The sequence below is a fragment of the Rhizobium sp. A22-96 genome (genome assembly GCF_053521805.1).
On sequence record NZ_JBNWDQ010000008.1, the window covers coordinates 228928 to 342973 of the forward strand.

Genomic DNA, 114046 nt, shown 5'->3' on the forward strand with positions numbered 1-114046 from the left:
CCCAGCAGGGCGCTCCGTCGCCGGCATTGGACGTTCTGCAACGCGCCGATGGCGTCAAGATCGTGCCGGAGAAGTTTCTGCGCGCCTATGATCCCGTGACGATTTTCTTTCCTGCGGATACGGGGCCGGCAGGCGGCGGCCCCGAGGATTCCCCGGAGCGTTTTGTGACGATGGAACCGGCCGTTGCCGGCGCCTGGCAATGGCTCGGCCCGCGCGCCCTGCAATTCCGACCCGCCGACAAGTGGCAACCGCTCGCCCGCGTCAAGGTGAAGATGCTTGGCCATGACAAGGACGCTGGCAGTCAGACGGAACTGATATCGCTGCTGCCGGTGCCGGTCTCCACGGTTCCGGCTTCAGGTGACGATCCTGTCAATGAGCTCGACCAGATCACGCTGACCTTCGCCGAGCCTGTGGATATCGCCGCGCTCGCCCGCCTGCTGTCGATTGAACTGCGCCCGGCGCCCGGGATCGGCGATGAAGGCGGCTTGATGCTGGGCGCGAAGGATTTCGACATCCAGCCGCTCGAGCGCAATAGCCGCAGCGATCAGCAATCCTATGTGGTGAAGCTGCACACGAGTGTCCCCGATGGCCGCGTTGTGCTTGTGCGGCTGAAACTGGCCGATACGCAGGATTTCAGCGATCAGATCTTTGAATTGCGCGCGCGCACCGCCGTGCCCTTCACCATGACCAATTCCGATTGCGGGCGCGGCTTCGACGCGGCCACGACGGATGGCATCATGCGCTGCACGTCCAACTCGACCGCCGGCTACTCCGGCGGCGCAGTGGATGACAACGGCAATCCGGTCGAGGATGCCGATGCAGGGACGCCAGCTTCTTCGTCGGGCCAGGGCCGTGGTCTGCTTTTCCGGTTTTCCAGCAACCCGGTGGCAGGAGAGCAGTTGTCGGTCCGAGATGCCTTGCGCATTACTCCGCCTGTTGACGACCTGACGGCGGAAGCAAGCAGCGGACGTCTCTATGTCCATGGCCGCTTTCTCACGGACAAGGTCTATACGCTCAATGTTGCCGCAGGTGCTCTGAAGGACGATCGGGGAAGACCGCTGGCGACCGGTTTCAGCCAGAAATTCGCCTTTTCGCCGGAGCAGTCCTCACTCGTCTGGGACGCGTCGCAGGGCGTTGTCGAGCGCTTTGGTCCGCAGCTCGTGCCGGTGCGCGGGCGTGGCTACGATCGGGCCGATGTGCGCATCCACGCGATCGACCCGCTATCGCGCGATTTCTGGCCGTTCCCACAAGCGGGACTGGATACGAAGGATGATGACGCACCGCCTCTGCCCGGCAAGGAGCCGCAGAAATGGGCGACCGGCGACGATATCTCGGCCGATGCCATCGGAGCGAGGGTAAAGGCACTGGGATCACCCGCCATTTCCCAATTCGTGGATCTCCCCATTCACAAGGGCGGCGTCGACACCAAGTTCGGTCTGGACCTGAAGCCTCTGTTTGCCAAGATTGCCGGCGCCGACCAACCCGGCACCTACCTTATCGGCTTGCGCGCGGTGGACAACCAGACCCGCCATTGGCTGCGAGTGCAAGTCACTGACCTGACTTTGAGCGCGGTGGAAGAACAGGACCGGGTGCGCTTTGCGGTCACATCGCTCGGCACCGGCAGTCCGATTAGCGGTGCGCAAATTCAACTGGATGGTTTGCGGGACGGGAAATACGTCACGCTCGCGACCGGGACGACGGATGCACAGGGCTTCTTCTCCTGGGAGCTCAAGCAACGCGCCGAGGCGAAGATTCGTCGCGTCATCGTGACCAAGGGACTGGATACTCTCGTGATCGATCCCGATCACGCTCCGGCGCAATATGCCCAGAGTAACTGGACCAAACCGGCCGCTTCGTGGCTCGATTGGACCACCAATCCCGACGAGGATCGTGTCGAGCAGGCGCGTACTCTCTGCCACGTCTTTACCGAGCGGCCGATCTATCGCCCGGAAGAGCCTGTTCATATCAAGGGATATGTCCGCAACTACCTCGGCGGCCATCTGACGCTGCCGAAGCAGGGCGGCCAGATCGTGATCACCGGCCCCGACAAACAGGAATGGCGCGTGCCGGTGAAGCTGGACGCAGCTGGCAGCTTCTACCACAAATTCGATGCCGAAACGCCGGCAACCGGCGATTACAAGGTTCACTTCGAGCCGGGCGACGTGGCGAAGGCGGCGGACCAGACGGCGCCGGAGCAGAAGTCCGGCAATGACGACGAGAACGTCGACAGCCAGACGAACGACGGGAATACGGATGACGGCAAGGCGCACGATGCCCAGTCCGACACCACCCAGCCGGCAGATGCCAATGGCAACGCCGCCGTCAGCGACGATGCCGGCGATACGGCCGACAACACAGTCCAATGCGGCAGTATCTCCTTCAAGAAGGAGGCCTATCGCCTGCCGACATTCGAAGTCGTGCTCAACAATCCGCAGACCGTACCGCTCGACTCCTCGTTTAACGTCGATCTGATCGCGCGCTATTTTGCCGGCGGCCTGCTGGCAGACCGCCCGATCCGTTGGCGCGCCGTGCAGTATCCCTACAATTGGACGCCGCCTGGCCATGACGGCTTTCTGTTTTCAACGGATTCGCGCTACTCCGGCGGTGACGAGTTCAAGTCTTCGCCCGCGCTCGAGCGCGATGGCAGCACGGATGCCGGTGGCGCCTCGCGCATCAGCTTCGACACGACGATCGAACCCACGGCACAACCGCGCCGCTACATGATCGAGGCGACCGTTACCGGCGATGACGATCTGCAGGTTCGCAGCATCACCAATGTCTATGCAGTCCCGCCTTTCGTGCTTGGCCTGAAGGTGCCGCGCTATGTGGCAAAGCCCGGTGCAATCGAACCGCAGATCCTGGCCGTCGATGGCAATGGCGATGCCGTCGCTGGGCTCGAGATGACGGCGCGCCTGATCCATCGCAACTGGACCTCGACCCTGCAGGCAAGCGACTTCAGCCAGGGTTCGGCGAAATACGTCACCCAGGAGATGGACGAAACCGTGCTGGAGCGAAAGATTACCAGCACCAAGGATATTCAGACCCTTGCGCTCAATGCAACCGACGCCGGCGTCTATATCATCCAGCTCGAGGCCACCGACAAGATCGGTCGTCGCCAGCAGGTGAGCGTCGACTTTTTCGTCGGTGGCAACACGCCGGTCACCTGGTCGCAGGCGCCTGCGCGCACCGCTATCGTGACCACGGATAAAGACAGCTATATCCCCGGCGAAACGGCCAATCTTCTGATCCAATCCCCCTTCCAGACAGCCCGCGCTCTGGCCGTCATCGAGGAGCCGGAGGGTAAGTTCCGCTATGATTGGGTCGATATCGCCGATGGCTACGGTCATTATGCGGTGACCGTCCGCAAGGAATATATGCCTGAGGTCCCCGTGCACTTCCTCATCATGAGAGGCCGGTTGGAGACGAGCACTCCCTCGCCGAACGCACCCTTCGACCAGGGCAAACCCGTGACGATCGCCGCCACGAAGACGGTGACGGTCAAGCCGGTGAAGAACACGGTCACCGTTTCCATGGATTATCCGAAGAAGGCGCGCCCCGGCGACGAGGTGGAGGTAACCCTGCATCTGGCCGATGACCTGGGTCATCCGATCGCGGGTAATGCCACCTTCTGGATGATCGACCAGGCCGTTCTGTCGCTTGCAACCGAGCAGCCGCTGGACCCGCTGCCGAATTTCATCGTCAAGCGCCAGTCAACTATGACTCTGCGCGATACCCGCAACATGGCTTTCGGCATCATTCCTCTCGACGAGGTGCCCGGAGGCGATGAGCGCGAGGATTGGGGCACGGACAATAATATTTCCGTCCGCAAGAATTTCACACCGGTCCCGATCTATCTTCCCGACGTGAAAGTCGGCCCGGATGGCACTGCCAAGATCAAGGTGAAGCTGCCGGACTCGCTCACCGTCTTCAAGCTGCGTGCGAAGGCCGTCAGCGGCCCGGACCGCTTCGGCTACGGCACCGGCGAAATGCTGATCCGGCAGGAAATCGTGGCCCAGCCTGCCCTGCCCCGCTTCCTGCGGTCCGGAGACCAATTCGAGGCGGGCGTCATAGCCCGCGTGGTCGAAGGTGGCGGCGGCGGCGGTGTTGCCGCCATCGCATCCGATGGCCTGACGCTGCAGGGCAGCAAGGATGTTTCTTTCACGTGGGAACAGAACAAGCCGGCTCACATCGGCGTTCTTGCCTCGGTGCCCGAGCCAAAGCCCGGCAAGGAGGATGTGCGACTGCGCTTTAGCGTCGAGCGCCAGGCCGACCATGCCCGCGACAACGTTGAAATCACGCTGCCGGTGAAGCCCGACCGCATCCCGACCAAGCACTACGAGATCGTCGAAATCCCGGCGGGCGGTTCGAAAACACTGTCGGCGCCGCAGGAGGATGTTCGTCCTGGATCGTTCCAGCGTGTCATGACCCTGACGTCCGATCCAGCCTTGGCGAAACTGGTTGCCGGGCTCAACGTTCTCGTGGAATCGCCCTATGGCTCCACCGAGCAGCGGATATCGCTGGCCTCCTCCGGCGTCGCTTTCAAGAGCTTTACACCCATCCTGGCGGCAGCAAGGCTGGACAAGCGCATAGATGACGATGTCCATAACACCGTGCTGGCGATCGGCCAGGCGGTCGATTCCGACGGCCTCGTCAGCTTCTGGCCGCACAGCAAAGGCAATGTCTCGCTGACAGCCTGGGCCTATTCCTTCCTGGTCGCGGCAGACAAGGCGGGCGAACCCACCGACAAGGCTTTAACGGATCGTCTCGCCAGCGTGCTGAAACTGTCGCTTCGCTCGGATTATCCGCATCTCATTACCGGCGACGAGATCCGCGAACGGGTCGAGGCCCTGACGGCTCTGGCCGAAGGCGGCAAGCTCGACCCGGCCTATACGGCTGAATTGGCCCGTTCGGCGGCCTTGATGCCGAATGTCAGCGTTGCCCGGATGACCGCGGCAGCAGCGGGCGCGCCGGATGCCGACCCGCGTCTGGTCGGTGGCCTGGCCGATGCGATGTGGTCGCGTGTTCACATTCTCTCCCGCAATGGCGAACTGGTCTATAATGGTCAGACGCAGGATGGCGGCAACCCGATCATCCTTCCTTCGGAAGCCCGCAGCCTGGCGGAGATGGTGCGCGCGGCGGCTTTGACCTCCGAGACAGATCCGCGCTATCCCGCTTTGAAAAATGCCCTGCTCCAATTGGGTGAAGGCGACGGATGGGGCTCGACCAACGCCACGTCGGCGGCGATCCGAGCCCTGGCAACGGCGTGGCAGAGGCCAACGACACCCCTGCCGTTGACCCTCACTCAGAACGGCGTCGCTCAATCTCGTACGCTGGACGCGAATGCACCGGTGTTACGGGAGGTCACTCTGGATCCCGGCAGCGTCACCATCAACAATATGGGGACGACATCCGCTCTGGCGCTGGTGGAAACCAGTTATCTCCCCGCCGAAGCCGGCTACAAGGCGCAGGCACAGAGCCAGGGCTTTGCCCTCACACGCACGCTCTATCGCGTCGCTGCCGGCGATGCGCCGCTGGAGAAACTGGCCCCCGATGCAAACGGCACGATTGCCCTGAAAGTGGGCGATGTATTGGAGGAGAGGGTCGAACTGGTCGTCTCCGAAGATCGCACCCACGTGGCCCTTACCATGCCGCTTGCAGCGGGACTGGATCCTCTCAATCCCAATATCGCCACGGCTCCGGCCGAGGCGACGCCTGCGGCGGCCTCAACCCTGCCCTCGGACTGGGTTTCCTATGGGGACGATCAGGTATTCTCCGCCTCTGACAGGCTGCCGAAGGGCAATTATACCTTTGCCTATCGTATGCGCGCCCTAATCCCCGGTTCCTATACGCAGCCACAAGCGCTAGCGGAGACCATGTACCAAAAGGGCGTGCAGGGAACGAGTGCCGCGGTGCAGATCGTGGTGGCAAAATAAGCCATCACGATACGGACGAATATCAGGCAAGGAGCCAGCCGGCCGGGCTATGACACTATTGAGAAGCCGTCGATCAAAGCTTGTTCTTTTTTCTTCGCTGGTGCTCGTCGCCGGCGCGGTGATCTACGGATATCTCATCAATCAGCGCGCGCAGCTGATTGCGCCTGCACCGACACCGATCCTTTATGACCGTAGCGGTGCTTTCCTTGCGCAGATTGGCCACAGCGACGACGCCAGCGGCCGTGTCGATTATGGCTATTGGCCGCTGGAGCAACTGCCTGACCGCTTCGTCAAGGCGACATTGGCGCTGGAAGACAGACGCTTCTTCGAACATGCCGGCGTTGACCCTTATGCCGTTGGCCGTGCGGCCTGGCAGAATCTCGGCGCGGCGAGACACCGCTCCGGCGCTTCGACGATCGCCATGCAGGTGGCGCGCATGCAGCAGCCGGAATCGCGCAGCTTCGTGCACAAGATCCTGGAGGCCGGCACCGGTATCCTGTTGACCCTGCGCTACGGCCGGGAGGCCGTGCTGGCGCAATATTTGCGGCTGGCGCCCTATGGCAACGGCAGTCATGGCATTGCCCATGCGGCGCGGCTCTATTTCGACAAGCCGGTGGCGGATCTGTCCTGGGCGGAAATCGCCCTGCTGTCGGCGATCCCGCAATCGCCAACGCGGATGAATCCGCTGCGGCCGCAGGGCCTGCGTCGGGCCCTTCAACGCGGCCACCAGATGCTGGACGTCCTGCTGAAGCAGGATGTCATAAGCACTGATGAAGCCGAGATCGCACATCGTCAGCTTGACAGCGTACAGATGCCCAATCTGCCGCGCCGTCCGGATGCGCTGCACCTGATATTGCGCTATCACGATCTTATCGAGAGCGGCCAGATATCTCCCGCCTCCGCCAGCATGCCGTTGATCCACACGACGATCGATCTCGCTCTCCAGGCCGATGTAACAGCTCTTGCGCGACAACATCTCGATCACTGGCGCTCCGCGGGCGCGCAGCAGGTCGGCGTCATGGTGGTGTCGCGCCAGACAGGCGAGGTTCTGGCCCAAGTGGGATCGAGCAGTTATTACGGCCGCCATGCCGGCGCGTTCGACTATACGCGGACACTGCGTTCGCCGGGCTCGACCTTGAAACCCTTCATCTATGCGCTGGCGTTCGAGCGCGGCCTGCTGAAGCCCACGGACATGTTGCTGGATCTGCAAGAGGGCGCCTCCGGCATCGGCGATGCCGACCGCGAATTCCTCGGGCCGATGCTGCCGCGACAGGCGCTTGCCAATTCCCGCAATGTGCCCGCCACCAATCTGCTGCGCACGATCGGTCTCGAGACGAGCTTCCGCTTCTTGCGCGATCTCGGCCTGCATGACCTGGAAACACCAGCCGATTATTTCGGCCTGTCGATGGCCATCGGCTCCTTGCCGACACGTCTCGATAGACTGATGCGGGCCTATGGCGCGCTCGCCAATGACGGCCAGTTGCAGGACCTGCGTTGGGCGCGTGAGCAGCCACAGCCACAATCCGTGCGGATCATGTCCCTCGACACCGCGCGACTGGTGACATCGTTCCTGTCCGATCCGCAGGCACGGCTGCCCAGCTTCCATCGCTATGGTTCGCTGGAATATCCCTTCCCCGTCGCCATCAAGACCGGCACCTCGCAGGGCTATCGGGATGCCTGGGCCATGGCCTATTCGGAGAAGGTGATCGTCGGTGTCTGGGTCGGGCGCGGTGATAACGGCACCATGAACCGGATGACCGGAGCCGGGACTGCCGCGCGTCTCGTGCACGATATCATCGATCGGGTTCACGGCAACAAGCCCGGAGACATCGCCGATGCGCGTTTTCCAACGCCACCGGACCGCAAGCCGGTCGATGTTTGCGTCGTCAATGGACAGGCGAACGACAATACCTGCAGCCAGACGCTGGTCGAATGGCTGAAGCCGGATGAAATGCCGAAGACGGCAGCCGTGCAACCTCGTCCGGATGGCAATCTCAAGCCTCTGCCCATCAGCGCTGTGGCAGCGAGAGGAAAGGGCTACTCACCCGCCAATGCCGACGCTTCCAGTCCGCAGATCCATCTTGCCATTTCGACGCCTGCGCGCAACAGCCAGATCTGGCGCAATCCCGAACAGCCGGCCGTGTTCAATCGGCTGGCCCTGAAAGCCGATGTCCAGCCGCATGTGCCGCAGATCGTCTGGTACGTCGATGGCGAGCCCTTCGCAATCACCGATCCCGACAAGCCGGTTTTCTGGCCCATCCAGAGCGGTGCACACCGGTTTCAGATCCGCCTGCCCTATCGCGACGAAACCTCGGCTATCGTTCCGGTCTATGTGCAATGAGAATACTGCGGTCTAGCGGCCGGGTCGTTCCACGCACTTTCGCTGGTATTGCTTCAGCAGAACACATGGGCTGCATCGGGATCGAATTCCAGGTGGACACGATCGCCGCGGCTGAGGCCTGAAATCGCCTCGTGGCCGAAGGGCAGACGCACGGACAAGGTCTCGCCGGCGCTGATCAACGTTGAGACATGGACGTTGTTGCCGAGGAAGGTAATGTCGCCGACGGTGGCGCTGAGACTATTTTCCGCTCCCGCCTTGCGGCCAAGCCGGATGCGCTCCGGTCGCAGCATCAAGGCGGCCTTGCCGCCGGCGGCAGCCCGCCCATGAACCGGAATGCGCTCGAAAACCGCCTGCTCGCCAAGCGAGATTGTCGCCTGCCCATTATTCGATGATAGCAGACGGCAGGAGATGAAATCGCTGTCGCCGATGAATTCGGCGACGAAGCGGGTGCGTGGATTGGCGTAGAGTTCCGGCCCAGTGCCGATCTGATCGATAACGCCTTTCGAGAAGACAGCGATGCGATCCGAAAGCCGCAATGCCTCTTCCTGATCGTGGGTGACGTAGAGGATCGTCACCTCCGTCTGCTGGTGGATCCGCTTTATTTCGTGCTGGATCTCCTCGCGAAGCTTCTTGTCGAGTGCCGATAGCGGCTCGTCCATCAGAAGCACCGGCGGATCGTAAGCAAGCGCCCTGGCAAGCGCGACGCGCTGCTGCTGGCCGCCGGACATCTGGGCGGGCTTGCGATCCTCGAAGCCTTCGAGGCGGACAAGACGGAGCATCTCCTTGACCCGGCTATCGACGTCTGCCTTCGACTTGCGGCGTACCCTTAGCGGAAAGGCGATGTTTTCTCCAACGGTCAGATGCGGGAACAGCGTGTAGCGCTGGAACACCATGCCGATATTGCGCTTGTGCGATGGTGTCGACAGCAAGGTTTCGCCATTCAGCAGGATATCGCCCTTGGTCGGGTTCTCGAAGCCGGCCAATATGTAGAGCGTTGTGCTCTTGCCCGAGCCGGAGGGGCCGAGGAAGGTCAGGAATTCGCCGCGCCGCACATCGAGATTCACATCGTGAACCGCAACGACCGGGCCGTATTCCTTGCGGATACCTTTGATTTTCAGGAAGGATTCGCTCATGATTTCAGAACCTTGCGTACGATCGCGGCCAGCGCCATCAAGATGACCGTCAACAGAATGAGAAGCGTGGAGGCGGTAGCCACGACCGGGGTGAGATCCTGCCGCAGCGTCGTCCAGACCTTGACCGGCAATGTCTGCAGCGTCGGGCTCGCCATGAAGATTGCCACGACCACTTCGTCCCAGGAGGTCAGGAAGGAGAAGACGGCGGCGGAGAAGAGCCCATGGCTTATGGCGGGCAATGTGACCCTGATCTTTGCCTCAAGCGGCGAGGCGCCGCAAAGAACGGCAGCATCCTCGATGGATTTGTCAAAACCCTCGAGCGCGCTGGAGATCGATAGGATCGAGAAGGGCAGCGCCAGGATGAGGTGAGAGAGAACGAAACCGACCAAGGTGCCGCCAAGGCCAATGCGCAGGAAGAAGGCATAGAGCGCAACGGCAAAGACTACGACCGGAAGGATCATCGGCGTCAGGAACAGGGCCTTCAGCGCATCGCGAAACAGGAACTTGCCGCGCACGAGGCCGAATGAGGTCACCAGTCCCAGCAACACCGAAAGCACCGTGACGATCAGCGCAATCCTGAAGCTCGTCCAGGCCGATTCCAGCCATTGCGGATCGGAAAGGAGCTCGCCATACCAGCGCAGCGTCCAGCCCGGCGGCGGGAAGATCAGCCATTGCGACGAGCCGAATGACAGCGCCGCGATGAACAGTATCGGCAACAGCAAGAAGGCGGCCGTCAGAACCGTGATGGCGACAAGCACATATTTCCACCAGCCGAGGCGATCGAAATTGAGCAACATCTCATTGCCCTCCCGCATTCTGCGTGCCGAACAGCCGCAGTTGGACGGCGTAGAGCGATAGCGTAACGACGAGCAGGACAAAGGCCGCGGCACCGCCCATCCCCCAGTTGACGAGGGATTGCACGAATTGCGCGATCAGCTCGGCCAGCATCATGTTCGCCGTGCCGCCAAGCAGCGACGGAGTGACGTAGTAGCCGAGCGACATGACGAAAACCATCAAGGCGCCCGCCATCATGCCGGGAGCGGCGAGCGGAAGCAGGACGCGGGTGAGACACTGCCAGCGGTTGGCACCGCAAAGAGCGGCTGCCTGCAGCACCGCCGGATCGATCTTCCTGATGACGCCATAGAGCGGCAGGATGATGAAGGGCAGCATGATATAGGTCATGCCGATGGTGACGCCGGTGAGATTGTTGACGAGCGCGAGCGGCTTGTCGATCAGACCCATGCCAAGAAGCATTTTGTTGATCAGGCCGGTCCGCTGCAGCAAGACCATCCAGGCATAGGTCCTTGCAAGCAGATTGGTCCACATCGACAGAAGCAGGATCGCGAATATGACCGAAGCCAGTCTCGAAGGCATGATCGCCAGCGTCCAGGCAACCGGGAAGCCGATCAGCAGCGATATCACAGTGACCAGGCCGGAGACGATGAAGGTATTGGCGAAGATTTTCACATAGGTCTCGGAGCCCAGCAGCTCGACATAATTGCCAAGCCCGAACGTCGGCTCCATCACGCTGCGCAGCAGAAGTGCTATGACCGGAAAGACGAAGAAGATTGCGACGAAGATGAGCGCCGGCATCACCTGCCCGAACCCGGTGGGCCTTACCGCCTTGCGAGTCGGTGCAGTTTCATCCGCAACGTCAATATATGTCGACATGGCAATTCTTTCCCACCGTGAGCCTAGCCCGGCAACCTTGGCCGCCAAGCACACCCGCACCTCGCATTACCGCACCGCGAACATCGGCCCGCGGTGCTATTGTCAGCGTCCTGAGGCTTATTGCGCCTGCCAGGCGTACCACTTCTTGCCGATGGCATCGCGGTTTTCAGCCCAGTAATTCATATCGGCGTTGACCTGGCCGGCCGTCTGTTGGTCCGGCAAGGTTTTTGCCGTTTCCGGGTCCATCAGCTTGGCCGAACCGAGATTGATTGGGGCGTATCCCGTCGCTTTCGCCATATCGGCCTGCGCCTGCGCCGATGTTGCAAGCGCGATGAACTTCATCGCCGTCTCCAGGTTCGGAGCACCCTTGGGAATGACGAGGGAGTCGGCGGCCGTGATATTCTGGCTCCACGACGTCTCGGTCTTGACGCCGCTATTGGCAAGCGCGGTCATGCGACCGTTCCAGAGGCTGCCGAACGGCGCTTCCGCCGATGCCAGAAGTTGCTGCGATTGCGCACCGCTCGACCACCAGACGATATCCGATTTGATCGTGTCGAGTTTCTTGAAGGCACGATCGAGGTCGAGTGGGTAGAGCTTGTCGGCGGGGACACCGTCCGCCAGCAAGGCGGCTTCGATTACACCAGGTGCCGACCACTTGTAGAAGGTGCGCTTGCCCGGAAATTTCTTCGTGTCGAACAGGTCGGCCCATGTCTTCGGGCAGGCGCTCACGGCATCGGCGTTGCAGCCGATCACGAAGGAATAGTAGAAGCTGCCGACCGAATAATCGCTGACGAAACGCGGGTCGAGCTTGGATTTGTCGATGACGGAGAAATCCAGCTTTTCCAGAAGCCCGTTCTTGCCGGCCTGAGCCGCGTAATCGCCTTCGACATCGACCACATCCCAGCTCACGCGGGCAGCCTCCACCATGGCTTTCAGCTTGCCGTAATCCGTCGGGCCGTCCTGCATGACGCCGATGCCGGTCTTTTCGGTAAACTGGTTGGCCCAGGCAACCTTCTGGGCATCCTGCGTCGTTCCTCCCCAGCTCGTGAAGACCATGGTATCGGCCTTCGCAGGCAAGCAGGCGGCCATCATTGCGGCAAAGGCCGCGAGTGCAATTCTTGCTTTCATGTTCCCTTTGTCCTTTTTTTGGTCTTCCAGTCATGCTTTATGCCGCCGCCGCTCATCCCGCGGGAGAAAAGCTGGCCGGCTTCATAATCTTGTTCTCCGCGACCTCGATCAGATCGCGAATCCTGGGCAGGAAGGCTTGCCACTCAGGATCGGCCGCCAGTCGCCCACGCCGTGCTTCACGATCGTCGAGGCTCGCATAGGCCCAGATGTGGACGATCTCGTTGATCGTTCCGATCTCGGAATAGTAGTAGCCGATCAGATTGCCGAGATGGGCTTTCTGGATGGCGATCCCCTCCTCCGCGACAACCCTGAGATATTGCGGGATCGCGCCGTTCTTCAGCCGGTATGTGCGGATTTCATAGAACATCGGCCTCACCTCATGACGAAGGGATCGGGGATCGGATCATCTGACGTGCGCAGCCAGATCGTCTTCGTGCGCGTGTAGTCGAGTGCCGCGGCAATGCCGCCTTCCCTGCCGTGCCCGGAAAGACCAAAGCCGCCGAAGGGGGCGATCGGCGATACCGCGCGATAGGTGTTGACCCAGACGACGCCGGCGCGGATCCCCTTCATCAGGCGATGGGCGCGCGTGAGATTTTGGGTGAAGACGCCGGAGGCGAGCCCATAGCGGGTATCATTGGCAAGTTTCAGCGCTTCGGCCTCCGTCTCGAAAGAGACGACAGACAGGACCGGACCGAAGAATTCCTCGGTCAGCGACGGTGAAGCGACGCCGTCGCAATCCAGGATCGTCGGCGGGAAGTAATAGCCCTCGCCATCCGGCCTTTCGCCTCCAACGACAAGACGTGCGCCGCTCCCGACTGATTTTTCGACAAGGGCTGCCACATGATCCTGCTGCCGCTTTGTCGCGAGCGGGCCGACTTCGGTCGCCATGTCGAGCGGCGCGCCGATGCGGATTGCCTCGGCCTTGTGCTTGAGAATGGACAGGAACGCGTCCTTGACGCTGCGCTCGACGATCAGCCGCGAGCCGGCAACGCAGCTTTGGCCGGTCGCGGCAAAAATGCCGGCGACTTGGGCATTGGCAGCGCTTTCAAGATCGGCGTCGGCAAAGACGATGAAGGGCGACTTGCCGCCGAGTTCCAGTGATGTCGAGGCGAGGTTCTCAGCCGAGTTGCGCACGATATGGCGTGCGGTTTCCGGGCCGCCGGTAAAGGCGATGTGGGCGACCTTCGGATGCCGCGCCAGAGCCGCGCCGCAGGAAGGGCCGAAGCCGGTGAGGATGTTGACGACGCCGGCAGGAAAGCCGGCTTCATGCACCAGACGGGCAAATTCCAGCAGCGGCGCCGGGCCGTCTTCCGAGGCCTTGACGACCATGGTGCAGCCGGCGGCCAATGCCGGGCCAATCTTGACGGCGGAAAGGAAGAGCTGGCTGTTCCACGGCACCACCATGGCAACGACGCCGATCGGCTCGCGGCGAAGCCAGACATCCATATCGGGCTTGTCGATCGGCAGGTAGGATCCCTCAATCTTGTCGGCGATCCCTGCATAATAGCGATAGTAATCCGCAACATAGGCGATCTGCGCCGAGGTCTCGCGAATGATCTTGCCGGTATCGCGCGTTTCCAGCTCGGCGAGCTTTTGGGCGTTCGCAGCGACGAGATCGGCGAGCTTATAGAGCAGCTTGCCGCGCTGCGTCGCCGTCAACCTGGCCCAAGGGCCCTCGTAAAGGGCGCGCTCGGCGGCATTGACGGCATCATCGACATCGCCCTCGCGCGCTTCCGGCATATCGGCCCAGACATCGCCCGTTGCGGGATCGATACTTTGGAAACGGGCTTCCCCGTCCAGAAATTCGCCATTGATGTAGGACTGGAAGCGCTGCATGGGTTTACTCCACAAATGCCGGCATGACCTCGGCAATGAACCGTTCGAGCGAGGCTTTCTTGCGCTCGAACGGCATGCCGGTGTCGATCCAGAAGGAATATTCGTCGTAGCCCATCGCCTGATAGGCCTTTAGCCGCGCGATCACGGTCGCGGCGTCGCCGACGACATTGTTGCTGCGCATGACAGCATCCGAGAGCATGGCATTCGCCCTGATATCCTCGTCGGAAATGCGCTCGATCAGGCCCTGCCGAACAGGCTTCTCGTTCTTGAACCAGGCGAAGAAGTAATTGTAGTAGACGCTGAGTTCGTGAGCAGCCTCAGCGATATCGGCTTCCGACGAGCCGACATAGGTATGGCGCAGCAGCATGATCTTTGGGCGCTCAATGTCAGGGTTCTTGGCGCAGGCATCGTTGAAGCGGCCCATCAGCGCCTCGACCTCGTCATCGCCCTGCCAGAGCGGCGTCACCTGGACACAGCAGCCATTGGCGACGGCAAATTCATGCGAGTTCGGATCGCGTGCGGCGACCCAGATCGGAGGGTTCGGCTCCTGCAGCGGCTTTGGCGCCGAGGTCGTCGCGGGGAATTTGAAGAACTCGCCGTCATGGGCATAGTCGCCTTTCCATATGCCTTTGATCGCGGGGATCAGCTCGCGCATGCGCTGGCCGGCGCTCCAGGCATCAAGACCCGGCAAAAGGCGCTCATATTCGAAGGAATAGGCGCCGCGGGCGATACCGATATCGAGCCTGCCGTCGCAGATGATATCGGCCATGGCCGCTTCGCCGGCAAGCTTGATCGGATGCCAGAAGGGCGCGATCACCGTTCCCGTTCCCAATCTGGCCCGCGAGGTGCGGCGCGCCAGATCGGCGATCGTAACGAACGGATTGGGCGCAATGGTGAAATCCATGCCGTGATGCTCGCCCGTCCAGATGGCGTGCATGCCGCCCCTGTCGGCAATCTCGCAAAGAGCGACGAATTCGTCGTAGAGGCTCTTATGGCTCTGGTTCGCGTCGAGCCGTTCCATGTGAACGAAGAGAGAAAATTTCATGCCCGTGCCACCTTCGTCGAGACCGGGCGGACGGTGCCGGAGGTCTCGTCTCCAAAATAAACGCCGAAATTGCCGATCTGGCTTTCGAGTGCGAAGCGAGTGACGATATCCGCTGTCGAACTCGTCTTGAAGCGCGCCTTGCTTAAGGCTTCCGGCTTGAGGAATTTGCCCTGGCGTGGCTCGCCTTGCGAGGCGAAAGCGCGATAGACGATGTGATGCCTGCCGTCACTTTTGCCTTCATAGACCGAGTAGAGAAAGCCGATCGTCACCGAAAGTCCGGTCAGCTCCTGCAGATAGTCGCTTAGAATGTCGGTGGGGCTTCCGTCTCTGCCCTCGCAGCTCGGCAAGGAGAGGATATCATCGCCGAGAAACAGAATGTCTCCTTCATGCTCGACGACGGCGGCAAGCTCGATATTGCCATCCGTCGCGGCCGACACCGCCTTGCTCGCCAGCATCGGCGTAAAATAACCGCCGCGCGTGTAGCCGAGCCCATTGTGACTGCTGTTCTGGAACGAGGCGATACGTCCCATGAGGATGACATGGTCGCCGGCATCGATGACCTCTTCCATGGCGCACTCGAACCAGGCGGCAACATCGGCAAGGATCGGACAGCCGTCAGTGCCGCCGCTCCATTCGACGGTTGCAAACCTGTCCTCGACCGGACGTGCGAAGGTGTTGGAAATATCCTTCTGGGTTTCCGACAGGACGTTGATCGCGAAATGTCCAGCGCCCGTCATGGTCGCGAAATTGCGTGAGGTCTTTGCCAGGCAGACCAGGAGAAGCGGCGGATCGAGCGAGACCGAGGTGAAGGAATTCGCCGTGAAGCCAATCGGTAGGCCGGCGGGATCGCGCGCGGTCACGACCGTGACGCCGGTCGGAAATGCGCCAAAGGCATCGCGCAAAGCCCTCGCGTCGATCTGTTGCATCGTCATCTCGCGCCCTCCCCATATGAAAGCCACTCGGCAAGCAATTCGTTGACGGTCTCGGGTGCCGTCAGGTTGACCATGTGGCGATGTCCCTCGACGATCCGCACCCAGCCTTTGGGCGTCGCCGCTGCCATTTTCTCTGCCATTTGCGGCGTCGAGTTGGGGTCGTCGGAGCCGGTCAGAAACAATGCTGGCGCCTTAACGCTCGGCCAGCGCTCGGCATAAGTCTCGTCGCCGCCCGCAAAGGCCGCGTAGGCCGTCGCATATCCCTGTGGATCGACAAGGTTCAGCCAGTTACGGGTCAACTCCCGGGCAACGGAGCTTTGCGCGTCGTCGCCGAACCAGCGTTGGAGCGGTCCTTGCTTGTCAACGCCGGTCAATGGGATTGCCGCCGCGCGTGCCAGGACTGCTGCTTTCGCCTCGGCATCGCGACAATAGACGCCGTTGAGATAGGCGATGCGCTTGATCCTCTCGCCGAAGGTCACTGCCGCGCCGCCGGCGATGAGCGCGCCCATCGAATGGCCAGCGACACTAATCGCATCGAGCTCCATCTCATCAAGGAAACCGCCGAACCAGCCGACAAACGCCTCCAGCCGGCTGCCGGCAGGCAGGGCTCTGCTTCCACCATGGCCCGGCATGTCGACGGCAATGACGCGATGCGTCTTGGAGAATTGAGCGATCTGTGGCGCCCAGGCTTCAAGACGCATGCCGACCCCGTGAATGAGAACAAGCGGTTCGCCTGTGCCAGCCTCATGGTAGGCCGTACCGGCTGCCGTGATCTCACGGGGCAGCGCTTCCACCTTGGGAGCATCTGCCTTTCCTTGCGCTATGGTGTCCATGGTCGACATCTCGGCGCCCGATCTCTCAAACGCCTGCGGGATTGGACACATCCTGCCCCAGATCCTTGAGATCCTGATAGCGGTCGCCAATGCGATGATGTGGACGCCCGCCGACGGAAGCGCCGAGCGCGACGACAATCTCGTCGGCGGCGGGTGCATCGGCGATCGACGTCTGGATCGTCAGATAATGTGAGCGCCGGCCTTCGTCGTTCTTGTCCATCAGCGGGATCATGATCGGCGCATTGGCCGGGCCGCGCGTGTTGCAGAAAGCGAGGTAGGATTTTGCGCCGACGGCGTGGCGATAATGGTTGCCGAAGCGCAGCGTATGGATCAGCGCCGAAGCATGTTCGATCTCGCCATCGAGGCCGACCACCGCCGATTTGCCATAGGCTTCAACAGTCTCGCCCGATCCGACGGCATCAATGATCATCTTGGTGAGCAGCTCACCGAGAACCGGCGCTGCGGCATGAATTTCCGGCTTCAGATCCTCGACGAAGCCGCGGCCGGCCCAGGGGTTCTTTACGATCGCGCAGGCTGAGAACAGTTTCAGCGGCGTCGGCGCGGCCCTGCCCCCTTCAATCAATGTGGTTTCGATCTGCAGGACGGTTTTACGGATTTGGAAGGTCATGATGCCGCTCGCTTTTCTGAAGTCCGTATGATGGTATGCCATAATACGTAGCTGTCAAGCAGCTTTGTGGCGGCTGATGAAAAGTCGCGAAACGGTGGAGAAAATCTAATTATAGCAATTAGTTAGATCAGAATACGATGCGAGGGGCCGTCATGCCTTCGATCAGGCCAGCGTCATGAGACGGTCTTGGGAGCCCACGGGTTGCGGCTATATCCCAGCTATTTGACGCTTTATTTTTGTATGATCTATAGCGCCGAGCAGTCGGATCGACAGGGGTTTATAGCCCGCAAGCCTAAAGCTAGCTTACTGATCAGAGGCGGCCTGGAGATGGCAGATAACAATGCGCCTCACCGTTGCGGTGAAAGGTTTCTCGCAAACGGAGGCAGGGATCAATCGATCCGCTCGTGCCCTGAAAGCACCGCCTGGGCAATCGCGCTCGCGCCGGCGACATGGTCCATGGCGGCCTGGTACGCGCCCTCGCCATCTCCACGCCGGATGGCATCGACGATGCGGGCCATCTGCGCCGGCCCTTGGACGTCGCGGTTTTGCGTCTTGATCGTCATCGACCGCAGATGATTGATGCGCACGGTCAAGAGATTGACCACTCCCCACGCGATATGGCGATCGACCATGCTGAACAGCGTCTGGTAAAAGGATGAGGTGTGGGCGAGCACGCCGGCCATATCCTTGTCGCGGTAGCTGCTTTTTATATCCTCAAGCGATTTGTCCAGCGCGTCGGCAATCGCAGGATTGTTCTGCTCCGCACAGAGGCGTGCGGCCATGCCTTCGAGTGCGCCGCGGATCTCGTAGATCTGCTTTGCTTCGTCGTGATTGAGGTGGGCGACGATCGGCCCTTTGTTCGGGAGATTGGCGACAAGGCCCTCGGATTCGAGATGCCGCAGTACCTCACGCACGATGGTGCGGCTCACGCCGAGCTGCGCGCAGAGGTCTCGTTCGACCAGACGATCTCCCGGGCGGAAATAACCATTGACGATGGCCTCTCGCACCTTGTCGAGCGCAAGTTCACGCAATGTCTTGGCTGGGCGCTCCACGCGGATTGCAGCGCTATGTGCATCGTCATTCATATCCGCACCTCAATTCCTGAATGCCATATTATGGCGTACCAAGATCTTGTACTGCCGGAATAACGTCAATGCAACTCGGCGAGCATATCAGCAATCGCTATTTGTGACGACGATGCCGACCAGTATCCAAATCTTCTGGGTCAGGGGAATTTGATGAGATCATCAGGCATTCGTACCCGGCAGGCCGAAAGCTTGCTGGAAGTAGCGCCTGAATGCCAGCATTGGCGGCGTAAACTCGATATTGGCGCGCCATCCGAGGCCGACATCCATCGGCGGCACGGGATCCTGAATATTGACCGTTTCGATGCGCCGCCCTTCGAGCGACCAGGGACGATGCACCATGTCCGAGAGGATCGCGACACCGAGGCTGTTGGCGACCATCGATCGCACCGCCTCGATCGAACTCGTGCGCAGAAGCACTTTCGGCTGGTAGGTGGTCCGGCTCCAGTATTTCAGCGAGGAATGAGCGGCCTCGTCGACGGTGAGCATGATGTACGGCTCTTCGGCGATCTCGCGCAGGCCGACACCATCACGGCGCAGCAGGCCGTGCCCGGCTGGAACCCAGAGCCGACGGACAGAACTCAACAATGTCTCGGTCGTCAGCATCGGGTTGAGAATGTTCGACGTCAGCAGCACCGAAATATCGTAGCGGTTGGTGAGCAGCCCCTCTTCGATCGACTCGCGATTGACCTCGTAGATCTGGATCCTGAGCTTCGGGTAGAGCCGTCTCATCCGCTCGATATGCAGCGGCAGGAAGTATCCGATCACCGTATAGGTCGCGGCGACGACGAGCTCGCCCTCGATGTCACTGCTGACCAGATTGAGGTGCGTCGCTTCGTCGACCTTGGCCAGAATCTCATAGGCATGCGACAGGAATTGCCGACCGGCCGAGGTCAGTTCCATGCCCTGTGGCGTGCGGTTGAACAAGGAGACGCCGACCGAAAGCTCCAGATCCTTGATCGCGGCGGTCACTGCTGATTGTGATATCGACAGGCTGATGGCCGCATGGGAAATCTGGCCATATTCCGCCGTCGCGACGAAGTAGCGAAGCTGCCGCAGGCTGAGACTCATGATGTTTGTTCCCCATCAATTTATCTGAAAACAACTATAGCTAATCAGATTCAAAGGCTCAAAGGCGATGTAAATTTCGCTTCCTTCTCGCGCAATGTGCTTACTAGATTGATATTACTGGGGAATTTATGGTGTAATTTTAAGCTAAGATATCAATTAATCAGATAATGATGCTTTGAAAATTGTATTTTTCAAGATGCATCTTTCCCTCTAGCGTTTTGATAACGGTCCGATCAGGGCGAGCATACGAGGGGACGCATTTGAAGGAAGCGGTCGATATCAATTGCGATATGGGAGAGGCGTTCGGCCGGTGGCGGATCGGCGATGCTCTAGATGAGGAGCTCATCTCACTCGTCAGTTCGGCCAATATCGCCACGGGTTTTCACGCGGGCGACCCCAACCTGATGGACGAGACCGTACGGCTGGCGGCGGCCCATGGGGTCGGCGTCGGGGCGCACCCCGGCTACAATGATCTCCAGGGCTTCGGGCGGCGCAAGATCAACGGCACCAGCCGCGAGATCATCAACGACCTGGTCTATCAGGTCGGCGCATTGCGGGAGTTCGCGAGACGTCATGGCGTGCCGGTGCAGCATGTGAAGCCGCATGGCGCGCTCTACATGGAATTGGCGGCGAATGTCGACCTATCGCAGATCTTCATCCAGTATATGCGCACAGTCGCGCCGAACATGTTCGTCTTCTGCATGGATGGTTCGGCGACCTGCCTTGCTGCGCAAGAGGCAGATCAGCCCGTCGTTCGCGAATTCTATGCCGACCGCGATTATGGCGACACGGGCTGGATCGTCTTTACCAGGGATGTAGGCCGCCCGGATCCGAAGGCGATCGCGCGCAAGGTGGTCAGGGCATGCACGGAAGGTGTGGTCCGCACCGTCAACGGCACGGATATTCCCATTGCCTTCGATTCCATCTGTTTTCACTCCGATACTTTGGGTGCGCTCGATATCGTGCGCCATATGCGCGAAGCCCTTGTTGCCGAGGGTATAAGAATTGCACCTGTTTCGCAGATTTTGAACAATGACGCCGCGCGGAGGTCCCATGAGCAGGCTTGAGATCAGATCACCCCTTCCGGGAACCTTCTACAGGGCCGCGTCGCCGGACGTGCCACCCTTCAAGGCCGATGGCGATGCCGTCGCCGCAAGCGATACGATCGGGGTCATCGAGGTGATGAAGACCTTCCAGCAGATCCCAGCCGCTCTGGATGGCAGGAACATCACCTTCCTCGTCGAGAATGAGGAGCCTGTCATGGCCGGACAGGTCATCGCGGAGGTCGATCCATGACAATCCGCTCCGTTCTGGTTGCCAATCGCGGCGAAATAGCCGTCAGGATCATAAAGGCGGCAAAGGCGCTCGGCATTCGCACCGTGCAGGTTCATAGCGCGGCCGACGCCGAAATGCTCGCGGTCAAGCTGGCTGACGAGGCGATCAATATCGGTTCGCCAGCGCCGAAGAAGTCCTATCTGAATATAGAGGCGATTATCGCCGCAGCCCGTTCGTCCGGCGTCGACGCTGTCCATCCCGGCTATGGCTTTCTGTCCGAGAACGGAGATTTTGCGGATGCCGTCGAGGCTGCCGGCATGATCTTCATCGGCCCGAGCGGCACCGCTATCCGCATGCTTGGTGACAAGGTCGCTGCACGCGAGATTGCGCAGCGAGCCGGCGTGCCGACGGTGCCCGGCAGCGACGGGCGTGTGGCCGATATCGTGGCTGCCGAAGCAGTCGCCGAGCGTACCGGCTTTCCCGTGATGATAAAGGCCGCAGCCGGCGGTGGCGGGCGTGGCATCCGCATTGTGCAATCGCTGACAGAGCTTAGGGAGCAGTTTCCGCTTGCCTCGGCCGAGGCTGCCGCAGCCTTCGGCGATGGCGGCCTTTACATGGAAAAGGTCATCACCCGCGCCCGGCACATCGAGGTGCAGATTTTCGGCGATGGCCGCAACTTCGTGCATTGCTTCGAGCGCGAATGCTCGCTGCAACGGCGCCGCCAGAAGGTGTGGGAGGAAGCACAGGCCTTCATGCTACCCGACGAGGTGCGACGGCAGCTTTGCGCCAGCGCGGTGGCGCTTGCCGCCGAAGTTGGCTATCGCGGCGCAGGCACCGTCGAATATCTCTACGATGAAGATAGCCACGAGTTCTATTTCATCGAGGTCAATACACGCATCCAGGTCGAACATCCGGTTACCGAAATGATCACCGGCATCGATCTCGTGCAGGAGATGTTCAAGGTGGCGGGCGGCGCTCCGCTATCACTGTCGCAAGCCGATATTCAGGCGCGCGGCCATGCCATCGAATGCCGGATCAACGCCGAGGACCCGGCGAAAGGCTTTCAGCCGGCGCCAGGCACCGTGACGCGGCTTTCGATCCCGGAGGGTGAAGGCATCCGCTTCGATACGATGCTCTATGCCGGCTACACCGTTCCGCCCTTCTATGATTCCCTGCTCGGCAAGCTGATCGTCTGGGCGGAGGATCGCAATGCCTGCCTCGACAAGCTTGTCGTCGCGCTCTCCGGCCTGACCATCGAAGGCTTGCCGACGACGATCGCGCTGCATCTTGCGCTCGCGAGAGACTCGTCGGTGCGCAAGGGAGCTTTCCATACGCGTTTTCTCGAATCCTGGCTGGAGACCGATTTTAACGCGGTCGACGGCATAGCCACGGAGGTCGCCTGATGCCTGCTCGCTATACATTCGGAGGCGATGAACATCTCTTCATCGAATGCAGCGACGAGATGTCGCTCGAAGCCTTCTTCAAAAGCCTGTCGATGGCCAGAGGGGTGCGAGAAAGCGCCATAAAGGGCATTACGGAAATCTGCCCCGCCAATGCGTCTTTCCAGATCAAGTTCAATCCCGATCTGATCAAGCCCGACGACCTTCTGCGCGAGGTGAAGGCAATCGAGGGCGCGGCCGAAAAGGCAGAGCCCGTCATCACCACCCGCATCGTCGAAATCCCGGTTTTCTATAATGATCCGTGGACGCACGAGACATTGATGCGCTTTCGCGAGCGCCATCAGGAGCCCACGGGAACCGATCTCGACTACGCCGCGAAAATCAACGGCTACGGCGCTGTCGAGGATTTCGTGTCCGCCCATGCCGGTTCGCCATGGTTCGTCTCGATGGTCGGCTTCGTCGCCGGCCTGCCGTTCATGTATCAGATGGTGGAGCGGCAGCGGCAGATCGAGGTGCCGAAATATCTGCGCCCGCGGACCGATACGCCGCGCCTGACCGTCGGCCATGGCGGTTGCTTCGGCTGCATCTATTCGGTGCGCGGCGCAGGCGGTTACCAGATGTTCGGCATCACACCGATGCCGATCTTCGATCCCACGCAGTCGACGAGCTATCTGCGTGACTTCATGGTGTTCTTCCGCCCCGGCGATATCGTGAAATTCCGGCCGATCGATCGCGATGGCTACGATCAGGCGGTCGAAGATGTCGACAAGGGTCGCTTCGCTCCGCCGATCCGGGAGGTCAGCTTCGATCTCCGGCAATATCAGGCTGACATAGACGGTTACAATGCCAAGCTGGAGGGCGCGCTGCATGGCCATTAAGGTTCTTCATCACGGCCTTTCGACAACGATTCAGGATCTCGGCCGCCCCGGCTATTTCCATCTGGGCATTCCGGTCGGTGGCGCCATGGATCGCTATGCCATGCGCGCAGCAAACCTTCTCGTCGGCAATGACGAGGGTGCCGCGGGCCTGGAGGCCGTCTTCATGGGGCCCAAGCTTGAATTTCTCGACGATGCGCTGATTGCGGTCACCGGCGCCGAGATGCCGGTCAGGATCGACGGCGAGCTTCAACCGGGATGGACGGCGCTGAAGGTCAGGGCTGGCCAGACGGTCAGCTTCGACTTCCTGAAGTCCGGCGCGCGCATCTATATCGCCGTGTCGGGCGGCATTGACGTGCCGGAAGCGCTTGGCAGCCGATCGACTTATGTGATTGGTGCCCTTGGCGGCCACAATGGCAGAGCGATTGCTGCCGGAGACGAATTGCCCGTCGGGAAGGGCTCAATGGCAAGCGAGGGACGATCGGTTGCGGAAGAGCTGCGCAGAAAGCCCGGCATGCCGGCCGAGTTGCGGGTGCTGCCGGGGCTCTACTGGGATCGGCTGACCGAGGAAGCCAAGCGCAATTTCTTCGCGGATCAATGGAAGGTGGCGCCGGAAGCCGATCGCATGGGCTACCGCTTCCGTGGCGGCCGCAAGCTTGAATTCGTCGAACGCAAGCAGCCTTTTGGTGCCGGCTCGGACCCCTCGAATATCGTCGACAGCTGCTACCCCTATGGTTCGATCCAGGTGCCGGGCGGTACGGAGCCGATCATCCTGCATCGCGACGCCGTCTCCGGTGGCGGTTACTTCATGGTCGGAACGGTGATTTCAGCCGACATGGATCTTATTGCGCAATTGCAGCCCCATACGCCAACGCAATTCGTCGAGGTGACGATGGATCAGGCGCTTGCGGCTCGTGCGGATCGCCAGGCATTGCTCGGGCGCTTGCGCGCTGCTCTGTCATGAAGGGATAGGCAAATGGTGGCCGCTTCGACACCGAGTTTCACTCGGACTGCCCGCCTCTCATTCGAGAACGCGGGTCAGATAGGCGGCCGTTACGCTTGGGCCGGGAATGATGGCAACGATCTTCATCTGCGCGATGGTGCGATTGACCGACGCTTCCAGGTGGCTCTCTATCATCGCCGCCGCTGCTTTTACGGCGCCGCGCAGCAGAAGCTCTGTTATCAGGCGCAGTTCCGTGATGATGGCCGGGTCGCCAGGCAGGCCAAGTTGCCTGAGCAGTCGCTCGGTCGCCGTGACCGGCAGCAGATTGTTTCGGATCGATTCCTTCAGCCGTTCGTTCGGCGTGGCGAGGATGCAGATATCGATGAAATCCGCATGGACGGCCTCGATTGCCGAAAGATGATCGGCGGGCTCCAACCGCTCCAGCTCGGAAAGACGCAGGAACAGGTCGTTCAATTGTTCGCGGTCGACCCTGTTCGCGCCGGCGATCAGCGCCTGCGGCTCAAGCATGCCTCGCAGGCCGTAGTGATCCTTGATCATCTGGGCGGTCAGCGGGCCGGCGATCCAGTGAGACGATTGGTTCTTGCGCACGAGGCCGCGCTCGCGCAGGCGGGTGAGCACATCGCGAACCACCGTGCGGCTAACGTTGAAATGGTCGGCAAGCTCGATCTCAATGATGCGATATTGGCCGAAGACCACACAGCCGGCGACATCGGCCTCGACGGTGTTGTAGATCCGCTCCCAGGAGGCGCGGCTTTGAAGCGCTTCGTCGGCATGGCGGGGAATGGTGAGGCCAAGCGTCTTGATGTCGGTTCGGTTCGGCTCGATACCCTGGCCGGAGGGGCCGACCAGGTAGCCGCGCCCGTTGAAGCGATGCACCAGCCCTTCGCTTTCCAAGGTTTGAAGAGCCCTCTGCACGGGTGCGCGGGAAATCTGCAGGATGTCGGCGATCGGACCTTCAAGCAATACGACGCCAGGCGGCAGCGTGCTGTCGCCGATATTGCTGCGCAGCACATCCTCCGCGATCTCGTAGCGCTTCTGCGCATTGGGGCGCGTATGGCTTTCGGTCATCTGATGCAATGGACTCACGTCGTTCCGATGCCCCACTCTTACGCGTTTTGTAACGCTAACATAGCGCAAAAATAAATGAGTATTGAATACAAAATATGTTTTTAGGTGCGAAATAGATTCTGGTCGCCGCGACGGTACGCGTCGAAGGCGGGAGATATGACGGGCGCAAATCGAATGCGCGCGCCCGGCAAGTAGCTTACGTGCGGCATATTTTGTAGGGATTCTGTGCCGATTGGCCGCCAAATTCCTGCGGCTTTGCTTTCTTCATCCTCAGTGCCTTGGTCACGATCGCCTCGACCTCTCGACTTTCTGAAAAAGCCTATTGAATACAAAAATCATTTATGCAATGCTTTAATCGTCAAGGCGCTCGTTAGAAGCGCCACAGGTGGAACTCATTGAAACGCCAAGGAACATCTCTTTGACGCGCATGTGATCTTGCGCGAACGCAGACCGACGTCCGGTGTCTGGATTGATGGCAATCCGGCAATGGCGGCGCCTTGCCAAAAAGATGGTCCTTGCCTTGAAACTGGTGGGAATTCGGTGTCGACCGTTATTCAGCTCAAGAAAGTCACCAAGTCCTATGGCGGCGCGGCCGCGCTGGACGCGGTCGATTTTGCCCTGCCCGACAATGCCTATATCTCGCTGCTCGGGCCGAGCGGTTCAGGCAAGACGACGTTGCTGCGCGTCATCGCCGGCTTCGAGGAGCCGGATTCCGGTTCGATCCTCTTTCACGGCAACCGTCTGGATGGAGTAGCCCCGCATGACCGTGGCATCGGCTTCGTCTTTCAGAATTTTGCTCTGTTTCCGCACCTGTCGGTCGGCGAAAACGTCGCCTTCGGACTGCGCAATCGCAAGGTCGATCCCGTGACCGATGCGCGCGTCCTGGCGAGGCGGGTTCAGGACATGCTGGCGCTGGTTGGTCTCAAGGGATTTGACGATCGCGCCGTCACCCAGATTTCCGGCGGCCAGCGCCAGCGCGTTGCCCTGGCACGCACCCTTGTCACAGAACCGAAACTGGTGCTGCTGGACGAACCGCTGGGCGCGCTCGATGCCAATTTGCGCGGCCGCATGCGAACCGAACTGAAAGCCATCCGCGAGCGTTGCGGCGTGACCTTTCTGCATGTCACTGGCAGCGAAACTGAAGCACTGGCGATGGGCGACCTCGTTCTCGTTCTCGATCGGGGTCGCATCGCGCAGGCTGCTGCTTCCGATATCGTCTACAATAGCCCGGCCACGGCGGCGGTTGCCCGCTTTCTTAATTGCTACAATCTGTTTTCCGGCGCCGTTATCGATGACAGCTTCGTCGGGGCTGCTGGCCGCTTTCCTCTGACCGCATCGCGCAAAAAGGCGCCGCAACCGGCCTATGCCATCCGTTACGACCGCGTTTCGGTCCGTCCTCGGGACGCGGCGATGTCTGATGACGAGGTCCGCATCGAAGCGGATTTCATCGCCAGCGAATATTCCGGCGCGGCGGTCAATTCCTTCTTCGCGCTCGATGACGGTCACGTCTTTGAGGTTGAATCCCATTTGAGCCACGCCCGCCCGCCGGCCTTTGTCGAAAAGGATCGCTATGCACTCGTCTGGAAGAAGGAGGACGCCCTTGTCTTCGGCTGATGTGACCTTCCCGAAACTTTTTGCCGGATATGCCAAGGGGAGCGAGAGATGACCATGGTTGCCACACGTGAAGAGGCGGTCGAGGAAAGCGTGGCCGCGCGCGGAACGACGGCCAAGACATTCTGGCTGCTGGCGCCGGGCATGATCTGGATGATCGCCTTCCTGGTCCTGCCGATCCTGATGATGGTCTATGTTTCCTTCTGGACGCAGACGACCTTCAAGATCGAGCCGACACTGACCTTGCAGAGCTGGATTACCTTCCTGACCAGCCCGACCTATCTCGGGGCGCTCTGGACGACGATCCGCATCTGGCTGCTCGTGCTGATCTCGACGCTCGTCGTCGGTTATCCGGCTGCGCTCTTTGTCGGGCTCCTCATCAAGAACAAGACGCTGCAGACCGTGCTGCTCGTTCTCTGCGTCATCCCATTTTGGACCTCGTTCCTGATCCGCGTTCTCGCCTGGCGGCCTATGCTCGGCACCGAAGGCGCCATCAACATGATCTTGATGAAGCTCGGCATCGTGCAGCACCCCATAGAGGTGCTTCTCTTCTCGGAGTTGTCGGTGATCATCGGCATGACGCAGATCTACTGCGTCTTCATGGTCGGGCCGATCGCCTTCATGATGGGCCGGATCGACGCCTCGGTCATCGAGGCCGCACAGGATCTCGGTGCCGGCTTCTGGCGCATCTTCCGCACCATCATCCTGCCGCTGTCCATGCCAGGCGTGGTGGTCGGTGCGATCTTTGTCTCCGTGATGGTTCTCGGCGAATTCGCAACTGCCGCTGCGCTCTCGGGCCGCAAGGTCAATCTGCTCGGAAATATCATCGTTACCCAGGTCGGCTCCTTGAAATGGGCTTTCGCGGCGGTGGCAGGCGTCATCCTGACGATCGTCATGGGCGCGGTCATTGCCGCCCTGCTCAAGGTCGTCGACCTCAGAAAGGAGCTTTGATCATGAACGCTGGCGGCATCAAGCTCGGCCTGGGTGTTTATACGGCCCTCTTTCTCGTCTTCCTTTACGGCCCCCTCGCAGTTCTGGCGATCCTGTCGTTCCAGACGGGGCCGGAGGGCGGTCCGCAATTCCCGATCATCGAATGGTCGACCTATTGGTATCAGCATCTCTTCGGGCTGACGCCGCCGTCGCGCATCGCTCCCCTGCCGATCGATCAGGCGCTGATCCGGTCGCTGGCTCTGGCACTGATGACCATGATCGTCTCGACCGTGCTCGGCGTGATGTCCGCGCAGGCGTTCCGCCGCAAGTTCCGCGGTTCGGGTGTTGTCTTCTATCTGATCGTTCTCGGCATGATGGTGCCGGGCGTGCTCGTCGGCCTCGGCATGGCGCTCGTCGCCAATGCCTTCGGCGTCGATCGGCACTGGTGGAGCACGGCCTTCGTCCTGCACGTGGTCTATACGTTCCCCTTCGCTTTCCTGGTGATGCTAGCGATCTTCAACCGGTTCGATCCGAGCATGGAGGAGGCGTCCTGGTCGCTCGGCGTCACCCCGGCCCGCACTTTCCGCAAAGTGACTTTCCCGCTGATCTTCCCCGGCGTTCTCTCGGCAATGCTCTTTGCCTTCACGCTCTCCTATGACGAATTCTCGCGGACGCTGTTTGCCTCCGGCCGCGAGTTGACGCTGCCGCTCGCGATCTACGGCACCTTTTCCGTCGAGGTTCATCCGAACGTCTTTGCCTTCGGTGTGCTCACGACGCTCTTCTCATTCGCGCTTCTCGGCACCTACGCGATCCTGATGGGAATGTCGGTTCGTCGAGCCAAGCGTATCCGCATTCAGGAGGACGCATGATGGCGAACAGACTTTCCGCAATCGTGACCGGCGCCGGCTCCGGCATCGGTCGGGCCATCGCACTCCGCCTTGCGGCCGACGGCTATGCGGTTCTGGTCAACGATCTCTCCGGCGAACGGGCTCAAGCCGTTGCATCCGAGATTGTCTCGGTGGGTGGTGCAGCGACCGCCATTGCTGGCGATGTCGCCAAGGCTGAGGACGTGGCTGCGATCCATGCCGCCGCCCAGGCCTCGCACGGTGACGTCGCGCTTCTCGTCAACAATGCCGGCATCGCGCATCAGGCGGCTTTCGAAGATCTCGAGCTTGCGGATTTCGACCGCATGTTTGCCGTACATGTGCGCGGTACCTTCCTGATGACCAAGGCCGTCATGCCGTCGATGCTCGCGCGTGGCGAGGGTGTGATCGTCAATGTCGCCTCCCAGCTCGGGCAGATTGGCGGTATCGAGCTCGTCCATTACTCCGGCGCCAAAGCCGCGATCATCGGCATGACCAAGGCGCTTGCGCGTGAGGTTTCCAGCCGTGGCGTGCGGGTCAATGCCGTCGCGCCGGGCCCAATCAACACGCCGCTGGTGCAGGGGCTTTCCGAGGAATGGCGCGAGCGTAAGAAACGCGAGCTGCCGCTCGGACGCTTCGGCGAGCCGGAGGAAGTGGCCGCGACCGTCGCTTTTCTGGTGTCGCCGGCCGCGAGCCTTTTCGTCGGCCAGACGCTTGGTCCCAATTCCGGCGACGCGATGCTCTGAAGAGGAGAAGTCTATGAACAGTCAAAACCAGCGCATTGTCATCGTCACCGGGGCGGGCATCGGCATCGGCCGGGCGGCGGCCAAGGCATTTGCCGCACTCGGCGACCATGTCGTCGTCACTGATATTCTCCAAAGCGAGGGCGAGAGCGCTGTTCGCGATATTCTGATCGCCGGCGGATCGGCTGAGTTTCGTCTCTATGACGTGCGTTCCACAGAGGCCGCCAATCGGCTGGTCGCGGATGTCGAGGCCCGCTTCGGCAAGATCGACGTGATCGTCGCCAATGCCGGCATCGCCCATCGCACGCCACTCGGCGAGCTCAGCGACGACAAATGGGACCTGACCATGGATGTCGATCTGAAGGGCATCTTTCGGCTGGCGCGCGCCGCGGCTCCTGGCATGCGCGCGCGCAAATCGGGAAGCATCATCGCCCTCTCATCGATCATGGGTGTCGCCTATGGATGGGACGAGCATGTCCATTATTCGGCGGCCAAATCTGGTGTTGTCGGGCTGGTCAGAGGGTTGGCCGTCGAGCTCGCAAGGGATGGCATCAGGGTCAACGGCATTGCCCCCGGCTATATCCGCACCGCGCAATTGCTTTCGGAAGAGAATTCGCTTGGTCCCGCCGGCGCGGAGAAGGCAGCCGAATTCATTCCGATGGGCCGGCTCGGCGAGCCGGAAGACATTGCCGATGTGATCGCATTCCTCGCGTCGAAGGGCGCGAGATACATGACCGGCCAGGTTCTGGTCGTGGATGGTGGCCTCCTCGTGGGGCGGTACTGATCGGCAGCGGCCAGGTAGCCGCGCGATGCAAGCAATGAAGCAGGCCCAGCAAGGGCTCAGGGAACAGCAATCAGCACTGGAGAAGATGAGATGTCCAAAATGGAAATGAACAGGCGCTCTCTGTTGAAACAATCGGCCGGCGTCATGGCGCTGGCGATCGGGGGCGGCACGCCGTTCCTGTCGTCGCGGGCGGCTTACGCGCAGGCAAGCGGTCTTGCCAAGGAACAGCTGCGCACGATCGGGCTTTCCGTCACCGTGCAGGAGCGGATCCTGGATGACTTCCGCAAGGTCAGCGGCGTCGGGCAGACGTCCGGCACGGCGGCGACCTTCCCAGACGCGCAGACCAAGATCCTCTCCGGTTCCAAGGATTATGATTGCTGGGAAATCATCGCCGAGCGGCTGCCGTCGATCGTCATGACCAACAATGTCGAGCCGATCCCGGCCGCCTCCTTGAAGAACTGGGCCAATATCCGCGACACCTTCACCACACCTTCCGACAAGTGGGACCCGAAGCAGCAGATCGTCGGGCAGATCTGGGCCGACGATGCCAAGACGACGCTGAACATGGTGCCTGCCGTCTATAACTACGACTCCATCGGCTACAATCCCGACGTTCTGTCGGCTGAGGAAGCCAATACCTGGGCGGCGATCTTCGATCCGAAATTCAAGGGCAAGTCCGGCCTCAATACCGATCCGCTGATCGCCTTCGGTCAGGCGATCATGGCGATGAACACGCTGGGACTTTCGAACGTCAAGAACCCGGCCAACCCGACGACGGCTGAAATCGACGAGGCCGCGAAGTTCCTGGTGTCTAAGAAGAAGGACGGCCAGTTCCGGGCGCTTTGGGGTGATTTCGGCGAGCTGGTCAACCTGATGGCATCGGGCGAGATGGTGGTCTGCGATGCCTGGCAACCGGCTGTCATGGCGGTCAAGGCTCAGGGCAAAGCTTGCAAATACGCCGTGCCGAAGGAAGGCTATCGCGGCTGGGCGATCGGGCCCTCGATGATCGCTGGCACCTCCAACAAGGAAGCCGTGATCGCCTATGCCGACTACTGGCTGTCCGGCGAACCCGGCATCACAGTGTCCGAGCAGGGCTACTACTCACCCTCGACCAATATCCAGAAGGTCATGGCGCCGGACAAATATGCCTTCTGGTACGAAGGCAAGCCTTGGGTGGGTGCTGCCGAGCGCGGCATCAAGGAGGGCGACCTGCGCGACGGCGGCTCGCTGGCAGAGCGCGCAAAGAACGTCGCCTACTGGCACCAGTGGCCGGATGAGTACGACCATCTCGTCCAGAAGTGGGATGAATTCCTCAATGCTTAATCCGGCGACGCAGGCTTCGGTCGTTCGTCTCCTGCCCTGTGGGGAGGCCATTCCGGCCTCTCCGCCCACGACTGGAGATCTCTCATGATTTATGACCTGGAACTCATCAATGCCGGCAAGGTCTACGACAATGGCACGCCCGCCGTCATAGACTTCAATCTGGCCATCGAAAAGGGTGAGTTCATCGCCTTTCTTGGCCCCTCGGGCTGCGGCAAGACGACGACGCTGCGCATGATCGCCGGCTTCGAAAGCATCTCCTCCGGCGACATGATGATCAAGGGCGAGCGCATGAACGATGTGCGACCGCAAAACCGGCCGACATCGATGATCTTCCAGAACTATGCGCTCTTTCCGCACATGACCGTCCGGCGCAACGTCGGATACGGTCTCGAGGTCAAGGGCATGCCGAAGGCCGAGCGGGATGCACGGGTCGACCGTATCCTCGCGACGCTCGGGCTTGAGGATATTGCCGAGCGCAAGCCGGACAAGCTCTCCGGCGGCCAGCGCCAGCGCATTGCGCTTGCACGTGGGCTGGTGGTGGAGCCGGACGTGCTGCTTCTCGATGAACCCCTTGGCGCGCTCGACGCCAATCTGCGCAAGGCTATCCAGAACGAGCTCAAGCTGCTGCAGAAGAGGCTCGGCGTCACCTTCGTCTTCGTCACGCACGCCCAGTCGGAAGCGCTGGCGCTGTCCGACCGGATCGTTGTGATGAACCAGGGTAGGGTCGAACAGATCAGCCCGCCGCATCAGCTCTATACCCGTCCAGACACGCCGTTCGTCGCACAGTTCATCGGCCGCAACACCATCTTCGAAGGCGAGGTTGCGGGCGTGCAAGCTGACAATACGCTCGTCTCGACCTCGTTCGGCATGCTGTCGGGCTTAGCCAATGGCGGTCTTTCGAGCAAGGTCAACATCGTCATTCCCTCGGAAGCGATCGAAGTCCACGCGACGGAAGGTGCTGCGCGAGACAGCCTCGCCGGCGCTTTCGGCGGCAATGTCGTTGGCGCTCGCGTCGATCGTTTCGATGTCGTCGGTCATATCTCGCAGATCGGCGTCAGCTTGCCCGATGGCCGAGGGCTCGCGCTCGAAGCGCATGTCGACAAATACCGGCCCGATCTCTTTCCCGTCGGCGCCGACGTCATGCTTACCTGGAACCCGGCCGACGCGACCGTCATTCCAGCTCACTGAGAACTAAAAACCTGATCGAAGGAGGTCATCCCATGGCAAAAGAAATCCTGTGCAGTTTCGGTGTCGACGTCGATGCCGTCGCCGGCTGGCTCGGCTCCTATGGCGGCGAGGATTCGCCTGACGATATTTCGCGCGGCCTTTTTGCCGGCGAAGTCGGCAGCCCGCGGCTGGTGAAGCTGTTCGAGCGGTTCGGCATCAAGACGACATGGTTCATTCCCGGCCATTCGATCGAGACCTTTCCCGAGCAGATGCAGGCTGTCGCCGATGCCGGTCATGAAATCGGCATTCACGGCTATAGCCACGAAAACCCGATCGCCATGACGCGCGAACAGGAAACCGAAATCCTCGACAAGTGCATCGAGCTGGTGACTAAGCTTTCGGGCAAGCGCCCCACGGGTTATGTTGCCCCCTGGTGGGAATTCTCCAACGTCACCAACGAGCTGCTCTTGGAGCGCGGCATCAAGTACGATCATTCGTTGATGCACAAGGATTTCACCCCTTATTATGTGCGGGTCGGCGACAGCTGGACGAAGATCGATTACTCTCGCAAGCCATCGGATTGGATGGTGCCTTTGAAGCGCGGCCAGGAGACCGACCTGATCGAAATCCCGGCCTCGTGGTATCTCGACGATCTCCCGCCGATGATGTTCATCAAGAAGTCGCCCAACAGCCACGGCTTCGTCAATCCGCACGATATCGAGCAGATGTGGCGCGATCAGTTCGACTGGGTCTATCGCGAGATGGATTATGCCGTCTTCCCTATCACCATCCATCCCGATGTCGCCGGCAGGCCGCAGGTGTTGATGATGCTGGAACGGCTCTACGCGCATATGATCAAGCATCCCGGCGTGAAGTTCGTGACGATGAACGAGATCGCCGACGATTTTGCCGCCCGCTTCCCGCGCGGCAAATAGCCAGCTAGTCTGGACAGGGCCAAGCCGTTTTCGGAAGGAATGACCATCATGTGCTCACTGTGCGGTGTTCTCGGTGGCAATGAGCATTGGACCGATGCGGCGGCCCGGCCGGGCGTTTTTACACGTAATCACGCCAGCCCGGAGCGGCGGCGTGAACGCGCCGAACGGGTACGCGCCGCCAACGAAATGCTTTGCGCCTTCGGGCTCATTCTCTCGGATTGGCAGGGTACGTCATTCGTCCTGTCGACGAGAACGGGCAAAAGCGAGATCATCGAGGATCTAGGCCATCTCTGGCCGGCGGCTGAAAAGCTCGTCGGCCGGCCGTGTGATCCCCTTGATGTGGCGTTCATTTCAAGAATGGAGGCACGTCATGGTGATTGAGCCAGACGGCTTTCTGCCGGTCAATCTTCTCACCGGCTTCCTCGGCTCCGGCAAGACGACGCTCCTGAGGCGGATTCTTGCGGATGAGGCATTTGCCGATACCGCCGTGCTGATCAACGAATTCGGCGAGATTGGGCTCGATCACTATCTTGTTGAAAGCGTTGATGGCGAGATGGTGCTTCTGCGCTCGGGTTGTGTTTGCTGCACGGTGCGCGGGGAACTCGCCACTGCGCTCAAGGAGCTCTATTCCAAACGCGAGCGCGGATTGTTGCCGCCATTTCGCCGCGTCATTATTGAAAGCACGGGCCTTGCCGATCCGTTCCCGGTCTTGTCCACGATCAAGGCAGACCCGGTGCTCAGGCACCATTTCCGCGCCGGCAACGTGATCACGACAGTCGATGCTGTCAACGGAGTGCGCCAGCTCGACACCTATATCGAATCCAACCGGCAGGCGGCGGTTGCCGATCGGCTCGTCATCACCAAGACCGATCTGGCGGATGATCGTGCAACACAGGCTCTTGAGGCGCGGCTTCGCACCTTGAATCCCGATGCGCTGCTTGTGATGGCAAGCGACGCCGATCTTGATTTGTCGTCGTTGGCGGACATGCGCGGCAATGCTTCGCCAAGCAACAATCTGTCGCCGAGCGGATTCTACTGTGAAGAGCCGCTGCAGCTGGTTTCGGCTGATGGAACACCCCATCAAGCGACGATTTCCTCGATCGCGCTGAGGGTCGACCGGCCGGTTGACTGGACCGCATTCGGCCTTTGGCTGACCATGCTTCTCAATCGTCATGGGGATCAGGTGTTGCGCGTGAAGGGTATCCTCAATCTCAAGGGCGAGGAGCGTCCCGTCGCGGTGCATGGGGTTCAACATCTGGTTCACCCGCCGGTGCATATGGAGGCTTGGTCTTCCGAAGATCGTGCCTCGCGTCTGGTCTTCATTCTGGATGGGCTGGATGGCGCGCTATTGAAACGGTCTTTCGAAGCCTTCACACTGGCTCGCATGCCGCCTGCCGTCCCATCCTTGGCAGCGGCGCAATAGGATAGTCGATCCGTTCATGAACAAGCATCAATCGATAGCGAAAACCGCGCCTGCTCCAGCACTGCATCTGGCAGGGCGGCCGCGCCTGCGCATTCTCGGCACCGCGATCTCGCTGCTGGAGGAGCTGCGGCTGCGGGCGGAGCAGGACCTTGGGATCGACGTGACCTTCGACAACAATGACTTCCTGACGACGCAATACAAGGCGGCGCGGGAGCCGGAAACCTACGATATTTACGATCAGTGCTTTCACAATCTCGATATCGTCTGGCATTGGCGTGCCATCCAGCCGATCGACACGCAGCGCATTGTGCTGTGGGACGAGGTCAACGATCTGACCAAGACCGGTCATATCGGACCCAATCCGCGGCTGGGGCTCGGTGATGTGCCGGCGCGCAAGCTCTTCGTTCAGCCTAATCTCGCCTTGGGCGATACGCCATCGCGCTTCATTTCCATGCTGCCGACCACGCATAATTTCGACAGCTTCGCCTATCGGAGCGACCTGGCGAAGAATGATGTCGGCATGCATTCCTGGAGCGCCCTTTTCGACGAGAGATGGGCCGGCCGCGTGGCCCTGGTCGACGAGCCCGCCATCGGCATATTCGATGCGGCACTCGCCGCACAGGCCGCCGGCCTGATGTCCTTCGATGATCTCGGCAATATGTCGGTGCAGGAGATCGATCAGCTGATCGATCTTCTCGAAGAGCGCAAGAAGGCCGGGTTCTTCCGTGGGTTCTGGAAGACCGCCGAAGACGCCGCGCGGCTGATGATCGCCGGTGAGACCAGTGTTCAAAGCATGTGGTCGCCGGGCATTGGCATCCTGAACTCCAAGGGCGTCCCGGTCGAGCAGGCCGTGCCCGCAGAGGGCTATCGCGCCTGGCATGGCGGCCTATGCCTGTCGAAACATCTCAACGGTCGCCTTCTAGATGTCGCCTACGACTATCTGAACTGGTGGATATCTGGCTGGCCGGGCGCCGTCGTCGCACGGCAAGGCTATTACATCTCGACGCCGCAACGCTCGCGTCAGTTCATGACCCCGGCGGAATGGGGATATTGGTATGATGGAACAGCGGCAGCGCAAGACCTGCCAGGCCCGGATGGGCAGACCAGGATAAGGGCGGGCTCGATGCGCAGCGGTGGCTCCTATTGGCAGCGCGCCAATTGCATTGCTGTCTGGAATACGACAATGGATGAGCACAATTATCTTGTGCGCCGCTGGATGCAGCTCGTCGGCGGCAGAGGAGAACAGAGCCTATGACACAGACACATCTCGGCAGGTCGATCGCGCAATTGTCGGTCTTGATCCAGTCTGGCTCCCTTGATCCCGTCACGCTTATCGAAGAGACCCTGGATGCGATCCGCGCCCATGAGGATCAAGCGATCTTCACGAGGCTGCTGGAGGACCGTGCAAGAGAAGAGGCCGCTGCTTCGTCGAAGCGGCTGCGGGAGGGGCGGTCACGCGGGCTGCTCGACGGTATTCCTGTCGCCTGGAAGGATTTGTTCGCCATCGCCGGCCTGCCGACTACGGCAGGTTCGATCGTCCTCGCCGATGCCGCGCCCGCGCAGGAGGATGCGGATGTCGTCAAGGCGCTGCATGCTGCGGGCATGATTGCCGTCGGCCGGGTCAATATGAGCGAGTTTGCCTTTTCCGGTCTTGGCCTCAACCCGCATTACGGTACGCCGCTCAATCCACGGGCGCCCGATGTCGCCCGGATACCAGGCGGCTCTTCCTCCGGTTCCGCCGTCGCCGTTGCCGCCGGCTTGGTGCCGGTATCGATCGGCACGGATACCGGCGGCTCCGTGCGCATTCCCTCGGCCTTCAACGGCCTTGTCGGTTACAAGGCAAGCCGTGGCCGCTACAGCATGGGCGGAGTCTTTCCTTTGGCGACCAGCCTCGATTCGCTCGGTCCCTTGTGCCGCAGCGTTCAGGATGCCGTCTGGGTCGATGCGGCAATGCGGGGCCATTTGGTCCCCGAGGTCATCCGGGCAAGTCCTATGGGGCTTTCGGTCGTCGTGCCGACCAACCTCGTCATGGACGAGGTCGAGGATGGCGTGGTGCAAGCTTTCGAAGCCGCAATCGCACGGCTGAGCGCAGCTGGGGTGACGGTGCGCCGAGCTGCTTTCCCGGCCTTTGACGCGCTCTTTCAGGTGATGGCCGAGCATGGGCCGCTGGTGACCGCAGAGGCTTTCGCGCTCCATCATCGCCGGCTGGCAGGACCTGAGGCTGAACGTATGGATCAGCGCGTCGTTGCCCGCACGCGCCTCGGCGAGAAGATCACCCTGGTCGGTTATCTCGAGATTCTGAAGGTGCGGGAGCAACTGATAAGAGACGTGGCAGGTATGCTGGAACCGAATGAGTTTGTGGCCTATCCAAGCGTTGCCCACGTGGCTCCCGCGCTTGCGCCGCTGGAGGCGGATGACGAGCTGTTCGTCAAGGTAAACTTCAAGACGCTGCGCAACACGCTGATCGGCAATTTCCTCGATTGGTGCGGCGTATCCCTGCCCTGCGGCGCCGGCGATGCCGGCATGCCGGTCGGACTGCTGCTGTCGGCTCCCAAAAATCAGGACGAGCGATTGTTGGCGGCGGCTTTGGCTCTGGAAGGCATCGTTGTCGGATAGGGCTGAACGACCAGTCGCTTCAAACGAAAAAGGCCGGATCAAATCCGGCCTTTCGAAATATCACTGCACTCGAAGCTCGATCAAGCCTGCAGGTTGTCCGCAGACATCTTGCCGGACTTGCGGTCCTTGACGAGTTCGTAGGAGATCTTCTGGCCGTCGTTCAAACCACGCATGCCGGCTCTCTCTACTGCGGAGATGTGGACGAAAACATCCGTGCTGCCGTCATCTGGTTGGATGAAACCAAATCCTTTCGTTGCATTGAACCATTTTACGGTGCCGGTAGCCATGTTGTCTTCCTTTAATCATTGACTTTGTCGTGACGAGCGCGACGAGCTCGCCTTCAGCAGCAGCAGAGATAGACGGCTCTTGACCGTTAGGAAAGAAGAATTTCAGTTCAATGACATTCTGATTTGTACTCAGCCGGCTTCAGACAACCAGAATGCGAGTGCGGTCATTGGAAATGGCGGTGCCTGCAGCCGATGATCTTATTCCGGCAACCCTGCCAGCTGCATGGCATCCGCGACCGCGTCGGAAATCGCCGACGCTATGCCAACCGCCGATGACCATCGGCTGATGGAGAAGCCTGGGTCGCATGCGAGCAATCGCTGGCCGGAAGCTCTCGCCTCTTCAAGCCGGCCGAGCCTGGCAAGCGGTGCTGCAAGCCATCCATGCAAAATGCTGAAGCCCGGATTCAGTTGAATCGCCCGGCGGCCCGCTGCGATCGCTTCCTCATGTCGGCCGAGCAGGAAATTTCCGAATCCGATAATGCCCTGCGGAATGCAGCTCATGGCATCGAGCGGGCTGAGGCGCATTGCCTGCTCTCCCCATGCGATGGCCCGCGCAGCGTCACCCCCGTAGGCAACGGGCACGCATCCGAATGAGTAGACGAAGGAGCACGAGGCGCTGAGTGCCAGGGCACGCTCGAAAGCTTCGTCGGCCAGCCTTCTATCCTGGGTCAGCAAGCCGATGGAGAAGCCCGCAAGCGCGAGCGCCATGGCGTCGCTCTGGCCATATTCGATTGCCGCAAGAGCATGATGGACGGATTTCTCGCGGCTCTCGGGACGCATGCCCCCACGCACAAAGATGCTCTGATGCGCCCAGGAGGCAAAGCCATGCGCAAGGGCATAGGCAGGCTCGATGGCAAGCGCCTGCTCCAGCAGCGGCAGCCCTTCGGCGGCGCCATCAGGCATGAAGGTATAGACATGCGGCATGGCGCGCAGCAGCAAATCGTAGGCATCGACATTGCCGGGTCGCTTGCGCCTGACCCTTTCGATCTCGGCCCGGCGCACATTGGGCTCGATGGCGGCAACGACGCTGATCGTGATCTCGTCCTGTAGCGCAAATATGTCGGTGAGGTCGCGGTCGTATCGTTCGGCCCAAAGATGGCTGCCATCCTCCGCATCGATGAGCTGACCGGTGATGCGCACGCGGTTTCCCGCCTTGCGCACGCTGCCCTCGAGCACATAGCGCACGCCTAGCTCGCGGCCGACCTTGGTCACGTCAACTGCGCGGCCCTTGTAGGTGAAGCTCGAATTGCGCGCGATGACAAACAGCCATTTGATGCGCGAGAGGCCGGTGATGATGTCCTCGACCATGCCGTCGGCAAAGTAATCTTGCTCCGGATCGCCGCTCATATTGTCGAACGGCAAGACGGCGATCGACGGGCGGTCGGGCAGCCCTAATCCGGCTGATGGGGTTTCCACCGGTACTGGCGCTTCAATGCCGCCTTCCTCGCGCACGGCGCCGAGAAAGCGGATGCCCTTGCGCATGATCGTGCGGATAAGCCGCTGCTCCTCGCCGCTGTCGTTAAGCGCGCTGCGCACGGCATTGATGCGGCTGCTGAGGGTGGCATCCGAAACGATGCGCCCCTGCCAGACCGAGCCCACCAGATCATCCTTGCTGACTACGCGGTCGCGATTGTAGATAAGATAACACAGAAGATCGAACACTTGCGGTTCGACACGAAGCAATTCGCTGCCGCGACGCAATTCGCGCCTGTCCTCGTCGAGTGCGAAATCCTCAAAATGATACAGCAAGTTAGATGTTCCGGTGTCGCGCTAGGATTGGCGGACCATCGGCACCGTAACAACCTCCGAGGCTAAAATCAAAGCCATCTGAAGGTAAAATCACAACCGTCTGAAGGTCATCTCAAAGCGCCGCCGGAAACGTTCGCTCATAGTGGGGGCGTCAAACAACACCACGTCAAACACAACTTCAAAGGAGAACTCAAATGTCGAATGTTTCTGGCAATGCAGCAGTCAAGTCGGTCGTTCTCGTTCATGGCGGCTTCGTCGACGGATCTGGATGGGAAGGCGTTCACAACCTCCTCAAGAAGGATGGCTATGACGTGATCGTGGTGCAGAACCCCACCACGTCCCTGGCCGACGATGTCGCCGTCACCAAGCGCGCCATCGCAGCTGCCGAGGGTGACGTCATTCTCGTCGGTCATTCCTATGGCGGTGCCGTCATCACCGAGACCGGCACCGACCCGAAAGTCGCCGGCCTGGTCTATATCACCGCCTTTGCCCCCGACCGTGGTGAATCGGTTGCCACGCTCATCTCCAACCCGCAGCCCGGCGATCCGGTACCGCCGATCGTTCCTCCCGTCGACGGGTTCCTGTTCCTGGATCGGGCGAAGTTTGCCGCCTCCTTCGCCGCAGACGTCGAGCCGGAGCTTGCCGCATTCATGGGTGCCTCGCAGGTGCCGTGGGGTATCGCAGCACTCGAAGGCAAGGTCTCCGAACCGGCCTGGAGAGTAAAGCCGAGCTGGTATCTCGTTGTTACCGAGGACAAGATGATCCCGCCGGCAGCGCAGCGTGCGATGGCCGGCCGTGCCGAGGCCACCACGAAAGAGGCTCCCGGCAGCCACGCCGTCTACGTCTCCAACCCGGGCGTCGTCGCTGATCTCATCAAGCAGGCGGCTGCCGGCACTCGCTAAAGCCGATCTCTCCTAGACTAAATGGAAATGCCCCGGCGTCTAAATCAGGCACCGGGGCATTCCGCGCATTAGAATGGGAATTAGTATTGCGATATTCGCGAACGAGGCTCTTCACGATGCCTGCGGCGTCGGCAGCATTCCGATGGGGAAAACACGGTCATAGGCGATGTTGAAGAAGAAGGCATACACCAGATAGAACGCGACGATTGCGATATCCATCGCGAGTGCCGTCATCAGGCTGATGCCGAGATACCAGGCGATGAATGGAATGAGCACCACGATCAAACCGGCCTCGAACAGGGCGGTGTGGGCGATGCGAATGGGTATGGTCTTCTGCACGTTGCCTCTGAGGTGCATCATGGCCCTGTCGAAACCAATGTTGAAAACGAAATTCCACACCGTTGCCGCCGTGGCGGAGATGATGCCGACAATGCCCATATGCTCGAGGGGCTGGTCGAAGAGCAAAGCGGCGCCAGGTGTAAAGATTGCCAGGCCGATGAGTTCGAACATGACCGCGTGTCGGACGCGGTCCTTAAAGCTACGCATTTCACTTCCTCTGTTGTTGTTGACCGTACTTCTATCTGATATTGGCGTTAGATAAAGTTAGATACTATCTGGGATATAGATAGATGACGGTTTCGCTGGAGCAATTGGAGGCTTTCGTCACCGCCGCGGAGGCAGGTTCATTTTCGGCCGCCGCCCGACATCTGCGCAAAGCGCAGTCTGCGGTAAGCCTGCTCGTCTCCTCATTGGAGGACGATCTCGGGATCAAGCTTTTCAGCAGGGCGACACGAAATCCGACATTGACCGAGGCGGGGAAAAGGCTGCTTCCGGAAGCCAAATTGCTTCTCGACCGCCGCGAACATCTGATCGGCGTGGCGCGAAGCTTCGAAGAGCATGTCGAGACGAGGCTTGTCGTCGCGATCGACGAACTCTACCCCGAACCTTCAACCGGGGCACTGTTTGCGGCCTTTGCCGATCGGTTTCCCCATGTCGAACTGGAGCTATTATTTCCCGCGACCAAGGATGTCGTCGGACTGGTTCTTGGCGGCAAGGCCGATCTCGGTGTCATGTGGCGCGAAGAGGATCTTCCACCGATGTTGGGTTTCCACACCATCGGCTGGGTCCCCCTCATCCTGGTCTGTGGCCGCGACCATCCGCTGGCAAAGTCTCCCGTTACCTGGGAAGAGCTCAAGCGTCACCGCCAGATCATGGTTACCAAGCGAAGCGATGGCACGGAAAAGCATCGCCTGCGGGTTGCGGCCGAGGTCTGGTGGGTCGAAAGCCATTGGGTCATCCTGCAGATCTTGCAGCAGGGTGTCGGGTGGTCGCTGATCCCGGCACACATCCTGGAAAACTCTCCCCTGGCTTCCAAACTGGCGACGCCTTTGCTCCAGTTCGACGAAGGTACGCATCCAGTGCCGCTTGAACTGGTCTGGCACAAGCAACGGCCCGCCGGGCCGGCGGTGAAGTGGCTTCGCGAACAGTTTGCGGCAAGTGGGATCGACTATCGCAAAGCGATACCCGACCCCTGAGGTGGACGGCGTTGCGGCCATCCACCTCGAGAAGCATTTGGCGGCTTCTAAACCACCGCCTCGTCCAGCTCCGTCCAGAAGCTCTCGGGAATCGCCGTTTTCGCCCAGGCCAGATTTTGCTTAATGCGCTCGACGCGGCTCATGCCGAGCACCGCCGCAGAGACGAGGGGATTGCGGAACGGAAACTGGATCGCCGCCGCCTGCAACGGAACATTGTGGCGCTTGCAGATTGCCTCGATCTTCTTTGCCCTTTCGACGATCTCAGGCGGAGGTGCGCCATAGTCGTAGGTTGCCGCCGAGCTGCCGGTGCCCGTTGCCAGAATGCCGGAGTTGAAGACGCCGACGGCCACGATCTCCACACCCTGCTTTTGCGCTTCCGGCAAGAGATCCGCCTCGGCGCTGCGATCGAGAAGCGTATAGCGGCCGGCCATCATGACGGCATCAAGGGAGCAAGCCTTGATGAACCGTGTCGCGACATCGCTCTCGTTGACACCAACGCCGATGGCATTGATGTGGCCGGCCTTGCGCAAGTCGTCGAGTGCGCGGTAGCAGCCCTCGATGGCTTCGTTGAATCGCCGCTCATAGGCATCGCCATGCGTGAAACGGTCTACATCGTGGATGTAGACCAGATCGAAGTCGGCTATTCCGAGCCGGCTTGCCGATTGCTCCAGCGACCGCATCGTGCCGGCGTAGCTATAGTCGAACACCGGCTTCAGACGGAGCGGTGACGCCCAGAGCCCATAGTCGACGGTCTCTCCATAAGGCGGCACCATATAGCGGCCGGCCTTGGTGGAGACCGTGACGGTCTTGCGATCGATGGTTCGAAGGAAACGGCCGAGGCGTAATTCGCTCAGGCCATGCCCATAGAGGGGCGCGGTATCGAAGTAACGCATCCCGCCTTCATAGGCCTCATCGAGGACGTCGGCCGCCTGCGCTTCTGTTACATCACGATAAAGCGTGCCGATGCCGCTCGCGCCAAAACCGAGGCGCGAGGCAAAGCCGATACGGCTCACCGAGGAACCGCTGGTCATGCGCTCGGCTCCTGGAATTCCGGCAGCCGGTAGGCCTCGATGGCATTCAGCCCGAAGATCTTCCTTCTCTCGGCATCGGTCAGATCCTTGATGCATTCCTGCAGGGCCTCGACCACCCTGTCATAACTTGCAGCGACAAGGCAGACTGGCCAGTCAGTGCCGAACATGCAGCGATCGGTTCCGAAGACCTCAAGCACTTCGTGCACATAGGGTTTCAGATCATCGGCGGTCCATGTCTGCCAATTGGCTTCCGTGACCATACCCGACAGCTTGCACCAGACATGATCGCGCTGGCCGCGAAATTTACGGATCAAAACGGCCCATTCCTCAAAGCCGTTGTTGCGGATCTCCGGCTTGGAAATATGGTCCAGCACGAAGCGCGTATCGGGAAATGCTTCGACTGTGCTGATGCAGGATGGCAGTTGCGGCAGGTTCGGCACGAGATCGTAGACAAGGCCCGCCTCTGCAACAGCACCAAGGCCTTTCTTGACATCAGGGCGCAGCAGCCAGTGCGGATCGCTCTCCGTCTGGATCAGATGCCGCACGCCGACGAGCCATTTGCCGTAGGCGGATGCCTGCAGTTCGGCGAGCGTCTGGGCGAGCTTGTCGTCGGTCAGATCGACCCAGCCGACGACGCCGGCGACGAAATCTGTTTCGTCCGCGGCTTTTATGAAGTCCCAGGTCTCGCCGAGATCGTTCCATGTCTGGACGAGGACCGTCCCCGTGATGCCGTTCTTCTCAAGGCTTGGCCTGAGATCGGCCGGCTCGAAGATCCTGTTGAGCGGCTCGAAGGGGCCGCTCAGCCAGCCATAATCGCCGCCGCTGGCGGGATCCCAGAAGTGATGATGGGAATCGATGATTGGGCTTGTCATGGATCAGATTCTCCTACCAGCGCTGATGGACATATTGCTTGATGTAGGTGTCGTAGATCGACTTGATCTCCCGCATCGCGCCCTCGGAAATTGCCGGAAGGCTTGCGGCTTCGGCGTTCGAACTGGCCTGCTGGGGATTGCGGGCGCCGGGAATGGCAACGGTGACGGCATCGAACATCAGGATCCAGCGAAGGGCAAATTTCGCCATGGTCGTATCGCCCGACACCAGCGGCCGCACCTTCTCCACCGCTTCCAGGCCGACCTCGTAAGGTACGCCCGAGAAGGTCTCACCGACATCGAAGGCCTCGCCATTGCGGTTGAACAGGCGATGATCGTTGGCTTCGAACTTGCTGTCCTTCTTGAACTTGCCGGAGAGCAGCCCGCTTGCGAGCGGTACGCGAGCGATGATCGCGACCTTCTTTTCCTCGGCCTGCTTGAAGAAATGTTCGATCGGGCGCTGGCGGAAGGCATTGAAGATGATCTGCACGCTGAGGACGCCGGGATATTCTATGGCCTTCAGAGCTTCCTCGATCCGCTCGACGCTGACGCCGTAATTGCGGATCTTGCCTTGCTCTGCCAGGCGGTCGAGGCGCTCGAACACTTCAGGGTGATAGTAGAGGTCGGTTGGCGGGCAATGCAGCTGCACCAGATCGAGGCAATCCGTCTCGAGGTTCTTGAGGCTGCGCTCGATCCAACCGTTGAGATTTTCACTGCTGTAGCCTCCGACCGATTGAGCGGGAAGGCGTCGGCCCGCCTTTGTTGCGATATAGGGACGCTCGCCGCCCCGCTCCCGCATGACCTTTGCGATCAGGCGCTCTGAATGGCCGTCGCCATAAACGTCAGCCGTATCGATGAAGGTAACACCCGTATCAAGTGCTGCATGAAGCGCGGCCAGCGCCTCTTCGTCATTGACTTCACCCCAGGCGGCGCCAATGGCCCATGCGCCGAAACCGATTTCGCTCACCTTGCGGCCGGTCCGGCCGAATTCCCTCGTTCGCATCTCTCACTCCCTCGTTTGCTATAGCCGGCACCGCCGGTTTTCGTACGGTTGGACTTGCTTGACATTCACAGTCGATCCAATTATCAGAAAACAGGGTTGTACGACAACCCGGTAAGTACGCAAAATCTACACTGGGAGGACGGGATCGTGCGATCAGCGATATTGGGAGGCATTTCTCTAGCGCTTGGCCTCGGCGCGTCTGCGCATCTGGCGCTGGCGGAAGACACAATCAAGATCGGCGTCGTCGCCGCCGAATCGGGCGCTTTCGTCTCGGCTGGCCACACGTTGCCCGCAGGCGTCGGGCTCGCGGTGAAGGAGATCAACGACGCCGGCGGCGTCAAGGTCGGCGACAAGACCTACAAGATCGAATTGCTGAAGCGCGACGACCGCACGGACATTTCGACGGCGATCGCGGCAACGCAGGAACTGGTGCGCGACGACAAGGTCGTGGCCATCTTCGGCTCTGAAACGCATGACTTCACGCTTGCGATGACCAAGATCACGCAGCCTGCGAAAGTGCTGCAGATCGCCGGCAACAGCACGCTTGCAAAAATCCTGAATCCACAGTCCGTCGCGCCTGGCGGCGAGGATCATTATCTCTTCCAGTCCGAGCCGCAGGAATTCCAGCGCTCCGGCTCGACCGCCCGCGGTGTGTTGAGCCTGCTGACACCACTGGTCGGCCACCCGTTGAAGAAATCCGTCGTCATCGTCGGCAACGACGCGACGGGACAGTTCCTGACGTCCTACTACGTCAAGGCTTTGAAAGCCGAAGGCCAGGAAGTGCCCGAAGTCATCTCCTATCCGCCTGACACGACCGACTTCTCGCCGTTCCTGACGCGCGCCAAGAGCCTCAATCCGGATGTGGTGCACTTCTGGTACAATGGCGACTCGACGCTTGCCGCTCTGCCGCAGGCTTTGGAACTCGGCGTCGCCCCGAGCTACTTCCTGTTCGGTGTCGATCCCGGCATCTGGAAGCAGCGTGGTCTCAGCGCCGATGTTCCGGTCGCCATGAGCTGCGTGCCGATCTGCTGGGGTGAATCCTCGAACGCCAACGCGAAGACCTATTTCAAGAACTACTTCGCAGCCGGCGCGCCTCAGGGTGTAACCTCTTCGGTCTCCTTGCTCTACTACGACTACGTCCACATGCTGGCCGAAGCCTGGGAGAAGGCCGGTTCGCTTGATCCGGATAAGACGGTCGCGGCTATGGAAACGATCCATCACAAGGGTGTGGTTTCCGACGACCTTTCCTTCAACAAGAGCCATCAGGTGACCCACGCAACGGAAGTCTGCGCGGCGGCACCTGGCGGCGACATCTCCTGCGCCATGCAGCAGCCACCCGCTGAGGCGCCTGCCGAGTAAACTGCCAATGCACTCCCGCCGGTGAGAGGTCACCGGCGGGAGTTTCGTCACAGAAACGGACGGGCATGCAAGGCCTGCGCAACAGCGAGACAGAGCTGTGGACATTCTCTTTCAGCAAATCCTCAACGGTCTATCGATCGCAAGCGTCATCACGCTGATCGCCGTTGGGGTCACCTTGATCTTCGGGCTGACCGGCATCATCAATTTCGCGCATGGCGAATTCCTGATGGTCGGCAGCATCGTGACGTGGCTTGCGGTGCAGGCAGGGCTCGGGTTTTTCATCGCACTTGTGCTGGCCGTCGTCGCTGTCGGTGCCATGGGGTTCGTTCTCGAGCGCGGGCTCTTCCGCTTCACGCTCACGCGACCGACCAATGGCTTCATCGTCTCGCTCGGCCTGATCGTCGTGCTGCAGCACATCGTCATCTTCTTCTACGACCCGAACCAGAAAAGCATTCCGCGCCCGCTGGCGGGCATCTGGAACGTCGGGGGCGTCCGCATCGCGTCCGTTCGCCTGATGGTCATTTTCGTTACGATCGCGGTGGTCGCGCTGACCTTCGCCATGGTAACCCGCAGCCGCTATGGCCGAGCGCTTCGCGCCGCCGTCGATGATCGCGATACGGCCGCGCTCATGGGCATTCCGGTCCGTCGCTATATCACCGGTGTTTTCGTTCTCGGCAGTGCGCTTGCGGGTCTCGGCGGCGCTCTGCTGATCGCGCTCTTCCCCATCACGCCATTCACCGGCGGAACGATGGTCATGAAGGGCTTTGCCGTGGCGCTTATCGGCGGTCTTGGAAACCTGACAGGCGCTGTCGTTGCCGGCCTCATCCTTGGCATCGTCGAAGGGTTCAGCGCCGGCTATGGCTTCTCCGAATGGACCGACGCCTACTCCTTCGCCCTGATGATCCTGGTGCTGCTCTTCCGCCCGAACGGTCTGTTCGGCGGCACGAGCGGCCCGAAGATGGCCTGAGGCACGAAAGACAAGATCATGAACAATTCGCTTTCGCCCTTTCGTTCCCTCATTCCGGCCCTGATCGTACTTGCCCTGCTGGCGCTGATGCCTGTCCTCGGACCCAGCAACCGAATGCTGTCGCTTGCCATTTCCGCCGGGATCAACATCGTTGCCCTTTATGGCCTTTCGGTCCTTTTCGGGCAGACCGGCATTCTCTCGATGGGGCATGCAGCGCTCGTCGGTGTCGGGGCTTACGCAGCGGCCATCCTTGCCCGTGATGCCGGCATCGGCTTCTGGGTGGCGCTTCCGCTCGGTGGGATCTTCGCCGCGATCGCAGCCGTCGTCATCGGCATACCCTCCCTGCGCGTCAGCGGCCATCACTTCGTCATCATGACCTTCGCCTTCGGGCAGCTGTTGACGATCGTCTTGACCAATGGCGGTGATTATACCGGGGCAGCAACCGGCCTTGACCTGCAGCTCCCGGTCAATGTCTTTGGCACGCGCGCCGACGATCTCCTGCCTTACTACTTCATCGTGCTGGCTTTCGTGACGCTGAGCGCCGTCGCAAGTTGGGCCATCATAAACTCGCGCTATGGCCGGACACTTCGCGCGATCCGTGAGAACGAAAAGCTCGCCGCTTCGCTCGGCATCAATATCGGTCGTCACAAGATCGGCGCCTTCGTCGTCAGCGGCGTCTTTGCGGGCGTATCGGGCGTCCTGCTTGCCTATTTCCTGCGGCATATTTCGCCCACCCAGTTTGCCTCCTTCCCGAGCATCTATTTGGCGCTCATGGTCATGATCGGCGGGGCAAGACTTCTGCTGGGGCCGATTGCCGGCGGCATTCTCGTTTCCTTTCTGCCGGAGATACTCAACCTCGATCCGGTCGAATCCCGCATTCTCTATGGCGTCTGCCTGATCGCGGTAATCCTGCTGCTGCCGAACGGCCTGATTGCCGGCCTCATCGACGGCTGGCAGCGACTTCTTCGCGGCTCGGGGCGAAAGCAGGCCGTGAGCGGCAATCATGCCTCGGAGGTTGGCCGATGAACGCTATTCTCGATATCAAGGGCCTGAAGAAGCAGTTTGGCGGCCTGACCGCGCTCTCCGGCGTCGATATCTCGATCGAAGAGGGCGAGATCCTTGGGATCGTCGGCCCGAACGGCTCCGGCAAGACCACGCTCTTCAACGTCATCACCGGCGTCTACAAGCCGACGGACGGCAAGGTCAGCTGGCGCGGCCGCGATATTACCAGCCTCGCCGCCCACGAAATATCGGGCGCCGGCATCGGCTATACCTTTCAGCAGGCGATGGCTTTTCCCGGACTGAGCGTGCACGAAAATGTTCAGATCGCCTGCGAACACGCCCGCAATACCGGTCGCCCCTACCCATGGACGACCCCGGCCGCCCTGCTCGCCTTCGTTGGTCTCACCGCGCTGGCAGACGAAAGAGCCGGCGTCCTGCCCTTCGGCAGCCTGCGTCTTCTCGGCATTGCGCTTGCACTGGCGACACGTCCGTCGCTCATCCTGCTCGACGAACCCGCAGCCGGTCTCAACGACAAGGAAACCGCGACGCTGGTCGGTCTCGTCAAACAGTTTCCTGGCCATGGCATCAGCGTCTGCGTCATCGATCACGACATGAAGCTTATGCAGATGCTCTGCAAGCGCCTCGTGGTCCTCGACTTCGGTTCGAAGATCGCGGACGGGCCGACGCAGGCCGTGCTTGCGGATCCTAAAGTCCTGGAAGTCTACCTGGGAGGCGCGCTGTGAGCCTGTTGACTGTATCGAATGTCACCACGGGATATGGCGCAACGGTCGTCAATCGCGAGGTTTCGCTGACGCTCGACGAAGGCGAGGTAATCACCATCCTCGGCCCCAATGGTGCGGGGAAATCGACACTGCTGCGCACCATCGTCGGCCTCGTCAAGCCGCGCGCCGGAAGCGTCACGTTCGCCGGCGAGGATCTGACCGGTCGCACGCCGGATATCATGGCCAAGCGCGGCGTGGTGCTGGTGCCGGAGGGACGGCGCATCTTCGCCGACATGACGGTGGAGGAAAATCTAAGCCTCGGCGCTTATGCGCGCCGTGATGCCGATGCAGTCGAAGTCGACGTGAAGACGATGGAGAGCTTTTTTCCCATCCTTGCGGCAAAGCGCCAACAGAAGGGCGGTTCGCTCAGCGGTGGCCAGCAGCAGATGCTCGCTATCGCTCGTGGCCTGATGGCACGACCGCGCGTTCTGCTTCTCGATGAGCCGTCGCTCGGCCTCTCGCCCCTGCTCGTCAAGGAGATCCGGGCCATCATCCTCGATATCGGCAAGAGCTTTGGCGCTTCGGTGCTACTGGTCGAGCAGAATGCCGGGCTGGCGCTATCCGTCGCAACTCGGGGCTATCTCATGCAGAATGGCCGTATTGCAACCTCAGGCCCCATCGAGGAGCTGAAGAACATGTCCCTCATGCGCGAGCTTTATCTCGGCGGCGTTGCGGAGCAGGTGTCGCCATGAGTGCAATCGCTCTTTCCTACGGCCGCGGCCATCTCGATATTACCCTTCCGGCCGCAGCGCAGCCGACGCTGATCCGCAAACAGGCACTGCCGAAGCTTGACGATCCCCGCGCTTCGATCGTTTCGGCCCTGGAGCACCCGATCGGTTCAGCGCCGCTCGCGGAGCTGGCCAGGGGAAGGACGAGCGCCTGCATCCTGATTTGCGACATCACGCGCCCCGTGCCGAACGGGCTGTTCCTGCGCCCGATGATCGAAACCATGATCGCCTCCGGCATTGCGAAAGAAAAAATCTCAGTGCTTGTCGCGACCGGCCTGCACCGACCGAACCTTGACGAGGAACTTGCCGAACTTGTCGACGACCCCTGGGTGCTCGCGAATGTGCGGGTGGAGAACCACTACGCCCGGGACGAGGCTGCCCATATCGATCTCGGCTTCACGAAAACTCGCCATACACCAGTAAAGCTCGACCGGCTCTTCATGGAGGCCGACCTGCGCATTGCGACCGGTCTTGTCGAGCCGCATTTCATGGCCGGTTGGTCTGGCGGTCGCAAGGTGATCGCGCCCGGCGTCGCTCACCACGAAACCATCCGTACTTTTCACTCTGCCCGTTTCATGGAAGATCCGCTGGCCGTCCAGTGCAACCTCGTCGGCAATCCCCTGCACGAGGAACAGCTCGAGATCGTCCGCATGCTGGGCAATGTCTATGCGCTGAATACCGTTCTGGACGAAGAGCGGGATCTTGTTTGTGTCACCTTCGGCGAGATCATCGCCAGCCATCAGGCGGCGGTCGATTTTGTCAGCGCAGCAACAAGCATCCCCTTCCCCCGGAAGTTCTCCACGGTCGTCACGTCCTCTGCCGGCTATCCGCTCGACAAGACCTACTATCAGACGATCAAGGGCATGGTGACGCCGCTCGATATTCTAAAGCCCGGCGGCACGCTGATCATTGCATCCCAATGCTCGGAAGGCTTCGGCTCGGAGGAGTTTCGTGAGGCGCAGTCAAGACTGGTCGAACTGGGTCCCGAACGCTTCCTTGCAACGCTGATGGCCAAGAGCCTTGCCGAGATCGACGAATGGCAGACGGAGATGCAGCTGAAGTCCATGCGGCTCGGCAAGGTCGAGCTCTATACGACCGGCCTCACCGCCGATGATCGCCGGCTGACGGGCGTGGACATGATCGACGATCTCACCGGTGCCATAGAGCGCAGCATTGCCAGAAGCGGCGATCCCCACGTCGCCATCATTCCGGAGGGACCCTATGTCGTGCCTCGCTTTGCCGCCTGAGCAATCACTGATGCAGATTGGCGTCGCGGAGCTCTTCGAAGCGGGCCGTGCTCTTCGACAGATGATTGCGCAGCGCCTTGCGGGCTGCCGCTTCGTTGCCGTCCCGGATCGCGTTGAAGATGGCGTGGTGCTCCCGGCGCATGCGCGTGGCGTGCCGCTGTCGCTCGGAAGCGGTCATTCTGTCGAGGCGTGCCCATTGGCGCGGCACCATGGCGGTGCCGAACGTATCGAAAAGCCGGCTGTAATAGGAGTTCTGCGTCGCGACCAGAATGGTGCGATGGAAGGCAAAATCCTCTTCGGCACCATAGCCACCCTCTTCGATTGCCTGGTCAAGCGCATCGAGCCGATCCTGCATGCGGACAATATCCTCCGGCGTGCGCCGCAATGCGGCCAGGCCGGCAGCTTCGTGTTCGATGCCCAGGCGCAGTTCGAGAACCCTGAGAACTTCGTCGATCGATTCCAGGTCATTCGGAATGATGGAGAAGGAGCGCGGCATGGGGTCGTTGGAGACGAAAGCGCCGAGCCCCTGCCGGGTGGTGATCAAGCCTTTGGCGCGCAGCGTTGCGAGCGCTTCGCGCACGATGGTCCTGCTGACCCCCGTCGCCTCCATGATTGCCTGTTCGGTCGGCAGCCGCTGCCCGGGCTTCAGGTCGCCGGACTCAATTTGGACGATCAGGCTGTCTGCAAGCCCGCTGCGCAGATTAGGCGTTTGCGGGATGGTGGTGAAAACTGCGTTTTCCCTGTCCTTCATGCTGTCTTGACGTCCATTCTCGCTGTTTGGCGACCGGCCAATGATGTCCTCGTTGCTAACCCATACGAATGGAAAAAGCAAAAGCCTGCCTGACGGTACAACTGAAACTAACCGGGAGCAAAGAATGAAAGAGAAAATCGGATTTATCGGCGTCGGCGCAATGGGCTCCGGCATGGCAGCAAATCTGCTTGCCAAGGGGTGGCCGGTCACCGTGCTTGCATACCGGAAACGCGAAGCCGTGGATCGACTGAAGACGCTCGGTGCGAGTGAGGTTGCAACGGCAAAGGAATTGGCCGAGGCAGCGGATGTCATCGTGCTCTGCGTCACCGGATCGGATCAGGTTCAGCAACTTCTCTCCGGTCGGGACGGGATTTGCGCCGCCGAAAAGCCGCTGCTCCTGATCGATTGCTCGACCTCCAATCCCGCAATAACGGTCAAGCTTGCGGAAGAGCTTGCACAATCGGGGATCACCCTCGTCGATGCACCCCTTGCGCGCACGCCGAAGGAGGCGGCCGAGGGAACGCTCGATGTGATGGTCGGCGGCTCGCCGGAAGCCGTCGCACGCACCCGTCCAATTCTTGAAGCCTTTTCCGCCCGCATCGTTCAGACGGGCGGTGTCGGCACCGCCCACACGATGAAGCTTCTCAACAATTTCGTTTCGATGGGCTATTCGGCGATCTACTCGGAAGCGCTGATGCTTGCCGCCAAGGCTGGCCTTACGCCACAGGTTTTCGACAGCGTGCTGCGTGGCAGCCGCATGGACTGCGGCTTCTACCAGGCCTTTTTCGAGTTCGTTCTGAACCGCAACGAAAACGCCCAGCGTTTCGCGATGGTCAATGCGTTGAAGGATATGAGCTATCTCGCCTCCTTCGCGCAATCCGTTCAGGCCGCCAATCCGGTCGGGGCGGCCGTCCGCAACAGTTTCGCGGCGGCAGTGGCTGCCGGCAAGGGCGAATCCTTTGTGCCCGCTTTATCCGACGTCGTTGCCGCATTGAATGGCGTTTCGCTGACGGAAACGAACGGGCCAGCGGAATAGGTGAGGATCTAACATGCTCGAAGTGCATCTCGATCCGGTCGGAGGCATTGCCGGTGACATGTTCGTCGCGGCACTTCTTGATGTGAGGCCGGATCTCGCGGCAGGGCTGATGGAGGCCCTGTCGCTCTGCCCGCTGCTCGATAAAGTCGGGTTCGAGCTGTCGGATCATAATGATGGCATCCTCACGGGCCGGTGCTTCATCGTTCGCTGTGATGGCCGACGCGCAGAGCTCGATGATGACTATGAGGGACACCATCATGATGGCGGTCACCATCATCATCATGGCCACGAACATCATCATCACGATCATTCGGATCACCACTCTCACGCCGATTGGCATTTGATCCGCGAGGCTCTGCTGACTTCAAGGCTCGACCGGGAAACCGTGAAGCATGCGGTCGGTATCTTCTCTCGTCTGGCTCAAGCGGAAGCGCAGGTGCATGGCGTCGATCCCGAGCAGGTTCGTTTTCACGAGGTCGGTGCGTGGGATTCCATTGCCGACATCGTTGCGGCGGCGTGGCTGATCGCCCGGATCGATGCTGTAAACTGGACGGTGGGCGCGTTGCCGCTCGGCTCGGGCCGTGTGCGCAGCGCCCATGGGCTGCTGCCCGTGCCTGCCCCGGCGACGGCCCTGCTCATGAAAGGGTTCGTGACCATCGACGACGGTATAGCCGGCGAACGTGTGACACCGACCGGCGCAGCCATCCTGCACTATCTCTGTGATCCCACTGACACCGTCCGCAGACCTCGAAGGTTAACCGCCTCCGGCCATGGTTTCGGTACGAAGCGCCTGCCGGGCCTGAGCAACTGCCTCCGCGTGCTCACCTTCGAGACGATCGAGACAACGATCATGCAGGATGAGGTCGCCGTTCTCGAATGCGAAATCGACGACCAGACCGGCGAAGACCTGGCGCAGGCGATCGATAATCTGCGTGCTCGCAAGGGCGTGCTCGATGTCGTGCAGATGCCCGTGTTCGGCAAGAAGGGCCGGATGATGACCCATCTTCGGATCCTTACCGATCCCGCCGCCCGCGACGATATCATCAGCGCCGTTTTCGATGAGACGACGACGATCGGCATCCGGCATTCGCTAGCCGATCGAAGCGTGCTGCAGCGCGAGGCGAGAAATACCGAGTTGGATGGACGGTCGCTTCGCCTCAAGCTCGTCGACCGTCCAGCCGGCCGCTCCGTCAAGCTGGAAGCCGATGACCTCACCGACATTGTGGGAAGTGCCGCGCGCACTCGGCTGCGCCGGCGAGCGGAGACCAACGTCCTGGAGGACGAGCAATGAGGCGGAGACTGGAAAATATACTCGCTTCGCTGGAAACATTGGCTATCGCGGTCAGTGGTGGTGTTGATTCCATGACGCTTGCCGTCATCGCCCACCGGCTGCTCGGCAGAGAACGGGTGACGATGATGCATGCCTTTTCGCCCGCAGTGCCGCCGGAGGCAGCGGAGCGCGTGCGTGGTTTTGCTAAGAGCGAGGGCTGGGATCTTCGCATACTCGATGCCGGTGAATTTGCCGACGAGAACTACGTCAGCAATCCCGTCAATCGTTGCTTCTTCTGTAAGGGCAATCTCTACGGCGCCATCAGCCGCCTTTCGGATCGGCAGGTCTTGTCCGGCGCCAATACCGACGATCTCGGGGAATATCGGCCCGGGCTCGATGCCGCCCGCAATCATCAAGTCCGCCATCCCTACCTGGAAGCGGGGATCGACAAGCAGGGCGTGCGCGCGCTCGCCCGCGAACTCGGCCTTGGCGAGCTCGCTGAGTTGCCAGCATCACCTTGTCTTTCCAGCCGTATCGAGACGACGATTGCCATCGACCCGGAGGCGCTGAAGGCAATCCATGCCATCGAGCGCCTGATCGGCGCCGCACTGACACCCCAGACGGTACGCTGTCGCGTGCGGCGGACTGGTGTCGTCATCGAACTCGATCCGCAAAGTCTCGACCGTGTAACAGCCGACAGGCAGTCAGACCTCTCTAAAGCGATCGTCGCATTGTTGCCCACAACGCTTGCTGGCCGCCCGATCGGCTTCGAAGCCTATCGCAATGGCAGCGCTTTCGTCGGAGCAAAGCAATGAGCGGTTCCGACGTCGTTTTCGATTTTGGCCGCTCGGCCCGTATCGGGCTCGATGAGGCTGTGTTCAGCGAAGGCAAGAGCGTCGGGCAGATCGTTTCCATCCTCGCGGATGCACGCGAGCGGAAGGTCGGTCTGCTGCTGACGCGCCTTGATGCGAGTAGGTTCTCAAACCTGCCGGCGGAACTCGCCGCCGATATCGACTATTGCCCCCTCTCCCGCACAGCTTTCTTCGGGCCGCTGCGGCCGGTCGTCGTCACCGGCAAGGTTGCGATCGTCGCTGCCGGTACATCTGATGCCGGCGTCGCGCGGGAGGCCGCGCGCACGCTCCGTCACGCCGGCGTCGAGGCGAGCCTCATCACCGATGTCGGCGTGGCTGGCCTCTGGCGGCTCGTGGACAGGATCGAGGAAATCCGGCGTCATCCGATCGTCATAGCCGTTGCCGGCATGGATGCAGCACTTGCCAGTGTGCTCGGAGGGCTCGTCCCCGGCGTGCTGATCGCCGTGCCGACCTCCGTCGGCTATGGGGCGTCAGAAGGTGGACGTACGGCTCTCAATGCGATGTTGGCAAGCTGTGCTCCAGGGGTGACCGTTTGCAATATCGACAACGGTTACGGCGCGGCCTCGGCTGCCCTGCGCACGCTTTCCATTATGGCAACACATTAGAAGTGGGAGGCGCTTCACCGCCTCCCCTCATTCAATCAGGCTGCATCGACCGTCAGCTGCGTCTGCTCGCCAAGCCCATCGATTCCGAGCTTGATCGTCTGGCCTGCCGTCAGGAAGAGCGGCGGCTTCATGCCGAGGCCGACGCCGGGCGGGGTGCCGGTGGAGATGATATCGCCTGGCTGCAGGCTCATGAATTGCGAGATGTAATGGACGAGGAAGGCAACGCCGAAGATCATGGTCTTGGTGGAGCCGTTCTGGCGCATGATGCCGTCAACCGAGAGCCACATCTTCAGGTTCTGCGGATCGGCGATCTCGTCGCGCGTGACCACCCAGGGGCCGATCGGTCCGAAACTATCGGCCGATTTGCCCTTGGTCCATTGGCCGCCGCGCTCGGCCTGGAATTCGCGCTCGGACACGTCATTGATGAGGCAATAGCCGGCAACGTGCTTCAAGGCATCGGCCTCGGAGACATAGCGGGCTTCATCGCCGATCACGATGCCGAGTTCGACTTCCCAATCGGTCTTTTTCGACTTGCGCGGAATGATGACGTTGTCGTTCGGGCCGGTGATGGCGCTCGTCGCCTTCATGAAGAGGATCGGCTCTTCGGGAATAGCTGCACCGGTCTCGGCGGCATGGTCGGCATAGTTCAGGCCAACGCAGATGAACTTGCCTGTTCGAGCGACACATGGGCCGAGGCGACCGGGTTCGGCAACCACGGGCAGGCTCTCGACGTCGATTGCGGCGATCTTTGCCAGGCCGGCCGCAGTGAGATTGACGCCAGCGACATCGTCGATCTGACCGCTGAGGTCCCTGACCTTGCCGCTCTTGTCGAGGATGCCGGGCTTTTCGTGGCCGCGCTGGCCGTATCGGAGAAGCTTCATATTGATTGTCCGCTATCTTGAGTTGGTGTTTTAAGCGTTCGCCCAGCCGCCATCGATGACGACGGCGTTGCCGGTCATGAAGGCCGACTCGTTGCTGGCGAGGTAAACGACGAGTTCGGCGACTTCTTCCGCCGTTCCGAGCCTCCCCATCGGCTGGCGGGCGATAAAACCGGCTCTGGCCTGATCATAGTCGCCAAGCGCGCGCATGCGATCCTGCAGCGAGGGGCTTTCCACCGTGCCGGGGCAGATGGCGTTGGCGCGGATGCCTTGACCGACATAATCGAGCGCGACCGATTTCGTCAGCCCGATGACCGCGGCCTTGGTGGTCCCATAGATGAAACGGTTCGGCGCGGCGATAACGGTCGACGCGACCGATGCCATGTTGACGATCGATCCGCCACCACGGGCGATCATGCCGGGCAGGAAGGCGCGGATCATGCGGTACATGGCGCGGATATTCAGGTTGACGGAAAAATCGAAAGCATCCTCGTCGCAGTCGAGGATCGAACCGTTATGGACGAAGCCGGCACAGTTGAAGAGAATATCGGGCGCATCGATTTCGGCCGCGAAATCCCTGATCTCCTCAGCCTTCAAAACGTCGAGCCTTCGCACCGTGACGCCGGCATGGTCGCGAAGCGTGTCCAGCTTTGCTGCGTCGATGTCCGTTGCCCAGACGCGTGCTCCCTCCCGCAAAAAGGCCAGCACGGTGGCGCGCCCCATCCCTTGCCCGGCCGCCGTGACGACGGCCGTCTTTCCTTCAAGTCTTCCTGTCATTTCAGATCCTCAGCAGATTATTCGGATTGCTCTTCGGCAAGGCCAACACGGCTTGCCGCGCCGTGGAGGTGGGCACGCATCGCTTCCTGAGCTTCGTCCGCATCCCCGGCCTCGATGGCATCGAGAATACGCTGGTGCTCCCCGAGCGTGACGGCGGCGAGATCCTCGGAGCGCTGTTGATTGCCTGACGCGAGAATGCTCTCGCGTACCTTCTCCGAGACGAACATCAAAAACTGAACCATGTAGGCATTGTCAGTGGCAGCGGCGACCGTCTTGTGAAATTCGAGGTCGGTCTTCAGCCACATCACGCTTCCGTAGGGTGCTGCCCGCATCGTTGCGAGAGCATCCTTCATGGCGAGAAGATCGTCACCTGTGCGACGCTTTGCGGCGAGAGCCGCCGCCTGGACTTCGAGAATGCCGCGCAGTTCGAAGAGCGACTGGAAAGCGCTTGCCTGCTGCAGGGCCTCGAAATCGATCGTCAGCACCGTAGCATTGGGCTCGTCCGCAACAAATGCGCCTCGGCCCTGCTGCGACCAGATCCGGCCCTCGGAACGAAGGCGCGCGATCGCTTCGCGGACGACATTGCGGCTGACGCCGAATGTCTGGGCCAGTTGCTGTTCTGTCGGCAACTGGTCGCCGGGCCGCAGCCGCCCCTGTGCGATCTCCCGCGAAATCGAACTCGCGACCAATGTCGAGAGATGCGGTCCTCGATTGACCTTGTCGAGCTTCAGCGTCATTCCCTACCCCCGTACTTCGCTTTCCACGCTTGCCAGTATCCGGCCCTCGCTTAACAGATGCTTCGGATCGAACGCATCCTTGATCCGGCTGGAAAGCTCCAGCGTCAAGGGGTCGGCGCGTTTGAGGAATGCCGCCTGCTTGACGCGGCCGATACCATGCTCCGCGCTGATCGAGCCGCCATGCCTGTCCACGACATCGAAAATCACCTCTTCCGTCGCATGGAAAAGGTGGTCGAACTCGGCGGCCGGCATGCCCACCGGCGGAACGATGTTCAGATGAATATTTCCGTCTCCGACATGGCCATAGGTTACGGCAATCGCTTCGGGGTGTTTTTTCGAGAGAGCGTCGAGGGTGTCGGAAACGAAGGCGGCCAGGCTCGATATCGAGACCGAAACATCCGTCCTGAGGTAGCGTCCCCCACGACCCTGCGCCTCGACCATCATCTCCCGCAGCAGCCACAATTTGTCGCTCTGCGCCTTGCTGCTGGCGATGACGCCATCAAGAATGAGATCGGATGCATCCGCGAGAAAGCCTTCCAGCAACGCCCTCAGATCGACCCGTCCGGCCGCCGACGCTTCGATGAGAACGTAGACGGGATAGGCCTCGCTCAATGGGTCGGGGAGATCGTCTCGTGAATTGATGGCGATCTCGATACCCCCACGCAGAATGAGCTCGAAAGCGGTGAGCAGATCGCTGCATTGGCGGCGCGCCCGCGCGTACAGCTGCATGGCCGCCTCAACGGATTCGAGGCCGACGAGTGCCGTCTCCACCTGTTCCGGTTTCGGGAAAACCTTGAGCGCAACAGCCGTCACAATGCCGAGCGTTCCTTCGCTGCCGATGAAGAGCTGCTTCAGGTCATAGCCGCGATTGTCCTTGCGCAACGTACGCAGGCCATTCCAGATGCGACCGTCGGCAAGCACGACCTCCAGGCCGAGCACGAGATCGCGCGTCATGCCGTAGCGCAGGACGTTGAAGCCGCCGGCATTGGTGGAGACGTTACCACCGATCCGGCAAGTACCCTGCGCACCGAAGGTGATGGGGAGAATACAATCCGCCGCCTCTGCATGCTGCTTGGCGTCCTCAAGAATACAGCCAGCCTCAACAACCATCGCAAAATCGATGGGATTGACGGAACGCACCTTGTTCATCCGCTCCAGCGACACAACGACTTCCCCGCCGGGATAGCTCGGCACGGCTCCACCGACCAGCCCCGTCAATCCGCCCTGTGGCACGACGTGGATCTGATGCTCGTGGCAGCACTTCATAAGCTGGCTTACTTCTGCCGTCGATCGCGGCCGCGCGACCGCCAATGGCCGGCCGTAGTGATCGCCGGACCAATCCCGGCTGTAGCGTCCCATGGCATCCGCATCCGTCAGGAGCATCTCTGCCGGCATCACTGCCGCAAGGGCTGCGAGCGCGCTTTCCTGATGGGGCGAAAGGGCATTCATTCGGTTGCTCCGGGTTAGGTTCGAAAACATCTGGACAACTAGGTCGCTTGCATGGTTATCATACAACATCGGTTTTGAACATCAAGTGCGAGGGCCTGTTCAGCTGCTCCCATTTCACCGAAAACCGATGTGAAAACGATAACTTGCAGGAGGATCCGTATTATGACCGCCACGTCCGGCCAATTTAGAATGATGCACACCATGATCCGCGTATTCGATCTCGACAGGTCGATCAAATTCTACACCGAACTGCTTGGGATGAAGCTTCTGCGCAAGGACGACTATCCGGGCGGAAAGTTCACCAACGCCTTCGTCGGCTATGGTCCGGAGGAGACGGATACGGTCGTCGAGCTGACCTACAACTGGGGTCGTGAAGAGCCCTACGAACTCGGCACGGGCTTCGGCCATCTTGCGCTTGGCGTCAACGATATCTACGCCGTCTGCGCTGCTCTCGAAAAGGAAGGGGCAAAGATCCCGCGTCCCCCCGGCCCGATGCTGCACGGCACGACGCATATCGCCTTCATCGAAGATCCCGATGGCTACAAGATCGAGTTGGTCGGCCTCGACACGATGTAACGATCGTTTACTTTTTAGAAGGCCGCGTCGACCGACGCGGCCTTTTTCATACGCGAATGCCGCCCCCGAACGCCCTGTCATTTGATGATCGCAATCTTGCTGCGGTCGATGGTGATGGCAACGGCGAGGATGAGAACGGCGCCGAAGACGACATTCTCTGCAAAGATGTTGATCCCGACGAATGTCATGCCGATGCGGACGATGGAGATGATCAGCGCACCGACGGCGGTGCGTGCCACACCGCCGAGACCACCGGTGATCGCCGTGCCGCCGACGATAACGGCGGCGATGGCTGGCAGCAGCAGCTGGTTGGCGAGATTGGGCGAGCCGCTTGAGAGACGTGCTCCAAGGATGATGCCGGCGATTGCGGCCAACATTCCCGATATTGCGAATGCGACGATCTTCGTCCGCTCGACATTGATCCCGGCCGCGATCGCTGCCGGTTCGCCGGCGCCGACCGCCAGGCTGTGACGGCCGAAGCGCGTATATCTGAGGCCGACATAGGCCAGGATGCCGATAACGGCGGCGATCCAGATGACGGTCGGCAGGCCTGCGAACGTGCCATTGATCCAGGCGGTTTTCTCGCGCCCGCCTTCCTCGATGGTGATTGCCCGGCCAGCCGCCGCCCAAAGGGCAATGCCGGCCACCACGCCGCCGGTCGCGAGCGTCGCCACGAAGGACGGCACTTTCAGGCGAACATGGACGTAGCCGCTAAGGATGCCGAAGACGAGGCCCGAGAGGATTGCAGCGGGGAAAGCGAGAATGCCGATCTGCGGCAGGAGCTGAGCGAGGATAACGCTTGCCAGCGATGCGACCGACTGGATCGAGAGATCGATGCCGCCGATGAGGATGACGAAGGTGACGCCGGCAGCCAGAATGAACAGAACGGCCGTGTTCGACAGCAGCAGGATCAGCGTATCGCCCGTCAGGAAGCCTGGCGCCGCCACCTCGATGGCGAGCACCAGCACAACAAGCAATGCGGGCGGTATCGCGCCTTGGATCCAGCCGGCTGCGAGGAGAGTTTTGATGTCTCTGAAGCTCTTCATGATGCTCTCCTCAAACCATGGCCCGGACAAGATCGACCTGATCCGGTTTGTAACCTGGCGCCGCATCGAAATGCGCTGTCACTGCGCCGTCACGCATGACGAGCACGCGATGTGAAAGCCCGATCGTCTCCTCCAGTGTGTCGGAGATCAGCAGGATGGCGATGCCCTGCGACGACAATTCGCGAACCAGCTCATAGACTTCCTCCTTCGCACCGACATCGAGCCCGCGCGTCGGATGGTCGAGAACGAGGATACGGGAGCCGGCTGTCATCCAGCGGGCCAGCACCACTTTTTGCTGATTGCCGCCGGATAGCTTGCGGCAGGCAATATCAGGCCCGGGAGCCTTGATGCGCAGCCGCTTGATCCAGTCCGTGGCGAGGCGGCGTTCGCGGCCATAGTCGATCGCCCCCCTGCGCATGACGGAGGAAAGGTCCGCAAGCGAGATGTTCTCGGCGATGGAGAGAAACATCACCAGGCCCTCCACACGCCTTTCGCGCGGGATATAGCCAATGCTCTTGCGAACGGCTTGTTCCGGCGAGCGAAAATGCACGGCCTCGCCTTTGATTTTCAAGGTGCCGCCGGTATGCGTGAGGAAGCCACCGATCGTGCGGGTCACTTCTTCACGGCCCGAACCGACCACGCCGGCAATGCCGACAATCTCGCCGGCGCGAATCTGCAGATCGACATCGTGAAATGCGCCGTCGATCGCCAGCCGGCTGGCATCGACGACGATCTCGCTGCGCGGCGGCAGCTGTTTGTCTTCCTTGTAATAGGTTGCCTGAAGGCCGCGACCGACCATGATTTCATGCAATTCCGGCCCGGTGACATCGGCTGCCCTGTGCTCGGCAACCACCTGCCCGTCCTTCATCGTATAGACGCGGTCGGAGATGCGCAGCACCTCATCCAGCCGGTGCGAGACGAAGACGAAGCTTGCGCGGGATTTGAGCGACCGCACACGCTTGAACAGCACATCGATATCGCTGCCGCTGAGCACGGATGTCGGCTCGTCGAGCAGGATCACGAGCGGCCGTGCCACGGTTTCCTCGAGCGTCAGAGCCTTTGCGAGTTCGACCATCTGGCGCGCCGCGAATGTCAACTCCGAGGTCCGTGCCGTCACATCGATATCGACGCCGATCTTCTCGAGCTGGCGCCGCGCAGCCGCCCGCATTCCCTTCCAGTCCATGATGCCGAAGCGGACGAACTGGTCCTCTTGGCCAAGATAGATGTTTTCGGCCACGGAGATATTGAGCAGCAGCGACTGCTCCTGAAAGACCATGCCGATGCCATGCACCGCGCCGTCGCGCGCATTGCGCAGCTTCAGCGGCTGGCCGTCAAGCATCAGCGTGCCGCCATCGGGCTGATGCGTTCCCGCTAGGATGCGCATCAGCGTCGACTTGCCAGCGCCGTTTTCGCCTATCAATCCGACCACTTCATTGGGTCTGATCTCGATCGAGACATTGCGGAGAGCGGGGACGCCTGCGAAGGATTTACCGATTTCTTTGGCTGACAACATGGCGGTCACTTCACGATCTGGAGGCGCAAGCGGTCGAGGGAAAGCGCGACGGCGGCGATGATCATCAGCCCCTGCACGGTCTGCTGCACATAGGGCGAGACACCGAGGAGGATCATGCCATTGCTGAGCACGGTGACAATCAAAACGCCGACCAGAGTATTGATGACGCCGCCTTCACCGCCTGTTAGTGCCGTGCCGCCAACGACGACGGCCGTGACGGCCGCAAACAGGCGGCCGTCGGCGATGACGGCGTCGGATCGGCCAAGCTGGGCGGCCGAAAGCACGCCCGCCACGCCGAAGAAGAAACCGGCAAGCCCGAATGCCATGATGCGGACGCGCCGCAGGTTGATGCCGGAGAGCTCGGCGACATCCTCGCCGCCGCCGATCGCCAGGATATGACGGCCAAGGCGGGTGTAATATTGAACCACACAGGCGAGCAGGAAGGATGCGAATGCCACCCATACGGCGAGCGGCAGGCCGAGCACCCGCATCAAGGCGAGGTCACGAATGGAGGGGTCCATCAGACGCACGGCCGAGCCGCCGAGCATGTAGACCGAAATGCCCAGTCCGATGAACCAGACACCCAGCGTCGCCATGAAGGACGGGATCCTCAGACAGGTCTGGATGATGCCGGTCGTGAACCCCATCAATGTGCTGGCGGCAATCGCTGCGATGACGGCGAACCAGCCATAGGAATTGGCATTGGCGTCATTGGTGGCAAGAAGCACGGTGACCATGGCAGCGACCGAGAGCGATCCTTCAACCGAAAGATCGATGCTGCCGAGCAGGATGATGAAGGTCAGTCCCATGGCAAGCGTCAGCGGCACCGCGGCGGAATTGGCAACGCGGACGAGATTGCGGAGTTCGATGAAATTCGGATTGGCAATTGTGATCAGGATGCAGAGCGCAATCAGCACCACGACAGGCGCATAGGAGCGCCAGCGCTTGAGGTTGAGCTTACTTACCAGGCGGCTTCCTGACGTCGGCATGGCATCTGCCCGCTCGCTTTTCGTCATAGTTTTGATGTTCTCGATATTCGTGGTCAACCGTCTTACCTCGCTGCGTCGTCCAGAGAGGGCTGGCAGGTGTCGCAACATCTGCCAGCCACAAGGCAGCCGCGGGAGGAGCCGTAGGCTGCGAAAGGAGACCGTTGCCGCGCCTTAGGTGCGGATAGCGCCGGTCACGCGACCCCAGAGGTCGTTCCAGTCGAGCGTCGGATGCGAGTCGATATTGTTCTTGTAGTAATCCTCGACATTGTCCTTGGCGATGAGCACGGCCTTGCCATAGAACTCCCGATGTTCTGGCGGCTCCTTGGCTGGGTCGAACTTCTTCTGCAACGCGGCGAGACCGATTGCGAGGCCCATGCCGCCCTGCCAGAACGGGTCGGAGGTGACGGTGCATGCAAACTCGCCCTTGCGCACCGCATCGACCGCGGCCTTGATGCCGTCGACGCCGACGACGGGGACCTTGCCGGCAAGATTTTCGGCGCGCAGAGCTTCGAGAGCGCCCGTGCCCATGTCGTCATTGGCCGCCCAGACGGCCTTCACGTCGTCGCCGAAACGCGTCAACAGATTGCCCGTCAGGTCGTAGGCTTCCGACGATTTCCAGTTGGCGACCTGGAAGTCCAGGAGCTTGATATTGGGGTTTGCCGCGAGCGCCAGATCAAGGCCCTTCTTGCGTTCGATCGCGGCCGTGTTGGAGATCTGTCCGCCAAGGGCGATGATGCCGCCGGAGCCGCCGATCGACTTGAACAGGATTTCGGCGATCTGTTTGCCGCTCGATATGCCGTCAAACTCGATGTGGGACACGTAGTAGGGATTGAAATCCTTCGGGTGAAGATCGTTCGGCTTGTTCCACTGCGTGACCACATAGGCACCCGCTTTGGCGCAAGCCTCGACGATCGGCCGCGCATCCGGCGTGTCGTTAGGGTCGGAGTTGACGACCATGTTGCCGCCGGTTTTGGCCAGCATCGCCTTGATATCGGCAATCCCCTTTTCGCTGTTGCCTTCCGAGACGAGCGTTACGTGGTCGAGACCAACGGCGGACGCAAAGGCTTCGGCACCTGTCTTCCATACAGCGTGGTACGGATTGGACAGCGAACGGATCGAGGTCACGAGCGTTGGCTTGTCGGCGGCGAAGAGTCGGCTGGGCAGTGCGGCAACCGTCGCGCCTGCTGCCACGGTGGCGAGAAACGAGCGACGGTTCATACTGGCGAAACGCGAATTTATCCTGTCTGTCATTCGAAAACCTCCCATTGAATGACGAAGATCCGATGCCGTCCTTATTCCCGCGGCATCTCGATCTGAAGCGTTTCCGTCGTAGCATTTGTACGACAACCCTTCAAGTCTATAACCGTACCCTTTCTCTTGACGGGGAGCAAGAGACTTGAGATTGTGATCGCGATCCGACCACCGGATTAAGAGGAAACGCCGGTGGTTGTGGAATTCGCGGAGGAAGAGAATGCCTGATTACATCATCGTCGGGGGCGGCTCGGCGGGATGCGTGCTTGCTGCGCGCCTGAGCGAGGATCCGGATGTTTCGGTGACTTTGCTGGAAGCCGGCCCGCGCGATACCAACATGTATATCCACCTGCCGGTGGGTTTCTTCAAGATGACCGCGGGTCCCCTGATCTGGGGCTACGAAACCATTGCCGGACGCGAGATTGCCGGGCGTACAATGGTCTATCCCCAAGCCCGTGTTCTTGGCGGCGGCAGTTCGATCAACGCCCAGGTCTTCACGCGCGGGTGCCCGGAAGATTATGATGGCTGGCGCGATCTCGAAGGTTGCCGCGGCTGGGGCTACGAGGACGTGCGACCCTACTTCCGCAAGTCCGAAGGCAATGATACCTTCGGTGGCGCTCACCATGGCACGGAAGGCCCACTCGGCGTCAGCTCACAGACACCGCATTCGCTGACGCGCGTTTTCGTGCGCGCGGCGCAAGAAGCCGGCCTTCCTTTCAATCCGGACTTCAATGCGGGATCGCAGGCGGGAGCCGGATTCTATCAGACGACGACGCGCAACGGACGGCGCAGCAGCACCGCTGTCGGCTATCTGAGACCCGCCTCCGTACGCAAGAACCTGACCGTACGGACCGATGCTGCCGTCAACCGCATCGTCATCGAGAATGGCTGCGCCGTCGGCGTCGAAATCATCGAGGATGGACGCCCCGTGCTCCTCAGAGCCGAGCGTGAAGTGATCCTGACCGCAGGTGCCATCGGTTCACCCAAGATGCTGATACTCTCGGGTCTCGGCCCCGCCGACGAACTGCGCGCGCTCGACATCGATGTCGTTCGTGATCTGCCCGAGGTCGGCAGGAATTTGCAGGATCACATGGATGTCGATGTGCTGGCCGAGCTTAACGGACCTCACGGCATCGACCGCTACAAGAAGCGCCACTGGCAGATCGCCGCAGGTATCGAATATGCGCTGTTCGGCAAGGGACCGGTCGCGTCGAACATCGTCGAGGCGGGCGGCTTCTGGTGGGGTGATCGCGACGAGAAGACGCCTGATATCCAATTCCATTTTCTGCCTGGCGCAGGTGTCGAGGAGGGTATCGGTGGGGTTCCCGGCGGCAATGGCTGCACCCTGAATTCCTACCATGTTCGTCCCCGTTCGCGCGGTACGGTGACCCTTCGCTCCAAGGATCCAAGCGTAGCGCCGGCAATCGATCCCAATGCCTTCGCCGAACCTTACGATCTCGAACGTGCGGTCGACGGGATCAAGATCAGCCAGGAAATCCTGTCGCAGGCAGCCTTCCGGCCGTTCGTCCGGAAGCTGCATCTGCCTGACGGCAACATCCGCAGCCAGGCCGACTATCGCGAGTTCGCGCGGCAATATGCGCGTTCCGCCTATCACCCGGTCGGGACATGCCGCATGGGCGGCGGCGACGATGTGGTCGTCGATCCCGAGCTCAAGGTTCGCGGCATCGACCGCCTGAGGGTGTGTGACAGCTCGGTCATGCCGAGGCTTATCTCTTCGAACACCAATGCCGCAACGGTGATGATTGCGGAGAAGGCGGCGGATATCCTCAAAGGCGTGAGGCAAACCCGCCCGCAACATGATTATGCGTGAGAAGAGTTTCTGACGCGTCCGCGCCACGGCAGGCCAGCGGGCTTTGCCGTGGTGAACAACAACATCAGGACTTACCCCGCCGCTGCGGTGATCGCACGCTTGCCGAGGCCGGACTTGACGATCTGGATCAACTCCTCCTCGCTGGTTTCCGACGTGGAGGCATCGAGCACGATCTCGCCGGCATGGAGGAAGTTGATCCGGTCGCAGACCTCGAAGATCTGGTTGTAGTTGTGCACGATCAGTACGACGGAAACTTCTCGCTGGCGCCGGAGGTTCTGGATCAGTCCCAGCACATGGGCGCTTTCACGCACGCCGAGTGCTGCAAGCGGCTCATCGAGGATGAGCACGGTCGGCGACGAATAGATGGAGCGCGCCACCGCGATGCATTGGCGTTGGCCGCCTGACAGCATATCCACCGTACTATTCACGCTGGGAATGGAGATGCCGAGCGTATCCAGATAAGTGCGTGAAAGCTGCCGCATGCGCTGATTGTCGAGCAGATTGAGCCCGAGGAAGCGCTTGCGCTGTTCGCGGCCCAAAAACATGTTGTGGTAGACGCTGAGATCGCCGACCAAAGCCAGATCCTGGTAGACGGTTTCAATGCCCAAAGCGCGGGCATCGCGTGGTGAGCTGAATCGAACGTCTGAACCATTGAACCGCATCTTGCCGCGATCCGGCGTGTGAAATCCGGACATGGTCTTGATGAGCGTCGATTTTCCGGCGCCGTTGTCGCCGACGAGCGCCAGCACCTCGCCCTTGCGAAGCTTCAGGCTGACATCGACAAGCGCGGTCACCGCCCCGAAGCTCTTGCTGATATGCTCCATTTCCAGAATGACCGGCGCGTTCTGGGGCAGCGGGGGAATGGGTTCGCCTGTCATTTGCGTCTCCTTGTGCGCAGTCTATCGACTTGGACATTGAGGATCATCGCGCCGATGATCGCACCTCCGAGGTAGATATCGGAGGTGGTTGCCTGTGCGCCGACCATGACGAGCCCGTTGTTGAGCGAGGCGACGACGAAGGCGCCGATGAGCGAGCCGACCGCCGTGCCGGAACCGCCGAGCAGCGATGTGCCGCCGATGACGGCTGCGGCGATTGCCTGAAGCGTCAGGAACGGGCTGCCTGCCGTCGGATCGGCCGAGGAGAACTCCGCCGTGTTGATGATCCCGGCCAGGGCCGCGATGCCGCCGGCAATCATGAAGTTGTAGATCTTTATCCAGTCGGTTCTAATGCCGATTTCGCGCGAGCCGGTGATATTGCTACCTGTCGCGACCGTGTGAAGGCCGAACCGCGTTTTGGTTAGCACGACCGCCAGGGCGAGGACGACGAGCAGCGCCCAAAGAAAAGGCGAAAATGCCGTCAGTCCGTGCAGCGAGAACAGCGAGTCATTGGGACCATAGAGGCTTTCGCCGAAGATCGAATTGAACGGCTCTTCGATGGGCGCAACAATCGGCTGGCTGTCATAGATCGAAACCGTGATGCCCTGAAGCAAGAAGAGCGTGCCGACCGTAGTGATCAGCGACGGGATCCGCATTCTGACCGTGATGAAACCGTTGATGAAGCCGATGGCGACACCCAGAAGAATGCCGATGATCGCGCCGACAAAGAGCGGCAGCCCCCAGGTGACCGACATCAACACCATGAGATAGGGCGCGAGGGAGAAGGTGCTGCTCAGCGACAGATCGATCTCGCCCGTGATCATCAGCATGACTTCGGCGACCGAGATCATGCCTAGGCGGCCGGTATCGCGTAGCACGACGCTCATCAGCTGGGTGGTCAAGAAGCCGCCATTACTGCCGATCTGGAAATAGATGACGAGCAGCACGGCCACAACGGCGACGCTTGCTTCCTTGTAACGCGAAAACATTGTCGCCGCCCTATTGCCGATCGACGGGCGCGCCGACGAAACAGCAATGGCTTGGTTGGCCTTTTCCAGGCCTCCGGGCTCTACATTCATCAGATAATCGACCTCGCTATCAATATACCGCACCACGGCGGATAAAAAAGTGCACGGCTGATAAGGGCCGTGCACTTCGATTCAGTTGCCTGCTTCACTTCGGCTCGTCGCTCGTGCGACCCTCGAAGCGCGTCTGGCCGAGATATTGATCGACATTGTCCTTGGTGACATAGGCTTGGCTGGTGTCGCTGTTTGCCGGGCCGACGAGGCCGCCGGAGACCTTGTAGAGGAACATCTGCTGCACCGGCAGGAAGCCCTGCAGATAGGCCTGCTGGTCGGTGGTGAAGGTTACGTCGCCGCTCTTGATGAAGGTCAAGGTCTGCGGGAAGAGGTCGAAGCCTGCGACCACGCCGCCCTTCTTCGCCAGGCCATATTTGTTCGACACGAAGCCGCAGGCATAGGTGTCGGAGCCGCCGGTGCCGAACATGCCCGCAACATTCTGATGGCTGAGATAATAGGATTCGACGCGCGAGATTTCCGTCTGCGGATCCGGTCCGGCATTGACGACATCATAGGTAACGCCGTTGCCGACATCCTTGATCGCCTGAATGTAGCCGTCCAGGCGAGGCTGCGTATTGAGCGAGCCGGGAACGCCGATCGTCAAAAGCACATGCGCCTTCGGCGGAAGCAGCTTGAGCCACTTCACCGCGCTGTTGTAGCCCGATTGGAACAGCGGCTGGCCGACATAGGCAAGGCGCTTGTTCGGGCTGCCCGTCGGCACATCGGCGTTGAAGGCGATAACGGGGATACCGGCGGCCATCGCCATATCCGTTGCGGCGTCGAAGGCCTTCGGGTCGACAAGGCAGACTGCGATGCCATCGGCCTTCTGGGCAATCGCCGTCTGCATGGCGCTGACCATTTCGGAAACAACATTCTTCTGGGAGCCAGTCCATTGGTAGGAGGCGCCGAACGCGGCGCAGGCATCCTGGATGCCGTAGATGCAGGGCGTGAAAAACTGATCAAGCGTCACATGGCAGACGAAGTGAAACTTGAACGGCTTCTTTGGCAGCCCGGCGCTTGCCTGTGCTGCCGCCTGCGCCATGGCGACGTTCGGATTGGACATCAAGGCGGCAGCGCCACTGGCCAGCGCCGCAGCGCCGAGACCCGTCTTTGCCGCGAGGCCGAAAGCCTGTCTGCGGCTCAGCAGCGTCTTTGCTTGAAATTCGTCATTCTCATCATGACCGTCATTCAAAACTGTACCCTCCCTTTGGCGACAGGAGCTACACCTCCCGTGTGCTTGCTGTCATACGGTTACATTGTTGTACGACAAGTTCTATGTCAATATGATTTGGCGGCCCTGCAGCAAATCGGGTGACCTCGGGCGCGTCACATATTGGTGAAATCGAGAAATAGTCAGGAAAATCAAATGACGAATTTGGAAAAGAGAAGTGTAGCAGCTGGGCTGTCGGTCACCACGATGGGTCTGGGAGGAACGGGTCTGGGCAACATGTATCGCGCCACGGATCCCAAGGTCGCCCATGAAACCGTCCACGCCGCCTTTGCGGCCGGGCTGCGCTACTTTGATACGGCGCCGGTCTATGGCTTTGGTCTTGCCGAGACACGGCTCGGCGAAGCGATCCGGACGCTGCCGCGGCAGGAGATCGTCATTTCGTCCAAGGTCGGCTACGATCTCGTGCCGATCCCGGATAGCGAAGTCAAACCGGTTCTCTGGGACGAGGCCCCTCCCTTTCGCGCCGATTTCGACTATTCGCGTGATGGTGTCTTGCGCTCGATAGAAGGCTCGCTGAAGCGGCTCGGAACCGATTATATCGACATGCTGGCAATCCACGATCCCGACGAAGCGCTGCACTTCGCCAGGGGAGAAGATCCTTATGCCCGCAGCCGCTTCAAGGAGGCAATGGATGGCGCCTACCCTGCTCTGGACGAGCTGCGGTCGCAAGGCATGATCAAGGCTGTCGGTGTCGGCATCAACCAGTGGCAGATGCTCTCGGATTTCGTCGAGGCCGGCCAGTTCGACTATTTTCTCTTGGCGGGGCGCTACACGCTTCTGGAACAGGAGCCGCTGGCAACGCTATTCCCGGCTTGCGAGCGAAAAGGCACGAAACTTGTTATCGGCGGCCCCTACAATTCGGGCATCCTGGCAACCGGCGCCGTTCAAGGGGCAACTTTCAACACCAAGAATGCACCGCAGGATGTGCTCAACCGCGTTGCACGGCTGAATGCTGTTTGCGAGAGCCATAATGTGCCTTTGGCTGCTGCTGCCCTTCAGTTTCCGCTCGCCCATAAGCTCGTCGTCAGCGTCATACCGGGCGCACGCTCGGTGGCCGAGCTCGAGCAGAATGTCCAGTATATGCAATGGCCGATCCCGGCAGCGCTCTGGTCGGATCTTCGCAATGAAGGGCTCATCGACACGGCGGCGCCGCTGCCGAAAGATGGCGGCTGATAGCTAACCAGGAGGCGTGATATAGACCTCCCCACGACCTTCTGCCGGGAGTGGGGAGATTGCTCTGACGAGCCCAGGGCCTGTCTTGCGATTGCCTAAAGCTGGTTCTTAGCTGGATCGAGGGTTAGGCAGCCACAGAGATAGCCCTGCCCCGATCACCAGCAGTGCGACGTTACAACCAAGCGCTACGGCGAAGGCGTGAGAATAGGAACTGAATTCCTGTCCGGCTCCAAGCACGCTGAAGAAGATGCCGCCGATAATTGCAACGCCGAGCGCTGCGCCGATCTGGAATGTCGAGATGACGATTCCGGATGCAAGGCCGGCGTGGCGCTGATCGATCCCGCCGATCACAGCCTTGATGACGGACGGCATCACGATACCGAACCCGACACCGGCCACCACAAGCCCGATCTCGATATATCCTGCCAGTACGCCTGAAACAGCCAGCACGACCGCTCCGAAGCCGAGAATCTGTATGACGAAACCGAGCGTCAGCGCGCGAGGTCCCAAGCGTCGCATGATCTCGGCTGACAGGAATGACGCGGTAAAATAGCCGATACCGAACGGGAGCGTCCGCAACCCTGCTTCGAGCGGTGTCAGGGTCAAGCCGCCTTGCAGGTAGATGGAAAACATCAGGTAGAAGGCCGAGAGCATGTAGAAAACCAAGGCCATCGCGACACCGATCGCAAAGCCGCTTTCGCTAAACAGCGATAGGTCCACTAGCGGAAAGCCGCCGCGCCTCATCAGCCGTCTTTCAAAAAGGATGAAGGCTGTGAGCATCACCGGGAAGGCCATGAGCATGGCGGTGATCCACCATGGCCAGCCACTGTCGCGGCCTTCCACGAGTGGATAGACGAGAAGACCAAGCGTAGCAGAAAGCAGCAGTACCCCGCCGAGATCGAGTTTCTGCGCGTGCTCGGCGCGCGAATCCTTCAGAAAGATCAGGCTGCCAATGAAGGCTGCAAGGCCGATCGGAATATTGATCAGGAAAATCGCCTGCCAGGTGAAGCCGAGGGGATGCGACGACACCAATACACCGCCGAGGATCTGTCCAACGATATTGGCGAGCCCGAATGTCGCCCCATAGAGGCCGAGAGCCTTTCCCTGCTCCGATGGCGGAAACAGCACGCGGATCGAGGCGAGCACCTGCGGCGCCATTGCGGTTGCCGTCAGGCCTTGCAGGATGCGTCCCGCGATCAGCACCCCGGGCGACCAGGCGAAGCCGCATAGTACTGAGGCAAGTGTGAAACCGGCGACGCCGACGGTGAACATCCGCTTGCGTCCGAGCCAATCACCCAACCTGCCGCCGGTGATGAGGAATACCGCATAGGTGGCGGCATAGGCGGAAATGATGAATTGCAGCTCGCTCGATGAAGCCCCGAGGCTCTGCCTGATAGCTGGCAGTGCCAGATTGACGACATTGAAATCCAGAATGGGGAGGAACGCGCCTGTCAGCAGGACCGGTAGCGCAAGCCAGCGGCGCGGATCGCCTGCCGTCTCGCCGGTGCCAGGATTCGGCTGAATTCGTCTATCGATGTTCATGACATGCTCCCGACCGTCGCACGTCGCCGGGCGATCGTTCCGTTGTGTTCAGTTGAAGTGGTGACCTCAAAGCGAAGGATGTTTCCGATGCCAATCCGTCACCTGCTGATAGGCGTGGCCGGCCCGCACCAGCAGGGCCTCGTCCAGATGCCGCCCAACCAGCTGGAAGGAGAGAGGCATCCCCTCTTTCGTAAACCCGCCGGGGAGAGTGATCGTGGGGCTGCCCGACATATTGAAAGGCGTAACGAAGCGCAGGAAGGCGGTGAGTTCCGCCGGCCTGGTGAATAACTCAGCTTCCTGCGCCACCGTGAAATCGGCAAGAGGCTGCGTCGGGATCAAAAGGAGATCGACGTCGGCAAACAGGGTTGCCAATGCGCCGCTAAAAGCGAGGCGGGCATGATGCGCCTTCATCAAGTCGCTGCCGGTAACCGTGCGGCCGTGTTTGATCAGGCCGGCTATGGTGCCGCTCTCGGCAGGCCCGTACTCCGCCGCGCGGGCTGGATAGGTCGCGGTATGAGCGAGAGCTGTTTCGACGCCGGCATAGGATCCCCAGGCTTCGTTCACCGCACGGTGATCGGGCAGTCTTACCGGAACGATGGTTCCGCCCAATTCCTGCAACGCACGGGCAGCGCTGCGCAGTGCAGCCACGATCTCGTCGTTTACATCGGTCTCGTTGTAGGCGGTATCGATGCCGATCCGCACGCCTCGTATTCCCACATCGATACAGGCGAGATAATCGGGAACTGGCGCCACCAGTGATGTGGGGTCGTTAGGGTCCAGGCCGGCGATGACGCCGAGCATCGCACCGGCATCAGCGGCCGACCTTGCCATCGGGCTGACGTGGTCGAGACTATCAGCGAGCGGAAAGACACCGTGCCGGCTGACACGGCCCCAGGTCGGCTTCAATCCGGTCACGCCGTTTGCGGCAGAGGGAAAACGGATCGAGCCGCCGGTATCGCTACCCAAGGTCGCAAAACAGAGGCCGGCGGCGGTTGCCACGCCCGAACCGCTGGATGAGGCACCAGCATAACAAGCTTCGTTCCACGGGTTTCGTGGCGGGGCGATCGTGGGGTGATGTTTGGCGAAGACACCTTCGGTCAATTGCAGCTTGCCGAGAAGAATGGCGCCGGCTTCGGCCAGGCGTTTGACCACGGTCGCATCGGAATTTGGCTTGCGATCCGCGTGAGTGGGCATGCCCGCAGCCGTGACAATACCGGCTGTATCGTAGATGTCCTTAAGGGCGATAGGAATGCCGTGCAGCGCGCCGCGATAGTATCCTGCCGAAATATCGGCCTCGGCCTGACGGGCTTGCGTCAAGGCGAGCTCCGGCGTCACCGTTGCATAGGCTCTAAGCTGCGGATCGAGCGCGGCGATCCGATCCAGCATGGCCTGCGTCAGTTCCACGGGACAGATGATGCCCGACCTGATTGCGTCGGCAGTCTCCATCAGGGTCGGATAGTGCCAGTCCGTCATTTTCGTCCCCTGCGGTTCAAAGCGGTTCCGGATGCGTGCCGCCTTACCTGTCAGGATTTCGAGGCCGCATATCGTGTTCCGCAACAAGTTAGTCGTGGCTTGATAATAATGAAACTGGATGTATCTATATATCAGAGATAACATTCGGGTATGATTGCCATGAAGACGCTTGACGTCGAAGCAGTGCAGGCATTCGTCTTAGTCGCCGACTTTCAGAGCTTTACGCGTGCGGCCGAGGCGCTCGATACCTCTCAAGCCGCGATCAGCATGAAGCTCAAGAGGCTGGAAGATCGACTTGGTGAAAAGCTGATCGAGCGAACGCCAAGACTGGTCCGGCTGTCTGCGCGTGGTGCCGAATTCCTCAATGTGGCGCGTGATTTCCTTGCGGCGCATGAACGTGCCATGGCGGGGCTGAGCGCAACGTCCCGGCGCCTCACGCTCGGCATCGCCGATCAGATTGCCGGCCCGGAGCTTCCCATGCTTTTGGCCCGGCTTCATGCCCATGACCCCGCCTTACTGATCGAGGTGCAGATCGGAGCCTCGCGAAACTTGCTGGATGATTTCGATCGTGGAGCGTTGGACGCGGCGATCGTTCGACGCGAAGATGATCGCCGCGATGGAGAGCTCTTGTCGCAGGAACGTTTCGGATGGTTTGCGGCCCCCGGATTCGAGCGCAGGGAGGGCGAACCGCTCCGTCTGGCATCACTCTCTGCCTCTTGTGGAGTGCGTAACATCGCAACCAGGGCACTGGACGGGGCAAGTGTGAGCTGGGTCGAGGTCTTCCTCGGCGGCGGCATGGCGGCGGTCACAGCGGCTGTAACAGCGGGCCTCGCCGTCGGAGCGCTGGCGCATCGTGTTGCTCCCATCGGCGTGGTGGAGGTCAGCGAAAAGCTCGGTCTTCCGCCATTGCCGCTATCCAAGATTATTCTTCACTCGACCTTGTCGGATCCCCGTTCGCGCGGAGCGCTACGCACGCTTGCGGCCGCCTTTCGCGAACATCGGGCGTCGATCGTGTGACAACTCCATTCCGAAAGGCGGCTCGACCGGAGACACAGGATTTCCTATAATCCTAGAGGACGGCTCGCTTGAGATCGCGGGCGATACACTTGGCGGGAAGCCGATATCATGGATCAGCGCAACAGTGCCGCGACCACTCTTCACTCCAGCAGAAGCCGTGGCTGGAAGAGCCTTGAAGCAGACTTCATCCATATTCAGGCCGGCCGCACGCATGTGCCGGGATCGCAGACGCATCGGCTCGGCATTCACTTTGGGCGTGCCGTCAACGCCCATTGCCAGTGCGACGGCCGGCACCATCACCGCCAGCAGGCACACGGCGATATTGACCTCGTTCCCGCGGGGTTGGATGGCTGGTGGGAGGATGATCGTGATTGCACCATCCTGCGGCTGACGATCCGGCCGGAACTGCTTCATGCCGCCGCCCGCGAACTCGGCCGAGATCCGGAAACCATTGCACTGGCACCGAAATTCCAGCTTCGCGATCCCAGGCTCGAATCGATCGCCTGGGCCATCAAGGCGGAAATCGAAGCGCCCGTGCCGTCCGACAGCACCTATGCAGAGACTTTGGGCATGGCGCTCGCCATCCGCCTAGTGGAAAGCAATGCGCAGAAGCGGATAGAGATAGCGACCACGCGAGCGACGTTGAGCAGCCGGCAACAGCGGGCTTTGGCGGAATTCATCGAAGAGCATATCGATCAATCGCTGTCGCTTGCCGATCTGGCCGCAGTCGCTGGACTCAGCGTATCGCACTTGAAACCGCTGTTTCGCGCCAGCTTCGGCATGCCGGTTCATCATTATGTTCTAACGCGCCGTGTAGCGCGCGCCAGAGCGCTCATCCTCGCCGCTGATATGCCGCTCGCGCAGGTGGCCTTGGAAAGCGGCTTTGCCCATCAGAGCCATATGGCCCATTGGATGCGGCGTATTCTCGGGCTCACGCCCGGCATGATAAGCCGAATGCATTCCTGACCTCGATCGTCGTCCGATCCTGCGGCAGACCGTCCGATCCTGCGCGATCCCCTCTGCGCCGATGGGTAATGTCGCGGGGAGATGAACAGGAGAAGACACGATGCATGTCATTTTAGGCGCTAGCGGAAAAATTGGCCGCAAGACGATTGCCGCTTTGCGCAAGGCGGGCGCTCCCGTCCGCGCGGTGTTGCGCAATCCCTCGCAGGCATCAGCATTTTCAGAACTCGGTTGCGAGATCGCCATCGCTGACTTGAACGATCGCCAGGCGCTGGCCGCGGCGATGAGCGGCGCTCACTCCGTCCAGGTTATCTGCCCCGTCGATATTCGCGCCGAACATGCGCGTTCGAGAATCCAGAACCTGATCGATTCACTGGCCGAGGCATTGGCATCGACTAATCCTCAGACCATCCTTGCCATCTCTGACTATGGCGCGGAGCAGAGTTCCGGCACTGGCGTCACTTTGCTCTTCTACGCTTTGGAGGCGCGGCTGCGAAAACTCGACTCCCGGCTGATTTTCCTGCGATCGGCCGAGCACATGGAGAATTGGGGACGTTTGGCGAAGGTCGCTGCCGAGAGTGGGCGATTACCAAGCTTCTATCATCCGCTGACCAAGCTGCTTCCCACCGTCTCCGCCTTCGACGTGGGTTCCATTGCCGCCGAACTGCTGCTGGAAGACAAGGACACGAAACTGCGGATCGTCCATGCCGAAGGTCCACAGCGCTATACGCCAAATGACGTGGCGGCGGCGATAGGCCTTCTGGCTGGCCGGAGCGTCGTCGCTTTGCCGGTGCCGGAGACCGAATGGCAGGCTGCGCTGATGCGGGCCGGTCTTTCCGAAGGCTACGCGAAATTACTGGTCGAGCTGTATGTCGCCCATAATGCCGGCCGGATAGATGCCGAACCTGGTGTGGGCGAGATCTGGCGCGGCAAGACTGAGTTGATTGATGCACTGCGGCCGCTTCTTGCCGCATCAAGCTGAGTCTGGGCTGGTCCCACGGCCCTCCTTCAGATCGATATCAACGGGTGCGAGCGCGCCGCCTTACAGCGCGGTTGCGCCGTCGCCTGCGTAAAATCGATTGGCTTTATGGCACTGCACACTGTAGTATGTTGCGGTTGCCATGTGTCTCCGATCGATGACGCCAGACCACTGCGGCTCGAACGGTTGGCGGTAGCCGGTATCAACCCGCTTATCCAGCCGTGGATCACCCTGAAATGCGAGTCGCTTCGCGCGGACATAGTCTGAAAAACTAGAATGACTTTCGCAAATTGCAGGGAAATACGGCTCTAGCGCGCAGAGCCCCTAAAAGCGCACAATCCCCCTTGCTACGAAGCGTTTACAAGCGCTTGTCGCGCCGGCATCTGGAGGAGATGCCGGCTACCTTTATGACATGCACTGGCGTTGGGAACGCTTAGGGAGGAACTATGTTTGAACGATTTTTCAAATTGAGTGAGCACGGCACGTCCGTGCGCACCGAGCTCATCGCAGGCGTGACGACGTTCTTGACGATGTCCTACATCATCTTCGTCAACCCGGACATCCTGTCGACCACCGGCATGGATCGCAACGCCGTCTTCGTCGCAACCTGTCTTGCTGCGGCCTTGGGCTCGTTCGTCATGGGAACCGTCGCCAATTGGCCGATCGGATTGGCGCCGGGCATGGGCCTCAATGCCTTCTTTGCCTTTACCGTCGTAGCCGCCCTCGGCTTTACATGGCAGCAGGCGCTTGGCGCAGTCTTCATTTCAGGCGGGATCTTCGTCCTGTTGACGGTGACCGGCGTGCGCAGCTGGCTCATAGCCGGCATCCCGCACTCGCTTAGAAGCGCGATCGCCACCGGTATCGGCCTGTTTCTGGCGATCATTGCGCTGAAGAGCGCCGGGATCGTCGTCGCCAACAAGGCAACGCTTATCGGTCTCGGTGATCTGAAGCAGTCCGGCCCGCTTCTCGCAATCTTCGGCTTCTTCGTCATCGCTGTTCTCGATGCCTTGCGGGTCAAAGGTGCGATCCTGATCGGCATTCTTGCCGTCACTGTTCTCTCCTGGATCATCGGTGCCAGCCAGTTCCACGGCATTGTCTCGATGCCGCCTTCCATCATGCCGACCTTCATGCAGCTCGATATTGTCGGGGCACTTCATGGCGGCCTGATCCACATCATCCTCGTCTTCGTGCTCGTTGAAGTTTTCGATGCGACCGGAACGCTGATCGGCGTTGCCAAGCGCGCGAACCTTATCGGCGAGGGAAAGCCGAGCCGCTTGAGCCGGGCCCTGCTCGCCGACAGCGCGGCCATTGTTGCCGGCTCGCTGATGGGCACGAGCAGCACGACAGCCTTTGTCGAGAGCGCTTCGGGTGTTCAAGCGGGCGGTCGCACGGGCCTGACGGCGCTGACGATTGCCGTGCTCTTCATCGCAGCCCTGTTCTTTTCTCCACTCGCAGCCTCTGTTCCAGCCTATGCGACCGCTCCGGCTCTGCTTTACGTCGCCGGTCTGATGATGCGCGAGCTGACGGAGATTGAATGGGATGATCTGACCGAAGCGGCACCTGCAGCGCTCACTGCACTGGCCATGCCTTTCACCTACTCGATCGCCAATGGCCTCGCCTTCGGCTTCATCAGCTACGTCGTCCTCAAGGTGTTCACCGGCCGATGGAAGACGCTTCATCTGGCGACGCAGATTGTTGCAGCCCTGTTCATCGTGCGCTTTGCCTTCTTCGCAGATTAACGCGAGCATGTTTCAACGAGCCGGGGCATCCTGTGGATGCCCCGGCCCGTTTGGGTTTTGCCTTGGAGCAGCCGGCTCTACGTCTTGAAAGGTTGCGCTCTCTCAGAAAGCGCCGCGAGGTCTTCAGCAAGACGCACGGGCAAGTCCATGCGTTCATGCAAAATGCTCATGACACCGAGATCGCCGTTATCGAGTTCGCGGAAGAAGACGTAGTGATGTCCGTAGCGACTGAAATACGCCTCGCGTTGGACATCGCTAGGAACCGCAAGCTTCTGCGGAAGCTGGCGCCAAAGCGCCTTAGTTTCACAAAGACGCGTCAAATGTGCATGAAGTCCGGTGATGTAGGTGACCGTCTGCGGCTCGCCCCATCTCTCAACTGTGTCGCGCCAAATCTTGTCCTGCGCCGCGTCCGCGCGAGGGTAAAACCGATACGCCGCCATGTCAGCGACGCTGGTTGCGGCGGATGACGTCCTCGGCTGTGACAGTGACAAATTCACCGTCATCCGCGCGCATGGCGGGAGCCAGTTCCTTTGCCAAGGCCTCCCACGCCTCGTCCCGTGTCTGCAAGTCGCGACGAATCAACGCTCGAATATACTCGCTGGCATTTTCATAAAGGCCGTCTTCGCCAATCTGCTGCTGAACATGAGCCTGTAGCAGGCCGCCGACCTTCACATGAATGCTTCCCGATGCCATTGGCATACCCTTTCGTTCTGCCTAATTGTGGGTAGCGTAGCACATATTGTCAATATTCATCACAGCACATCAGTTGAATGACCTGATCAGGCCGCGCCAACGGGCGCAACGGCTTCTGCGCGGGATAGCTTCGATTGTCGCTACTGTCCCAGCAAAGTACCTCCTCGAAGAGGCGGGCGGGTGCCGGTGAATAATTCGAGTCGGTTCGCTCCTGAGTGTCGATCCAGAAGAATCTGCACAAACTCACAAGGAGGGCGCCGCGGTTGCGGCACCCTCCCTTAACATCTCACCTGATCCCATCCCGATCAGCGGATCAGGAACGGCTGCTCAAAGAAATGCTCTTCCAGATTGACGCCTTCGCCGCCGCGGTCGACGACGGCAAAGTCGGAGATGCCGTCGAGTGGCGTCAGGATGCCGTGCCAGACATTGCGCCCGATGTTGACGCCCTGCCCGGGCTTCGTCCGGAAGGCCAGCGGTTCGCTCGGTCCATTTGCCGTTTCCCGCGCGACGACAATCAGGAATGGATTATCTGACAGGGGGATGAAGGCTTGGCTGCCGAGAGGGTGCCGCTCGACCATCTTCAGCTCCAGCGGCAGCATATAGGGCTCTCCGCGCAGCAGGCTGATCATCGCGCGCGCCTTCTCACCGGTCGTCTCGATCTTGGCGAGGTCATGGTATCGGACGCATTTGCCAGCGTTGATGGGATAGTTATAGGCACCTTCCGTCTCGATCACCTCGCCGAAGGGGAAGAAGGCGACGCTCGTCAACGGCTGTATCTCGATCACTTTCATTCACGCTCTCCTTGTTTCTGATCTTGCGGTGTAGAGCCCGGCCCTCACGCGGCGGTCCGTTGGTTGGAGCGAGGCAGGCCCTGCCCGTCTCCAAACATGGCGGCGAGCCGAAGAAACGCGATCCGCTCTACCTGGCGGCAGGCAGAGGCGAATTCGGTGTCGCGGTCATTCTCCAGCCGGGTCTCGAACGAGGCCAGAATTCCGGATTTTGAATGGTCGCGTACGGCGATGATGAACGGGAAACCGAATTTTGCGATGTAGCGATTGTTGAGATCGGTGAAACGTGTGTGTTCCTCGACCGTCAGCGCGTCGAGGCCGGCGGAGGCCTGTTCCTCCGTCGAGCTCGCGGTCAGGCGCTTGGCCTGCGCCAGCTTGCCGGCAAGATCGGGGTGAGCGGTGAGTACGCCAAGCCGCTCCTCTTCGCTTGCCGCGCGAAACTCGAAGGCGAGCGCGGCGTGGAGGCCGATTGCGGTATCATTCGCCGGCGAAAGTTCGCCGCTAAAGGCCCGATGCGCGATCCAGGGCGAATGTTCGAAGATGCCGCCGAAGCGCTCGACGAAGTCACCCTCCGCCATCTGCGACGGCCGTTCCGTGGCCGGCTTCGGCGGATGGGCCTTTGCCCAATGCTCGGCGATGTCGACGCGGCGGGCGATCCAGACCTTCTCGTGGCTCTGAACGTAGTCGATGAAGCGGGCGAGCGCCATGACGCGGCCGGGCCTGCCGATCAGCCGGCAATGCAGGCCGATGCTCATCATCTTCGGGTGGCCGGCAGCACCTTCCGCATAGAGTGCATCGAAGGAATCCTTCAGGTAGCTGAAGAACTGATCACCGCTATTGAAGCCCTGGGGCGTCGCAAAGCGCATGTCGTTGGTATCGAGCGTATAGGGGATAATGAGCTGATGGCGATCGCCATGCTCGTACCAATAGGGAAGATCGTCGGCATAGGTGTCGGAGATATAGTCGAAGCCGCCGGCCTTCGTCACCAGATCGACGGTGTTGACCGAACAGCGGCCGGTATACCAGCCGCGCGGCCGCTCGCCGGTGATGAGCGTGTGCAGGCGAACCGCCTCGGCGATTGCCGCGCGTTCCTCGTCCGGCCCCATATCCTTGTGCTCGACCCATTTGAGGCCATGCGAGGCAATTTCCCAGCCGGCTTTCAGCATGGCGTCGACCTGAGCCGGGGAACGCTTCAGCGCGGTTGCGACGCCGTAGACCGTAACAGGCAGCTGCCTCTCCGTGAAAAGTCGGTGGAGGCGCCAGAAGCCGGCGCGAGCGCCATATTCGTAGATCGATTCCATGTTCCAGTGGCGCTGACCTGGCCATTGGGAGGCACCCACGATTTCCGAAAGAAAGGCTTCGGATGCGGCATCGCCATGCAGCACGCAGTTCTCGCCGCCCTCCTCGTAATTCAGGACGAATTGTACGGCGATGCGTGCATCGTCCGGCCACTGAGCCGCCGGTGGCGTCTGGCCATATCCGTGCATGTCACGGCAATATCGCATGAAACACTCCTCCAAATGTTGTCGATGGCAAATTTCTAACCGCAAATCGCGCGCGCTATTCCCCTTGTAAAATTTGAAAGTCTCGAACGATCCCAGCGCTTTTCAGGGGAATGAGCTTGCCAGATAGTGGAGACAGGAGCACTCGGTTCGGGAGAAAACATGCAGCCTCATTCGCAAGGAGCCGGTCGGCTCACGACCCATGTGCTGGATACGGCGCTCGGCAGGCCCGCCCGGGGTCTGCGCATCGATCTCTACCGGATCGAGGGTGACACGCATCACCATCTCCAGAGCACTGAGACCAATAGCGACGGCCGTTGTGACGGGCCGCTGCTATCGGGGGAAACCATGAAGATCGGCGTATACGAGCTTCGCTTCCATGCGGGCGACTATCTCGGCCGGACATCCGAGGGCCCGAAGTTCCTGGACATCATCCCGATCCGCTTCGGCCTTTCGGATGAAAGCGCGCACTACCATGTGCCGCTGCTCGTCTCGCCCTTCAGCTATTCCACCTATCGTGGGAGCTAGATCATGACGACCCCGGCAATCCGCTCCGAACTGCGTTTCATCCTCAACGGTCAGGATATTTCCTTGAAAGGCGTTGGGCCGAGCCAGACGCTGCTTGACTGGCTGCGCCTTTCCCGTTCGCTTAAGGGCACCAAGGAAGGCTGTGCCGAGGGCGACTGCGGCGCCTGCACCGTGCTTGTGGGACGGCTCACACCCGAGGGCCGCCTCGTCTATGAGGGGGTCAATGCCTGCATACGCTTCCTGGGTTCGCTCGACGGCTGCCATGTCGTGACCATAGAACATGTCACAGGCCGCGACGGCAACCTGCACCCGGTACAGCAAGCCATGATCGAATGTCATGGCTCGCAATGCGGTTTCTGCACGCCGGGCTTCGTCATGTCGCTCTATGGGCTCTGGATGCAAACGCCGAACCCGACGGATCAGCAGATCGAAACCGCACTTCAGGGCAATTTGTGTCGCTGCACCGGCTATGAGCCGATCCTGCGCGCCGCACGCGCCATCTCCAGCTACGGCGGGACAAAAAAAGATCCTCTGTTCATCGAGCGCGAAACGATGATTGCGCGCCTGCAGGGCTTACACGATGGCGCCCGCGTCGAGATCGGCGAAGGCCGCAACCGGCTGGTCGTGCCGGCGGACCTTGACGATTTTGCCTCTATTCTGGAGGTGACGCCAACCGCAACCGTGGTCGCGGGCTCCACCGACGTCGGCCTCTGGGTCACCAAGCACATGCGCGATATCTCACCTGCGGTCTTCATTGCCGGGCTCCAGGAGTTGAAGTCCATCGCCGTGAAGGATGGCATCATTTCCATCGGCGCCGGCGTCACCTATTCAGAGGCGATCGCAACGATTTCACAGCACGTTCCGGCGCTCGGCGCGCTGATCACCCGTATCGGCGGCCAGCAGGTGCGCAACATGGGAACGATCGGCGGCAACATCGCCAATGGTTCGCCGATCGGCGATACGCCGCCGCCAATGATCGCGCTCGGGGCATCGCTGACCTTGCGCAAGGGTGCCATCAGGCGCACCGTCGCGCTCGAAGACTATTTCATTGCCTATGGCAAGCAGGATCGCCAGCCCGGCGAATTCGTGGAAGCCGTGCATGTGCCAATCCCCGCCGCAGCCGAAAAATTTGCCATCTACAAGGTGACCAAGCGCAGGGACGAGGACATTACGGCAACGCTTGGCGCTTTCCGCCTCGCGCTCGCCGCCGACGGCACGGTCGAAGATATCCGCATCGCCTATGGCGGCATGGCGGCGACCCCGAAACGTGCCTTTACGGTGGAAAAGGCATTGATTGGCAAGCCCTGGAGCGAAGCCACGGTGGAAGATGCCATGGAACAATACGCCGAGGACTACACGCCGCTCAGCGACATGCGGGCCACCGCGGAATACCGCGCGCTTGCGGCAAAAAACCTTCTTCTCCGGTTCTACCTGGAAACGACGTCAAGTGCGACGCCGGCCCAGGTTTCCAGATACGAGGCTGCATAGGCCATGAACAAGCACACGTCCGACCTTAAGGCAGAAACCATCGTTGGCGGCGTCCATACCAGCCCGCGCCATGATTCCGCGCACAAGCACGTAGCGGGTACGGCAGTCTATATCGACGATATTCCAGAGCCCGCCGGCACGCTGCATGCAGGCCTCGGCCTGTCGAGCGTCGCGCACGGCATTCTGAAATCGGTCGATCTTTCCGCCGTGCGCGCTGCTCCCGGCGTCGTCACCGTGCTGACCCACGAGGATGTGCCCGGGGTTAATGATATCTCGCCCTCCAACATGCATGACGATCCGGTACTTGCGGCCGGCAAGGTCGAGTTTCATGGCCAGCCGATCTTCTGCGTCATTGCCGGGACACGCGAGCAGGCCCGCCGCGCGGCCCGGTTGGCGAAGATCGAATATGAGGAACTGCCTGCTGATATCGACATATGGGATCTCGACGTCTCCACCCACCGGCAGGTGGTCACACCGCTGACGCTGAAGAGGGGCGATGCGGTAACTGAGCTTGAGCGCGCGCCGCGTCGCGTCAAAGGCCGCATGCGGCTTGGCGGGCAGGATCATTTCTATCTCGAAGGGCAGGTATCGCTTGCAGTACCTGGCGAGGACGACGAGGTCATCGTCTACTGCTCGACCCAAGGGCCGAGCGAGACGCAGCATATGGTCGCCCATGCACTCGGCGTGCCGAGCAATGCTGTTACCATCGAGATACGCCGCATGGGCGGCGGCTTTGGCGGCAAGGAAACGCAGGCGAACCAATGTGCCGCGATCGCTGCTATCGCCGCCAAGAAGCTGAACTGCGCCGTCAAGGTGCGGCTCGACCGCGATGAGGACATGACCGCCACCGGCAAGCGGCACGACTTCGCCATCGACTACGATGTCGGCTTCGACGACGAGGGCCGGATCCTTGCCATCGACTACACCTTCGCGCTTCGGGCCGGCTTTTCGGCCGACCTCTCCGGCCCTGTCGGTGACCGCGCGTTGTTCCATTGCGACAACGCTTATTTCTTCCCGCATGTTCACGCGAAATCGGCCCCGCTCTATACCAATACCGTCTCTAACACCGCCTTTCGCGGCTTCGGCGGCCCGCAGGGCATGGTAGGCGCCGAGCGCGTCATCGACGAGGTGGCCTTCGCGGTCGGCAAGGATCCGCTCGATATCCGCAAGCTGAATTTCTATGACGCGATGGGCGTCCAGGGCGAACGTAACCTCACCCCCTATCACCAGAAGGTCGAGGACTGCATCATCCAGCGCATCGTCGCTGAGCTGGAGGAGAGCGCCGACTACGCCGGCCGCCGCAAGGAAATTGCCGAATTCAATGCGAAGAGCCGCATCGTCAAGCGTGGCCTTGCGCTGACGCCGGTGAAATTCGGCATTTCCTTCACCAAGACAGAGTCGAACCAGGCCGGCGCTCTCGTGCATGTCTATAGTGACGGCTCCGTGCACATGAACCATGGCGGCACCGAGATGGGGCAAGGCCTGCATCTGAAGGTCGCTCAGGTGGTGGCTGAGGAATTCCAGATCGATCTCGATCGGGTGAAGATCACCGCCACGACGACGGCCAAGGTGCCGAACACCTCGCCCACGGCTGCTTCGTCCGGTGCGGACCTTAACGGTATGGCGGCACAGAACGCCGCGCGGCAGATCAAGGAGCGGTTGATCGCATTTGCTGCCGAAAGCCATCATGTTTCGCGCGACCAGGTTATCCTCCTGCCCAACCGGGTGCGGATCGGCGATGTCGAGATGCCCTTCGACGATCTCGTCAAGAAGGCCTATATGTCGCGCGTGCAGCTTTCGGCGGCGGGTTTCTACAAGACGCCGAAAATCCACTGGGACCGCTCCAAGGGCCGCGGCCACGCCTTCTATTACTATGCCTATGGCGGCGCGTGCTCGGAGGTCTCCATCGATACGCTAACCGGGGAGTATGTGGTCGAGCGTACGGATATCCTGCACGATACCGGCCGCTCCCTGAACAAGGCGATCGATATCGGGCAGATCGAGGGCGGCTTCATCCAGGGCATGGGTTGGCTGACGACAGAGGAACTGTTCTGGGACAACAAGGGCCGGCTGCGCACCCACGCGCCCTCGACCTACAAAATCCCGCTTGCATCCGACCGGCCGAAGATTTTCAATGTAGCGCTGACAGATTGGTCGGAAGCCTATGAGCCGACGATCCATCGCTCGAAGGCAGTCGGCGAGCCGCCCTTGCCGCTCGGCCTTGCGGTATTGCATGCCCTTTCGGATGCGGTGGCAAGCGTCGCTGACCACAAGATCTGTCCACGGCTCGATGCGCCGGCAACACCCGAGCGGGTGCTGATGGCGATCGAACGGTTGAAAGCAGCGAAAGAAAGGTGAGGCTATGCTGGCCGCGCGTGAAGACATTCGGGATTTCCTGCGCCGCGAGCCGGTGTCGGTCCTGGTCGAGGTGACCGGCGCTGCCGGCTCCACGCCGCGCGACACGGATGCCTGGATGCTGGTGTCTGAACGGGCGAGTTTCGCAACGATCGGTGGCGGGCAGCTCGAATATATGGCGATCGACCAGGCGCGGCGTGCATTGCGTTCCGGCCTTGCCGCGGAACCGATGAACGTGCCGCTCGGCCCGGAGATCGGTCAGTGCTGTGGCGGCCGGGTCGGCCTCGCCTTCACGGCGCTGAGCCCAGTCGTGGCGCGCCGCCTCATCACGCGCAGCGACCGCGAAATGGCTGCGCGGCCGCACGTCTATGTTTTCGGGGCAGGTCATGTCGGCGATGCGCTCGCCATGGCGCTCTCACTGGCGCCGCTGCGCGTCGTGCTGGTAGATACGCGCGAAGACGAACTGACCGCCTGCACCGTGCCGCGCATCGAGACCTGCCTGACGGCCATGCCGGAAGCGGTGGTGCGGGACGCGCCGGCCGGCAGCAGCTTCGTGATCCTGACCCACGATCACGCACTCGATTTCCTCATTGCCGCGGAAGCGCTGAGGCACCGGGATGCCGCCTATGTCGGCATGATCGGCTCCAAGACGAAGCGCGCCACCTTCCGCAACTGGCTGTCGCGCGAAGTCGGCCAACCCGATCTTTTCGATCACCTCGTGTGCCCGATCGGCGGAACTGCGGTGAAGGACAAACGTCCGGCTGTTATCGCCACGCTCGCCGCTGCCGAAATCATGACGGCAGCCCTGAGCTCGGCAGCAAATCGGACGAAGTCTGTCGCGGCAATCAGTCGGTAGGAACCGTGACTGCGGGTTCGTCCTGCAGCAGCTTACCGATGAGCCGCTGACAGCGCTCCGCCATGAAATCGATCATCAGCCGCACCTTCGGGTCCTGAAAACGCTTGTGCGGATAGATCGCGGCGAGCTGCACCGGGGCCGGTGGGCTATCCTTCAGGATCTCGACCAGGCGCCCTTCCCTAAGATAGGCCTTCACCTCGAACAGCGGCTTGTTGATGATGCCACGGCCTTCCAGCGCCCATTGCGTGAGCACGTCGCCGTCGTCGCTGTCATAGGGGCCGGCGACCTCGAATTTGCGTGGTCCTTCCGCCGTTACCAGTGTCCAGAAATACTCCTTCGAGCCGGGGTAACGCAGCAGAAGACATTCATGCTTGTCGGCAATCAATGCGTCGGCATTGGCCGGCACGCCGCGGCGCGCAAGATAGTCCGGCGAGGCGCAAAGCACGCGTTCGCAATTGAGGATGCCGCGCATGCGCAGGTTCGAATCCTCCAGCACGCCGAGCTTGAAGGCGACATCGACGCCTTCGGCGAGGATATCGACATTGTGATCCGACAAGCGGACGCGCACTTCGATATCCGGATACTTGTCGTGGAATTCCGGAATACCCGAGGCGATCAGCCGGCGGCCGATGCCGAGCGGCGCGGTGATCCTGAGCGAGCCTTTCGGGTTGCGCGAGAGGTCGGCAATCGCCCCCTCCGCCTCGTTCACGGCCTCGATGATCTTCACAGCTCCGTCATAGAAGACGCGGCCATGTTCCGTCGGCGACAGTTTGCGCGTCGTGCGGTTGAAGAGGCGCACGCCGAGATGGCGCTCGAGTTCCTTGATGCGATTGCTCGCAACCGCGGGCGTGACGCGTTGATCCCGCCCCGCTGCCGAAAGGGTTCCGAGTTCGACCACACGAACGAAGACACGCACATTATCAAGATAAGACATTGCTCCTTCTACCACATTAGCGTGCGGAACAAGCAGGGGTCATCTTATAGATTTTTTTGAAAGTGTTGCGGATTAAGCGGGATTTTCGCGAAAATCGAGAGATGGCAAACAGTCCCGTGAAGATCGGGAGGACTTTCCCTTGTACGAATACGCTATTGCCTGGGACTGGATAACATTTGCCGTCCGCTGGTTGCACGTCATCACCGCCATCGCCTGGATCGGCTCGTCATTCTATTTCGTGGCGCTGGACCTGGGCCTGAAGAAGCACGCCTCGCTGCCCCCGGGGGCTTACGGCGAAGAGTGGCAGGTTCACGGCGGGGGCTTTTACCATATCCAGAAATATCTGGTGGCACCTGCCAACATGCCGGACCACCTCGTCTGGTTCAAATGGGAGAGCTACGTCACCTGGCTTTCCGGCTTCGGCATGCTCTGTCTCGTCTATTACGCCGGCGCCGACCTCTACATGATCGACCCGGCCGTGCTTGATGTATCGAAGCCCGTGGCGATCGCCATTTCGTTAGGCACGATCGCCGGCGGTTGGATCATGTACGATCTCATCTGCAAGTCGCCCTTCGGCAATGACAATACGCGGTTGATGGTGGCGCTGTATTTCATTCTGGTCGCGGTCGCCTGGGGTTATACGCATCTCTTCACCGGCCGCGCCGCCTTTTTACATCTTGGCGCCTTCACCGCGACGATCATGTCGGCGAATGTGTTCTTCATCATCATCCCGAACCAGAAGATCGTTGTTGCCGATCTTCTGGCGGGCCGCACACCCGACGCAAAATACGGCAGGATTGCCAAGCAGCGCTCGACGCACAACAACTACCTGACGTTGCCCGTGCTGTTCCTGATGCTGTCGAACCATTATCCGCTGGCTTTCGGCACGCAGTTCAACTGGATCATCGCTTCGCTGGTCTTCCTGATGGGCGTCACGATCCGCCACTGGTTCAACACCCGCCACGCTGATGCCGGCAAGCCGACCTGGACCTGGCTGGTCACAGTCATCCTCTTCATCATCATCATGTGGCTTTCCACGGTGCCGAAGCTGCTGACCGGCGAAGCCGCCAACCCGAAGATCTCCGCTCTGCAGCAGCCCTTCATCACGGCGCAGGCCTTCCCGAAGGTCCGCGATACCGTGATGGGGCGTTGTTCCATGTGTCATGCCAAGGAACCGAGTTGGGAGGGTATTGTCGCTCCTCCCAAGGGTGTGGTGTTCGAAACGGACCGCGATATTGCCGCCCATGCCCGCGAGATCTACCTGCAGGCCGGCCGCAGCCATGCCATGCCGCCGGCCAACGCCTCGCACATAACCGACGAGGAGCGCCGCCTGCTCGTCTCCTGGTACGAAAGCACCATCAACGGGGAGAAGACCCAATGAACGAAATCTTGATCCGCGGCCGCGTGCTGACCTTCCTTGCCGAGCCGCAGGGCATCGATGATACCGCCTCCTATCGCTACCTCGAGGACGGTGCGGTTTTCGTGCGCAATGGCAAGGTCGTAGAAATCGGATCCTACGGCGATATGAGCAAACTGGCCGGCGGTAATGTCGAGGTTGCCGACCATCGCCCAAACCTCATCCTGCCAGGGTGTATCGACACGCATCTGCATTTCCCGCAGACGCAGGCGATCGCTTCCTACGGCGCGCAGCTGCTTGAATGGCTGAACACCTATATTTTCGTCGAGGAGCAGAAATTTGCCCGCGCCGCCCATGCGGCTGAGGTGGCGGACCGCTTCATGGACGAACTGATTTCGAACGGCACGACGACGGCCGTTGCCTATTGCTCGGTACATCCGGAAAGCGTCGATGCCTATTTCACCGCGGCCGAAGCGCGCGGCATGTGCATGATCGGCGGCAAGGTTATGATGGACCGTAACGCGCCGGACGCTTTGCGCGACACTCCGCAGCAGGGCTACGACGCGACCAAGCGGCTGATCGAGAAGTGGCATGGCCGCGGTCGCGCGCATTATGCCATCAGCCCGCGCTTTGCCATCACCTCGACGCCCGAGCAGATGGAGATGAGCCGGGCGCTCGTTGCCGAACATCCGACCTGCTATGTCCAGACGCATCTTTCCGAAAATCGCGACGAGGTGACCTTTGCCACCTCGCTTTATCCGGAAGCCAAGGACTACACGGATATTTATGCTCGCTACGACCTGCTCAACGAGCGCATGTTGCTCGGTCATTCCATTCATCTGAGCGATCGCGAAGTCGCTGTCTTTGCCGAAACCGGCGCTGTCGGCGTTTTCTGCCCGACGTCGAACCTTTTCCTCGGCTCGGGCCTGTTCGACGCCGCGCGGTTCGACAAGTTCGGCGCACGCTGGTCCGTCGCAACCGATGTCGGCGGCGGCACGAGCTTCTCCATGCTTGAGACCATGGACGAGGCTTACAAGGTACTTCATCTGCAGGGCCAGCGGTTGACACCGTTCAATTCGTTCTATCGCATGACCCTCGGCAATGCCCAGGCGCTTGGGCTGGAGCGGCAGATCGGTTCGCTGAAAGCCGGTGCAGATGCCGACATCGTCGTGCTCGATTCCAGCGCCAAGTCAGCGATGGAATTCCGCATGCGCACGACAACGTCGCTCGCCGAAGAACTCTTCATCCTGCAGACCATGGGCGACGACCGCTGCGTGGCCGAGGTCTATGTCGCCGGCAAGGCAATGAAGGCAAAACACAAGAAGCCTGAGGCTGCAGCGCACCGGCCGCTGGAAATCGCCTGATCATTTGACGCGATCCCGATGATCCGACAGGTCATCGGGATCGCGTCAATTACGCTCAGTTGGTTTGATCGGCAAGCGCGGCTAGAATGCGGCTCAGTTTGTGGACCGATGGTCAAGGAGCCGAAATCGACATGGTGGAATTCCGACGGGCAGAGCACGCCGACCTTGAGGCCATCGTCACACTGCTCGCACAGGATGATCTTGGAGCCGGGCGTGAGGATGCTAGCCTGCCGATTGCCGAACCCTATGAGAGAGCCTTTGCGGCGATCGACGCGGATCCGAACCAGTTCCTGGCTGTTGTGACGGAGGGCGGCAGTGTCATTGGCACATTACAAGTCACTATCATCCCGAATATCTCAAGAATGGGTGCCTTGCGCGGGCAGATCGAGGGCGTAAGGGTTGCGGCCACGCACCAGGGCCAGGGGATCGGCAAGCAGGCCTTTGAATGGGCATTTGAATATTGCCGTTCCAGGGGCTGCGTCCTGGTGCAATTGACGACAGACAAGACACGCCCTGCCGCGCACCAATTTTATGAAAAGCTTGGCTTTGTCGCGACGCATGTCGGCTTCAAGAAGGTGCTGTAGTTGTCGTTTTATAAAGGGCGCAGGCAAAGTTGGGTCTTTGCAGTGCACCCTTCCCCAATATGACGAGATCGCTCGCGCCTCGAAAGCGCGAGCCACTGTTTTGATAACTGCTTATAACGATCTTTGCCTTCAGACCGCTGCCGCCAGATCGCGTGTGAGCACGCGCTCTGACAGATCGGGCAGGCCGAGGTTCGACCGCAACGTCTCCCCGCTATAGTCGGTGCGATAGACGCCGCGTTCCTGCAGGAGCGGCACGACTTTCTCGACGAATTCGTCGAAACCGCCCGGCGTCAGATGCGGCGCGAACACAAATCCATCGGCGGCGTCTGCCTGCACATAGCGGTTGATTTCATTGGCGATATTGTCTGGCGTTCCGATGAAATGCTGCCGTGCCGTGACACGAATGGTCAGCTCGCGAATGCTGAGACGATCCCTGTCGGCAAGCTCGCGCCACAGCCGCGCCGTTTCCAGCCTGCTCTTGCTGTCCTGATTGTTGGCCCGCCCCTGGGCCACTCGCTCCTCGGAGACATCCGGTTCGATGTCCGGCAAAGGCCCATCAGCATCATAGTTAGACAGATCTCGGTTCCAGACCTGTTCCAGAAACACGATGGCATTCCGTGGGCTGACCTGCTGCAGGCGGATCGCCCTCAGCTTTTCCTGCGCGTCTTCCTCGGTATCGCCGATGATGAAATTGGCGCCGGGGAGGATTTTCAGGGCATCCGGGCTGCGGCCATATTTGGCGAGACGCTTTTTCACATCCGCATAGAAAGCCTGCCCAGCCTCGATCGAACCGTGCCGGGAATAGATGAGGTCAGCATGGCTTGCCGCCAGCTCCCTTCCCTCGTCGGAATCTCCCGCCTGCGCAATGATCGGGGCGCCTTGCGGCAAAGGCGCGAGCGCAGAGTGCCCGGCAATGTCGAAGTGTCTGGAGTTGAACGAAAACTCACCGCCGGCCCATATTTTCTGAGCAGCATCGATAAAGGCTCGCGCCCGTTCATAGCGCTCGGCATGGGGCAAATGATCCCCGCGCCGGAAGTTTGCGCCGGTGAAGGCGCCCGGCGATGTCACCACGTTCCAGCCGGAACGGCCGCCGGATAGTATATCCAATGTCGCCAGCTGCCGGGCGAGCGGATAAGGTTCGTTGAAGGTGGTCGTCAGCGTGCCGATCACGCCGACATGCTCGGTAATCGAGGCAATCGCTGTCAGGATCGCGAGTGTATTCGGCCGGCCGGCTACATCCAGCTCATGGAAGCGGCCCTTTTGCTCGCGGATGCGCAAACCCTCGGCCAGAAAGATGAAATCGAATTTGCCGCGCTCCACTGTCTCGGCAAAATGCCGGAACGATGAGAATTCGATCTGGCTTCCTGCCGCCGGGTCGCTCCAGACGGTGAAGTTGTTGACGCCTGGAAACTGGGCGCCGAGAATTACCTGCTTTTTGGTCATGATCGTTCCTCTAGGGCTCACGCGGCCGGGGCATATCTGTTGCCGGCAACCGGCAGGCCGAAACGGCTTCGCAGCGTGCCGCCGGCAACGTCGCGGATGAGAGACGCGGCTTTGAGAGCGGGAAGAAGCTCGCCCACGACGCGCTCCAATTGCTCCTTGGGATCGCTTAGGATCAGGCGGATACCGTGCACGCCCGATGCGGCAATGCCTTCGACCTGCGCGACGGTTTCAGCCAGCGGCTTTTTCTCCGCATCAATCCGGATATCGGCGATGAAGGCCTGTGCTTCGAGTGAAGTTGCACCGCGAATAGTCCCGATAGCGCCAGCAATATCGGCGGTATCCAAATTGAGGAAGGCGACATCGGCTGCCGCGGCAAGCGAAGGGTCGTCGCCCTTGCGGTAGGTCACGGCGACCACCGGCTTTCCCTGCGGCGGCCGCGGCGTGATCGATGGGCCAAGAACCCGAAATCCCGTGCTTTCGAAATCGATGTAATGCAGCTTGGAGCCATCCAGAAAGCGATGGCTCTCCTTGTCGCGGATCACGGTGCCATCCTCCCAACTGTCCCACAGACGCTCGATGACCTCGATGGCATCGCGTCCATCCTGCTGGAGCGCCGCAGCATCGGTGCCCGGAAAGCCATTGAGTGCGCCGATCGATTGCTTGGCCTTCGCGGCGCGGCCGCCACGATATTGCTGCGCCAATAGCCCTGCCCTACCTTCGCTGACGAAATCCAGCGTCGCGATTGCGGTCGAGATATGGAACGGTTCGAGGAAATTGACGGGAGCGCCTCCGATGATGCCGATGTTGCGGCTGCGCGGCGCCAACCAATTGGCAAGCAGGATCGCATCGAGCCCGTCGCCATCAGAGCTGGCAAAACTATCTTCCAGCGTCACAAATTCTGCATGATCGTCGATGCGCGTGATGAGGGCCGCCCAGAACTCGCGCCGGGCGTTGCTGCTGTCGGCGGTGTGGGCGGCTGCATCGAGCCCGATGCCGACCTGAAGTCCGCTTGGATGTGTCATATGAAAATCCTGTCTACTATCGCTAAGGGGTCGCGGCCCTCAGGCGGCGGTGGAGGTCTGTCGTGCTTCCAGGCGCGCGGTAATTTTCTGCTCCTGCCCGGCTTTCAACGCCGTCACGCGTGCAGTTGCCTCCTCAAAGGAGGTCGCGGGCGGATAGATGGGCGTCGATCCGGTCTGGCCGGCCTTCTCGCCGATATGTTTTTCGAAAGGCAGCGAACGATAGAAAGTGGGGTCCGCCGTCGTATCGAAAAGCGGGCGATATCCGAGCGATATATAAAGAGCCACCGCTTCCGGTTGGCGAAAGCCTGTCGAAAGATAGGTGCGCGTGTAGCCGAGCTGTGCCGCACTGTCTTCAAGGGCAAGGACGATCTGGCGGGCCAGCCCCTGGCGCCGCAGGTGCGGGTCCGTCCAGATGCGCTTCAGCTCCGCGGTTTCGTCGTCGTGGCTCATGAATGCCCCGCCTGCTATGGTCAGGCCATCGCGCTGCAGCAGGAGGAAGTCACCAAGCGGCGGGGAAAACAGCGCCATGGGATAGCGCATGATCTCGGTGCGCGCGCCGCCAGGGCGGCTGGCCGCGCCGTATCTCGCGTCATATTCGCTGACAAGCCCATCGATCAGCGGCTGGGCCGCCGGATCCAGCAGGGAGGATCGGACAATAATATCAGTCATGGATACGCCTCCAATAGAAGTTTGAAGGCTGTCCGGTGTGGCCTGTCGTCGGGTTTCCCCGAATGCGATGGTCTTCAAATTCCCGCTCAGCGCTTCGCACCCTCAGGATGCATGATCGCCACAGGGCTTCGCACGGCATGATCTTTTATTGTGCAGGCGATGATTGAAACATCGTTGCTCGATTTAATAATCTAGTAAAAATATAGATTAAATATCTTTGTAGCCGCCGATACGATCGGAGAGGATCCATGTCTTACGCCCTGAGCTTTCTCGACAAAAGCCCGATTGACGGGACGGAGCGCGCAGCGCAAGCCCTGCAGCGCACGCTGACGCTTGCCAAACGAGCCGAAGAGCTGGGCTATCGCCGCTTCTGGGTGGCCGAGCATCACAACACCTCCAAGCTCGCGAGTTCCTCCCCCGAAGTGCTGATCGGCTTTCTGCTCGCGCGTACGAACCGCATCAGCATCGGTTCCGGCGGCGTCATGCTTCAACATTATAGCGCCTACAAGGTCGCCGAAAATTTCAACCTGCTGTCTGCTCTCGCCCCGGGACGTGTCGACCTCGGTGTGGGCAAGGCGCCCGGCGGGCTCCCGCTTTCTACCCGTGCTTTGCAAGGCGCGCTCGACCCCGCACGCAAACCGCCGTTTGAGGCGCAATTAACCGAGCTCGACGGCTTTCTCCATCATGACAAGACCATTGACGCGAATGCCGATAGCCTCGCCGCCTTTCCGGCGCCGGACCAGCCGCCGGGTCGCTTTCTGCTCGGCGCGAGCCCTGAAAGCGGCAGATTGGCAGCCCGATTGGGTTGGCGGTTCGTCTATGCCGGGCACATCCACGGCGATGACGATGCGATTGAGCAATCGCTTACGGCCTATCGCGAGGCGGGTGGCAGCTCTGCTCTGCTGGCTGTCAGTGTCGTCACCGCGCAGACCGCCTCGCTTGCCGAAAGCCTCTTGGGCGACACACGCCGCTTCCGACTGGAAATCAAAGGCGGGCAGGGCGTCAATGTCGGCAGCCGCGAACAAGCGCTGGAATATGTCCGCCAGGCCGGAGCGACCGACTATCACATCGAAGAAAGAAGCCCGCGTCTCATCCGCGGAACACCGGCAGATGTCCATGCCGAGCTGCAGCGGCTGCACGGCAAATTCGGTGTCGATGAATTCGTCATCGACTGCTCGGTCTCGGACGGCGCTCACCGGCTGAAAACCATCGAACTTCTAGCCGACGCGCGCAGCGCCATTGCGGCGTGACGGGCGGGCGACGAACAGAGCTGAACGGCGCGCGAGCACCGTGACGATTTTTCAAGGAGATACACTTTCAATGCTTATTCGCAGACATTTTCTAAGCCTGACCGCAGCTATCGTCGCAATTTCGGCGACATCGGGCCTGTCCATCGCGCAGGATGCAAAACCGGTGAGCGGTGGCAAGCTGATATGGGGCGTCGAGACGGAGCCGGCCACGCTTAATCCGCAGCTGAACGGGCAGGACAAGACGAAGCTGCTGCTCCGCAATGCCTATGAATCGCTTCTGGCCCGCACCGCGGATGGCGGCTACGTTCCGTGGCTGGCGAGCGAATACAAGATCTCCGATGACGGCAAGACCTATACGTTCAGGCTGCGCGACAACGTGACCTTTACCGACGGGCAGAAATTCGATGCGCAGGCCGTCGTCACCAATTTCACGAAGCTCAAGGACGCCGCCTATTCCGGCAGCGTTAGCGCCGGGCCAGTGGCTCGCATCGTCGAGGCGAAGGCGCTCGATGATCACACGGTCTCCTTCACGCTGAACCAGGTCTATGCACCCTTTCTCGACTACGCCGCCAGCCTGGAGATCCTTTCGCCATCGGCCTTCGCATCCTCGCAGCTGAAATCCGGTGGCCCGGAAATCGCCGGCACCGGACCTTTCATCCTCAAGCGCTATGCCAAGGGACAGGAAATCCAGTTCGTGAAAAACGCCGCCTATAACTGGGCGCCCAAGACCGCTGCCCACCAGGGTGCGGCCTATCTGGATGAAGTGACCTATCGTTTCCTGCCTGAATCCGCTGTTCGCACCGGTGCTCTTACGTCTGGTCAGGTCGATGTGATCGAAGGTATCGCCGGCAATGATGCATCCTTGTTCAAGGATAGTCCGGATTTCAGCTACCAGACCGCTCTGAATACCGGCACGCCCTATTCGCTTTTCCTCAATGTTACCTGGGGACCGACCCAGGATATCAAGGTGCGCAAGGCGCTGATCGCCTCTATCGATGTCAATGCGGTCCTGAAAGCCGTCTATCGTGGCGAGCGCACCCGTGCCTGGGGCATCACCTCACCGATCGATCCGCAATTCTACGACAAAAGCATTGAGAGCGCCTACGGCCCCGATCCGAAAGCGGCAAATGCGCTGCTCGATGAAGCCGGCTGGACGGCACGCGATGCACAGGGTTTTCGCACCAAGGACGGCAAGCGGCTGACCATCGAGGTCATCCAGGCGCAGGCGACGGTGCGCGATCAACGCGATGTGCTGCTGCAGGGCCTTCAGGCACAGGCACGGCAGAATGCCGGTATCGATCTTGCCATCGTCTTCGTGGATGCAGGAACCTATACGGACCGACGCAAGACCGGCCAATTCGGCTCGATCGCCAATTCCAACACCCCGACGGACGCCATCGACATCGAGTATCACTATCTGCCTCTCGATAAGGGCGGCAGCATTAACTACAGCCGCGCTTTTGCGCCCGAATTGTCGCAATGGCTGAACGAAGCTGCTTCGACGCTCGACCAGAAGAAGCGCTTCGAACTTTATTCCAAACTGCAGCGCTTCGCCGTTCTCGACCAGGCCTATGCTCTGCCGCTCTACGAACCCGAGGATCAGGTGGCGGCGGCAAGCTATGTGAAGGGCATCGCCTTCCGTCCCTTCAAGCAGCTGCCGGAAGGCGCATACGACATCTGGCGCAGCGAATAAGCCCCGGCCAGCCGGTCCCGTGGCTAACGCCGCGGGGATAACGAAGGAGCAACGATCATGAGTGCTGACGATGCAACGGCCCTGGACGCGGCCCCTTCGTCGTGGCCGGCAGGCCGCCGCTATCGGCTGAGGCGTAACAGCCTCACATCGCAGGTTCTGACCCGGATTACGTCAGGCATCCTCGTTCTATGGGCCGCCGTAACGCTCAGTTTTGTCAGTCTCCATCTGGCGCCTGGCGATATTGTTAGCCTCTTGATCGGCGAGCAGTTGCGAACGCCCGAGGTGGAGGCCGCCATTCGTCTCGAATGGGGCTTGGACAAGCCGCTATTGAGCCAATACGTCACCTATCTCCTGCGCATCCTGCATGGCGATTTCGGGCGATCCTACATCCTGCAGACCGATGTCTCGGGTCTCGTCTTGTCACAGATGCTGCCGACGCTGAAACTCACGGCCGCCGCATTGGTCGTCGCGGTCGTCTTCGCCGTCGCCAGCGCCTTGCTCACAGCGGCCAAGCGCCTGCCGCGCAGCATTGCCGGCGGGCTTGAGCTCATCCTCATTTCCACGCCATCCTTCTGGCTTGGCATCGTGCTGCTGTTCGTCTTCTCCTTCACGCTAAAGCTTTTTCCGGTTGCCGGCGACCGGACGTTTTCGGCCTTGGTCCTGCCGGCTCTGTCGCTCGGCCTCTCGCTCGGAGCGGTTGTCGGACAGGTGCTGCGCGAAGGTCTTGAGCGGGCGCTGGAGGAGCCGTTCATGCTCACGGTTCGAAGCTGGGGGACACGAGATTTCGTCCTGAGGCTTCGCCACGGCCTGCGTCATGGCTCGCTGCCAGCCGTGACGCTCGCTGGCTGGCTCGTCGGCAATCTGTTGTCGGGTGCCGTGATTACCGAGGCCGTATTCGGCAGGCCGGGGTTGGGACGTATCACGGTCGATGCCGTGCTTTCACGCGACCTGCCCGTCGTCCTTGCCGTCGCCATCCTCTCCGCCTTTGTCTATGTGGCGCTTAGCACGCTCGTCGATGTGCTCTATCTGCTGCTCGACCCCCGCCTGCGCAATGACGGCGCGGAGGCAGGCCATTGAGCGTTTCCTCGACAAGCCCACAGGCGGATGCGAGCCGCTGGCGTCATGCCTTCGCTACGATAGCCGCCAGACCAAGCATTGCTTTCCCATCGATCTTTCTATTGGTGGTGGCGATCGCGACCATCTGGCCACAGATCCTGACTGCAGCCGACCCGATTGCCGCCGATCCCTTGCAAGCCCAGCTATCGCCCTCGATCGATCACTGGTTCGGCACGGATCATCTCGGGAGAGATGTATTTTCTCGCGTCGTGTACGGGGCGCGCTATTCGATCCTGATCGGCGTCAGCGCCGTTGCCATCGCGTCCATCGTCGGAGCCTTTCTTGGCCTGATCTCCGGCCTTGCGCGCGGTATCATCGACGAAGCCATCTCGCGTTTTCTTGATGTGATCTCGTCGTTTCCGGATCTGCTGCTGGCGCTGGTGCTGATCTCCTTTACCGGTCCCGGCACGGTCAACCTCATCTTTGCCCTTGGCGTTGCCTCGGTGCCGCGCTTCGCAAGGGTGGTGCGGGCGCAGACCTTTGTCATCGCCAAGAGCGGCTATGTCGAGCAGGCAAAGACATTCGGGCTCACACGAAATGTGCTGGTGATCCGCCATATCCTGCCGCATGCGCTGGCGCAGGTGCCTGTCCTTGCAACCATCGGCCTCGGCACGACCATCATCCAGGCCGCCGGTCTCAGTTTCCTCGGCATGGGGCCGCAACCTCCAGCCCCGGAATGGGGCGCGATGCTGGCGGAAGCGCGCAACTATCTGCGCGTCGCCTGGTGGATCGGGGTCTGGCCTGGCCTCGCGATTACGCTGACGGTGATTTCGATCAGCGTGCTTGGAAAGCGCTGGCAGCTTGCATACGAAGGCAGGAAGCAATCGTGACCCCTCTCCTCCATATCAGCAATCTCACCATCGGCTTCCCGCAAGGCCAACACGCAAATCGCGTCGTGCACGGCATCGACCTGACGATCCATAAAGGCGAAGCGGTCGCTCTCGTCGGAGAATCCGGTTCCGGCAAATCGGTGACGGCGCGTTCGATCATCGGCCTTGCGGGTGCGACGGCCCGCATCAGCGCCGACCGGTTCGACATCGACGGCGAAGACGTGCGCGATTTCAAGGAAGCGGACTGGCGACGCCTCCGGGGACGAAAGATAGGCTTCGTCCTTCAGGATGCGCTCGTCTCTCTCGATCCGCTTCGGCGCATCTCGCAGCAGCTCTCGGATGCCTTTGGCACTCGCGGCTTCTTCGGCCGCCCCAATCTGCGCGAAGACAGCCGTGCCTTGCTGGCGTCCGTCGGCATTCCCGATCCGGACCGCAGGCTCCCGCAATATCCGCATCAGCTTTCCGGCGGCCTGCGCCAGCGTGCCCTCATTGCAACAGCAATTGCCCGTCAACCATCGCTGCTGATCGCCGACGAGCCGACAACGGCGCTGGACGCGACGGTTCAAAAGCAGATACTCGATCTCCTGGCCGAACGCCGCCGAGCCGGCCATACGCTTCTCCTCATCAGCCACGATTTGGCAGTCGTCTCTCGTCTCGCCGATCGTGTGCTGGTCATGAACAATGGCCGCATTGTCGAAGAAGGGGCCACGGAACAGATACTGACCCGGCCACAACATCCCTATACGCAACAGCTGCTGGACGCTGTGCCATCAGCCAGTTCGAAAGGGTTTCGGCTCTCGCCGGCGACCGTCAAGAATTCGCGGGATGCACAAGTGCTGGCGGATGCCGAGGCCATCGAGCGGATACGGGTTCCGCTGCCGACGAAGACAATCGATCAGGAAAATCGCCTTCTGTCGGCCCACAATCTCGTCAAGCGCTATGGCGGATCGGGCGGCACCTATGCCGTCAACGATGTGACCTTCGATCTCGCATCGGGCGAGGCGCTCGGCATCGTCGGCGAGTCCGGCTCCGGCAAGACGACCGTTGCGAAGATCATTCTAAGCCTTGTGGAGCCGGATCAGGGAACGGTGCTCATCGACGACAGGCAGTGGAGCAATATTCCAGAGGCGGAACGTCGCCCCCGACGTGCCAGCATGCAGCTGATCGCGCAGGACGCGCTCAGCTCCTTTGATCCGCGCTATACGGTCGAGAAGATCGTCGGCGAGAGCCTTGATAGCATCGGGGTCTTCGGCACCGCCCGGCGCGACAGGGTGCTCGAGGTGCTGGATGCGGTTCGGCTCAGCGAGGCGTTTCTGAAGCGTCATCCACGCGAACTTTCCGGCGGCCAACGTCAGCGCGTCGCGATTGCCCGCGCCTTTGCGCCGCGCCCAAGGCTGCTGGTGGCGGACGAGCCCGTCAGCGCGCTCGATGTTTCGGTGCAGGCGCAGGTGCTCGATCTGCTCGCCGAACTTCAGGCGGCATCCGGCACATCGCTGCTGTTCATCTCCCACGATCTCGGCGTCGTGCATCATCTGACCGACCGTGTCCTGGTGATGAAGGATGGCCGGATCGTGGAGGCAGGCGACGTGCATAAGGTCTTCACCGCACCGCGTCACTCCTACACGCGCTCCCTGCTGGATGCCGTTCCGGCTCTGACCTGAAACGCAACTCACAATGCCGGCGGGTGCCGGATGCAGATCTCTAGACTCGCAAGGAAATCCGTCATGACGCTCAATCGTACCAGACGCCTGAAGACCCTGACCGGAGCAGGCAGTGTCGTTGCCGCATCGAATGATGCAAGCCCGGTGACGGGCATCAAACGGGCCGTCGAATTGGCCCGCAAGGCCGAGGCCGAAAAGATTACCGGCCTGTTCACGGCTGACCTTCTCCACATCGATCCGGCGGGGCTTGCGGGGACGGCGGGCATTCAGGAACCGATCATTGCGCTTGCTGCGCTCAGCCAGGTGACATCGCAGATCGGCCTGATCGCCACCGTTTCTACCACCTTTCATTACCCCTACAATCTCGCGCGCCAGATCGGCACGCTCGATCACGCAAGCGGCGGACGCGCCGGTTGGAATGCCGTGACCTCTTCCGTCGGCGAGGAGAATTTCGGCGAGACATTGCCAAGCCCGGAAGAACGCTACGAGCGCGCGGCCGAATTCATCGAGATCGTCAACGCGCTCTATGACGCCAACGAGCGCGATGCCGCTACCCGCAAAGCCTCCGGAGCGGTCAGCATCGACCCGGCGAAGTTCCACCCGATCAATTATCGCGGCAAGCATTTCAGCGTCGAAGGACCGCTCAACGTGCCGCCATTGCCGCAGGGACGCCCGGTCCAGTTTCAGGCCGGACAGTCCGAAGCAGGCGTGACGGTCGGTGCGCGATATGCCGAAGTGGTCTATACGTCGCAGCCGAAGCTCGAGGACGCCATTGCCTTCGCAACGGAGTTGCGCCGCCGTGCAACCAGCTTCGGGCGCGCAAGCGGCCTTCCATTCATCATGAACTCCTTCCATTCGGTGATCGGCGAATCCGATGCCGACGTGGCAAGGCGCCTGAAGGAAAAGCAAGAGCGGATCGACTACGAACAGGGCCGCCTGAAACTGGCTGACATGCTCGGCGGCAATCTCAACCTCTCCGAGTTGCCGCTCGACAAGCCGTTGCCGGAAACATTGTTACCGGAAGTCACCAGCATCAATCGCCGGCGCGGTCGCGTGGAGATTTTCCGTCGCTATGCCCGCGATGGTCTGACGCTGCGGGAATTGATCATTCAGGCGCAGGAAACCGGTCACTGGTCGGTGGCCGGCACACCGGAACAGCTTGCGGATGCCATTGAAGAGCGTGTCCGCGCCGGCGTTCTGGACGTGCTGTCCCTGCATGGATTGGGCAATCCGGATCAGGAGGATTTGCTTATCAACGGATTGCTGCCCGAGCTGCGCCGCCGCTCGATCATCGATACGGATTATGTCGGAGATGACTTCCGCTCGAATCTGGAGCTGCCGCCCTATGTCGCTGCGAAAGGGACCATACCCGCAGCGAGACATGGCTAAGGCTGCTGATGACATTGAATGTCTGCCCCGACGCCGGGGCAGATAGCCGGCATAGCTTCGAACTTGCTGTTCAGACGACAGCCGCCGCGGCAAACCCGCGCTCAAGGTCGGCAATGAGATCGCTCACATCTTCAAGCCCGATTTGCAGGCGGATGAGCGGCCCTTCCTCAGGTGGCTGGACTACGCGCCGATCGCTGAGATCGACCACCAGCGCCAGGCTCTGAAACCCACCCCAGGAATAGCCGAGGCCGAAGAGCGAGAGAGCATCGAGAAATCTCTCAGCCCTCGGCGCAAAATCCGGCTTTCGATCTGTGGCAAGGACGAAGGAGAAGACACCGCCGGCGCCCTTGAAGTCGCGTTTCCAGATATCGTGGCCCGGAAAGCTGCTGAGAGCCGGATGAAGGACGCGGGCGACGTCATCCCGTGCCTCGAGCCACTTCGCCACCGCCAGAGCATTTGCCTGATGCCGCTCCAGCCGGACACCCATGGTGCGCAAGCCGCGCAGAACCTGATAGGCGTCGTCGGGCGTGCCGCAAAAGCCGAGCGCGCCGTTAGCCTGCCGCAGCGCGCGCCAATGTTTGGCGTTGGCGGAGATCGTACCCATCAGGATATCGGCGTGACCGGCCGGATATTTTGTCGAAGCCTGGATGGATACATCGACACCGAAATCCAGCGGCTTGAAATAGAGCGGAGTCGCCCAGGTATTGTCCATGGTCACGACTGCTTCATGCCGATGCGCCACTTCTGCGATCGCTGGAATATCCTGGATTTCGAAAGTATTCGAACCCGGCGCCTCGGTGTGAACCAGCTTCGTGTTCGGGCGGAAGAGCGCCTCGATCTCCGCGCCGGCCGCCGGATCGTAATAGTCGATCTCAATGCCGAACCGCGCCAGCATCGTATCGCAGAATTGCCTGACGTTGCCGTAGACGGAATCGACGATCAGCGCGTGATCGCCGGGCGAGAGATAGGCCAGCAGCGCGACGGTAACCGCCGCAAGACCGGAGGGAACCAGCACCGTGCCGGCGGCACCTTCCAATTCATTGACGGCGTTGCAGAGCGCATCCGTGGTCGGCGTGCCCCGCGTTGCGTAGGTGTACTTCTGCCCATGCTGTTCCATCGTCTGCGTGTCGGGGAAGAGAACGGTTGAGGCGTGAACCTTGGGTGGGTTGATGAAGCCATGATAGTCGAATGGATCGTAGCCGGCTCGCACGAGTTGGGTATTGGGGCCAAGCGGGTTCAGGCGAACGTCTGAATTGCTCATCAAACCTGCTCCGCTTCTGCCGCCAGATATCGTTCACCGGTGTCGGGCAGAACCGCGACGATGACCTTGCCGGCGTTTTCCGGACGCGCGGCCAGCTTGGTCGCCACCCACAATACGGCGCCCGACGAGGTTCCGGCAAATATGCCCTCCTCGGCCGCCAGCGCTCTCGCTGTCTTGCGCGCGTCAGCCGTGTTGAGCGCGATCACCTCATCGGCAATCGTCGTGTCGAAGTTGCGCGGCAATTGCTCGGGCGGCACCTCGCTCACCTTGTGCACGCCGTCGATTTCGTCCGGATAGGGATTTTCTTCCGTCGGCAGGGATTCCTCTGCCGGTTCGGCGATGACGATCTTCAGATCCGGTTTCCTGGATCTGAGAAACTTGCCGGCCCCCGAAATGGTGCCACCAGTGCCGACGCCGCCAACGAAGATATCGATAGTGCCTTCGGTATCTCGCCAGATCTCGGGGCCTGTCGTATCGAAATGCGTGCGCGGATTTGCCGGATTGGCGAGCTGATCGGTGAAGAAAGCCGTTGGGTTCTCTTCCTGTACGCGCGCCGTGATCTTGTCGAGCGCCTCCGGATCGAGGAAGAACTCGTTTTTCACCGTGACGATTTCAGCGCCGAAGAAGCGGAGCAGCTTGATCTTGTCGGGGCTGATATTGTCGCTCAGATAGAATTTCGTCTGGTAGCCCCGGGATGCGGCGACGGCCGCGATGCCAATGCCGGTATTGCCGCTCGTCACATCGACAAGCAGATCGCCCGGCCGGATCTTTCCCCTCTCTTCGGCATCCTTGATGATGCCCCAGGCGATGCGATCCTTCACGCTGCCGGCGGGATTGAAATATTCGATCTTTGCCAGGATGCGAGCGTCAAGCCTCCTGTTCCTGCGATAGTTATGCAGCTCCAGCAGAGGCGTGTTCCCGATGAGGTCCGTGAAGCTGTTATATATTCTTGTCACTCAACACTCCTGTTGATGAATGGGCGCATAGGAGAAGAGGTTTGGCGGGCATTGCTGCGACGGCGAGCGGGTACTTTCAGCCGCCGCAGACGGCGTACAGCAGCAGAATAAAGGACACGAGCACCATGAAGGCTGCGAACAGATGCTGGAGCATCTGCCAAATGCGCCAGCGCGTCGGCAAGGTCGGACGGGTTGCAAGTGAGGCCAGATAGAGGACAGTATCCATGAAAGCTCCTGATGCCAGCGCCCGCCCTTCCCCGGTACCTGAACGGCTGCGGCAAGGCGGCTCTATTATTCATGAGCATAATATTGTCTATAAAATTAGTGGATTAAAGAAACGATTTTCCGCTGATGCGTGTGGCATCGGCAAAATGCATTTCTTCGCAAGCGTCGAATCGAATGCGCTCGCGACGAGCGAGGGAGCGGCCTGTTTGCTCCGGCATCCGTAATAACGGATAGATTTCTGCAATAATGAGGATAATCGACAACCCAACAGAGTTGCATCTATTCTATTGGAGGAAAGAATATTAAAACAATTTTTCGCATTGAAAGCGAAAATTAGTTGTCATACCTCAATTCTCATTGAAAGCCGGAATGCGGCTGAGCTCGGGAGATGGCGACGATGAACCCTGCAATGAACATGATGCCGATGATGAACTCCATGATGAATGGCATGTCGATGATGAACCCCATGATGGGTGGTATGCCCATGATGAACCCAATGATGGGCGGCATGCCTATGATGAACCCCATGATGGGTGGCATGCCGATGATGGGCCAGATGCCGATGATGAACCCCATGATGATGCCAATGATGCAGATGATGATGGGCAAGATGACCTGCAAGATGACGCCGAAGGGCATGGTCTGCGAAATGATGCCCATGGAAGGCATGGACAAGGACATGTTCATGGAATGCTGCAAGCGCATGATGTCCATGCTGTCGTCGGGCATGCCCATGATGATGATGTGCGGCAACATGATGATGTGCTGCACGATGGAAGCGGCCTGATCCCGCTTCCTATTGTTGACCGGAACAACAATCAGTCTTTCCGGTCACTTCGGCCGCCCTTAGGGCGGCCTTTTCATTGAAACTGCCAAGCACTCAGCCGCGAACTTCCTCGACATAGGTGGTAACGAGGTAGAGCACGGCTTCGCTCGCGGTCATATTGCGATAGCTGTGGGCCACATCGGCTTCGAATATGACGGCATCGCCTTCGCCGAGGATCTGTGCGGCGTGCCGGCCGGCGACGATCTCGACCGTTCCGCGCGAGACGACCAGATTTTCGATCGTGCCGGGCCGATGCGCCTCGGCGATCTCGGTGTGATGCGGCGCGATGCGCAATTCATAGAACTCGACCTTGCGTTCGCTCTCATAGGGAAAAAGCGCCCGTGTCTGGAACCGTCCTTCCGAGGCGGACAGGACCTTGGCTTTCGCGTGGGTGAGCACCTGGAGAGTGGTTTCTTGCGGCTCGGCAATCAGCGAACCGCAGGACACGTCAAGCGCTGCGGCGATCTTCCAGAGGATGGCAATAGTCGGGCTGCTCTTGCCGGTTTCGATCTGGCCGAGCATGGCGCGGCTGACACCGGATATCTTGGCCAGCCGATCGAGCGAGTAACCGCGGCGCGTCCGCAGACGGCGCAGGTTCTGGCCTGTCAGTGTCGAGATTTCGTCGATTGTCTCCGCCCTGGAGACCAGATGTAACGGCCCGCCAGCGTCAAGCGCCATAATTCAGATGGCCGAATGGCACGACGGGAATGAAACCTACGAAGGGTACCCACATCAGGAAAGGCTGAACCGGCCACACGGAATTCGAGGGCGACGTTGCGACAGAATCCCTGCCGCGGGCATCGCGGTAGGCCTGAAAATCAATGACATTGGCAGCCTGGCTAGACATTCTGGCTCCTGCAGGTTCGATATTCTAAATCTAGTTTTCCAGTCGACTATTTTGGAGAGACCAGCGCCCAAACTTCGCAACTGCGGAGGAATGTTTTTGCCGCGTGAGGGCTTGGCAACGAAAGTGCTGCCCAAAGGGTACAGTGACGACAAAAGCAAGGCTTTGCCGGCAATCCCGCTTAAACCTCGCGAAACTTCGGCACCGATGCGATCAGCTCACGCGTATAGGCATGCTGCGGCCGTTCGAAAACCTGCTCTACCAATCCGGCCTCGACGACTTCTCCATCCTTCATGACGACAATGCGTTGGCTGACATGCTGGACGACCCCCAGATCATGCGAAATGAAGATCATGGACAGGCCAAGCCTTGCCTGCAGATCGACCAGAAGATCGAGAACCTGCGCCTGGGTCGTGACATCGAGGGCTGAAACCGGCTCATCGCAGATCAGCAGTTTTGGCTCGGCGGCGAGAGCCTGTGCGATCGACACGCGCTGGCGCTGGCCGCCGGAAAGGGCTGCGGGTCGCCGCGCCAGCAGATCCTGCGACAGGCCGACCAGCTCCATCAGCTTGGCAATCTTCTCGCGGCGCCCCGCCCTGTCCAACCTGGTATAGAGCTTCAATGGCTGATCGATAATGCGCTCTACCGTGAAGCGCGGGTTGAAGGAACTGAGCGGATCCTGAGTGATGGTTTGAATGCCGGCACGCAGGGGGCGACGGGTGCGCTCGGGAAGTGTGCTCCATGGCTGCCCTTCGAAGAGGACGTCTCCCGCATCCGGAGACTGCAAGGCAAGAGCGAGCTTGCCGAGCGTCGTCTTGCCCGAGCCGGATTCCCCGACAATACCAAGCGTCTCTCCGCGATTGATATGGAGAGATATCTTCTTGACCGCTTGCAGGCGACTGCCATCCGCGCGCCTGAAGCTCATGGATATCTCGCGGATCTCCAGCAGGCGTTGATCCGAATGGACGGCCTGCCGGCTCGGCGAGGGTGTGCCCGGCGCACTCAGACGTTGCCCGCGATTGGCGGCGGTCGGCACCGCCGCCAGCAGGCGTTGGGTATAGTCGTGCTGCGGGTTCGCAAGAACACTGCGTGCCGGGCCGATTTCCACCAGCCGGCCTTTTTGCATGACCGCGACCCGATCGGCCAGCTGCGCCGCGACGGAAAGATCATGGGTAATCAGGAGAATGCCATGTCCGGCGGCCGCCAATTCTTTGAAGATAGCCAGTACTTTTTTCTGGACGCTGACATCCAGCGCTGTCGTCGGTTCGTCAGCGACCAATAGCTGCGGTTGGGCGGCAAGCGCCGAGGCGATCAGGGCCCGCTGCCGTAGTCCACCCGAGAGTTCGTGCGCATACTGCCCGGCTCGGACCTCCGGATCGGGAATGCCTACGCGCGCCAGCAATTCCGCGACCTGCTGCGCTACGAGTGCCCTCGGCGATAGACGGTGCGTCAGGATGGGTTCGGCAATTTCGCGGCCGATCGTCCTTAGTGGATCGAGCGATACCAGCGCATCCTGACGAACGAAGCCGATTTCGCGGCCGCGCACCTCGCGCCAGTCTCTCTCCGACAAGTCGAGCAGGTTAAGCGGCTGGCCATTGTGGGCTGTCAGGCTCATGGTCTCGGCGCGCACGGCAGCACGCGGGCCGGTCAGGCCGACGATGGCGCGCGCCGTTACCGACTTCCCCGATCCGGACTCGCCGACCAAGGCCAGAATCTCCCCTGGCGCAATATCCAGGGACAGATCACGAACCGCATCGACGCGGCCTTGCGGGGTGGAGAAGGAGACATTCAAACCCTTCACCGAGAGCAGTGGCGTCCCGTCAGTCGCAGGGCGAAAGCTTTGCAAGCTGGTCTGAATATTCATCGCACATCGCCCGTTGCAAGAATGGTCTGCAGCCGGCGCCCGAGCAGCGTGATCGAGATCACGGAGACGGCGACAACGGTTGCCGGAAGCAGGCTCGTCCAGGGCGCTATGTCGAGGAAATTGCGGCCGTTGGCGAGAAGTGCGCCCCATTCGGCTGCGGGCGGCACGACGCCGAGCCCGAGGAAGCTCAATGCAGAGGCAGAGAGGACAGAGCTGCCGACACCTATCGTCGCGAGGATAAGAAGCGGGCGAATGGAATTCGGCACGATATGCTGGCTGATAATCGTCCAGGGGTGCTCGCCCAGTGCGATCGCATGCTCGACATAGCCCGATAGCTTGACTTGCAGCACCTGTGAACGGATCAGTCTTGCATAACCCGCGACACTGGAAAGCCCGACGGCCAGCAGGGTGTTGGCAGGTCCACGGCCGAGCACGGCGATGACCAGCAGCGCCAACAGGATTTCCGGGAAGGCAAGCAGAATATCGATGAGGCGCAAGAGCGGCCGGGCGATCACCCTTGGCGCCAGCGCTGCGATCGTGCCGAGCACGATACCGCCGATGCTGGCGATCAGTGTCGCACCGACGCCGATGGTCAGCGATTGCGAGGTGCCGTAAACGACGCGGGAGAAGAGGTCGCGCCCGAGTTCGTCGGTTCCGAACCAATGCGTGCTGTCCGGCGCCATGAGTATCGCGTCCGGATCGACCGCCTCCGGATCGAAATGGGAAAACCATTGTGGCGCCCAGACCGCTAGTGCGAGAATGATCACGAAAGCCAGCGGGACGAGCAGGCCGGAAGACAGCCAGGGACGTCGCCGGCCCTCTTGACGGTGTAGGAGCACGTCATCGACCAGGAGTGTCGCATTGGTCATAGACCCGTCCTCCGCAAACGTGGATCGATCATCAGATAGAAAGCATCGACAAGCAGATTGACGATGACGAAGATGAGGGCCGAGAGCATGACCAGGCCGAGCACGAGCGGCATGTCGCGCGTCTTGATCGCCTGCAGCGTGATCTGCCCGATGCCCGAGCGCCCGAAGACCGTCTCGGTCAGGATCGAGCCGCCCAGCGTGCCGGCCAACAAAGTGCCGGTGAGTGTCGATGCCGCCAGCGCCGCATGCCGCAAGCCGTGCCTGACGCGCAGGACCGTCTCGCCGACGCCGCGTGCCCTGACTGTCAGTGAGAAGGGCTGGGACAGCGCCTCCTCCAACCCATCGCGCAGCACCTGGCTGAGCAGGGCGGCAAGAGGGAGGCTCAAGGCGATTGCCGGTAGCGCCAGGGCCGATAACCCGTCATTGCCGGTTACGGGGAACCATTGCAGATTGAAGCTGAAAATGGTGAGCAGCAGGATACCGATCCAATAGACTGGCGTGCTCAGCAATATCAGCTCCACGCCGGAAGACAGCCGCGCCAGGCCGCGGCGGCGGCCCGCCGTCGCCAATGCGATGCTGACGGCTAATAACAGCGCGATAACGATAGCAGTGCCGGCAAGCTGCAGCGTCGGCCCGGCAGCCTCGTAGATCACCTCGCTCACCGGTTGGCGATATTGGTAGCTTTGACCGAAATCGCCAACCAAAGCCTTGCCGAGGTAGTGCGCATATTGAACGATGAGCGGTTGATCCAGCCCATATTGATGGATCAAGGCAGCCCGTTCGGCCTCATCGACGACATTTTCGCCGCCGGCCAGGATCGACACCGGATCGCCCGGTATGAGCTTCACGGCAATAAATGCAATCGTCGCCGCGCCCCAAAGCACGGCAACGATCACGCCGGTCCGCCGCACAGCGGTCTGGAGGGCTTTATTGATCCAGCCAGGCATCATAGAAATTCGGCTTGGCGTTGGTGGCCCAGGAGATGCCGTGCAGCGCTTTGGAGGCGCCAAGCTGATAGGCCGCGACGAAGAGCGGCACGGCGTAGGCCTGTTCGATCACTTCCTTCTGCACGTCGGCATAGAGCTGCTTGCGCTCGGCATCGGTTGCGCCAACTGCCTTGCTCAGCTTCTCGTCCAGGCTTTTGACGCGAGAGACATTCTGGCCATTCGGCGGAAGATAGGTCGAATGAAACACCGTGCGCAGGATATCCGGCTCGGCGCGCACGTAGAAGAACGAGACGAGATCGTAATCATTGGCATTGGTGCGAGCGGTCCAACCGCCGGCATCGACCGGATCAAGCTGAAGATCGAAGCCCGCCTGCTTCACTTGATACTGAACGGCCTGCGCCAGTGTGACTTCCTGTGCGCTGCTGGAGCCCGTGTCATACACATAGTGCAGGGTCAGACGGGCGCCATCCTTCTTGCGTATCCCGTCGGCATCCTTCTGCGACCAGCCCGCTTCGTCCAGCAGTCGGTTCGCCTTGCCGAGATCGAAGCCCCATTTCCTCGGGATATCGTGGTCGTAATAAAGCGTCGATGGCCCGAGGATATTGTCCGCCGGCTTCAACGTGCCGAAATAGGCAGCCTTCACGGCGGCTGGGCCATTCACGGCAGTCTGGAAGGCCTGGCGCACCTTCACATCCTGAAACGGTCCCTTGGAGGTGTTGAGGAAGTAGGAGCTGTTGACGCCCGGATTTTCCCTCGTCACCACCTGCAATTTGCCATTGCCCTGAACGGAGCGATAGTTTGCGGGCGGCACCGCGTCGATTGCCTGCAACTGTCCGCTCGCGAGCGCGCCCAGTCGTACGGAGGCTTCCGGCAGATATTTGAAGACGATCTGGGCGAAATGCGCCGGTCCCTTATGCGTGGCATAGCCCGGACCCCAATTGTAGTCGGCGCGCCGGCTGAGCTTGCTGCCGCTTCCCTTGGTGAAATTCTCGAGAATATAGGGGCCGGAACCGATAACGGTATTTGTCGTTCTCTGCGCCTTCTGCAGATAGGTTGGCGACTGAATGCCGAGATAGGGCAAGCTCAGCCCCTGCAGCAAGGGTGCGAAGGACTGGCGGTAATGGATCACCAGCGTCTGGCTATCGGGCGCCTCGATCTTGTCGATAGGCCCGAGCAGCGACTTGGCATAGCTGGACGTGGTCTTCGGATCGAGGATGCGCTCGAAGTTATATTTGACGGCGGCGGCATCGAGCGGCGTGCCATCGCTGAAGGTCACGCCCTTGCGCAGATGAAACGTATAGACGGTATTGTCGGTATTGATCTCCCACTTCTCGGCAAGCCAGGGCGTGAAGCTATTGTTCTCGGCCTGCCCGACGAGGGAATCGACGATGTTGCGGGTGATAAGGGCCGTGATCGAGTTGCCGGTGATCGATGGATCGATGATCGCGGCATCGGTTGCCAATCCCACGTTAAGGACACCGCCGTCGACCGGTTTCGTCGTATCGGACGCGGCATTGGCTGGCGTCCCGATGAGCGTCAAAAGAGACAATGCCAAGGCGATGCCGACAGCATTCCGCTTTCTGCCATTCACCGTCAAAAATTTCTGTTTCATATCCCGTCCCTGATTTTGTCGCTGCTGCATCGATCAAGTGAGTGCAGATTTGCGATCTGGTCTGCTGGATAGAATATTGTCTATAAATTTACTAGACTAAAGGTATTGCGGTGCTTTTATGCGCGAACAGGCAGAAATCCGTTTCAGTGTCTGACCCGCCTTTGTCGTGTGTCATTCGGATATCGACATCTCAGGCAGATTCACCCATGATGCCTGGAAACATAGTCTACGAAGCGGCTCAACAGGGCACTGCTACTTCTCCGGTGCCAGCAAAGTCCGATAGGCCATGTCGCCTCGGGGCCTGAAAGAGGCTGTTGATGCGTACGACCGGCCAAGGCATTGACGCCGTGCCAGGGAAGGAATGCCGCGCCCAGACCGGCCGCGACAACGGCGTGTACCGTCAGGATATCATCGGCATATTGGATGATACGCGGGGTAAAGCCGATCGTGGAGCACCAACGGCTGATCTGCGAATCCAATCCCGGCCCACGCAATGGCGATAAAGACACAAAGCCGAGACGGTTCAGGTCCGGCAGCCGATCTTCGGAGGGGATCGTCATTTCGTGAGGAAGAACCAGCGCCAGCCGCTCTTCGATAACAGGCATGAAGGCCAGGTCGTTGTCGCCTTCGGACGCTCGGCAGAAACCGACATCGAGCCGGCCATCGAGCAATCGCTGATGCTGCTCTCGCGACGGCAGGTCGTTAAGCGTGATCTGGCTCTCCGGTATGCTTGCCCGAAAGCCGGCGATCAGTTGCGGGGCGGTGACCAGCGCCGATATCCCGAATCCGATGTCGAGCGATCCGGTCAGGCCGGCATTGGCCCGCTGCATCTTCAGGTCGATATCATCACTCAGGCGCAGGAGTGCGCGCGCTTCCTGATGCAGTAGCTGACCCAGGGCTGTGAGCTTGGCGCCATGACGGCCACGCTCGAATAGTGGGCCGCCTGCTGTCATTTCCAGCGCCTGTATCTGCTTCGACAAGGTCGATTGGGTGACGAACAGCTTCGCCGACGCCTTGCCGTAATGGCCGGTATCAACCAACTGAATGAAGGCGCGGAGAAGTTTAAGATCCATTCGAATATCGAATAATTTCTGTCGAAAGTATCATTTTACGAAAAGATGCCTGAATGGTCAAATCGCCCCATGACATTCAGGAGCAATAGTCGTGACCTTCACCGTCTCTTCCGTACAGTTTCAGCATCGCGCCAGCGACAAGGCCTATAATCTCTCGCGCATCCTCCATTTTACCGAGGAGGCTGTCCGGGCGGGCAACCAACTCGTTGTGTTCCCCGAGATGTGCATTTGCGGCTATTGGCATGTTCCGAAGCTCGATAGCGAAGGTCTGGAGGCTCTCGCCGAGCCTCTTTCGGGCCCTTCGGTCTCCTACGTTGCGGCGCTGGCACAAGAAAAGGGTATAGCGATCAGCGTCGGCTTGCTGGAGCGCGGCGAAGATCAGAAATTATATAACAGCTATGTCGTCTGCATGCCCGACGGACAGCGCCATTGCCATCGCAAACTGCATGCCTGGGAACATAAGCTCATTTCGAGCGGTGACAGATTTACTGTGTTCGAGACCCCTTGGGGCATCCGGGCGGGGATATTGATCTGCTGGGATAATAATCTCATCGAGAACGCTCGCGCGACCGCCCTGCTCGGCGCGGAACTGTTGATTGCGCCGCATCAGGCGGGTGGCGGGCATTCCGCCAGCCCACATGGATTGAAGCGAATTCCGGTTGAGAAATGGGCCCGTCGTCAGGAAGATCCCGACGCCATCGAAGCGGAATTTCGAGGCCCGAACGGTCGAGAATGGTTTATGCGCTGGCTGCCGTCTCGCGCTCATGACAACGGCATGTTCCTCGTCTTCAGTAACGGCGTTGGTCAGGACGAGGACGAAGTGCGCACCGGCAATGCCATGATTCTCGATCCCTATGGCCGCATCCTGGTCGAGACCTGGCAGGCCGCCGATGCCATGGTGACCGCCGAAATCGATCTCGATCTACTGGACAAATGCACCGGCCAGCGCTGGATACGCGGTCGCCGCCCCGAGCTTTACGGCTGCTTGACGGAGCCCAATCCGAACGGTCTTGCGCCGATGGAGGCGCGCTTTTCCGAAGCGTCAACCCGCAGCGGTCTGTCTAAAGAGCCGGCCTCATGAGCGCGGTGCTGGTTTTCTGACCAATCCGGAACTCAATACAATATCTCCGTCTTGCTCATCGTGAGGGTGCGCGCTGTCCGGCAATTGCACGGCCGGCGGCGCGGCCGGAGAAAATGCATCCACCCAGGAAGGTCCCCTCGAGTGCATTGTATCCGTGGACGCCACCACCGCCGAAACCGGCTGCCTCGCCGGCCGCGTACAATCCGGGGAACGGGCTGCCATCGGGGCGCATGACCTGTG

At 60.6% G+C, this 114046-nt stretch carries 106 protein-coding genes (2 of these 106 running past the window's edge); 53 read left to right on the forward strand and 53 right to left on the reverse strand.

The features are described from left to right. Positions 1 to 5933, forward strand: the 3' portion of a protein-coding gene (locus ACQZ6F_RS30595) for an alpha-2-macroglobulin (RefSeq protein ID WP_449094959.1). Its footprint begins 67 nt before the window's first position; only the last 5933 of its 6000 coding nucleotides appear in the window; its start codon lies beyond the left edge, outside the window; its stop codon occupies positions 5931 to 5933. Positions 5934 to 5982: 49 nt separating this feature from the next. Beyond that, the gene (locus ACQZ6F_RS30600) at positions 5983 to 8274 is read left to right on the forward strand and encodes a transglycosylase domain-containing protein (protein ID WP_449094960.1); all 2292 of its coding nucleotides are present in this window, start codon (positions 5983 to 5985) and stop codon (positions 8272 to 8274) included. A 53-nt stretch (positions 8275 to 8327) separates the two neighbouring features. Here ACQZ6F_RS30600 and ACQZ6F_RS30605 read toward each other — a convergent pair whose 3' ends face one another. From ACQZ6F_RS30605 to ACQZ6F_RS30660, 12 genes are all read right to left on the reverse strand, one after another. Beyond that, positions 8328 to 9407 carry an ABC transporter ATP-binding protein gene (locus ACQZ6F_RS30605; protein WP_449094961.1) on the reverse strand — a complete coding sequence of 360 codons (1080 nt, stop codon included), beginning with the start codon at positions 9405 to 9407 and terminating at the stop codon, positions 8328 to 8330. After that, positions 9404 to 10204: an ABC transporter permease gene (locus tag ACQZ6F_RS30610; protein WP_449094962.1), complete on the reverse strand. Its 801-nt coding sequence runs from the start codon at positions 10202 to 10204 to the stop codon at positions 9404 to 9406. Before ACQZ6F_RS30610 ends, ACQZ6F_RS30605 begins: the two co-directional genes overlap by 4 nt. 1 nt (position 10205) lies before the next feature. Beyond that, positions 10206 to 11078 carry an ABC transporter permease gene (locus ACQZ6F_RS30615; protein WP_449094963.1) on the reverse strand — a complete coding sequence of 291 codons (873 nt, stop codon included), beginning with the start codon at positions 11076 to 11078 and terminating at the stop codon, positions 10206 to 10208. A 117-nt stretch (positions 11079 to 11195) separates the two neighbouring features. Further along, positions 11196 to 12206, reverse strand: a complete 1011-nt coding sequence (locus tag ACQZ6F_RS30620; RefSeq protein ID WP_068389383.1) for a polyamine ABC transporter substrate-binding protein — start codon at positions 12204 to 12206, stop codon at positions 11196 to 11198. A 52-nt stretch (positions 12207 to 12258) separates the two neighbouring features. Beyond that, the gene (locus tag ACQZ6F_RS30625; protein ID WP_449094964.1) at positions 12259 to 12573 is read right to left on the reverse strand and encodes an NIPSNAP family protein; all 315 of its coding nucleotides are present in this window, start codon (positions 12571 to 12573) and stop codon (positions 12259 to 12261) included. 5 nt (positions 12574 to 12578) lie between these two features. Continuing rightward, positions 12579 to 14042 (reverse strand): aldehyde dehydrogenase, encoded by a 1464-nt coding sequence (locus ACQZ6F_RS30630; protein WP_449094965.1) that lies wholly within the window; start codon positions 14040 to 14042, stop codon positions 12579 to 12581. A gap of 4 nt (positions 14043 to 14046) precedes the next feature. Continuing rightward, a complete protein-coding gene (locus tag ACQZ6F_RS30635) occupies positions 14047 to 15087 on the reverse strand; it encodes an LLM class flavin-dependent oxidoreductase (RefSeq protein WP_449094966.1) in 1041 nt (346 codons plus the stop codon). After that, complete coding sequence (locus ACQZ6F_RS30640) at positions 15084 to 16019, reverse strand: flavin reductase family protein (protein WP_449094967.1); 936 nt, start codon at positions 16017 to 16019, stop codon at positions 15084 to 15086. The genes ACQZ6F_RS30635 and ACQZ6F_RS30640 overlap by 4 nt, the downstream gene beginning before the upstream one ends. Next, entirely contained in the window at positions 16016 to 16861 is an 846-nt protein-coding gene (locus tag ACQZ6F_RS30645; RefSeq protein WP_449094968.1) for an alpha/beta fold hydrolase, read from the reverse strand. Before ACQZ6F_RS30645 ends, ACQZ6F_RS30640 begins: the two co-directional genes overlap by 4 nt. 16 nt (positions 16862 to 16877) lie before the next feature. Further along, a complete protein-coding gene (locus ACQZ6F_RS30650; protein WP_449094969.1) occupies positions 16878 to 17480 on the reverse strand; it encodes an amino acid synthesis family protein in 603 nt (200 codons plus the stop codon). A 389-nt stretch (positions 17481 to 17869) separates the two neighbouring features. Continuing rightward, a complete protein-coding gene (locus ACQZ6F_RS30655) occupies positions 17870 to 18565 on the reverse strand; it encodes a GntR family transcriptional regulator (protein WP_068389404.1) in 696 nt (231 codons plus the stop codon). Positions 18566 to 18727: 162 nt separating this feature from the next. Then, complete coding sequence (locus tag ACQZ6F_RS30660; RefSeq protein ID WP_174075088.1) at positions 18728 to 19636, reverse strand: LysR family transcriptional regulator; 909 nt, start codon at positions 19634 to 19636, stop codon at positions 18728 to 18730. 260 nt (positions 19637 to 19896) lie between these two features. On the opposite strand from ACQZ6F_RS30660, the gene ACQZ6F_RS30665 reads away from it, so the two are divergent. From ACQZ6F_RS30665 to ACQZ6F_RS30685, 5 genes are read left to right on the forward strand one after another with little or no spacing between them, the layout of a single operon-like run. Continuing rightward, positions 19897 to 20703 (forward strand): 5-oxoprolinase subunit PxpA, encoded by an 807-nt coding sequence (locus tag ACQZ6F_RS30665; RefSeq protein ID WP_449094970.1) that lies wholly within the window; start codon positions 19897 to 19899, stop codon positions 20701 to 20703. Then, positions 20690 to 20932 carry an acetyl-CoA carboxylase gene (locus ACQZ6F_RS30670; protein WP_449094971.1) on the forward strand — a complete coding sequence of 81 codons (243 nt, stop codon included), beginning with the start codon at positions 20690 to 20692 and terminating at the stop codon, positions 20930 to 20932. Before ACQZ6F_RS30665 ends, ACQZ6F_RS30670 begins: the two co-directional genes overlap by 14 nt. Next, positions 20929 to 22314 carry an acetyl-CoA carboxylase biotin carboxylase subunit gene (locus ACQZ6F_RS30675; protein WP_449094972.1) on the forward strand — a complete coding sequence of 462 codons (1386 nt, stop codon included), beginning with the start codon at positions 20929 to 20931 and terminating at the stop codon, positions 22312 to 22314. Before ACQZ6F_RS30670 ends, ACQZ6F_RS30675 begins: the two co-directional genes overlap by 4 nt. After that, positions 22314 to 23189 carry a 5-oxoprolinase subunit B family protein gene (locus ACQZ6F_RS30680; protein ID WP_449094973.1) on the forward strand — a complete coding sequence of 292 codons (876 nt, stop codon included), beginning with the start codon at positions 22314 to 22316 and terminating at the stop codon, positions 23187 to 23189. Before ACQZ6F_RS30675 ends, ACQZ6F_RS30680 begins: the two co-directional genes overlap by 1 nt. Then, the gene (locus ACQZ6F_RS30685; RefSeq protein WP_449094974.1) at positions 23179 to 24150 is read left to right on the forward strand and encodes a 5-oxoprolinase subunit C family protein; all 972 of its coding nucleotides are present in this window, start codon (positions 23179 to 23181) and stop codon (positions 24148 to 24150) included. The genes ACQZ6F_RS30680 and ACQZ6F_RS30685 overlap by 11 nt, the downstream gene beginning before the upstream one ends. Before the next feature lie 57 nt (positions 24151 to 24207). Here ACQZ6F_RS30685 and ACQZ6F_RS30690 read toward each other — a convergent pair whose 3' ends face one another. Continuing rightward, positions 24208 to 25218, reverse strand: coding sequence for a GntR family transcriptional regulator (locus ACQZ6F_RS30690; RefSeq protein WP_267553734.1), 1011 nt, complete (start codon positions 25216 to 25218; stop codon positions 24208 to 24210). A gap of 540 nt (positions 25219 to 25758) precedes the next feature. Here ACQZ6F_RS30690 and ACQZ6F_RS30695 point away from each other — a divergent pair. The 12 genes from ACQZ6F_RS30695 (at position 25759) to ACQZ6F_RS30750 (ending at position 37613) form a co-directional block, all read left to right on the forward strand. Further along, on the forward strand, positions 25759 to 26832 hold the full coding sequence (locus ACQZ6F_RS30695; protein WP_449094975.1) for an ABC transporter ATP-binding protein: 1074 nt from the start codon (positions 25759 to 25761) through the stop codon (positions 26830 to 26832). A 54-nt stretch (positions 26833 to 26886) separates the two neighbouring features. Further along, positions 26887 to 27780, forward strand: coding sequence for an ABC transporter permease (locus ACQZ6F_RS30700; RefSeq protein ID WP_449095066.1), 894 nt, complete (start codon positions 26887 to 26889; stop codon positions 27778 to 27780). Positions 27781 to 27782: 2 nt separating this feature from the next. Next, a complete protein-coding gene (locus ACQZ6F_RS30705) occupies positions 27783 to 28628 on the forward strand; it encodes an ABC transporter permease (RefSeq protein ID WP_449094976.1) in 846 nt (281 codons plus the stop codon). Beyond that, positions 28628 to 29368 carry an SDR family NAD(P)-dependent oxidoreductase gene (locus ACQZ6F_RS30710; RefSeq protein WP_449095067.1) on the forward strand — a complete coding sequence of 247 codons (741 nt, stop codon included), beginning with the start codon at positions 28628 to 28630 and terminating at the stop codon, positions 29366 to 29368. The genes ACQZ6F_RS30705 and ACQZ6F_RS30710 overlap by 1 nt, the downstream gene beginning before the upstream one ends. A 13-nt stretch (positions 29369 to 29381) precedes the next feature. Continuing rightward, positions 29382 to 30149 (forward strand): SDR family NAD(P)-dependent oxidoreductase, encoded by a 768-nt coding sequence (locus tag ACQZ6F_RS30715; protein WP_449094977.1) that lies wholly within the window; start codon positions 29382 to 29384, stop codon positions 30147 to 30149. 90 nt (positions 30150 to 30239) lie between these two features. Next, positions 30240 to 31472: an ABC transporter substrate-binding protein gene (locus tag ACQZ6F_RS30720; RefSeq protein ID WP_449094978.1), complete on the forward strand. Its 1233-nt coding sequence runs from the start codon at positions 30240 to 30242 to the stop codon at positions 31470 to 31472. Between the two features lie 84 nt (positions 31473 to 31556). After that, complete coding sequence (locus tag ACQZ6F_RS30725; RefSeq protein WP_449094979.1) at positions 31557 to 32660, forward strand: ABC transporter ATP-binding protein; 1104 nt, start codon at positions 31557 to 31559, stop codon at positions 32658 to 32660. A 32-nt stretch (positions 32661 to 32692) separates the two neighbouring features. Beyond that, positions 32693 to 33574: a polysaccharide deacetylase family protein gene (locus ACQZ6F_RS30730; RefSeq protein ID WP_077470605.1), complete on the forward strand. Its 882-nt coding sequence runs from the start codon at positions 32693 to 32695 to the stop codon at positions 33572 to 33574. Between the two features lie 48 nt (positions 33575 to 33622). After that, positions 33623 to 33955 carry a hypothetical protein gene (locus ACQZ6F_RS30735; protein WP_449094980.1) on the forward strand — a complete coding sequence of 111 codons (333 nt, stop codon included), beginning with the start codon at positions 33623 to 33625 and terminating at the stop codon, positions 33953 to 33955. Then, the gene (locus ACQZ6F_RS30740; protein WP_449094981.1) at positions 33945 to 34997 is read left to right on the forward strand and encodes a CobW family GTP-binding protein; all 1053 of its coding nucleotides are present in this window, start codon (positions 33945 to 33947) and stop codon (positions 34995 to 34997) included. Before ACQZ6F_RS30735 ends, ACQZ6F_RS30740 begins: the two co-directional genes overlap by 11 nt. A 16-nt stretch (positions 34998 to 35013) precedes the next feature. Continuing rightward, on the forward strand, positions 35014 to 36252 hold the full coding sequence (locus ACQZ6F_RS30745) for an ABC transporter substrate-binding protein (RefSeq protein WP_449094982.1): 1239 nt from the start codon (positions 35014 to 35016) through the stop codon (positions 36250 to 36252). Continuing rightward, positions 36249 to 37613 (forward strand): amidase, encoded by a 1365-nt coding sequence (locus ACQZ6F_RS30750; protein WP_449094983.1) that lies wholly within the window; start codon positions 36249 to 36251, stop codon positions 37611 to 37613. The genes ACQZ6F_RS30745 and ACQZ6F_RS30750 overlap by 4 nt, the downstream gene beginning before the upstream one ends. Before the next feature lie 80 nt (positions 37614 to 37693). On the opposite strand, the gene ACQZ6F_RS30755 is transcribed toward ACQZ6F_RS30750, so the two are convergent. Continuing rightward, positions 37694 to 37900 carry a cold-shock protein gene (locus ACQZ6F_RS30755; RefSeq protein ID WP_068389465.1) on the reverse strand — a complete coding sequence of 69 codons (207 nt, stop codon included), beginning with the start codon at positions 37898 to 37900 and terminating at the stop codon, positions 37694 to 37696. 198 nt (positions 37901 to 38098) lie between these two features. Next, complete coding sequence (locus ACQZ6F_RS30760) at positions 38099 to 39649, reverse strand: winged helix-turn-helix domain-containing protein (RefSeq protein ID WP_449094984.1); 1551 nt, start codon at positions 39647 to 39649, stop codon at positions 38099 to 38101. 194 nt (positions 39650 to 39843) lie between these two features. On the opposite strand from ACQZ6F_RS30760, the gene ACQZ6F_RS30765 reads away from it, so the two are divergent. After that, complete coding sequence (locus ACQZ6F_RS30765; RefSeq protein WP_449094985.1) at positions 39844 to 40551, forward strand: alpha/beta hydrolase; 708 nt, start codon at positions 39844 to 39846, stop codon at positions 40549 to 40551. Positions 40552 to 40662: 111 nt separating this feature from the next. Here ACQZ6F_RS30765 and ACQZ6F_RS30770 read toward each other — a convergent pair whose 3' ends face one another. Continuing rightward, positions 40663 to 41097 carry a PACE efflux transporter gene (locus ACQZ6F_RS30770; protein WP_449094986.1) on the reverse strand — a complete coding sequence of 145 codons (435 nt, stop codon included), beginning with the start codon at positions 41095 to 41097 and terminating at the stop codon, positions 40663 to 40665. 83 nt (positions 41098 to 41180) lie between these two features. Here ACQZ6F_RS30770 and ACQZ6F_RS30775 point away from each other — a divergent pair, with 83 nt between their 5' ends. Beyond that, positions 41181 to 42086: a LysR family transcriptional regulator gene (locus ACQZ6F_RS30775; RefSeq protein ID WP_449094987.1), complete on the forward strand. Its 906-nt coding sequence runs from the start codon at positions 41181 to 41183 to the stop codon at positions 42084 to 42086. A 47-nt stretch (positions 42087 to 42133) separates the two neighbouring features. On the opposite strand, the gene ACQZ6F_RS30780 is transcribed toward ACQZ6F_RS30775, so the two are convergent. The 3 genes from ACQZ6F_RS30780 to ACQZ6F_RS30790 are packed head-to-tail and all read right to left on the reverse strand — an operon-like array spanning position 42134 to position 44989. Continuing rightward, positions 42134 to 43117 carry an aldo/keto reductase gene (locus ACQZ6F_RS30780; RefSeq protein ID WP_449094988.1) on the reverse strand — a complete coding sequence of 328 codons (984 nt, stop codon included), beginning with the start codon at positions 43115 to 43117 and terminating at the stop codon, positions 42134 to 42136. Further along, a complete protein-coding gene (locus ACQZ6F_RS30785) occupies positions 43114 to 43989 on the reverse strand; it encodes an amidohydrolase family protein (RefSeq protein ID WP_449094989.1) in 876 nt (291 codons plus the stop codon). Before ACQZ6F_RS30785 ends, ACQZ6F_RS30780 begins: the two co-directional genes overlap by 4 nt. A 13-nt stretch (positions 43990 to 44002) precedes the next feature. Next, positions 44003 to 44989, reverse strand: a complete 987-nt coding sequence (locus ACQZ6F_RS30790; protein WP_449094990.1) for an aldo/keto reductase — start codon at positions 44987 to 44989, stop codon at positions 44003 to 44005. Positions 44990 to 45136: 147 nt separating this feature from the next. Between ACQZ6F_RS30790 and ACQZ6F_RS30795 the strand changes: the two genes are divergently transcribed. The 6 genes from ACQZ6F_RS30795 to ACQZ6F_RS30820 all read left to right on the forward strand — a co-directional run bounded on the left by ACQZ6F_RS30795 (position 45137) and on the right by ACQZ6F_RS30820 (position 51074). Continuing rightward, complete coding sequence (locus ACQZ6F_RS30795) at positions 45137 to 46348, forward strand: ABC transporter substrate-binding protein (RefSeq protein ID WP_068389485.1); 1212 nt, start codon at positions 45137 to 45139, stop codon at positions 46346 to 46348. A 97-nt stretch (positions 46349 to 46445) separates the two neighbouring features. Continuing rightward, a complete protein-coding gene (locus tag ACQZ6F_RS30800) occupies positions 46446 to 47315 on the forward strand; it encodes a branched-chain amino acid ABC transporter permease (RefSeq protein WP_077470616.1) in 870 nt (289 codons plus the stop codon). An 18-nt stretch (positions 47316 to 47333) separates the two neighbouring features. Then, complete coding sequence (locus ACQZ6F_RS30805) at positions 47334 to 48341, forward strand: branched-chain amino acid ABC transporter permease (RefSeq protein WP_449094991.1); 1008 nt, start codon at positions 47334 to 47336, stop codon at positions 48339 to 48341. Beyond that, on the forward strand, positions 48338 to 49060 hold the full coding sequence (locus tag ACQZ6F_RS30810; protein WP_068389493.1) for an ABC transporter ATP-binding protein: 723 nt from the start codon (positions 48338 to 48340) through the stop codon (positions 49058 to 49060). Before ACQZ6F_RS30805 ends, ACQZ6F_RS30810 begins: the two co-directional genes overlap by 4 nt. Then, positions 49057 to 49791, forward strand: a complete 735-nt coding sequence (locus tag ACQZ6F_RS30815; protein WP_449094992.1) for an ABC transporter ATP-binding protein — start codon at positions 49057 to 49059, stop codon at positions 49789 to 49791. Before ACQZ6F_RS30810 ends, ACQZ6F_RS30815 begins: the two co-directional genes overlap by 4 nt. Beyond that, positions 49788 to 51074, forward strand: coding sequence for a lactate racemase domain-containing protein (locus ACQZ6F_RS30820; protein WP_449094993.1), 1287 nt, complete (start codon positions 49788 to 49790; stop codon positions 51072 to 51074). Before ACQZ6F_RS30815 ends, ACQZ6F_RS30820 begins: the two co-directional genes overlap by 4 nt. 4 nt (positions 51075 to 51078) lie before the next feature. Here ACQZ6F_RS30820 and ACQZ6F_RS30825 read toward each other — a convergent pair whose 3' ends face one another. After that, complete coding sequence (locus ACQZ6F_RS30825; protein WP_174075066.1) at positions 51079 to 51825, reverse strand: FadR/GntR family transcriptional regulator; 747 nt, start codon at positions 51823 to 51825, stop codon at positions 51079 to 51081. Between the two features lie 43 nt (positions 51826 to 51868). Here ACQZ6F_RS30825 and ACQZ6F_RS30830 point away from each other — a divergent pair, with 43 nt between their 5' ends. The 4 genes from ACQZ6F_RS30830 to larB are packed head-to-tail and all read left to right on the forward strand — an operon-like array spanning position 51869 to position 55608. Further along, the gene (locus tag ACQZ6F_RS30830; RefSeq protein ID WP_449095068.1) at positions 51869 to 52861 is read left to right on the forward strand and encodes an NAD(P)-dependent oxidoreductase; all 993 of its coding nucleotides are present in this window, start codon (positions 51869 to 51871) and stop codon (positions 52859 to 52861) included. A 13-nt stretch (positions 52862 to 52874) separates the two neighbouring features. Beyond that, complete coding sequence (larC, locus tag ACQZ6F_RS30835) at positions 52875 to 54152, forward strand: nickel pincer cofactor biosynthesis protein LarC (protein WP_449094994.1); 1278 nt, start codon at positions 52875 to 52877, stop codon at positions 54150 to 54152. Continuing rightward, a complete protein-coding gene (gene larE, locus ACQZ6F_RS30840; RefSeq protein WP_449094995.1) occupies positions 54149 to 54946 on the forward strand; it encodes an ATP-dependent sacrificial sulfur transferase LarE in 798 nt (265 codons plus the stop codon). Before larC ends, larE begins: the two co-directional genes overlap by 4 nt. After that, entirely contained in the window at positions 54943 to 55608 is a 666-nt protein-coding gene (gene larB / locus ACQZ6F_RS30845; protein ID WP_449094996.1) for a nickel pincer cofactor biosynthesis protein LarB, read from the forward strand. Before larE ends, larB begins: the two co-directional genes overlap by 4 nt. A gap of 35 nt (positions 55609 to 55643) precedes the next feature. Here larB and ACQZ6F_RS30850 read toward each other — a convergent pair whose 3' ends face one another. Genes ACQZ6F_RS30850 through ACQZ6F_RS30865 form a run of 4 tightly spaced genes read right to left on the reverse strand, consistent with a single transcriptional unit; the run spans position 55644 to position 59449 of the window. Continuing rightward, positions 55644 to 56489, reverse strand: a complete 846-nt coding sequence (locus ACQZ6F_RS30850) for a fumarylacetoacetate hydrolase family protein (protein ID WP_449094997.1) — start codon at positions 56487 to 56489, stop codon at positions 55644 to 55646. A 30-nt stretch (positions 56490 to 56519) separates the two neighbouring features. Beyond that, complete coding sequence (locus tag ACQZ6F_RS30855) at positions 56520 to 57263, reverse strand: SDR family oxidoreductase (RefSeq protein WP_449094998.1); 744 nt, start codon at positions 57261 to 57263, stop codon at positions 56520 to 56522. A gap of 17 nt (positions 57264 to 57280) precedes the next feature. After that, positions 57281 to 58000: a FadR/GntR family transcriptional regulator gene (locus ACQZ6F_RS30860; RefSeq protein ID WP_068389517.1), complete on the reverse strand. Its 720-nt coding sequence runs from the start codon at positions 57998 to 58000 to the stop codon at positions 57281 to 57283. A 3-nt stretch (positions 58001 to 58003) separates the two neighbouring features. Next, positions 58004 to 59449, reverse strand: a complete 1446-nt coding sequence (locus ACQZ6F_RS30865) for an FAD-binding oxidoreductase (protein WP_449094999.1) — start codon at positions 59447 to 59449, stop codon at positions 58004 to 58006. A gap of 162 nt (positions 59450 to 59611) precedes the next feature. On the opposite strand from ACQZ6F_RS30865, the gene gloA reads away from it, so the two are divergent. Continuing rightward, complete coding sequence (gene gloA / locus ACQZ6F_RS30870) at positions 59612 to 60025, forward strand: lactoylglutathione lyase (RefSeq protein ID WP_068389524.1); 414 nt, start codon at positions 59612 to 59614, stop codon at positions 60023 to 60025. A gap of 77 nt (positions 60026 to 60102) precedes the next feature. Here gloA and ACQZ6F_RS30875 read toward each other — a convergent pair whose 3' ends face one another. The 4 genes from ACQZ6F_RS30875 to ACQZ6F_RS30890 all read right to left on the reverse strand — a co-directional run bounded on the left by ACQZ6F_RS30875 (position 60103) and on the right by ACQZ6F_RS30890 (position 64824). Further along, the gene (locus ACQZ6F_RS30875) at positions 60103 to 61071 is read right to left on the reverse strand and encodes an ABC transporter permease (protein ID WP_077470627.1); all 969 of its coding nucleotides are present in this window, start codon (positions 61069 to 61071) and stop codon (positions 60103 to 60105) included. 10 nt (positions 61072 to 61081) lie between these two features. After that, positions 61082 to 62584 (reverse strand): sugar ABC transporter ATP-binding protein, encoded by a 1503-nt coding sequence (locus tag ACQZ6F_RS30880; RefSeq protein ID WP_449095000.1) that lies wholly within the window; start codon positions 62582 to 62584, stop codon positions 61082 to 61084. Positions 62585 to 62589: 5 nt separating this feature from the next. Next, the gene (locus ACQZ6F_RS30885) at positions 62590 to 63600 is read right to left on the reverse strand and encodes an ABC transporter permease (RefSeq protein WP_449095001.1); all 1011 of its coding nucleotides are present in this window, start codon (positions 63598 to 63600) and stop codon (positions 62590 to 62592) included. A gap of 144 nt (positions 63601 to 63744) precedes the next feature. Continuing rightward, positions 63745 to 64824 (reverse strand): sugar ABC transporter substrate-binding protein, encoded by a 1080-nt coding sequence (locus ACQZ6F_RS30890; RefSeq protein ID WP_068389529.1) that lies wholly within the window; start codon positions 64822 to 64824, stop codon positions 63745 to 63747. A gap of 220 nt (positions 64825 to 65044) precedes the next feature. Between ACQZ6F_RS30890 and ACQZ6F_RS30895 the strand changes: the two genes are divergently transcribed. Continuing rightward, positions 65045 to 66655: a GMC family oxidoreductase gene (locus ACQZ6F_RS30895; protein ID WP_449095002.1), complete on the forward strand. Its 1611-nt coding sequence runs from the start codon at positions 65045 to 65047 to the stop codon at positions 66653 to 66655. 71 nt (positions 66656 to 66726) lie between these two features. On the opposite strand, the gene ACQZ6F_RS30900 is transcribed toward ACQZ6F_RS30895, so the two are convergent. The 3 genes from ACQZ6F_RS30900 to ACQZ6F_RS30910 all read right to left on the reverse strand — a co-directional run bounded on the left by ACQZ6F_RS30900 (position 66727) and on the right by ACQZ6F_RS30910 (position 69801). Continuing rightward, positions 66727 to 67533, reverse strand: coding sequence for an ATP-binding cassette domain-containing protein (locus tag ACQZ6F_RS30900; protein WP_136686900.1), 807 nt, complete (start codon positions 67531 to 67533; stop codon positions 66727 to 66729). Next, positions 67530 to 68609 (reverse strand): ABC transporter permease, encoded by a 1080-nt coding sequence (locus ACQZ6F_RS30905; protein WP_449095003.1) that lies wholly within the window; start codon positions 68607 to 68609, stop codon positions 67530 to 67532. The genes ACQZ6F_RS30900 and ACQZ6F_RS30905 overlap by 4 nt, the downstream gene beginning before the upstream one ends. A 94-nt stretch (positions 68610 to 68703) precedes the next feature. Next, positions 68704 to 69801, reverse strand: a complete 1098-nt coding sequence (locus ACQZ6F_RS30910; RefSeq protein WP_449095004.1) for a substrate-binding domain-containing protein — start codon at positions 69799 to 69801, stop codon at positions 68704 to 68706. A 174-nt stretch (positions 69802 to 69975) separates the two neighbouring features. Between ACQZ6F_RS30910 and ACQZ6F_RS30915 the strand changes: the two genes are divergently transcribed. After that, positions 69976 to 71013: an aldo/keto reductase gene (locus ACQZ6F_RS30915; protein WP_449095005.1), complete on the forward strand. Its 1038-nt coding sequence runs from the start codon at positions 69976 to 69978 to the stop codon at positions 71011 to 71013. A gap of 108 nt (positions 71014 to 71121) precedes the next feature. Here the strand turns inward: ACQZ6F_RS30915 and ACQZ6F_RS30920 are convergent, their stop codons facing one another. Together ACQZ6F_RS30920 and ACQZ6F_RS30925 are read right to left on the reverse strand one after the other, a co-directional pair. Further along, complete coding sequence (locus ACQZ6F_RS30920; protein WP_449095006.1) at positions 71122 to 72555, reverse strand: MFS transporter; 1434 nt, start codon at positions 72553 to 72555, stop codon at positions 71122 to 71124. A gap of 66 nt (positions 72556 to 72621) precedes the next feature. Further along, positions 72622 to 74028, reverse strand: coding sequence for an amidase (locus ACQZ6F_RS30925; protein ID WP_449095007.1), 1407 nt, complete (start codon positions 74026 to 74028; stop codon positions 72622 to 72624). A 159-nt stretch (positions 74029 to 74187) separates the two neighbouring features. Here ACQZ6F_RS30925 and ACQZ6F_RS30930 point away from each other — a divergent pair, with 159 nt between their 5' ends. The 4 genes from ACQZ6F_RS30930 (at position 74188) to ACQZ6F_RS30945 (ending at position 78726) form a co-directional block, all read left to right on the forward strand. Then, on the forward strand, positions 74188 to 75045 hold the full coding sequence (locus ACQZ6F_RS30930; protein WP_449095008.1) for a LysR family transcriptional regulator: 858 nt from the start codon (positions 74188 to 74190) through the stop codon (positions 75043 to 75045). 108 nt (positions 75046 to 75153) lie between these two features. Next, positions 75154 to 76011: a helix-turn-helix domain-containing protein gene (locus ACQZ6F_RS30935; RefSeq protein WP_449095009.1), complete on the forward strand. Its 858-nt coding sequence runs from the start codon at positions 75154 to 75156 to the stop codon at positions 76009 to 76011. A gap of 100 nt (positions 76012 to 76111) precedes the next feature. After that, complete coding sequence (locus ACQZ6F_RS30940; protein ID WP_449095010.1) at positions 76112 to 76990, forward strand: NmrA family NAD(P)-binding protein; 879 nt, start codon at positions 76112 to 76114, stop codon at positions 76988 to 76990. Between the two features lie 443 nt (positions 76991 to 77433). After that, positions 77434 to 78726: an NCS2 family permease gene (locus ACQZ6F_RS30945; RefSeq protein ID WP_449095011.1), complete on the forward strand. Its 1293-nt coding sequence runs from the start codon at positions 77434 to 77436 to the stop codon at positions 78724 to 78726. Between the two features lie 77 nt (positions 78727 to 78803). Here the strand turns inward: ACQZ6F_RS30945 and ACQZ6F_RS30950 are convergent, their stop codons facing one another. From ACQZ6F_RS30950 to puuE, 4 genes are all read right to left on the reverse strand, one after another. Beyond that, on the reverse strand, positions 78804 to 79166 hold the full coding sequence (locus tag ACQZ6F_RS30950) for a type II toxin-antitoxin system RelE/ParE family toxin (RefSeq protein ID WP_449095012.1): 363 nt from the start codon (positions 79164 to 79166) through the stop codon (positions 78804 to 78806). Position 79167: 1 nt separating this feature from the next. Then, on the reverse strand, positions 79168 to 79419 hold the full coding sequence (locus ACQZ6F_RS30955; RefSeq protein ID WP_077470639.1) for a ribbon-helix-helix domain-containing protein: 252 nt from the start codon (positions 79417 to 79419) through the stop codon (positions 79168 to 79170). Positions 79420 to 79724: 305 nt separating this feature from the next. Then, complete coding sequence (locus ACQZ6F_RS30960) at positions 79725 to 80210, reverse strand: ureidoglycolate lyase (protein WP_449095013.1); 486 nt, start codon at positions 80208 to 80210, stop codon at positions 79725 to 79727. A gap of 44 nt (positions 80211 to 80254) precedes the next feature. Then, the gene (gene puuE / locus ACQZ6F_RS30965) at positions 80255 to 81712 is read right to left on the reverse strand and encodes an allantoinase PuuE (protein ID WP_449095014.1); all 1458 of its coding nucleotides are present in this window, start codon (positions 81710 to 81712) and stop codon (positions 80255 to 80257) included. A gap of 159 nt (positions 81713 to 81871) precedes the next feature. Between puuE and uraH the strand changes: the two genes are divergently transcribed. The 4 genes from uraH to xdhC are packed head-to-tail and all read left to right on the forward strand — an operon-like array spanning position 81872 to position 86936. Beyond that, positions 81872 to 82237 carry a hydroxyisourate hydrolase gene (gene uraH, locus ACQZ6F_RS30970; RefSeq protein WP_267555212.1) on the forward strand — a complete coding sequence of 122 codons (366 nt, stop codon included), beginning with the start codon at positions 81872 to 81874 and terminating at the stop codon, positions 82235 to 82237. A 3-nt stretch (positions 82238 to 82240) separates the two neighbouring features. Further along, on the forward strand, positions 82241 to 83725 hold the full coding sequence (xdhA, locus tag ACQZ6F_RS30975) for a xanthine dehydrogenase small subunit (protein WP_449095015.1): 1485 nt from the start codon (positions 82241 to 82243) through the stop codon (positions 83723 to 83725). Between the two features lie 3 nt (positions 83726 to 83728). Then, entirely contained in the window at positions 83729 to 86083 is a 2355-nt protein-coding gene (xdhB, locus tag ACQZ6F_RS30980; protein ID WP_449095016.1) for a xanthine dehydrogenase molybdopterin binding subunit, read from the forward strand. A 4-nt stretch (positions 86084 to 86087) separates the two neighbouring features. Next, positions 86088 to 86936 (forward strand): xanthine dehydrogenase accessory protein XdhC, encoded by an 849-nt coding sequence (gene xdhC, locus ACQZ6F_RS30985; RefSeq protein ID WP_449095017.1) that lies wholly within the window; start codon positions 86088 to 86090, stop codon positions 86934 to 86936. On the opposite strand, the gene ACQZ6F_RS30990 is transcribed toward xdhC, so the two are convergent. Beyond that, a complete protein-coding gene (locus ACQZ6F_RS30990; RefSeq protein WP_449095018.1) occupies positions 86926 to 87870 on the reverse strand; it encodes a LysR family transcriptional regulator in 945 nt (314 codons plus the stop codon). The two genes, xdhC and ACQZ6F_RS30990, sit on opposite strands and share 11 nt — an antisense overlap. A gap of 139 nt (positions 87871 to 88009) precedes the next feature. Between ACQZ6F_RS30990 and ACQZ6F_RS30995 the strand changes: the two genes are divergently transcribed. The 3 genes from ACQZ6F_RS30995 to ACQZ6F_RS31005 all read left to right on the forward strand — a co-directional run bounded on the left by ACQZ6F_RS30995 (position 88010) and on the right by ACQZ6F_RS31005 (position 91175). Next, complete coding sequence (locus ACQZ6F_RS30995) at positions 88010 to 89251, forward strand: urate hydroxylase PuuD (RefSeq protein WP_077470647.1); 1242 nt, start codon at positions 88010 to 88012, stop codon at positions 89249 to 89251. Then, entirely contained in the window at positions 89248 to 90591 is a 1344-nt protein-coding gene (gene guaD / locus ACQZ6F_RS31000) for a guanine deaminase (protein ID WP_449095019.1), read from the forward strand. Before ACQZ6F_RS30995 ends, guaD begins: the two co-directional genes overlap by 4 nt. Positions 90592 to 90722: 131 nt before the next feature. Beyond that, a complete protein-coding gene (locus ACQZ6F_RS31005) occupies positions 90723 to 91175 on the forward strand; it encodes an N-acetyltransferase family protein (protein WP_449095020.1) in 453 nt (150 codons plus the stop codon). A 129-nt stretch (positions 91176 to 91304) separates the two neighbouring features. Here ACQZ6F_RS31005 and ACQZ6F_RS31010 read toward each other — a convergent pair whose 3' ends face one another. The 3 genes from ACQZ6F_RS31010 to ACQZ6F_RS31020 are packed head-to-tail and all read right to left on the reverse strand — an operon-like array spanning position 91305 to position 94309. After that, the gene (locus ACQZ6F_RS31010) at positions 91305 to 92618 is read right to left on the reverse strand and encodes an LLM class flavin-dependent oxidoreductase (protein WP_449095021.1); all 1314 of its coding nucleotides are present in this window, start codon (positions 92616 to 92618) and stop codon (positions 91305 to 91307) included. Positions 92619 to 92635: 17 nt separating this feature from the next. Beyond that, positions 92636 to 93640, reverse strand: coding sequence for an LLM class flavin-dependent oxidoreductase (locus ACQZ6F_RS31015; protein ID WP_449095022.1), 1005 nt, complete (start codon positions 93638 to 93640; stop codon positions 92636 to 92638). A gap of 39 nt (positions 93641 to 93679) precedes the next feature. Then, on the reverse strand, positions 93680 to 94309 hold the full coding sequence (locus ACQZ6F_RS31020; RefSeq protein WP_449095023.1) for a GNAT family N-acetyltransferase: 630 nt from the start codon (positions 94307 to 94309) through the stop codon (positions 93680 to 93682). Between the two features lie 248 nt (positions 94310 to 94557). On the opposite strand from ACQZ6F_RS31020, the gene ACQZ6F_RS31025 reads away from it, so the two are divergent. The 6 genes from ACQZ6F_RS31025 (at position 94558) to ACQZ6F_RS31050 (ending at position 102248) form a co-directional block, all read left to right on the forward strand. After that, the gene (locus tag ACQZ6F_RS31025) at positions 94558 to 95559 is read left to right on the forward strand and encodes an LLM class flavin-dependent oxidoreductase (protein ID WP_449095024.1); all 1002 of its coding nucleotides are present in this window, start codon (positions 94558 to 94560) and stop codon (positions 95557 to 95559) included. Between the two features lie 70 nt (positions 95560 to 95629). Then, a complete protein-coding gene (locus ACQZ6F_RS31030) occupies positions 95630 to 97252 on the forward strand; it encodes an ABC transporter substrate-binding protein (RefSeq protein WP_449095025.1) in 1623 nt (540 codons plus the stop codon). A 57-nt stretch (positions 97253 to 97309) separates the two neighbouring features. Beyond that, entirely contained in the window at positions 97310 to 98329 is a 1020-nt protein-coding gene (locus ACQZ6F_RS31035; RefSeq protein WP_449095026.1) for an ABC transporter permease, read from the forward strand. After that, entirely contained in the window at positions 98326 to 99198 is an 873-nt protein-coding gene (locus ACQZ6F_RS31040; RefSeq protein ID WP_449095027.1) for an ABC transporter permease, read from the forward strand. Before ACQZ6F_RS31035 ends, ACQZ6F_RS31040 begins: the two co-directional genes overlap by 4 nt. Further along, positions 99195 to 100859 carry a dipeptide ABC transporter ATP-binding protein gene (locus ACQZ6F_RS31045; RefSeq protein ID WP_449095028.1) on the forward strand — a complete coding sequence of 555 codons (1665 nt, stop codon included), beginning with the start codon at positions 99195 to 99197 and terminating at the stop codon, positions 100857 to 100859. The genes ACQZ6F_RS31040 and ACQZ6F_RS31045 overlap by 4 nt, the downstream gene beginning before the upstream one ends. Before the next feature lie 63 nt (positions 100860 to 100922). After that, positions 100923 to 102248, forward strand: coding sequence for an NtaA/DmoA family FMN-dependent monooxygenase (locus ACQZ6F_RS31050; RefSeq protein WP_449095029.1), 1326 nt, complete (start codon positions 100923 to 100925; stop codon positions 102246 to 102248). 70 nt (positions 102249 to 102318) lie between these two features. Here the strand turns inward: ACQZ6F_RS31050 and ACQZ6F_RS31055 are convergent, their stop codons facing one another. From ACQZ6F_RS31055 to ACQZ6F_RS31065, 3 genes are all read right to left on the reverse strand, one after another. After that, positions 102319 to 103509: a cystathionine beta-lyase gene (locus tag ACQZ6F_RS31055; RefSeq protein WP_449095030.1), complete on the reverse strand. Its 1191-nt coding sequence runs from the start codon at positions 103507 to 103509 to the stop codon at positions 102319 to 102321. After that, positions 103509 to 104465: a PLP-dependent cysteine synthase family protein gene (locus tag ACQZ6F_RS31060; RefSeq protein WP_449095031.1), complete on the reverse strand. Its 957-nt coding sequence runs from the start codon at positions 104463 to 104465 to the stop codon at positions 103509 to 103511. Before ACQZ6F_RS31060 ends, ACQZ6F_RS31055 begins: the two co-directional genes overlap by 1 nt. Positions 104466 to 104541: 76 nt before the next feature. After that, positions 104542 to 104691, reverse strand: a complete 150-nt coding sequence (locus ACQZ6F_RS31065; RefSeq protein WP_169055393.1) for a hypothetical protein — start codon at positions 104689 to 104691, stop codon at positions 104542 to 104544. Here ACQZ6F_RS31065 and ACQZ6F_RS31070 point away from each other — a divergent pair. Next, positions 104690 to 104914: a hypothetical protein gene (locus tag ACQZ6F_RS31070; protein WP_449095032.1), complete on the forward strand. Its 225-nt coding sequence runs from the start codon at positions 104690 to 104692 to the stop codon at positions 104912 to 104914. The two genes, ACQZ6F_RS31065 and ACQZ6F_RS31070, sit on opposite strands and share 2 nt — an antisense overlap. Before the next feature lie 130 nt (positions 104915 to 105044). On the opposite strand, the gene ACQZ6F_RS31075 is transcribed toward ACQZ6F_RS31070, so the two are convergent. The 8 genes from ACQZ6F_RS31075 to ACQZ6F_RS31110 form a co-directional block, all read right to left on the reverse strand. Then, positions 105045 to 105461, reverse strand: a complete 417-nt coding sequence (locus ACQZ6F_RS31075; RefSeq protein ID WP_449096348.1) for a hypothetical protein — start codon at positions 105459 to 105461, stop codon at positions 105045 to 105047. 109 nt (positions 105462 to 105570) lie between these two features. Then, positions 105571 to 106194: a helix-turn-helix domain-containing protein gene (locus tag ACQZ6F_RS31080; RefSeq protein ID WP_449095034.1), complete on the reverse strand. Its 624-nt coding sequence runs from the start codon at positions 106192 to 106194 to the stop codon at positions 105571 to 105573. Beyond that, positions 106184 to 106363: a hypothetical protein gene (locus tag ACQZ6F_RS31085; RefSeq protein WP_449095035.1), complete on the reverse strand. Its 180-nt coding sequence runs from the start codon at positions 106361 to 106363 to the stop codon at positions 106184 to 106186. Before ACQZ6F_RS31085 ends, ACQZ6F_RS31080 begins: the two co-directional genes overlap by 11 nt. A 178-nt stretch (positions 106364 to 106541) precedes the next feature. Further along, positions 106542 to 108224, reverse strand: a complete 1683-nt coding sequence (locus tag ACQZ6F_RS31090) for a dipeptide ABC transporter ATP-binding protein (RefSeq protein ID WP_449095036.1) — start codon at positions 108222 to 108224, stop codon at positions 106542 to 106544. After that, positions 108221 to 109093, reverse strand: coding sequence for an ABC transporter permease (locus ACQZ6F_RS31095; protein ID WP_449095037.1), 873 nt, complete (start codon positions 109091 to 109093; stop codon positions 108221 to 108223). Before ACQZ6F_RS31095 ends, ACQZ6F_RS31090 begins: the two co-directional genes overlap by 4 nt. Continuing rightward, entirely contained in the window at positions 109090 to 110040 is a 951-nt protein-coding gene (locus ACQZ6F_RS31100) for an ABC transporter permease (RefSeq protein WP_449095038.1), read from the reverse strand. Before ACQZ6F_RS31100 ends, ACQZ6F_RS31095 begins: the two co-directional genes overlap by 4 nt. Next, positions 110021 to 111652, reverse strand: a complete 1632-nt coding sequence (locus ACQZ6F_RS31105) for an ABC transporter substrate-binding protein (protein WP_449095039.1) — start codon at positions 111650 to 111652, stop codon at positions 110021 to 110023. The genes ACQZ6F_RS31100 and ACQZ6F_RS31105 overlap by 20 nt, the downstream gene beginning before the upstream one ends. A 200-nt stretch (positions 111653 to 111852) precedes the next feature. Continuing rightward, positions 111853 to 112725: a LysR family transcriptional regulator gene (locus ACQZ6F_RS31110; protein ID WP_449095040.1), complete on the reverse strand. Its 873-nt coding sequence runs from the start codon at positions 112723 to 112725 to the stop codon at positions 111853 to 111855. 91 nt (positions 112726 to 112816) lie between these two features. On the opposite strand from ACQZ6F_RS31110, the gene ACQZ6F_RS31115 reads away from it, so the two are divergent. Beyond that, a complete protein-coding gene (locus tag ACQZ6F_RS31115) occupies positions 112817 to 113806 on the forward strand; it encodes a nitrilase family protein (protein ID WP_449095041.1) in 990 nt (329 codons plus the stop codon). 55 nt (positions 113807 to 113861) lie between these two features. On the opposite strand, the gene ACQZ6F_RS31120 is transcribed toward ACQZ6F_RS31115, so the two are convergent. Further along, positions 113862 to 114046, reverse strand: the 3' end of a protein-coding gene (locus ACQZ6F_RS31120) for an FAD-binding dehydrogenase (RefSeq protein ID WP_449095042.1). Its footprint extends 1489 nt past the window's final position; 185 of the gene's 1674 nt are visible here — the last part of the coding sequence; its start codon lies beyond the right edge, outside the window; its stop codon occupies positions 113862 to 113864.

Coding starts and splice junctions, on each gene's coding strand:
- ACQZ6F_RS30600 (WP_449094960.1), top strand. CDS start 5,983: ATGACACTATTGAGAAGCCGTCGATCAAAGCTTGTTCTTTTTTCTTCG.
- ACQZ6F_RS30605 (WP_449094961.1), bottom strand. CDS start 9,407: ATGAGCGAATCCTTCCTGAAAATCAAAGGTATCCGCAAGGAATACGGC.
- ACQZ6F_RS30610 (WP_449094962.1), bottom strand. CDS start 10,204: ATGTTGCTCAATTTCGATCGCCTCGGCTGGTGGAAATATGTGCTTGTC.
- ACQZ6F_RS30615 (WP_449094963.1), bottom strand. CDS start 11,078: ATGTCGACATATATTGACGTTGCGGATGAAACTGCACCGACTCGCAAG.
- ACQZ6F_RS30620 (WP_068389383.1), bottom strand. CDS start 12,206: ATGAAAGCAAGAATTGCACTCGCGGCCTTTGCCGCAATGATGGCCGCC.
- ACQZ6F_RS30625 (WP_449094964.1), bottom strand. CDS start 12,573: ATGTTCTATGAAATCCGCACATACCGGCTGAAGAACGGCGCGATCCCG.
- ACQZ6F_RS30630 (WP_449094965.1), bottom strand. CDS start 14,042: ATGCAGCGCTTCCAGTCCTACATCAATGGCGAATTTCTGGACGGGGAA.
- ACQZ6F_RS30635 (WP_449094966.1), bottom strand. CDS start 15,087: ATGAAATTTTCTCTCTTCGTTCACATGGAACGGCTCGACGCGAACCAG.
- ACQZ6F_RS30640 (WP_449094967.1), bottom strand. CDS start 16,019: ATGACGATGCAACAGATCGACGCGAGGGCTTTGCGCGATGCCTTTGGC.
- ACQZ6F_RS30645 (WP_449094968.1), bottom strand. CDS start 16,861: ATGTCGACCATGGACACCATAGCGCAAGGAAAGGCAGATGCTCCCAAG.
- ACQZ6F_RS30650 (WP_449094969.1), bottom strand. CDS start 17,480: ATGACCTTCCAAATCCGTAAAACCGTCCTGCAGATCGAAACCACATTG.
- ACQZ6F_RS30655 (WP_068389404.1), bottom strand. CDS start 18,565: ATGAATGACGATGCACATAGCGCTGCAATCCGCGTGGAGCGCCCAGCC.
- ACQZ6F_RS30660 (WP_174075088.1), bottom strand. CDS start 19,636: ATGAGTCTCAGCCTGCGGCAGCTTCGCTACTTCGTCGCGACGGCGGAA.
- ACQZ6F_RS30670 (WP_449094971.1), top strand. CDS start 20,690: ATGAGCAGGCTTGAGATCAGATCACCCCTTCCGGGAACCTTCTACAGG.
- ACQZ6F_RS30675 (WP_449094972.1), top strand. CDS start 20,929: ATGACAATCCGCTCCGTTCTGGTTGCCAATCGCGGCGAAATAGCCGTC.
- ACQZ6F_RS30680 (WP_449094973.1), top strand. CDS start 22,314: ATGCCTGCTCGCTATACATTCGGAGGCGATGAACATCTCTTCATCGAA.
- ACQZ6F_RS30685 (WP_449094974.1), top strand. CDS start 23,179: ATGGCCATTAAGGTTCTTCATCACGGCCTTTCGACAACGATTCAGGAT.
- ACQZ6F_RS30690 (WP_267553734.1), bottom strand. CDS start 25,218: ATGACCGAAAGCCATACGCGCCCCAATGCGCAGAAGCGCTACGAGATC.
- ACQZ6F_RS30700 (WP_449095066.1), top strand. CDS start 26,887: ATGGTTGCCACACGTGAAGAGGCGGTCGAGGAAAGCGTGGCCGCGCGC.
- ACQZ6F_RS30705 (WP_449094976.1), top strand. CDS start 27,783: ATGAACGCTGGCGGCATCAAGCTCGGCCTGGGTGTTTATACGGCCCTC.
- ACQZ6F_RS30710 (WP_449095067.1), top strand. CDS start 28,628: ATGGCGAACAGACTTTCCGCAATCGTGACCGGCGCCGGCTCCGGCATC.
- ACQZ6F_RS30715 (WP_449094977.1), top strand. CDS start 29,382: ATGAACAGTCAAAACCAGCGCATTGTCATCGTCACCGGGGCGGGCATC.
- ACQZ6F_RS30720 (WP_449094978.1), top strand. CDS start 30,240: ATGTCCAAAATGGAAATGAACAGGCGCTCTCTGTTGAAACAATCGGCC.
- ACQZ6F_RS30725 (WP_449094979.1), top strand. CDS start 31,557: ATGATTTATGACCTGGAACTCATCAATGCCGGCAAGGTCTACGACAAT.
- ACQZ6F_RS30730 (WP_077470605.1), top strand. CDS start 32,693: ATGGCAAAAGAAATCCTGTGCAGTTTCGGTGTCGACGTCGATGCCGTC.
- ACQZ6F_RS30735 (WP_449094980.1), top strand. CDS start 33,623: ATGTGCTCACTGTGCGGTGTTCTCGGTGGCAATGAGCATTGGACCGAT.
- ACQZ6F_RS30740 (WP_449094981.1), top strand. CDS start 33,945: ATGGTGATTGAGCCAGACGGCTTTCTGCCGGTCAATCTTCTCACCGGC.
- ACQZ6F_RS30745 (WP_449094982.1), top strand. CDS start 35,014: ATGAACAAGCATCAATCGATAGCGAAAACCGCGCCTGCTCCAGCACTG.
- ACQZ6F_RS30750 (WP_449094983.1), top strand. CDS start 36,249: ATGACACAGACACATCTCGGCAGGTCGATCGCGCAATTGTCGGTCTTG.
- ACQZ6F_RS30755 (WP_068389465.1), bottom strand. CDS start 37,900: ATGGCTACCGGCACCGTAAAATGGTTCAATGCAACGAAAGGATTTGGT.
- ACQZ6F_RS30765 (WP_449094985.1), top strand. CDS start 39,844: ATGTCGAATGTTTCTGGCAATGCAGCAGTCAAGTCGGTCGTTCTCGTT.
- ACQZ6F_RS30770 (WP_449094986.1), bottom strand. CDS start 41,097: ATGCGTAGCTTTAAGGACCGCGTCCGACACGCGGTCATGTTCGAACTC.
- ACQZ6F_RS30775 (WP_449094987.1), top strand. CDS start 41,181: ATGACGGTTTCGCTGGAGCAATTGGAGGCTTTCGTCACCGCCGCGGAG.
- ACQZ6F_RS30780 (WP_449094988.1), bottom strand. CDS start 43,117: ATGACCAGCGGTTCCTCGGTGAGCCGTATCGGCTTTGCCTCGCGCCTC.
- ACQZ6F_RS30785 (WP_449094989.1), bottom strand. CDS start 43,989: ATGACAAGCCCAATCATCGATTCCCATCATCACTTCTGGGATCCCGCC.
- ACQZ6F_RS30790 (WP_449094990.1), bottom strand. CDS start 44,989: ATGCGAACGAGGGAATTCGGCCGGACCGGCCGCAAGGTGAGCGAAATC.
- ACQZ6F_RS30805 (WP_449094991.1), top strand. CDS start 47,334: ATGAACAATTCGCTTTCGCCCTTTCGTTCCCTCATTCCGGCCCTGATC.
- ACQZ6F_RS30810 (WP_068389493.1), top strand. CDS start 48,338: ATGAACGCTATTCTCGATATCAAGGGCCTGAAGAAGCAGTTTGGCGGC.
- ACQZ6F_RS30820 (WP_449094993.1), top strand. CDS start 49,788: ATGAGTGCAATCGCTCTTTCCTACGGCCGCGGCCATCTCGATATTACC.
- ACQZ6F_RS30825 (WP_174075066.1), bottom strand. CDS start 51,825: ATGAAGGACAGGGAAAACGCAGTTTTCACCACCATCCCGCAAACGCCT.
- ACQZ6F_RS30830 (WP_449095068.1), top strand. CDS start 51,869: ATGTCCTCGTTGCTAACCCATACGAATGGAAAAAGCAAAAGCCTGCCT.
- larC (WP_449094994.1), top strand. CDS start 52,875: ATGCTCGAAGTGCATCTCGATCCGGTCGGAGGCATTGCCGGTGACATG.
- larE (WP_449094995.1), top strand. CDS start 54,149: ATGAGGCGGAGACTGGAAAATATACTCGCTTCGCTGGAAACATTGGCT.
- larB (WP_449094996.1), top strand. CDS start 54,943: ATGAGCGGTTCCGACGTCGTTTTCGATTTTGGCCGCTCGGCCCGTATC.
- ACQZ6F_RS30850 (WP_449094997.1), bottom strand. CDS start 56,489: ATGAAGCTTCTCCGATACGGCCAGCGCGGCCACGAAAAGCCCGGCATC.
- ACQZ6F_RS30855 (WP_449094998.1), bottom strand. CDS start 57,263: ATGACAGGAAGACTTGAAGGAAAGACGGCCGTCGTCACGGCGGCCGGG.
- ACQZ6F_RS30860 (WP_068389517.1), bottom strand. CDS start 58,000: ATGACGCTGAAGCTCGACAAGGTCAATCGAGGACCGCATCTCTCGACA.
- ACQZ6F_RS30865 (WP_449094999.1), bottom strand. CDS start 59,449: ATGAATGCCCTTTCGCCCCATCAGGAAAGCGCGCTCGCAGCCCTTGCG.
- gloA (WP_068389524.1), top strand. CDS start 59,612: ATGACCGCCACGTCCGGCCAATTTAGAATGATGCACACCATGATCCGC.
- ACQZ6F_RS30875 (WP_077470627.1), bottom strand. CDS start 61,071: ATGAAGAGCTTCAGAGACATCAAAACTCTCCTCGCAGCCGGCTGGATC.
- ACQZ6F_RS30880 (WP_449095000.1), bottom strand. CDS start 62,584: ATGTTGTCAGCCAAAGAAATCGGTAAATCCTTCGCAGGCGTCCCCGCT.
- ACQZ6F_RS30885 (WP_449095001.1), bottom strand. CDS start 63,600: ATGACGAAAAGCGAGCGGGCAGATGCCATGCCGACGTCAGGAAGCCGC.
- ACQZ6F_RS30890 (WP_068389529.1), bottom strand. CDS start 64,824: ATGACAGACAGGATAAATTCGCGTTTCGCCAGTATGAACCGTCGCTCG.
- ACQZ6F_RS30895 (WP_449095002.1), top strand. CDS start 65,045: ATGCCTGATTACATCATCGTCGGGGGCGGCTCGGCGGGATGCGTGCTT.
- ACQZ6F_RS30900 (WP_136686900.1), bottom strand. CDS start 67,533: ATGACAGGCGAACCCATTCCCCCGCTGCCCCAGAACGCGCCGGTCATT.
- ACQZ6F_RS30905 (WP_449095003.1), bottom strand. CDS start 68,609: ATGAATGTAGAGCCCGGAGGCCTGGAAAAGGCCAACCAAGCCATTGCT.
- ACQZ6F_RS30915 (WP_449095005.1), top strand. CDS start 69,976: ATGACGAATTTGGAAAAGAGAAGTGTAGCAGCTGGGCTGTCGGTCACC.
- ACQZ6F_RS30920 (WP_449095006.1), bottom strand. CDS start 72,555: ATGAACATCGATAGACGAATTCAGCCGAATCCTGGCACCGGCGAGACG.
- ACQZ6F_RS30925 (WP_449095007.1), bottom strand. CDS start 74,028: ATGACGGACTGGCACTATCCGACCCTGATGGAGACTGCCGACGCAATC.
- ACQZ6F_RS30930 (WP_449095008.1), top strand. CDS start 74,188: ATGAAGACGCTTGACGTCGAAGCAGTGCAGGCATTCGTCTTAGTCGCC.
- ACQZ6F_RS30935 (WP_449095009.1), top strand. CDS start 75,154: ATGGATCAGCGCAACAGTGCCGCGACCACTCTTCACTCCAGCAGAAGC.
- ACQZ6F_RS30940 (WP_449095010.1), top strand. CDS start 76,112: ATGCATGTCATTTTAGGCGCTAGCGGAAAAATTGGCCGCAAGACGATT.
- ACQZ6F_RS30945 (WP_449095011.1), top strand. CDS start 77,434: ATGTTTGAACGATTTTTCAAATTGAGTGAGCACGGCACGTCCGTGCGC.
- ACQZ6F_RS30950 (WP_449095012.1), bottom strand. CDS start 79,166: ATGGCGGCGTATCGGTTTTACCCTCGCGCGGACGCGGCGCAGGACAAG.
- ACQZ6F_RS30955 (WP_077470639.1), bottom strand. CDS start 79,419: ATGGCATCGGGAAGCATTCATGTGAAGGTCGGCGGCCTGCTACAGGCT.
- ACQZ6F_RS30960 (WP_449095013.1), bottom strand. CDS start 80,210: ATGAAAGTGATCGAGATACAGCCGTTGACGAGCGTCGCCTTCTTCCCC.
- puuE (WP_449095014.1), bottom strand. CDS start 81,712: ATGCGATATTGCCGTGACATGCACGGATATGGCCAGACGCCACCGGCG.
- uraH (WP_267555212.1), top strand. CDS start 81,872: ATGCAGCCTCATTCGCAAGGAGCCGGTCGGCTCACGACCCATGTGCTG.
- xdhA (WP_449095015.1), top strand. CDS start 82,241: ATGACGACCCCGGCAATCCGCTCCGAACTGCGTTTCATCCTCAACGGT.
- xdhB (WP_449095016.1), top strand. CDS start 83,729: ATGAACAAGCACACGTCCGACCTTAAGGCAGAAACCATCGTTGGCGGC.
- xdhC (WP_449095017.1), top strand. CDS start 86,088: ATGCTGGCCGCGCGTGAAGACATTCGGGATTTCCTGCGCCGCGAGCCG.
- ACQZ6F_RS30990 (WP_449095018.1), bottom strand. CDS start 87,870: ATGTCTTATCTTGATAATGTGCGTGTCTTCGTTCGTGTGGTCGAACTC.
- guaD (WP_449095019.1), top strand. CDS start 89,248: ATGAACGAAATCTTGATCCGCGGCCGCGTGCTGACCTTCCTTGCCGAG.
- ACQZ6F_RS31005 (WP_449095020.1), top strand. CDS start 90,723: ATGGTGGAATTCCGACGGGCAGAGCACGCCGACCTTGAGGCCATCGTC.
- ACQZ6F_RS31010 (WP_449095021.1), bottom strand. CDS start 92,618: ATGACCAAAAAGCAGGTAATTCTCGGCGCCCAGTTTCCAGGCGTCAAC.
- ACQZ6F_RS31015 (WP_449095022.1), bottom strand. CDS start 93,640: ATGACACATCCAAGCGGACTTCAGGTCGGCATCGGGCTCGATGCAGCC.
- ACQZ6F_RS31020 (WP_449095023.1), bottom strand. CDS start 94,309: ATGACTGATATTATTGTCCGATCCTCCCTGCTGGATCCGGCGGCCCAG.
- ACQZ6F_RS31025 (WP_449095024.1), top strand. CDS start 94,558: ATGTCTTACGCCCTGAGCTTTCTCGACAAAAGCCCGATTGACGGGACG.
- ACQZ6F_RS31030 (WP_449095025.1), top strand. CDS start 95,630: ATGCTTATTCGCAGACATTTTCTAAGCCTGACCGCAGCTATCGTCGCA.
- ACQZ6F_RS31035 (WP_449095026.1), top strand. CDS start 97,310: ATGAGTGCTGACGATGCAACGGCCCTGGACGCGGCCCCTTCGTCGTGG.
- ACQZ6F_RS31050 (WP_449095029.1), top strand. CDS start 100,923: ATGACGCTCAATCGTACCAGACGCCTGAAGACCCTGACCGGAGCAGGC.
- ACQZ6F_RS31055 (WP_449095030.1), bottom strand. CDS start 103,509: ATGAGCAATTCAGACGTTCGCCTGAACCCGCTTGGCCCCAATACCCAA.
- ACQZ6F_RS31070 (WP_449095032.1), top strand. CDS start 104,690: ATGAAAGCTCCTGATGCCAGCGCCCGCCCTTCCCCGGTACCTGAACGG.
- ACQZ6F_RS31065 (WP_169055393.1), bottom strand. CDS start 104,691: ATGGATACTGTCCTCTATCTGGCCTCACTTGCAACCCGTCCGACCTTG.
- ACQZ6F_RS31080 (WP_449095034.1), bottom strand. CDS start 106,194: ATGGCGCTTGACGCTGGCGGGCCGTTACATCTGGTCTCCAGGGCGGAG.
- ACQZ6F_RS31085 (WP_449095035.1), bottom strand. CDS start 106,363: ATGTCTAGCCAGGCTGCCAATGTCATTGATTTTCAGGCCTACCGCGAT.
- ACQZ6F_RS31090 (WP_449095036.1), bottom strand. CDS start 108,224: ATGAATATTCAGACCAGCTTGCAAAGCTTTCGCCCTGCGACTGACGGG.
- ACQZ6F_RS31095 (WP_449095037.1), bottom strand. CDS start 109,093: ATGACCAATGCGACACTCCTGGTCGATGACGTGCTCCTACACCGTCAA.
- ACQZ6F_RS31100 (WP_449095038.1), bottom strand. CDS start 110,040: ATGCCTGGCTGGATCAATAAAGCCCTCCAGACCGCTGTGCGGCGGACC.
- ACQZ6F_RS31105 (WP_449095039.1), bottom strand. CDS start 111,652: ATGAAACAGAAATTTTTGACGGTGAATGGCAGAAAGCGGAATGCTGTC.
- ACQZ6F_RS31110 (WP_449095040.1), bottom strand. CDS start 112,725: ATGGATCTTAAACTTCTCCGCGCCTTCATTCAGTTGGTTGATACCGGC.